At 53.2% G+C, this 115,343-nt stretch carries 96 protein-coding genes, 1 tRNA gene, 1 other RNA gene and 1 riboswitch; of the genes, 23 read left to right on the top strand and 75 right to left on the bottom strand.

Annotation, left to right across the window (positions count from 1 at the left end; all coding sequences use genetic code 11):
* Nucleotides 1–89: 89 nt before the first annotated feature.
* Nucleotides 90–1,313: an acyl-CoA dehydrogenase family protein gene (locus tag NFR25_RS06330; RefSeq protein WP_251198406.1), complete on the bottom strand. Its 1,224-nt coding sequence runs from the start codon at nucleotides 1,311–1,313 to the stop codon at nucleotides 90–92.
* 365 nt (nucleotides 1,314–1,678) lie between these two features.
* Nucleotides 1,679–3,307: a sensor domain-containing diguanylate cyclase gene (locus NFR25_RS06325; RefSeq protein ID WP_251198405.1), complete on the bottom strand. Its 1,629-nt coding sequence runs from the start codon at nucleotides 3,305–3,307 to the stop codon at nucleotides 1,679–1,681.
* Nucleotides 3,308–3,574: 267 nt separating this feature from the next.
* On the opposite strand from NFR25_RS06325, the gene NFR25_RS06320 reads away from it, so the two are divergent.
* Nucleotides 3,575–4,087 (top strand): DNA-deoxyinosine glycosylase, encoded by a 513-nt coding sequence (locus NFR25_RS06320; RefSeq protein WP_251198404.1) that lies wholly within the window; start codon nucleotides 3,575–3,577, stop codon nucleotides 4,085–4,087.
* 33 nt (nucleotides 4,088–4,120) lie between these two features.
* Here NFR25_RS06320 and NFR25_RS06315 read toward each other — a convergent pair whose 3' ends face one another.
* From NFR25_RS06315 to NFR25_RS06295, 5 genes are read right to left on the bottom strand one after another with little or no spacing between them, the layout of a single operon-like run.
* Entirely contained in the window at nucleotides 4,121–4,723 is a 603-nt protein-coding gene (locus tag NFR25_RS06315; protein WP_251198403.1) for an ABC transporter ATP-binding protein, read from the bottom strand.
* 3 nt (nucleotides 4,724–4,726) lie between these two features.
* Nucleotides 4,727–5,827, bottom strand: a complete 1,101-nt coding sequence (locus NFR25_RS06310; RefSeq protein ID WP_251198402.1) for an ATP-binding cassette domain-containing protein — start codon at nucleotides 5,825–5,827, stop codon at nucleotides 4,727–4,729.
* An 11-nt stretch (nucleotides 5,828–5,838) separates the two neighbouring features.
* The gene (locus tag NFR25_RS06305; RefSeq protein ID WP_251198401.1) at nucleotides 5,839–6,756 is read right to left on the bottom strand and encodes an ABC transporter permease; all 918 of its coding nucleotides are present in this window, start codon (nucleotides 6,754–6,756) and stop codon (nucleotides 5,839–5,841) included.
* On the bottom strand, nucleotides 6,746–7,738 hold the full coding sequence (locus NFR25_RS06300; RefSeq protein ID WP_251198400.1) for an ABC transporter permease: 993 nt from the start codon (nucleotides 7,736–7,738) through the stop codon (nucleotides 6,746–6,748). The genes NFR25_RS06305 and NFR25_RS06300 overlap by 11 nt, the downstream gene beginning before the upstream one ends.
* Before the next feature lie 15 nt (nucleotides 7,739–7,753).
* Nucleotides 7,754–9,391, bottom strand: coding sequence for an ABC transporter substrate-binding protein (locus NFR25_RS06295; protein ID WP_251198399.1), 1,638 nt, complete (start codon nucleotides 9,389–9,391; stop codon nucleotides 7,754–7,756).
* 154 nt (nucleotides 9,392–9,545) lie between these two features.
* Here NFR25_RS06295 and NFR25_RS06290 point away from each other — a divergent pair, with 154 nt between their 5' ends.
* Complete coding sequence (locus NFR25_RS06290) at nucleotides 9,546–10,553, top strand: DNA/RNA non-specific endonuclease (RefSeq protein ID WP_251198398.1); 1,008 nt, start codon at nucleotides 9,546–9,548, stop codon at nucleotides 10,551–10,553.
* 39 nt (nucleotides 10,554–10,592) lie between these two features.
* Here the strand turns inward: NFR25_RS06290 and NFR25_RS06285 are convergent, their stop codons facing one another.
* The 22 genes from NFR25_RS06285 to NFR25_RS06180 form a co-directional block, all read right to left on the bottom strand.
* A complete protein-coding gene (locus tag NFR25_RS06285; RefSeq protein WP_251198397.1) occupies nucleotides 10,593–10,982 on the bottom strand; it encodes a thioesterase family protein in 390 nt (129 codons plus the stop codon).
* Nucleotides 10,983–11,006: 24 nt separating this feature from the next.
* Nucleotides 11,007–11,798: a ZIP family metal transporter gene (locus NFR25_RS06280; RefSeq protein WP_251198396.1), complete on the bottom strand. Its 792-nt coding sequence runs from the start codon at nucleotides 11,796–11,798 to the stop codon at nucleotides 11,007–11,009.
* A gap of 345 nt (nucleotides 11,799–12,143) precedes the next feature.
* Nucleotides 12,144–12,219: transfer RNA gene (locus NFR25_RS06275), tRNA-Thr, on the bottom strand.
* Nucleotides 12,220–12,236: 17 nt separating this feature from the next.
* On the bottom strand, nucleotides 12,237–13,169 hold the full coding sequence (locus NFR25_RS06270) for a radical SAM protein (protein ID WP_251198395.1): 933 nt from the start codon (nucleotides 13,167–13,169) through the stop codon (nucleotides 12,237–12,239).
* 47 nt (nucleotides 13,170–13,216) lie between these two features.
* Nucleotides 13,217–14,230, bottom strand: coding sequence for an NAD(P)-binding domain-containing protein (locus NFR25_RS06265; protein WP_251198394.1), 1,014 nt, complete (start codon nucleotides 14,228–14,230; stop codon nucleotides 13,217–13,219).
* Nucleotides 14,231–14,381: 151 nt separating this feature from the next.
* Nucleotides 14,382–15,314: a DegV family protein gene (locus NFR25_RS06260; RefSeq protein WP_251198393.1), complete on the bottom strand. Its 933-nt coding sequence runs from the start codon at nucleotides 15,312–15,314 to the stop codon at nucleotides 14,382–14,384.
* A 123-nt stretch (nucleotides 15,315–15,437) separates the two neighbouring features.
* On the bottom strand, nucleotides 15,438–16,901 hold the full coding sequence (locus NFR25_RS06255) for a nicotinate phosphoribosyltransferase (protein WP_251198392.1): 1,464 nt from the start codon (nucleotides 16,899–16,901) through the stop codon (nucleotides 15,438–15,440).
* Complete coding sequence (locus NFR25_RS07410) at nucleotides 16,882–18,216, bottom strand: PSP1 domain-containing protein (protein ID WP_275556942.1); 1,335 nt, start codon at nucleotides 18,214–18,216, stop codon at nucleotides 16,882–16,884. Before NFR25_RS07410 ends, NFR25_RS06255 begins: the two co-directional genes overlap by 20 nt.
* 55 nt (nucleotides 18,217–18,271) lie before the next feature.
* Nucleotides 18,272–19,402, bottom strand: a complete 1,131-nt coding sequence (gene holB / locus NFR25_RS06245; RefSeq protein ID WP_251198391.1) for a DNA polymerase III subunit delta' — start codon at nucleotides 19,400–19,402, stop codon at nucleotides 18,272–18,274.
* Between the two features lie 5 nt (nucleotides 19,403–19,407).
* Nucleotides 19,408–20,160, bottom strand: a complete 753-nt coding sequence (gene tmk, locus NFR25_RS06240) for a dTMP kinase (protein ID WP_251198390.1) — start codon at nucleotides 20,158–20,160, stop codon at nucleotides 19,408–19,410.
* Between the two features lies 1 nt (nucleotide 20,161).
* The gene (locus tag NFR25_RS06235; protein ID WP_251198389.1) at nucleotides 20,162–20,713 is read right to left on the bottom strand and encodes a fumarate hydratase C-terminal domain-containing protein; all 552 of its coding nucleotides are present in this window, start codon (nucleotides 20,711–20,713) and stop codon (nucleotides 20,162–20,164) included.
* Nucleotides 20,703–21,548: a fumarate hydratase gene (locus NFR25_RS06230; RefSeq protein WP_251198388.1), complete on the bottom strand. Its 846-nt coding sequence runs from the start codon at nucleotides 21,546–21,548 to the stop codon at nucleotides 20,703–20,705. The genes NFR25_RS06235 and NFR25_RS06230 overlap by 11 nt, the downstream gene beginning before the upstream one ends.
* A 27-nt stretch (nucleotides 21,549–21,575) precedes the next feature.
* Nucleotides 21,576–22,499 (bottom strand): malate dehydrogenase, encoded by a 924-nt coding sequence (gene mdh, locus NFR25_RS06225; RefSeq protein WP_251198387.1) that lies wholly within the window; start codon nucleotides 22,497–22,499, stop codon nucleotides 21,576–21,578.
* A 211-nt stretch (nucleotides 22,500–22,710) separates the two neighbouring features.
* Nucleotides 22,711–25,224, bottom strand: a complete 2,514-nt coding sequence (locus NFR25_RS06220) for a DNA topoisomerase I (RefSeq protein ID WP_251198386.1) — start codon at nucleotides 25,222–25,224, stop codon at nucleotides 22,711–22,713.
* Nucleotides 25,225–25,691: 467 nt separating this feature from the next.
* Entirely contained in the window at nucleotides 25,692–26,675 is a 984-nt protein-coding gene (locus NFR25_RS06215) for a DUF1385 domain-containing protein (RefSeq protein ID WP_251198385.1), read from the bottom strand.
* A 47-nt stretch (nucleotides 26,676–26,722) separates the two neighbouring features.
* Nucleotides 26,723–27,403 carry an FAD-dependent thymidylate synthase gene (thyX, locus tag NFR25_RS06210; RefSeq protein WP_251198384.1) on the bottom strand — a complete coding sequence of 227 codons (681 nt, stop codon included), beginning with the start codon at nucleotides 27,401–27,403 and terminating at the stop codon, nucleotides 26,723–26,725.
* Between the two features lie 241 nt (nucleotides 27,404–27,644).
* Nucleotides 27,645–28,343 (bottom strand): flavin reductase, encoded by a 699-nt coding sequence (locus tag NFR25_RS06205; RefSeq protein WP_251198383.1) that lies wholly within the window; start codon nucleotides 28,341–28,343, stop codon nucleotides 27,645–27,647.
* A gap of 335 nt (nucleotides 28,344–28,678) precedes the next feature.
* On the bottom strand, nucleotides 28,679–29,161 hold the full coding sequence (rpmE, locus tag NFR25_RS06200; RefSeq protein ID WP_251198382.1) for a 50S ribosomal protein L31: 483 nt from the start codon (nucleotides 29,159–29,161) through the stop codon (nucleotides 28,679–28,681).
* A gap of 66 nt (nucleotides 29,162–29,227) precedes the next feature.
* Nucleotides 29,228–31,249 (bottom strand): class I tRNA ligase family protein, encoded by a 2,022-nt coding sequence (locus tag NFR25_RS06195; RefSeq protein WP_251198381.1) that lies wholly within the window; start codon nucleotides 31,247–31,249, stop codon nucleotides 29,228–29,230.
* Nucleotides 31,233–32,282: a signal peptide peptidase SppA gene (sppA, locus tag NFR25_RS06190; protein ID WP_251198380.1), complete on the bottom strand. Its 1,050-nt coding sequence runs from the start codon at nucleotides 32,280–32,282 to the stop codon at nucleotides 31,233–31,235. Before sppA ends, NFR25_RS06195 begins: the two co-directional genes overlap by 17 nt.
* Nucleotides 32,283–32,326: 44 nt before the next feature.
* Nucleotides 32,327–34,081 (bottom strand): transcription termination factor Rho, encoded by a 1,755-nt coding sequence (rho, locus tag NFR25_RS06185; RefSeq protein WP_251198379.1) that lies wholly within the window; start codon nucleotides 34,079–34,081, stop codon nucleotides 32,327–32,329.
* Nucleotides 34,078–34,740 carry a transaldolase family protein gene (locus NFR25_RS06180; RefSeq protein ID WP_251198378.1) on the bottom strand — a complete coding sequence of 221 codons (663 nt, stop codon included), beginning with the start codon at nucleotides 34,738–34,740 and terminating at the stop codon, nucleotides 34,078–34,080. The genes rho and NFR25_RS06180 overlap by 4 nt, the downstream gene beginning before the upstream one ends.
* Nucleotides 34,741–34,963: 223 nt before the next feature.
* Between NFR25_RS06180 and NFR25_RS06175 the strand changes: the two genes are divergently transcribed.
* Nucleotides 34,964–35,803, top strand: a complete 840-nt coding sequence (locus tag NFR25_RS06175; protein WP_251198377.1) for a deoxyribonuclease IV — start codon at nucleotides 34,964–34,966, stop codon at nucleotides 35,801–35,803.
* A gap of 352 nt (nucleotides 35,804–36,155) precedes the next feature.
* Here NFR25_RS06175 and recN read toward each other — a convergent pair whose 3' ends face one another.
* Both recN and NFR25_RS06165 read right to left on the bottom strand, forming a co-directional pair.
* Nucleotides 36,156–37,832 carry a DNA repair protein RecN gene (gene recN, locus NFR25_RS06170; protein ID WP_251198376.1) on the bottom strand — a complete coding sequence of 559 codons (1,677 nt, stop codon included), beginning with the start codon at nucleotides 37,830–37,832 and terminating at the stop codon, nucleotides 36,156–36,158.
* 100 nt (nucleotides 37,833–37,932) lie between these two features.
* On the bottom strand, nucleotides 37,933–39,585 hold the full coding sequence (locus NFR25_RS06165) for an ABC1 kinase family protein (RefSeq protein ID WP_251198375.1): 1,653 nt from the start codon (nucleotides 39,583–39,585) through the stop codon (nucleotides 37,933–37,935).
* Nucleotides 39,586–39,843: 258 nt separating this feature from the next.
* Here NFR25_RS06165 and NFR25_RS06160 point away from each other — a divergent pair, with 258 nt between their 5' ends.
* The 3 genes from NFR25_RS06160 (at nucleotide 39,844) to NFR25_RS06150 (ending at nucleotide 43,357) form a co-directional block, all read left to right on the top strand.
* Nucleotides 39,844–40,632: an enoyl-CoA hydratase-related protein gene (locus NFR25_RS06160; protein WP_251198374.1), complete on the top strand. Its 789-nt coding sequence runs from the start codon at nucleotides 39,844–39,846 to the stop codon at nucleotides 40,630–40,632.
* 181 nt (nucleotides 40,633–40,813) lie between these two features.
* Nucleotides 40,814–42,172 carry a CCA tRNA nucleotidyltransferase gene (locus tag NFR25_RS06155; protein WP_251198373.1) on the top strand — a complete coding sequence of 453 codons (1,359 nt, stop codon included), beginning with the start codon at nucleotides 40,814–40,816 and terminating at the stop codon, nucleotides 42,170–42,172.
* 84 nt (nucleotides 42,173–42,256) lie between these two features.
* Nucleotides 42,257–43,357, top strand: a complete 1,101-nt coding sequence (locus NFR25_RS06150; protein ID WP_251198372.1) for a helix-turn-helix transcriptional regulator — start codon at nucleotides 42,257–42,259, stop codon at nucleotides 43,355–43,357.
* Nucleotides 43,358–43,390: 33 nt separating this feature from the next.
* Here the strand turns inward: NFR25_RS06150 and NFR25_RS06145 are convergent, their stop codons facing one another.
* A complete protein-coding gene (locus tag NFR25_RS06145) occupies nucleotides 43,391–44,515 on the bottom strand; it encodes a hypothetical protein (RefSeq protein ID WP_251198371.1) in 1,125 nt (374 codons plus the stop codon).
* A 188-nt stretch (nucleotides 44,516–44,703) separates the two neighbouring features.
* Here NFR25_RS06145 and NFR25_RS06140 point away from each other — a divergent pair, with 188 nt between their 5' ends.
* Nucleotides 44,704–45,912: an RtcB family protein gene (locus NFR25_RS06140; RefSeq protein ID WP_251198370.1), complete on the top strand. Its 1,209-nt coding sequence runs from the start codon at nucleotides 44,704–44,706 to the stop codon at nucleotides 45,910–45,912.
* Nucleotides 45,913–46,003: 91 nt separating this feature from the next.
* Here NFR25_RS06140 and NFR25_RS06135 read toward each other — a convergent pair whose 3' ends face one another.
* On the bottom strand, nucleotides 46,004–46,447 hold the full coding sequence (locus NFR25_RS06135) for a hypothetical protein (RefSeq protein ID WP_251198369.1): 444 nt from the start codon (nucleotides 46,445–46,447) through the stop codon (nucleotides 46,004–46,006).
* Between the two features lie 124 nt (nucleotides 46,448–46,571).
* On the opposite strand from NFR25_RS06135, the gene NFR25_RS06130 reads away from it, so the two are divergent.
* The 3 genes from NFR25_RS06130 to NFR25_RS06120 all read left to right on the top strand — a co-directional run bounded on the left by NFR25_RS06130 (nucleotide 46,572) and on the right by NFR25_RS06120 (nucleotide 52,193).
* Nucleotides 46,572–48,050, top strand: a complete 1,479-nt coding sequence (locus NFR25_RS06130) for a hypothetical protein (RefSeq protein WP_251198368.1) — start codon at nucleotides 46,572–46,574, stop codon at nucleotides 48,048–48,050.
* A gap of 124 nt (nucleotides 48,051–48,174) precedes the next feature.
* A complete protein-coding gene (locus NFR25_RS06125; RefSeq protein WP_251198367.1) occupies nucleotides 48,175–50,220 on the top strand; it encodes an AAA family ATPase in 2,046 nt (681 codons plus the stop codon).
* A 68-nt stretch (nucleotides 50,221–50,288) separates the two neighbouring features.
* Complete coding sequence (locus NFR25_RS06120; protein ID WP_251198366.1) at nucleotides 50,289–52,193, top strand: hypothetical protein; 1,905 nt, start codon at nucleotides 50,289–50,291, stop codon at nucleotides 52,191–52,193.
* A 151-nt stretch (nucleotides 52,194–52,344) separates the two neighbouring features.
* Here NFR25_RS06120 and NFR25_RS06115 read toward each other — a convergent pair whose 3' ends face one another.
* The 3 genes from NFR25_RS06115 to NFR25_RS06105 form a co-directional block, all read right to left on the bottom strand.
* Entirely contained in the window at nucleotides 52,345–53,466 is a 1,122-nt protein-coding gene (locus tag NFR25_RS06115) for a DNA adenine methylase (RefSeq protein WP_251198365.1), read from the bottom strand.
* Nucleotides 53,467–53,468: 2 nt separating this feature from the next.
* Nucleotides 53,469–54,296: a hypothetical protein gene (locus tag NFR25_RS06110; RefSeq protein ID WP_251198364.1), complete on the bottom strand. Its 828-nt coding sequence runs from the start codon at nucleotides 54,294–54,296 to the stop codon at nucleotides 53,469–53,471.
* Nucleotides 54,297–54,834: 538 nt separating this feature from the next.
* Complete coding sequence (locus NFR25_RS06105; protein WP_251198363.1) at nucleotides 54,835–55,350, bottom strand: type II toxin-antitoxin system death-on-curing family toxin; 516 nt, start codon at nucleotides 55,348–55,350, stop codon at nucleotides 54,835–54,837.
* Between the two features lie 197 nt (nucleotides 55,351–55,547).
* Between NFR25_RS06105 and NFR25_RS06100 the strand changes: the two genes are divergently transcribed.
* Entirely contained in the window at nucleotides 55,548–56,246 is a 699-nt protein-coding gene (locus tag NFR25_RS06100) for a hypothetical protein (RefSeq protein WP_251198362.1), read from the top strand.
* 27 nt (nucleotides 56,247–56,273) lie between these two features.
* A complete protein-coding gene (locus NFR25_RS06095) occupies nucleotides 56,274–57,137 on the top strand; it encodes an SLOG family protein (RefSeq protein WP_251198361.1) in 864 nt (287 codons plus the stop codon).
* 63 nt (nucleotides 57,138–57,200) lie between these two features.
* Here the strand turns inward: NFR25_RS06095 and NFR25_RS06090 are convergent, their stop codons facing one another.
* Nucleotides 57,201–58,367 carry a helix-hairpin-helix domain-containing protein gene (locus NFR25_RS06090; RefSeq protein ID WP_251198360.1) on the bottom strand — a complete coding sequence of 389 codons (1,167 nt, stop codon included), beginning with the start codon at nucleotides 58,365–58,367 and terminating at the stop codon, nucleotides 57,201–57,203.
* 148 nt (nucleotides 58,368–58,515) lie between these two features.
* Nucleotides 58,516–60,777 (bottom strand): RNA ligase, encoded by a 2,262-nt coding sequence (locus NFR25_RS06085; protein WP_251198359.1) that lies wholly within the window; start codon nucleotides 60,775–60,777, stop codon nucleotides 58,516–58,518.
* 136 nt (nucleotides 60,778–60,913) lie between these two features.
* Here NFR25_RS06085 and NFR25_RS06080 point away from each other — a divergent pair, with 136 nt between their 5' ends.
* Nucleotides 60,914–61,531: a GNAT family N-acetyltransferase gene (locus tag NFR25_RS06080; protein ID WP_251198358.1), complete on the top strand. Its 618-nt coding sequence runs from the start codon at nucleotides 60,914–60,916 to the stop codon at nucleotides 61,529–61,531.
* 360 nt (nucleotides 61,532–61,891) lie between these two features.
* Here NFR25_RS06080 and NFR25_RS06075 read toward each other — a convergent pair whose 3' ends face one another.
* Nucleotides 61,892–63,052 carry a hypothetical protein gene (locus NFR25_RS06075; RefSeq protein WP_251198357.1) on the bottom strand — a complete coding sequence of 387 codons (1,161 nt, stop codon included), beginning with the start codon at nucleotides 63,050–63,052 and terminating at the stop codon, nucleotides 61,892–61,894.
* 178 nt (nucleotides 63,053–63,230) lie between these two features.
* On the opposite strand from NFR25_RS06075, the gene NFR25_RS06070 reads away from it, so the two are divergent.
* Nucleotides 63,231–64,214: a hypothetical protein gene (locus tag NFR25_RS06070; RefSeq protein ID WP_251198356.1), complete on the top strand. Its 984-nt coding sequence runs from the start codon at nucleotides 63,231–63,233 to the stop codon at nucleotides 64,212–64,214.
* 89 nt (nucleotides 64,215–64,303) lie between these two features.
* On the opposite strand, the gene NFR25_RS06065 is transcribed toward NFR25_RS06070, so the two are convergent.
* A complete protein-coding gene (locus NFR25_RS06065; RefSeq protein WP_251198355.1) occupies nucleotides 64,304–65,284 on the bottom strand; it encodes a hypothetical protein in 981 nt (326 codons plus the stop codon).
* A gap of 221 nt (nucleotides 65,285–65,505) precedes the next feature.
* Here NFR25_RS06065 and NFR25_RS06060 point away from each other — a divergent pair, with 221 nt between their 5' ends.
* Together NFR25_RS06060 and NFR25_RS06055 are read left to right on the top strand one after the other, a co-directional pair.
* Nucleotides 65,506–66,852, top strand: a complete 1,347-nt coding sequence (locus NFR25_RS06060; protein WP_251198354.1) for a HEAT repeat domain-containing protein — start codon at nucleotides 65,506–65,508, stop codon at nucleotides 66,850–66,852.
* Between the two features lie 24 nt (nucleotides 66,853–66,876).
* Nucleotides 66,877–67,587, top strand: a complete 711-nt coding sequence (locus NFR25_RS06055) for a hypothetical protein (protein WP_251198353.1) — start codon at nucleotides 66,877–66,879, stop codon at nucleotides 67,585–67,587.
* A 289-nt stretch (nucleotides 67,588–67,876) separates the two neighbouring features.
* On the opposite strand, the gene NFR25_RS06050 is transcribed toward NFR25_RS06055, so the two are convergent.
* Genes NFR25_RS06050 through NFR25_RS06035 form a run of 4 tightly spaced genes read right to left on the bottom strand, consistent with a single transcriptional unit; the run spans nucleotide 67,877 to nucleotide 71,310 of the window.
* Nucleotides 67,877–68,476 (bottom strand): peptide chain release factor-like protein, encoded by a 600-nt coding sequence (locus tag NFR25_RS06050; protein ID WP_251198352.1) that lies wholly within the window; start codon nucleotides 68,474–68,476, stop codon nucleotides 67,877–67,879.
* Nucleotides 68,473–69,642 (bottom strand): RtcB family protein, encoded by a 1,170-nt coding sequence (locus NFR25_RS06045; RefSeq protein WP_251198351.1) that lies wholly within the window; start codon nucleotides 69,640–69,642, stop codon nucleotides 68,473–68,475. The genes NFR25_RS06050 and NFR25_RS06045 overlap by 4 nt, the downstream gene beginning before the upstream one ends.
* Nucleotides 69,639–69,971 carry a hypothetical protein gene (locus NFR25_RS06040; RefSeq protein ID WP_251198350.1) on the bottom strand — a complete coding sequence of 111 codons (333 nt, stop codon included), beginning with the start codon at nucleotides 69,969–69,971 and terminating at the stop codon, nucleotides 69,639–69,641. The genes NFR25_RS06045 and NFR25_RS06040 overlap by 4 nt, the downstream gene beginning before the upstream one ends.
* Before the next feature lie 13 nt (nucleotides 69,972–69,984).
* Nucleotides 69,985–71,310 carry an AAA family ATPase gene (locus NFR25_RS06035; protein ID WP_251198349.1) on the bottom strand — a complete coding sequence of 442 codons (1,326 nt, stop codon included), beginning with the start codon at nucleotides 71,308–71,310 and terminating at the stop codon, nucleotides 69,985–69,987.
* Nucleotides 71,311–71,510: 200 nt separating this feature from the next.
* Between NFR25_RS06035 and NFR25_RS07405 the strand changes: the two genes are divergently transcribed.
* Entirely contained in the window at nucleotides 71,511–71,636 is a 126-nt protein-coding gene (locus NFR25_RS07405; protein ID WP_275556941.1) for a hypothetical protein, read from the top strand.
* A gap of 140 nt (nucleotides 71,637–71,776) precedes the next feature.
* Here NFR25_RS07405 and thiD read toward each other — a convergent pair whose 3' ends face one another.
* The 4 genes from thiD to rnpB form a co-directional block, all read right to left on the bottom strand.
* Nucleotides 71,777–72,655 carry a bifunctional hydroxymethylpyrimidine kinase/phosphomethylpyrimidine kinase gene (thiD, locus tag NFR25_RS06030; protein WP_338024387.1) on the bottom strand — a complete coding sequence of 293 codons (879 nt, stop codon included), beginning with the start codon at nucleotides 72,653–72,655 and terminating at the stop codon, nucleotides 71,777–71,779.
* Entirely contained in the window at nucleotides 72,655–73,317 is a 663-nt protein-coding gene (gene thiE, locus NFR25_RS06025; RefSeq protein ID WP_251198348.1) for a thiamine phosphate synthase, read from the bottom strand. The genes thiD and thiE overlap by 1 nt, the downstream gene beginning before the upstream one ends.
* 39 nt (nucleotides 73,318–73,356) lie before the next feature.
* Nucleotides 73,357–74,664 (bottom strand): phosphomethylpyrimidine synthase ThiC, encoded by a 1,308-nt coding sequence (thiC, locus tag NFR25_RS06020; protein ID WP_251198347.1) that lies wholly within the window; start codon nucleotides 74,662–74,664, stop codon nucleotides 73,357–73,359.
* Nucleotides 74,659–74,765: riboswitch (TPP riboswitch) on the bottom strand. It overlaps the preceding gene by 6 nt.
* 10 nt (nucleotides 74,766–74,775) lie before the next feature.
* An RNA gene (gene rnpB / locus NFR25_RS06015) (RNase P RNA component class A) lies at nucleotides 74,776–75,115 on the bottom strand.
* A 40-nt stretch (nucleotides 75,116–75,155) separates the two neighbouring features.
* Here rnpB and NFR25_RS06010 point away from each other — a divergent pair.
* The gene (locus tag NFR25_RS06010; RefSeq protein WP_251198346.1) at nucleotides 75,156–75,920 is read left to right on the top strand and encodes a thiamine diphosphokinase; all 765 of its coding nucleotides are present in this window, start codon (nucleotides 75,156–75,158) and stop codon (nucleotides 75,918–75,920) included.
* 14 nt (nucleotides 75,921–75,934) lie between these two features.
* Here NFR25_RS06010 and NFR25_RS06005 read toward each other — a convergent pair whose 3' ends face one another.
* From NFR25_RS06005 to NFR25_RS05905, 21 genes are all read right to left on the bottom strand, one after another.
* A complete protein-coding gene (locus tag NFR25_RS06005) occupies nucleotides 75,935–76,231 on the bottom strand; it encodes a DUF167 domain-containing protein (protein WP_251198345.1) in 297 nt (98 codons plus the stop codon).
* Between the two features lie 21 nt (nucleotides 76,232–76,252).
* Entirely contained in the window at nucleotides 76,253–77,014 is a 762-nt protein-coding gene (locus NFR25_RS06000; protein WP_251198344.1) for a DivIVA domain-containing protein, read from the bottom strand.
* Nucleotides 77,015–77,057: 43 nt separating this feature from the next.
* Nucleotides 77,058–77,312 (bottom strand): YggT family protein, encoded by a 255-nt coding sequence (locus NFR25_RS05995; protein ID WP_338024386.1) that lies wholly within the window; start codon nucleotides 77,310–77,312, stop codon nucleotides 77,058–77,060.
* Nucleotides 77,313–77,347: 35 nt separating this feature from the next.
* A complete protein-coding gene (locus NFR25_RS05990; RefSeq protein WP_251198343.1) occupies nucleotides 77,348–78,265 on the bottom strand; it encodes a cell division protein SepF in 918 nt (305 codons plus the stop codon).
* Nucleotides 78,266–78,320: 55 nt separating this feature from the next.
* Nucleotides 78,321–79,013 carry a YggS family pyridoxal phosphate-dependent enzyme gene (locus tag NFR25_RS05985; protein WP_251198342.1) on the bottom strand — a complete coding sequence of 231 codons (693 nt, stop codon included), beginning with the start codon at nucleotides 79,011–79,013 and terminating at the stop codon, nucleotides 78,321–78,323.
* Between the two features lie 341 nt (nucleotides 79,014–79,354).
* Nucleotides 79,355–80,215 carry a purine nucleoside phosphorylase YfiH/LACC1 family protein gene (locus NFR25_RS05980; RefSeq protein WP_251198341.1) on the bottom strand — a complete coding sequence of 287 codons (861 nt, stop codon included), beginning with the start codon at nucleotides 80,213–80,215 and terminating at the stop codon, nucleotides 79,355–79,357.
* Nucleotides 80,216–80,268: 53 nt separating this feature from the next.
* The gene (gene ftsZ / locus NFR25_RS05975; protein WP_251198340.1) at nucleotides 80,269–81,411 is read right to left on the bottom strand and encodes a cell division protein FtsZ; all 1,143 of its coding nucleotides are present in this window, start codon (nucleotides 81,409–81,411) and stop codon (nucleotides 80,269–80,271) included.
* A gap of 186 nt (nucleotides 81,412–81,597) precedes the next feature.
* A complete protein-coding gene (locus NFR25_RS05970; RefSeq protein WP_251198339.1) occupies nucleotides 81,598–82,872 on the bottom strand; it encodes a cell division protein FtsQ/DivIB in 1,275 nt (424 codons plus the stop codon).
* Nucleotides 82,844–83,782, bottom strand: a complete 939-nt coding sequence (gene murB / locus NFR25_RS05965; protein ID WP_251198338.1) for a UDP-N-acetylmuramate dehydrogenase — start codon at nucleotides 83,780–83,782, stop codon at nucleotides 82,844–82,846. Before murB ends, NFR25_RS05970 begins: the two co-directional genes overlap by 29 nt.
* On the bottom strand, nucleotides 83,782–85,203 hold the full coding sequence (murC, locus tag NFR25_RS05960) for a UDP-N-acetylmuramate--L-alanine ligase (protein WP_251198337.1): 1,422 nt from the start codon (nucleotides 85,201–85,203) through the stop codon (nucleotides 83,782–83,784). Before murC ends, murB begins: the two co-directional genes overlap by 1 nt.
* Nucleotides 85,204–85,223: 20 nt before the next feature.
* Nucleotides 85,224–86,339 carry an undecaprenyldiphospho-muramoylpentapeptide beta-N-acetylglucosaminyltransferase gene (gene murG / locus NFR25_RS05955; RefSeq protein WP_251198336.1) on the bottom strand — a complete coding sequence of 372 codons (1,116 nt, stop codon included), beginning with the start codon at nucleotides 86,337–86,339 and terminating at the stop codon, nucleotides 85,224–85,226.
* Nucleotides 86,340–86,350: 11 nt separating this feature from the next.
* Nucleotides 86,351–87,538 (bottom strand): FtsW/RodA/SpoVE family cell cycle protein, encoded by a 1,188-nt coding sequence (locus NFR25_RS05950; protein WP_251198335.1) that lies wholly within the window; start codon nucleotides 87,536–87,538, stop codon nucleotides 86,351–86,353.
* A gap of 90 nt (nucleotides 87,539–87,628) precedes the next feature.
* The gene (gene murD, locus NFR25_RS05945) at nucleotides 87,629–89,110 is read right to left on the bottom strand and encodes a UDP-N-acetylmuramoyl-L-alanine--D-glutamate ligase (protein ID WP_251198334.1); all 1,482 of its coding nucleotides are present in this window, start codon (nucleotides 89,108–89,110) and stop codon (nucleotides 87,629–87,631) included.
* A 119-nt stretch (nucleotides 89,111–89,229) separates the two neighbouring features.
* A complete protein-coding gene (gene mraY, locus NFR25_RS05940) occupies nucleotides 89,230–90,279 on the bottom strand; it encodes a phospho-N-acetylmuramoyl-pentapeptide-transferase (RefSeq protein ID WP_251198333.1) in 1,050 nt (349 codons plus the stop codon).
* Nucleotides 90,279–91,730, bottom strand: coding sequence for a UDP-N-acetylmuramoyl-tripeptide--D-alanyl-D-alanine ligase (locus tag NFR25_RS05935; protein ID WP_251198332.1), 1,452 nt, complete (start codon nucleotides 91,728–91,730; stop codon nucleotides 90,279–90,281). Before NFR25_RS05935 ends, mraY begins: the two co-directional genes overlap by 1 nt.
* Before the next feature lie 3 nt (nucleotides 91,731–91,733).
* Nucleotides 91,734–93,227, bottom strand: coding sequence for a UDP-N-acetylmuramoyl-L-alanyl-D-glutamate--2,6-diaminopimelate ligase (locus NFR25_RS05930; RefSeq protein WP_251198331.1), 1,494 nt, complete (start codon nucleotides 93,225–93,227; stop codon nucleotides 91,734–91,736).
* Nucleotides 93,227–95,050, bottom strand: coding sequence for a peptidoglycan D,D-transpeptidase FtsI family protein (locus NFR25_RS05925; RefSeq protein ID WP_251198330.1), 1,824 nt, complete (start codon nucleotides 95,048–95,050; stop codon nucleotides 93,227–93,229). Before NFR25_RS05925 ends, NFR25_RS05930 begins: the two co-directional genes overlap by 1 nt.
* Nucleotides 95,051–95,053: 3 nt before the next feature.
* Nucleotides 95,054–95,521, bottom strand: a complete 468-nt coding sequence (locus NFR25_RS05920; protein ID WP_251198329.1) for a hypothetical protein — start codon at nucleotides 95,519–95,521, stop codon at nucleotides 95,054–95,056.
* Between the two features lie 74 nt (nucleotides 95,522–95,595).
* The gene (gene rsmH / locus NFR25_RS05915) at nucleotides 95,596–96,564 is read right to left on the bottom strand and encodes a 16S rRNA (cytosine(1402)-N(4))-methyltransferase RsmH (RefSeq protein WP_251198328.1); all 969 of its coding nucleotides are present in this window, start codon (nucleotides 96,562–96,564) and stop codon (nucleotides 95,596–95,598) included.
* Nucleotides 96,565–96,576: 12 nt separating this feature from the next.
* On the bottom strand, nucleotides 96,577–97,008 hold the full coding sequence (locus tag NFR25_RS05910; protein WP_251198327.1) for a division/cell wall cluster transcriptional repressor MraZ: 432 nt from the start codon (nucleotides 97,006–97,008) through the stop codon (nucleotides 96,577–96,579).
* A 401-nt stretch (nucleotides 97,009–97,409) separates the two neighbouring features.
* Nucleotides 97,410–97,901 (bottom strand): hypothetical protein, encoded by a 492-nt coding sequence (locus NFR25_RS05905; RefSeq protein WP_251198326.1) that lies wholly within the window; start codon nucleotides 97,899–97,901, stop codon nucleotides 97,410–97,412.
* Nucleotides 97,902–98,200: 299 nt separating this feature from the next.
* Between NFR25_RS05905 and NFR25_RS05900 the strand changes: the two genes are divergently transcribed.
* On the top strand, nucleotides 98,201–98,929 hold the full coding sequence (locus NFR25_RS05900; protein ID WP_251198325.1) for an Lrp/AsnC family transcriptional regulator: 729 nt from the start codon (nucleotides 98,201–98,203) through the stop codon (nucleotides 98,927–98,929).
* A gap of 51 nt (nucleotides 98,930–98,980) precedes the next feature.
* Here NFR25_RS05900 and murJ read toward each other — a convergent pair whose 3' ends face one another.
* Complete coding sequence (gene murJ, locus NFR25_RS05895) at nucleotides 98,981–100,585, bottom strand: murein biosynthesis integral membrane protein MurJ (RefSeq protein WP_251198324.1); 1,605 nt, start codon at nucleotides 100,583–100,585, stop codon at nucleotides 98,981–98,983.
* Between the two features lie 59 nt (nucleotides 100,586–100,644).
* On the opposite strand from murJ, the gene NFR25_RS05890 reads away from it, so the two are divergent.
* The 3 genes from NFR25_RS05890 to xerD all read left to right on the top strand — a co-directional run bounded on the left by NFR25_RS05890 (nucleotide 100,645) and on the right by xerD (nucleotide 104,427).
* The gene (locus tag NFR25_RS05890; RefSeq protein WP_251198323.1) at nucleotides 100,645–101,607 is read left to right on the top strand and encodes an NAD(+)/NADH kinase; all 963 of its coding nucleotides are present in this window, start codon (nucleotides 100,645–100,647) and stop codon (nucleotides 101,605–101,607) included.
* 233 nt (nucleotides 101,608–101,840) lie between these two features.
* The gene (locus NFR25_RS05885) at nucleotides 101,841–103,433 is read left to right on the top strand and encodes a CTP synthase (RefSeq protein WP_251198322.1); all 1,593 of its coding nucleotides are present in this window, start codon (nucleotides 101,841–101,843) and stop codon (nucleotides 103,431–103,433) included.
* Nucleotides 103,434–103,530: 97 nt separating this feature from the next.
* Nucleotides 103,531–104,427: a site-specific tyrosine recombinase XerD gene (gene xerD / locus NFR25_RS05880; protein WP_251198321.1), complete on the top strand. Its 897-nt coding sequence runs from the start codon at nucleotides 103,531–103,533 to the stop codon at nucleotides 104,425–104,427.
* Between the two features lie 232 nt (nucleotides 104,428–104,659).
* Here the strand turns inward: xerD and map are convergent, their stop codons facing one another.
* Nucleotides 104,660–105,433, bottom strand: coding sequence for a type I methionyl aminopeptidase (gene map, locus NFR25_RS05875; protein ID WP_251198320.1), 774 nt, complete (start codon nucleotides 105,431–105,433; stop codon nucleotides 104,660–104,662).
* A 331-nt stretch (nucleotides 105,434–105,764) separates the two neighbouring features.
* Here map and NFR25_RS05870 point away from each other — a divergent pair, with 331 nt between their 5' ends.
* Entirely contained in the window at nucleotides 105,765–106,805 is a 1,041-nt protein-coding gene (locus NFR25_RS05870) for a CapA family protein (RefSeq protein ID WP_251198319.1), read from the top strand.
* Nucleotides 106,806–106,878: 73 nt separating this feature from the next.
* On the opposite strand, the gene NFR25_RS05865 is transcribed toward NFR25_RS05870, so the two are convergent.
* From NFR25_RS05865 to NFR25_RS05850, 4 genes are all read right to left on the bottom strand, one after another.
* Complete coding sequence (locus tag NFR25_RS05865; protein WP_251198318.1) at nucleotides 106,879–107,673, bottom strand: enoyl-CoA hydratase/isomerase family protein; 795 nt, start codon at nucleotides 107,671–107,673, stop codon at nucleotides 106,879–106,881.
* A gap of 124 nt (nucleotides 107,674–107,797) precedes the next feature.
* Complete coding sequence (locus NFR25_RS05860) at nucleotides 107,798–109,855, bottom strand: CHAP domain-containing protein (protein ID WP_251198317.1); 2,058 nt, start codon at nucleotides 109,853–109,855, stop codon at nucleotides 107,798–107,800.
* Nucleotides 109,856–110,208: 353 nt separating this feature from the next.
* Nucleotides 110,209–112,401 carry a YhgE/Pip domain-containing protein gene (locus tag NFR25_RS05855; RefSeq protein ID WP_251198316.1) on the bottom strand — a complete coding sequence of 731 codons (2,193 nt, stop codon included), beginning with the start codon at nucleotides 112,399–112,401 and terminating at the stop codon, nucleotides 110,209–110,211.
* 3 nt (nucleotides 112,402–112,404) lie between these two features.
* Nucleotides 112,405–115,086: a YhgE/Pip domain-containing protein gene (locus NFR25_RS05850; protein WP_251198315.1), complete on the bottom strand. Its 2,682-nt coding sequence runs from the start codon at nucleotides 115,084–115,086 to the stop codon at nucleotides 112,405–112,407.
* Nucleotides 115,087–115,343: the final 257 nt, after the last annotated feature.

Here is a 115,343-nt window from a genome sequence, read left to right as displayed (position 1 = left end):
AAGGGCGGGAGTCCCGAAAAACACCCACCCTTGAAAAACTGCAGAGCCTATGATGGTCCTGCGTTCGATCTTGCCCAGATCGCCTAGCCTTACGGCACCGTGATCTCACGGCCTTCGAAGATGTAACCCATCGCACCGTTGTGCTTCTCGCACTCGCGCGCAATGGTGATGCGCTGGACCGTAGGCGCGCCTTCCTCGAGCCACATAGCGCGGCAATCGCGATAGAGGCGCTCGGTCGGGCCGTAGGGCGAATCCTCGAAGTAGCCATCGCCACCGAAGATCTCGAGCATCTCATCAGAGACCAAACGGACCGTATCGATGGAGAACAACTTGCAGATAGCAGCCTTCTCATCGATGAAGTCATTGTACGGGTCAGCGTCGAACGTGACCGCGAAGTCATAGACCAAACAACGCAGTGCATGGATCATCATCTGCATGTTCGCGATCTTCATCTTGATAGCCTGACGTTTGATGATCGGCTTGCCGAAGGTGACGCGATCATGAGCACGCGCCAGTGAGATCTCCAGCATGCGCTGAGCCATGCCCAAGTTGGAAGTTGCGATATGGACGCGGGAAACGGAGAGTGAATGGATGGCCACTTCCATGCCCTGGCCTACTTCGCCGAGCAGATACTCAGGACCCAGCTCCAGATTGGTGAACTTGAGTCCCGCATGACCTGCGCCACGACAACCCATCATATGCGGCATAGGAACCAGCTCGAAGCCTGGCGCGTCGACCGGCACGAAGAACGCCGAAAGGCGCGTATCCTTGTCGTCGTCAGGGTTGGTCACGGCGATAACGTAGGTGTAATCGGAGCAGTCAGTGTGAGAGATCAGCCATTTCTCGCCGTTCAAGACCCACTTGCCCTTAGCCTCATCCCACACAGCGGTGGTATGCAGGTCGGCACCCGTGCCGCCCGTCTGTTCGGTGATGGCGAAGTTACAATAGATGGTCTTGTCCTGGAACTTATCCATGAGCTGGTCTTTCAGCTCCTGCTTGCCGTAGTCTTCCAAGATGCGCCAATTCATATCCGCTGCATGATGCAGGTGCATGCGCATGCCGCCAGGACCACGAGAGAACTCTTCTTGCACGCGCAGGATCTCGAGCTCGTTCAGATTCCATCCGCCATATTCAGCAGGTAGATAGAAACGATACAGATCATTCTCTTTTGCAAGTTCGTAGAATTCATCAGGGAACTTGTTCGTGACTTCGATCTCCTTCTGCATCTCCTCGAACGGTCCTTCGACCAGCTCGCGAATCTGCTTCAGATACGCATCGAACATCTCGTCAGTGATAGTTGCATTTGGATTCATAGGCTTCCTCCCAATCCTTAATGACCCTTTTCCCTTACTTCAATTGTGAACCCTTCCTGCCATTTTTCCAACAAGAAACTACCCGTAATTGTGCCTTAAACCTATAGGCTCCTCCTATAGAAAAATGTCATCGCACGATCGATAGTGCATGGTGTTCTGGTTGCAAGGTAAGGATGTAGGGCAGGGGTCGTAGATTCACTCTGAACACTGAATTAAAAAGATAGAACCCGCCAAAGCGGGTTCGTGTAAATAAAGCATGAAGCAGTGCAGCGCATGAGCCGAAGGCGAACAGCGGAACGGGTGAATCCGAGACCCCTACCCTACAGCATTGCCTTGCAGCCAGAACACCCCGGCAAACGTTCGGTCTATTCGCTGACGCGCACGACCCCTTTGCCCGCATTCTTCGCATCGTAGAGCGCCGCGTCTGCGCGCTGGACCAACGGGTCGATAGGATTCGGGATCGTTGGCGAGAATGCAATACCGCAACTGCCGCAGATCTTCCACGGCTCCCCTGGTTCGGTCGAGCGCGCCTCGAACAACTCGAGCGCACGCTGCGCACGTTCGCGCATCACATCCACGTCGTCGATACCGAACATCGCTACGACGAATTCATCGCCGCCCCAGCGGATCACTTGGCTGTCAGGGAACACTTCTTGCAGGACCTCCGACACCAAGATGAGCACATGGTCGCCAATAGCATGGCCCAAGGTATCGTTCACATCCTTGAAGTTATCGAGGTCAAAGATAGCGATCGCAGCCGAGCTCGACTCATCGAAATCGTCAAGATGCTCGTAGAAATAGCGGCGATTGAAGAGCCCCGTAAGATAGTCGGTTCGCGCATTGAGCATGGCTTGCTGCTCCAATTGGCGCAGCTCGGTCATATCGCTGTAGATTCGCACCTGGCCAGTGCGATTGCCGAACACATCGCGGATCGGCGCTTTGCGCATGTACATAAGGCGCTGGATACCGCCGCGATCGAGGAACAGCTCTGCGCTCTCATGCTTTTCGCGAATACGTGCCAGCTCTTCGCCGAACGCGATCCTTCGCCAAGCAGAGAAGTTCATGCCAACCGTGTTCTCGCGCGTTTGCTGGAAGTAGACTTCGGTGGTGGCGTTGATGTTCAGGATGGTCTCATCCTTATCCTCGACGATCACCGCAAGCGGCAGCGAATTCAATAGGATATCGTTCTCGTAGCGCAAGTTGTCCAACTCGGTAACATCGTCAGCCGTACCGATCGTACCCATGACACTGCCGTCTTCATCGTAGAGCGGGGTCTTGTACGTGATGAGCAAACGCCTGCCACGATCAGATTCGACCTGCTCTTCGAATTCGCGGGTCTCTCCCGCCGCGATAGCTTGACGCTCGGTCTCGGCGCACATCTCAGCGCTCTCCGTGTCTTCGGGCGGCAAGTTCCAAATGTAGTTATGGCCTTGGCCTTCGATATCTTCTTTGGCCTTGTTCACGACTGAGCAGAAGAAATCGTTCACCTTAAGATGCGTTCCATCAACACGCTTGACCCAGACCATGCTGGGCATCGAGTTGATGAGCGTGTTGAAATATGTCTCGGAAAGGATGAGGTCCGAGCGCGTTTGGGCCGCACGCTGGAGCGCACTGAACTGGAAAGCAGCCTCTGCGCTGGAAAGCGGCGCGGACCACAAGAGGGACAATACAGAAAAATCCTCTTGCGACCACGTATTCGTGAGCTCTTTCGGCGCGATGGCCACCACTGCCCAAAAACGATCTCCGTGCGCTTGCTTCAGCGCTTCAGTGGCAGCGGCAAGATCACGTGCAGGCATGAGCGGCTCGCCCGTGGCTTCCTGCCAAGCGCGAGCGTCGATGATAGCGATATCGCAACGTGCAAAGGCGTGGGCGTCGAACGCTGGGAAGGCAACGATATCGTGCGTGAAGCAGCGCAATGGCTCAGTGGCGCGGATCGCAGCATTCACTTCGTCGCTCGTTCCGAAAAGCGAGATATGCAAAGTCTTATGGTACATGAACGTCTCCTCTCGGTTCTTATCATACCCTATTCCCGTTGTAATCTGCGATTTTGTTGCTTAGACCGACCGCACGAAGATACCCCTTGGGGACGGGTTCGTTTTTGTCCGAGACAGTTTGGGGACAGGTTCAGATGACCGAATAGCATCCGCCGAATGTGGACAAAAAGGGGGCTGCCCCCTTTTTGTCCACGACTCTAACACCGAACTGTCCCGAACGAATTTGAACCTGTCCCCGTGTGGTAAGCTGCGGGGGTGGGTCAGGAAGTGGAACATATCGATCATGATATCGAGCCAGTGTTCGATGAGCGCAGCCGCGTGTTACTGCTGGGGACCTTCCCTTCTCCGAAGTCACGCGAGCAAGGCTTCTTCTATGGGCATCCACAGAATCGTTTTTGGAAGGTGCTCGCTGGCGTGCTCGATGCACCAGAACCTCAGACCATTCCCGAGAAGAGGGCGCTCTTGCTCGAGCACAAGATCGCGCTTTGGGACGTTTGCCAGTCATGCCAGATCGAGGGCGCGAGCGACGCATCCATCCGCAACCCTAAACCAAACGACCTGGGGCGCATACTCGATATCGCTCCTATTCAACGGATCTTCTGCACAGGCGCGAAAGCAGCGCAGCTCTATCGGAAGCTGATCGAGCCACAACTGGGCATTTCCTGCGTACAACTTCCTTCGACCAGTCCCGCGAATGCAGCCATGCGCTTGCCTGCGTTGATCGAGGCTTACCGTGAAGCACTGCTGCCTTATCTCGATGTAAAGGATGAGCGTTCGTGACCTTCATCGCGAAAGCGCGTTGACGATCGCACATCAACGACCTGCCGTGAGGTCCACTACACGTGTTGCCACGAAATCTGTCAGACGAGTCGAATGCGAGACCATCATAAGCCCCATGTTCTGCACCGCTACCACGTCGAGCAGCGCTTGCCAGATCTGCAGCTGCGTGAGCGGATCGAGCATGGTGGATATCTCGTCGGCGATAAGGTAGCGCGGCTTCGTCATCAGGGCACGTACGATGCAGAATCGCTGCAATTCGCCACCAGAGAGCTCATGAGGAAACCGCGAGAGCCATTCATCGCGGATGCCGAATAGAGCAAGCAGGTCTTCGTCGATATCGCCAGCTTCTTCCAAGATCGCAGCCATGCGCATCCGCGGATCGACCGCTGCTTCAGGATGCTGCAAGATGAGCTGCACGGGACAAGTGCCCTTGGAAGGGAGCGGCTCGCCATCCACGAGCACTTCGCCTGACCTCGGAGCAAGATAACCAGCTGCGATACGACAGAGTGTGGTCTTACCGAACCCCGATGGCGCCTGGAGCGCCACGCGCTGCCCCTGCTCCACGCTCAGATTCACGCTCTCATAGAGCGGCGCTGCCTTTTCGTATCCGAAGCTGATGTTTCGCAACTCGAGCATGGCCTAACCTTCCTCCCTGCTTGGCAAGGACGCGGCGGGGGCGGTGGTTGCGCCTTCTGTTCGATCTTCAACAGGGGCTTGAGTTTGAGGCATGTCCTCGAAACGGAGCGCATACCACAGCTCGCGTGAGAACGGATCGTTCAACGAATCTGGTGAAGCGAAGCTCGCCACATCGGTCTCTTCCACCACAGTACCATCCTTGAATACCGCCACACGATCGGCAACGCGCAGAGCAAGCTCGATGTCATGCGTGATGAGCAGTACGCCGCCACCTTCATCCGCGAAGGCGCGGAAGTCGTCCATGGCCTTGATGGCAAGCTCAAGATCGAGCCCTGGAGTAGGCTCATCGGCAATGATCAGCTTCGGTTCGTCCATGAGCGCACAACACAAGAGCACGCGACGAGCCATACCGCCAGAAAGTTCGAAAGGATATTGATCGGCAACCTCAGGTCCCAATCCGTAATGCGCGAACAGTTGCTCGCGCTTCGCCAAGCGGGATGCAGCCTGATCTCTGTCAGAGCGCCCCACCCCTTCGACCTGGCGTCCTATTTTCATGAGCGGGTCGAGATATCGCACGCTTTGCGGGACCAAAGAGATGCCGTTTCCGCGCAGCTGCCGCAGCGCATCTGCACCGACGCGCTCCCCGTTAAAATGGATCACGCCGCTGACCCGCGCGTTCGGCTCGAACAAACCCATGATGGAGTCTGCGAGCAGGGTCTTGCCTGATCCCGATGCCCCCACGATCGCTACGATCTCGCCTTCATGGACCGAGATGCTCAGATCGTGTATCACTTCTACTTCGCGCTGCTTCGCTCGGAAGAATGGTGCCTGCGGATCGTACATGCGAAACGCCACATTCAACCCCTCTACCGTGAGCAGGTGGTGGAAGCCTGGATGCTTCGAGGTGTGCGCATGACTGTGATGATGATGGAATTCACCATGAAGATGCTGAGCGTGACCGTGAGGCTCAGCATGCGCATGACCGTGTCGCGATCTCGGCTGGTCATGCAGAGCTTGGGGGTCCTGCATGCTCTGGGTGGACTCGGTGGTAGGCTTGACGCCAGGCTGAGCATTGCCATGCGGTTCGCACTTCGATCTTGCCATCGTCATTCACCTCACTCCTGAGCGCTCTGCGGATCGACCAACTTACGCAGGCTCGATCCAGCCAGGTCGAACAGCAATACCATCAAGATGAGCGCCACACCAGGACACACTGCCAACCACCACATGCCCGAAGAAAGATAGCGCATCGATTCGCTCAAGATGATGCCGATGGCTGGCTGTTCAGGCGACAGGCCGAAGCCCAAGAAGGTGATGGCCGCCTCATGCAAGATGGCATGAGGGAAGAGCAAGATGAGCCCTACCAGGAACTGAGGCAGCACATAAGGGAGCATGTGACGCGTAGCGATGCGCAGACGACTCACACCCAGCTTACGAGCCACCGCAACGAAGGTAGATTCTTTGCATTGGAGCACCTCAGCGCGCACCACGCGTGCGAGATTGGCCCAATGAGTGAGCGCAACGCCGATGGTCACGCCCCAAAACCCCTTGCCGCATGCATAGGATATGAGGATGAGCAGCACGATATGGGGAATTCCCATCATCAGGTCGATGAGCCAGGTGACCACCGCATCGGCGCGTTTGCCGCCAAGCGCTGCGAATGCGCCCAGCACCAACGCGATGATCGATGATGCGCCTGCTGCGAACAGACCTACCAAGATGCTCGTCGAAAGGCCTGAGAGCGTCCGCAAGAACATGTCACGACCCATCCAGTCGGTACCAAAGGGATGCGCCAAGCTTGGTGCTAGATTCTTCATGGTGAAATCAGTGGCAGTAGCTTCTGGGAGCACCATACGCCCGATGACCACGATCGCGGCGAGCAACAGCGCAGCCACCAAGAACGACCCCAACGTGAGCTTTCGGTTCGAGAGCCGCTTGCGACGAGGTAGATGCAATAGATCCGCGGCACGCTCGGTGACCGACACGCTCGCAGGAGCCACCGAAGGCTTCAACGCTCTCTCATCAAAGCTCATCGCTGGTCACCTCCCGCTTAGCGATACGCGGATCGACCACCCCATAGAGGATGTTCGCGATCAGATTGCCGCCGAAGACGAGCATGGCCGAGAAGATCGCGATGCCCGCAAGCAGCGCTGCATCTCCCCCGAGCCCTGCCGTTACCGCTGCCTGGCCCAAACCTGGGTAAGAGAACACCTCTTCAACGAGCACCGAACCGCCGAATATCTCAGCGATGGACGCGAACTGAAGCGTGATGGCTGGCATGATCAGATTGCGCAACCCATGTTCGCGCAAGATGCGCAGCGTGGACAGGCCGCGGCTGCGGGCGAAGCGCACATAGGGCGAGCTCATCACATCGATGGTCTTCTCACGCGTATGCAATGCGATGTTCGCCACCCCGGTCACGGAGAGCGTAAGGGCTGGAAGCGCTAGATGATGGAGAGCATCGACGAAGGTCACGTTCGAAGAAGCAACGCCAATGGGTACCGAAAGACCTAGAGGGAACCAACCTAGCTGCACCGAGAAGACGATGAGGAGCAAGAGTCCCAACCAGAACACAGGCGTTGATGCGAGCAAGTAGCAATAGCCTTTCACCACGCGGTCGAACACGGTGCCGCGATAAGCGCCCGCGAAGATACCGAGCAGAAAGCCGAGCGCACCGCTGACGACCCATGCCACCGCCATAAGGGCCAGCGAATTCAACGCACGCTCTGCGATGACCTGAGCAACGGGAGCGTTGTAGCGCAATGACATTCCCAGATCGCCCGAAAGCGCCGCACCGAGCCAATTGAAGTAACGCTCGAATAGCGGCGTGTCTGCGCCCCAATATGCTGCCAGCTGCGCGCGCTTCTCTTCACCCATGCTGGCATAAGCGGCCTGACCTACGTTCGCCTGTACCGGATCGACCGGCGAGATGCTCACCAGCACGAACGTGACCAGGCTCACGCCCAGCATGAGCAACACGAACTTGGTGATGTTTGTCAGAACGAAACGCGCCACGAATACCAAGGAACCTTATTGCCACGACCACTGATCGACGTTGTTCACCAGCGACCAGCCGTGTCCGTGAGGATGCGGCTTCTGCTGTGCCACATCCAGCCCGTCGCGCTTGAAATACAGATGATCCACGTTCGCAAGCCATACCCAGGGCGCACCGCCTTCTGGCGCGAAACCTTCGCTCCCATCCCAAGCGGCCGCCTGCCATTGCGGATAGGACGCTTCAACGCTCGATGCGGCGAGCGCCGCATCCAGATGAGAATCGATCGCTGCGTTTTCGTAGACCGCATAATTGCCAGCCGATGTGCCGTAATGCAAGGTATAGAGTTCCACCGGGCTATTCGCTCCCCAACCCCACAACACGGGCGTGTCGTATTCATGAGGATAGATCTCGTCCCAGCCAGCACCAACAGGCTGCACCTCGATGCCTATCTGAGCCATCTGGTTTGCGAATTCGTTGGCAAGCGCCTGACGTACCGAATCGGACGCTGCATAATAGAGGTCGAAACGAGCACGCTGGTCGCCCTTGGCATAGATGCCATCTTCGCCAAGCTTCCAGCCATCTGCTTCCATATGACTGCGAGCTTGGTTCTGATCGAAGCTCACCTCCATGGCCGTCGAAGCCCACGGCATGCCATCAGAGACGCTATAGGCTGGCGTGCCATAACCCTCGAGCACATTGGCGATCATAGCATGACGATCAACGCCCGCATTGATCGCACGACGCAAGCCTAAGCTTGACGTGACCGCGTTGCCAGTGGCGTATGTTTCGGTTCCATCCTTCTTCGTGCCACCTGGCGCAACGCTAGGTAGCGAGATGCCGCGGCTGTCCACTGACTTGCAAACGAGCAGTTCATATCCCGATATATCAGCGCTATTGGCAAGGGTGGCAGCGGTATAGGCCACATCCGCATCACCCGACTGAGCGGCTGCCATGGATGCGTCTTCCTCCATGAACAGCACCACCACACGTTCGATCTTGGGCGCTTCACCGTAATAATCGGGGTTAGCCTTCAAGATGACCTGCTGACCCTTGTCCCATTGCTCAAGCATATAGCGACCAGAACCAATAGGATGTTCGCCATAGCTATCAGAATAGGCATGCTCTGGGACGATCCCTACTACGGCCAGCGTATAGAGGAAGGCGTTGAAGGGCTTGGTGAGCGTAACAACGCACGTAGTGTCATCGGTCGCCTTCGCATCGGCCACCATGGACAGATCAGCCTCGGCGGCTTCGTTGTCTCGGATCCCTAGAATGGTGAAAGCCACATCGCTTGCTCTCAGGGGTTCACCATCCGTGAACTTCACGTCATCGCGGATATGGAAGGTCCAGGTGAGCGAATCGGCTGAGCATTCGTAACTCGTGGCCAGGTCGTTCACGAAATTGAGTTCGGTGTCAGTGGTGAAAAGAGTTGACTGGATGAGCGGCTCATGCACGTGTTCGCCACAACCCCAGGAATAGAGTGGGTTGAAGCCTGCCGCTGGTTCTGAAGAAGGGGTCATGGTAACGACCACCTGCGACTCTCCATTAAGGCCGACCCCCGGTTGCGCGGTCAAACCGCCTGAGGAACATCCCGGCAACATGCTTCCTATAGCCAGCGTGAGCGCACCCATGCCGCTCAGTTGCAGGAAATTACGACGTGATACTGCTTTCATCGTTGCTCCTCAGAACTTTGGTGTTACCTAATGCGAATTGGTAACACAGATGATACCAGTGTTGTTACGTCTTTCTTATTCGTAACCCGCAAGCGGTCAGCTCAATGGAGTACAATACCGCCTAGATATCGCCGATTACGTTCAGGATGGTTCGATGGATCCTCTCAAGCTTGACCGCTGCTCTTGCGAACGCACTGCTCATGGTTCGATCACGAGCTTGATCATCGCTACGCTCCTGGCTCTTTTCGTATTGTCTGGATGCGCAGCGAGCGAAACGCCAAATGCATCCGAAGGCTCCCCCAGCACTTCATCGACGACCGCTTCGAGCGCCTCTGTCAGCTCCCTTGATGATGTTCCCGATTATTTCGGGCAGGATTACCTGGTTCTGAACAACGACCAACCCGAATTCACTGAGGCCGACTTCGCCGTTGCCGATGGTACCGAAGAATATGGTCAGCTCGATAGCTATGGCCGCGCTACCTATGCATTCGCGAAGCTCTGCACCAACACGCGCCCAGCGCCAGGCAGCAAACGTGCGAAGAACATGCCCGATCCAAGCGGATGGGTTCAGGCGTACTATCCCGAGATCGGGCTTGACCATCTCTACGAACGATCGCACTTGATCGCCTATTCATTGAGCGATGAGGCAGTGAATCCGCGCGATCTTATCACGGGTACGGAGCATCTGAACCAAGACACGATGCAAGAATTCGAAGGGGCCATACGGTCTTATCTGGATAGCGGAGCAGGGAGCGACACCAAGCACGTGCTCATGCGCGTGACCCCCGATTTTCGCGGCACTGATCTTGTAGCGCGTGGCGTGCAGATCGAAGCCTATTCACTTGAAGATGAGGGTGCGAGCGTCTGCTTCAACGTCTACTGCTACAACATCCAACCCCGGATCGAGATCGACTATGCCACAGGTGCCAGCAGGCTGGCCACGACCGCTGAAGAGGTTGCCGAGGCAGAGACCGCAGCTGCTGTCGCTGCGACCGAAGCTGTCGAGCAAGCCTATGTATTGAACACCAATACCAAGAAGTTCCACTACCCCACCTGCGATTCCGTAGCAGACATGAAAGCCAAGAACCGCAAGGATGAAACCACCACGCGAAGTGCCCTGATCGAATCAGGCTACACTCCCTGCTCTCGCTGCGATCCCTGATTCTATTGGTGATCCTTGATTTCGGCCTGTCCCCTCTGGTTATTGGTTCAGTTTGGCGTAGGCTTTGGTGGTGAACTTCTCTTCGTCCACGATGAAACGCGAATGGGTGCCGCGCCCTACAACGCCAAGATCGTCGACCACTTCTACCTTGAACTTCAACGCACGACCGTCGACCTCGATAAGCTCGCTGGTACAGCGTGCTTCCATATCGATCGGTGTTGCCGCATCATGGCTGATGTCAAGGTGCGTACCGACCGTAGTCTGGCCTGGCTCCAATTCGCCCTGAACGCTCTGAGCGCACGTCAGTTCGATAAGGTTGATCATCGCTGGCGTGCCGAACACCTTCACCGTGCCACTACCAAGAGCTGCAGCGGTATTTTGTTCGGTGACCATGATCGATTCAGTATGAGTGATGCCAACTTCCAACATAGGGTTCCTCCGTTCGGTCCACGCTTAGCCTAATACTACATCAAGGACCATCATCAAAACGAAACCGATGGCCACCCCGATAGTTCCTACATTACTATGCTCGCCACTTTGCGTCTCAGGGATGAGCTCTTCGACCACCACATAGATCATCGCACCTGCAGCGAAGGCGAGCACATAGGGCAGAAGCGGCATGACCAAACTGGTGAGCGCGAGCATAAGAAGCACTCCAATAGGTTCGATAACACCAGACAAGAAGCCCAAGCCGAACGCGCGGCCCTTGGAGACGCCATTCGAGACCAATGGCATGGAGATGACCGCGCCTTCAGGGATGTTCTGGATGGCAATGCCGATAGCAAGCGCCACCACGCCTGCCAGCGCGATGAGTCCCTCCCCAGAGAGGAAGCCCGCGAGCACAACGCCCACCGCCATGCCTTCGGGTAGATTATGGATCGCGATCGCCAGGAAGAGCATGGTGGAGTTCTTCAGGTTGCTAGGCATGCCTTCAGGCTTTTCGGAATCAAGGTGAAGATGCGGCAGCAACGAGTCGATGAGCAACAATACACCCATGCCCGCAAGAAAACCCACGGCAGCAGGGATCCACTCGATCACTCCCTGCTCGCCCGCCATCTCGAGCGCAGGAAGGAGCAAGCTCCATACCGACGCGGCGATCATCACACCAGCGGCAAAGCCAAGGAGTGCTTTCTGGAACTTGGTGCTGAGCTGCTTTTTCATGAAGAAAGCAAGCGCGGAGCCCAAGGTAGTGCCTGCAAGCGGCACGGTGAGCGCTACCACAATGCCAAGGGTCGTCGCATCCATATTCCACCTGCTTTCCTAGTCGGTTTTGCTACAATGCCCTCATTTTAACAAGGCGCATTCAACTAGATTAGACCGACCAGAAGTTGTTAGAAGAGTGAAACAAAACGGCATGATGTCGCATGACCTTCGCCCGATCCGCGCCCGAAAACGAAAAGGCCAGAACGAAGATCGCCCCGGCCGAAGAGAAACCATGGTAATGTGACAAATTTGCGATTTTGGGGTGGTGCTAAGTGGTGAAATTCGTCCCCCGTTTTATCCCGCTTTTACCCCAGTATTGAGTTTTTGTCCCAAAAATAAGAGAAGGCCAAACCGCTCAGTTTTTGCGGTTTGACCTGTGATTATAGGTGGTGCCGACAACAGGAATCGAACCCGCAACCCACTGATTACAAATCAGTTGCGCTACCAATTGCGCCATGTCGGCATCCAGCGAAGAAGATTCTAGCACAAAACACCAGTGCCATCGAAGGCAGGGACGAAGCTTTCGCTGGCCGCGCCACCTTCTTGCCAAAAATAATCTTCGATACCTAACGCATCGGCATGATCGAGAACGCGCTCGTAGTCTTCATCAGACACCATTTCTTCCAGACCATAGGCACGAAGGTCAAGATCGCTATCCACTACCGTGAACTGATTCATGATGCTCACCAAGACCCTATTCCCAAAACGTTCATGGATCACGCTGAGCGCTTCGAGCGAATCATCCACATAACCTGGAAGCACCAGATGGCGAACGATCACACCCTTGCGCAACAGTCCGTTCTCGTCGAATTGAGGCTCACCCACCTGGGAGAGCATCTCGTCGATCGCCGCCAAAGCAATATCGGGATAATCTTGCGCATGCGAAAGACGTTGAGCGGTCTTGGGGTTCGCATATTTGAAATCGACCAGATAGATATCCACGAGCCCATCGAGCAACTGGAGCGTGGCCTGCCCTTCGTAGCCCGCACTGTTCCATACAACAGGGATATGCAGCATGGCATCGGAGTGCTGGTCTTCTTCGCTTCTGCGAAGTGAGCGCAGCACACGAGCTACGCTGGGAGCATAGTGGCTCGCGGTCACCAGATTGATATTGGCCGCCCGCTGTTCGTTCTGCAGATCCAGCATGACCTGGGCTAATCGCTCGACTGAAACATCAACGCCCGCCCCCTGCGCGAGCGCCTTGTTCTGACAGTAAACGCAACCAAGCGCACAGTGCGAGAAGAAGATCGCCCCGCTTCCCTGCTCGCCCACCAGACACGGTTCCTCCCACCAGTGGAGCGCAGCACGACCTATGCGCAGCACATCGCTCGCACCGCACACGCCAGCACGTTCCAAACGATCGATGCCACAAGCGCGCGGGCAGAGCGAGCAGCGCTCATACCAAGCAGCCAAAGCCGTATATTCTTCAGGAAAGCTCAACGTACAGAACGAGACCATTACTAGTTGGCAGAGATGCCACCTAAGCCCGCAAAGCCATCGGGATCGAAATAGTCATCCTCGCCGTAGTCTCGATCATGATCATGATCATGCCCATGGTCGTGACCGCAATCGCAGTCGTGACCATGATCGTGGTCGTGTTCTTCGTACGCACCCGCAGCACGTGACCAATCGAGCCCGAAACGCTCAGCAGCCTTCTCATCTTCGAAGATGAGCGCGAGCGCCGCGGGATTATATTGGGCACCGCCCACCATTGCCAGCAACTCCAAGAGCCTGAACCCGGATTCAGCCTGAGGCAGCACATGGTCTCGATCATCCGCCGCAGAAAGCGCGGCTACCAGTTCAGCCATCAAGATCTCGACCGAATAACTGCCAGCGAAATCCTTATTGCGGATCGCATCGATATAAGCGATGTTCACTGGCGAAACACAACCCGCGCTTGCGAGCGTATCCATCACCTCTTCGGCATCGTAGCTCACCTCAGAATTCTTGAAGGCTGCATAAGACTCGATCACGCCGATGAGCGCAGAAGCGCGCTGTAGAGTGGCCATGATCTTGGCCGCTTGACCGCATCCTGCTTCCCCCAGATAGAGCACGTGCCTAGCGATGGCGTGAAGCATGCCCTTAGCGTTGTCGAAGTTCTGCTCTTCGCCGCCCACGAACAGGAGCAGATTATCTTTGGAAGCGAACGCATCCTCATCAACGATATCACGAACCACCAACGGCGCATCCAGCGTAGAGCGATCATTCACGCTGGCCACAGCATAGAGCTCACGCGCGAAAGAAGGCGTGGTGGGACTCAGATCCACAAGCAGTACGCCCTCTTTGGTATCTTGGAGCAAGCCTGCCGAATCGAAATACAAATCTTCAAGACCTTGTTGGGTCTCGTAATACGTGAAGACCACATCCGCATCGCTCAGACTCGATGCACTCGAAAAGCCGCCCTCGATCAACGACTGGGAGATACGCGAGCCGATGTTGGTGTCGCCTACGAAAACGAATGTCTGATAAGCCATGGTCTGTTGCCTCTCTTGTCTATCAGTCTTCATTGCTTGCAGTCTTGCGGCATTGCGCTCTCGCCCTTGCGCGAGTAATGCGGCGATGCATTCGCAACAGAGCGCCCCTGCCAAGGCCTAAGGTATAAGGCCTAAGGTATAAGGCATAAGCCTAAGAGCGGTTGCGCTTGACCTTGTTCGCGATTCGATCGACCACCGAAACGGTTTCGCGGCGATCCTTGCCCCAGAATACGATAGCGAGCATATCAGGACCCACATGACAGCCGATCACGGGACCGATGCTGCACTCGAGCACCACTGCGTCTTCATCGGTCTTGTCGAGCAGATCAGCCAAACGCTGCACATCCTTAGGACAGTCAGCATTACCGATGAGCACCGTACCACCTTCGGCTTGCTCTTCACGATTGCGCTCGAAATAGTCGATGAGCGCCTTCATGCCCTTTTTGCGACCGCGCGCCACGCCCACCAGCGCGAGCGACCCATCCAGGCCAAAGCCCAGAAGCGGTTTCGCGTCGAGCTTCGAGCCCACGATGGCCACCGAAGCGGGAATACGTCCACCGCGATGCAAGCTCTCCAGGTCGCTGACCATGAAGTATCCGTGCACATAATAGAGCGCTTCTTCAGCCCACTCTGCCAGCTCTTTGGCGCTCATGCCATTTTGCTGCTGGCGAATAGCCTCGTAGACGAGCAGGCCTTCTGCGACCGAAGCGAGCTTGGAGTCGACCACGTAGATCTCGAAGTCGGGGTGTTCCTCCTTCACTTGCTCTGCAGCCATACAAGCCGCCTGATAAGAGCCCGAAAGGGCGCTCGAGAATGAGAGTAGCACTGCTGGCATGCCCTTCTCGTAGACCGTCTGGAACATCTCGATGAATTCGCCAGGCGAAACCTGAGAAGTGGTCGGCTCATCACCTTCACGCATAGCGTCAAAGAAATCATGCGCCGTAAGGCTTTCGTACATATCATCCTTATGGCTGCCCGACTGATTGTTGTAAGAGAAGCCCAACAGATACACGTCGTCGACCGAGACCACCTCACGGGGTAGGTCGCAGCAAGAATCGATGATCAAAGAACATTTCGTCGTCATAGCTCATTGCCTCTTTCTAATTCGTGCACATCGAAGACCGAAGATTGTCGATCCGTTCAGGTCGCGTTCCATCAAGTTCATGAACATCCATGAATAACGCTGCCGGCCAGGTAGCCGCGCTGATCATGCGGTGATCCCCAGCATCTTGGAGACCAGATCGTGGCGACGATGGAACAGGCCATATTCCAGCCCTACTGGATAGGAATGCGGATTGAGCATACGCTTCTGGCTTTCATCGAGCAGGTCGAGCTGTTCGATGCAGCGCGCGCGTGCTGCCATGGCGTTGCCGTAAGAATCATCGACCACCGAGCATCCATCACGGACGATCGGCTCAAGTAGCGTAGTGTAAGCAAGACCCGAAAGATCCTTCTGGCGGATCTCGTCAGCCGGATCGATGATCAGTTCGCTCTCCACACCATGATTCACATCGAAGACCATGTCGCCAGCGATGGTGCCGTTCGTGTGGAAATAGCGACGCACATCGAGCACACCTGGCGTGGTGAGCTTACTAGCCTGGCCCGAAACCTTGATACAGGGCTCCCATGGTTCGTCCTTACCAGAACGCTTCGCGGCCAGCTTATACACGCCACCAAGCGCTGGTTGATCGTAGGCGGTGGTCAGCTTCGTGCCCACTCCCCATGACGTGATCTGCGCGCCAGAATCCTTGATGGATTTGATGGTGTATTCATCCAGATCGTTCGAGAGCACGATCCCCGTTTCCGTAAGGCCTGCTGCGTCAAGCGCTTCACGCGCTTGCTTGGCACGCCATGAAAGGTCGCCGGAGTCGATACGGATAGCCGCAAGTTTCTCGCCACGCTGCTTCATCTCCAGACCCACCGTGATCGCGTTCTCGATACCTTGAGTTATATCGTAGGTGTCGACCAGCAGCACGCAATTGTGCGGCATGATCTTGGCATAAGCACGAAATGCCTCGAGCTCGGAATCGAATGACATCACCCATGAATGAGCATGGGTGCCCGAAACAGGAATGTCGAAGAGCTTACCCGCCAACACATTAGAAGTAGAAGCGCAACCGCCCACGATGGCCGCGCGCGATGCACGCAACCCACCGTCTTCGCCTTGAGCGCGGCGCAAGCCGAATTCTGCCACGGGCGTTTCGGCAGCCAAGCATACACGGGCCGCCTTGGTAGCGATGAGCGTCTCGAAGTTCACACAATTGAGCAGCGCCGTTTCGAGCAACTGGCACTGCAGCACTGGACCGGTCACACGCAAGAGCGGATCATTCGGGAATACCACGGTGCCTTCTCGCACCGCATCGATGTCCACGGAAAGTTCCATCTCATGCAGATAGTCCAAGAACGCTGGATCGAAGAGCGGACCTCCACCAGGAGCATCGAGGCTGGCAAGATAGGCAATGTCATCATCAGTGAAGCGGTAGTTCTCGATCACGTCCAGCACATGGTCCATGCCGCACGCGATGGCGAACCCGCCCTCGAAAGGATTCGTACGGAAGAACGCATGAAAGCATGCCTCTTCCTCAAGCTTCCCGCACGCCCAGTAGCCTTGAGCCATCGTGAGCTGATACAGGTCGGTCAACAGAGAATAGTTACGACTCTCCACCGTCATGAGCGTCTCCTCCAGTCGTATGACGACGTCGTCGCGCCTTACGATGCGACGTTGCCCCAGATCCCCCCTGGGACGATGAACCTTGCGAAGGTTTCTTAGCGCCCTCGTTTCGCAAGCCGCTCAATCCTGAAGACTTCTGTCCAGGACGATTCTGCTTGGAGCCATTTGAGCGGTTATTATCCTTGCCCGAATTCTTCGAGCGGTCATTGTTCTTGTTGGAATTATTGGCACCAGAACCGTTGGAGCCGCCCGAGCCATTGCCCGATCCACGACGATTGCGACGACGCGAGTTGGAATTCTTGCCGGACTTCGAGCCGTCTTTGCTCTGGTTCCCGCCGTTATTATTCTGTCCTTCGGAACCTTCGCCGCCCGAACCAGAACGGCCGCGACGACGGCGACGGCGTTTGTTGCCATCCTTACCCGAAGACTGGTCTTCCGAACGATCAGGTCGTGGTTGAGCCAAGATATCTTCACCGCTGAAGTTCACCACATCGATAAGACCTGCGCCGCCCATGCCTTCGAGCTGGCTCTTTTCCATGTATTCCTCGAAGACCTCTTCGCTGATAGCGTGCGGGCGTCTTCCTTCTTCCGGCTTCTCGAAATCGTCGAGCGGGATCTTCAGCACCGTGTCGTCTTCAAGCTTGATGGAGATAGTCTCGGAAGGCACGTTGATGTCGGTGACCTTCGCAATGCCTTCAGGCGTTTCGATCTTCGCGCCCATCTTCGGAGCACGCGAATTGAATTCCTTGTAGGTGTCGAATTCGTAGCGCAGACAGCACATCAATCGACCGCACACACCCGATATCTTCTGAGGATTGAGCGAAAGATTCTGCTCTTTAGCCATACGGATGGACACGGGCGAGAATTCGCCGCCGAAGCGCGTACAGCACAGCACCTGGCCGCAATGACCCATGCCGCCGATGATGCGCGCGCCATCGCGTACGCCGATCTGGCGCATATCTACACGTACATGGAAATATGACGCCAGCTTGCGCACCAGTTCACGAAAGTCGATACGCTCTTCGGCCTCGAAGTAGAACACCGCCTTATCGCCCTCGAAGAGGTACTCGACCATGACCGGATGCATCTCCTTGTTGGTCTCCAGTGCGATCTCTTTGAAGTAGCGAAGGGCCTCGTCGCTCTTCTTCTCCATCTTGCGCGCTTGCTCCACGTCTTCAGGCGTGGCCAGGCGCTCAACAGGCTTGAGCGGTGACTTCAGATTGGCGATCAATTCATCGCTCACTTCGAGCACATCTGATGTTGCGATGCCGAACTCAAGTCCGCGGCTGGTGTTGACGATGACATCATCGCCCATTCGTATATCCAAATCGGTGGGGTCGAACCACAAAACCTTTGGTCCGACCTGCAGCTTAATGGGAGCTACCCGAACCATAGAAAACCTCTCTTATCGTAAAAAGAAGCGTGTCGAGACACGTTTCTATAGAAACATTATAGGCGATAGCACGGTCGCACTCGTAGGTCTCGTTGATAGCGCGTACCAGATCTGCTTCGCTCGCACGCTGGGCAGCATTGTCCAGATCGCCCAACATATCAATATTAACAACCTGTTCGGGTGCGTGGGATTTAACCATCAAAACGTCACGCAACCACGACCGAATGATCGAATTCACCTGCTCGAGCGACTCGAGCGCTGTCTTGGTGAGCACGCGCTTGTTACGCGCTTCGATCTGCTTGAGCGCGGCTTTGCTCAAGAACTCTTCGGATTCATTGAGCTCTTCTGCCTGTTGGCTCTGAACGACATCCACCCAAGCTTTAGAGCTTTGTACCAGTTCAGCAGCATATTCGAGCACATCACGCTCATCGGAGAGCGGAAGCAGTGACAAGATCTCTAAGATACGCTTGCGAAAACCGATCTTCTCGGAGCTGCGACAAAAACCAATGGCCTTGGTGACCGACCCATTGCACGCTTCGATGGCGATGCGTGCCTGTTCGGCGGTAACACCCGTATTCTGCGAGATGATGCCAGCGGCTTCGCTCGTGGGAATATGACGAAACGGCACGACCTGACAACGCGAAACGATAGTGGGGAGCACCGCATCTTTGGTACGCCCGAGCAGGATGAAGATGACGTTCTCGGGCGGTTCCTCGAGCGTCTTCAAGAATGCGTTCGCGGGCTGGATGCCCAGCAGATCAGCACGATCGATGATGTAGATCTTGCGCGAGGCCTGGATAGGTGCCAGGTGAGCATCTGCTACCACATCGCGGATCTGTTCGACCAGATAACCGTGAGCGCCTTCGGGTTCGATGAAATGGATGTCAGGGTGATTACGACGCTGGGCACGCTTGCATTGTTCGCACTGTCCGCAGCCTTGATCAGGGCAGATGAGGGCTTGAGCGAACGCATAGGCCGCTGAGGTCTTGTTCGAACCAGGAGGGCCCGTGAACAGGTAGGCATGGCTCAAGCGTCCCGTGCGGATGGTGGCGCGCAGGTAATCGCGCACCCGAGACTGCCCGAAGATGCTTTCGAAAACATCAGCCAACCGTATCAGCTCTTCGCCAAGTCTATATGGGCTTTGGTACTGGTATCGCGCTCAAGGATAGGATCGAAGAAACCGTCCTTCCAAACGAAGGAGTTCTCGTCCCAGCCGAAGATATCTTTGAGCTCCGTGAAGATCGCACGTGCTGTTTCGTCCTTAGGGCCCGATGAATTCACCACACGGATGCGCTCGGGATTTTCTGCAGCAATAGCCAGAAAGCCGTTATTCACGCGCGTATGAAAACTACCACCTGCCTGCTCAAGTCGGTCGGCATCGCCATGATGGGTGGCACGCTCTAAACCCTCTTCGGCACTTGCTCCTGTAGTGAGCAGGATGGTGCGGCATGGATGAACTCCCTGACAAGCAAAGCTATTGGCCTGGCGAACGAACGCCATCGGAAGACCGCGTCCGTAGACCTGATACGCGATGGTGGAATCATAGAAGCGATCGAGCAGGATCACTGCCCCGCGAGCGAGTGCAGGGATGATGGTCTCGTGCACGATCTGAGCACGCGCTGCTTCGTAGATGAGCAGCTCGGATTCATCGCACAGTCCGGTATTCTGCGGATCGAGCACGATATTCCGCAAGGACTCACCCACGCTGGTGCCGCCTGGTTCGCGCAGGCAGATGACCTCATAACCCATCGCGCGCAAACACGTGGCCAAGAAGGTGATATGGGTGGTCTTCCCAGCACCGTCACCACCCTCGAAGGTGATGAAGATGCCTACTTGGTTCTTCTCTTGTTGATCTGCCACCGGCATCTTAGTCATCCTCACGATCAAGGTCATAGATGCTCTGACCAAGCGTATCGATACCCACGAACACGGGCATATCCTTCACTTCGATGCGACGGAGCGCTTCGGTCCCCAGATCGTCATAGGCCAGCGTCTCATCCGAGACTACGCATTTAGCCAAGAAAGCCGCTGCGCCGCCTGTTGCAACGAAATAGACCGAGGAATACTCTTCACAGGCCTTTTTCACTTCATCAGATCGCTCGCCCTTGCCGATGGTGCCCGTAAGCCCCATGGACATGAGCAGCGGAGCCGCGAAATCCATGCGCGAAGCCGTGGTGGGACCGATAGCCCCGAAGGGACGACCCGCCTTAGGGGGCGTGGGGCCCGCATAGAAGATGACCTGGCCCGCAAGGCCATAGGGCAGCGTCTTCAGGCGTTTTTCACGGATCTCGTCGAGCAAGCGAATATGGCCTGCATCGCGCAGCGTATAGACTGGGCCAGTGAGCAGGCATGCATCGCCAGCACGCAGCGCACGAGCATCAGCCTTGCTCAGGGGCAGTTGAATGTGCTTATAGTTCAATGGTAAGCCTCCTCATGGCAGAGCAGCCCATGTTCACCGCAACAGGAAGCGCCGCGATATGGCAAGGAGCGGTCTTCACGCGCACGCCGAGCGCCGTGGTGTCGCCGCCAAGACCACCCGCGCCGATGCCCGTAGCATTGACCGCCTCGAGCAGTTCTCGCTCGAACGCCGCCACCTGAGGATCAGGAGCAGGAACGTTGAGCGGACGCATGAGCGCCAATTTCGCCAAACCTGCGACCTTATCGAAGGTAGAACCAACGCCCACGCCGATGACGAGCGGTGGGCAGGCATTCGCTCCCTTTTCCTTCACGCATTCGAGCACGGTATCGATGACCCCTTGCTTGCCAGCATTGGGCGTGAGCATGACCACGCGACTGGCATTGTCAGAGCCACCGCCTTTCAACATCAAGTGAAGGCGCGCCACACCTGGTTCATCCACCAGGCGCAGTTCGCAGAATGCTGGTGTGTTATCGCCAGTGTTGGTGCGATCGAACAGTGCATCGCGCACGACCGACTTACGCAGCTTCGAGTTGATGAAACCATGCGCCACCGAAGGGTTCACCTTCGAGAACACGTTAGCGTTCAGCGCGATATCAGGACCCACTTCAAGGCAGACCCATACCGTGCCCGTGTCCTGGCAGATGGGCACATGGTCTTCGCTCGCGATCTGCGCGTTCAACACCAGCTGATCGAGCACGATCTTCGCGCGCTCATGGGTCTCCTTGTCGCGTGCCTCGATGAGCGCTTCCAAGATATCGGGCGGAAGCACGTTAGCCAGGCGCGGAATGGAAACGAGCAGTGCATCGGAAATGGTATTTGAGGATAGAACCTGCATGGCAACCAACTAACTTGAGTAACGGATCTATGCGGGAAGGTTCTCAAGGCCCTTCTTCACGCTTGCGGCGGATTCATGGAGTGCCGCCATCTCTTCATCGGTAAGTTCGAATTCAACGATCTCTTCGACGCCGTTCTTGCCCAGGCGCGTAGGGATGTTCATGTACAGATCGTGCAAGCCGTAGGGGCCGTCGATGTAAGCGCACACGCTCAAGACTTCCTTGGAATCGGTGAGAATCGCCTCGACCATCTTCGCGATAGAAGCACCTGGAGCATAGTAGGCCGAGCCGGTCTTCAGGTGTGCGACCACTTCAGCGCCACCCTTCACGCAACGCTGGACCACCTCTGCCACCTCTTCTTCGCTCATCAGCTCGGTGATGGGGCGACCCGCCACGGTGGTGTAGCGCGGCCAGCAGACCATGCCTTCTCCGTGAGCGCCCAACGCCCAAGCGGTAACATCAGCAGGATCGCAACCGAGCTTTTCGCAGACAGCAAAGGAAAGGCGCGAGGAGTCGAGCACGCCACCCATGCCCATCAGGCGATTGCTGGGCAAGCCAGCCTTCTTGTATGCCAGATAGGTCATCACGTCGAGCGGATTGGTAACGCAGATGTAGATGGCATTCGGGGAATACTTGATGGCCTCGTCGATGACCGAGGACATGATGTCAGAATTCACACCGAGCAGGTCTTCACGGGTCATACCGGGCTTGCGCGCGATGCCAGCAGTGATGACCACGATATCGGAATCGGCGGTGGGCGCATAATCATTGGTACCCGTAACAGTGACCGTGAATTTCTCGACCGAACGCATGTGCATCATATCGAGCGCCTTGCCCTGAGGCAGGCCCTCCGCTACGTCGACCAGCACGACATCAGCCAAGTTCTTGCTTGCGATGATGTGCGCAGCGGTCGCACCAACATTTCCAGCGCCGACGATGGTAACTTTACTCACGGTTTCCTCCTGCTTGTGCGCGTTTTTTTCTACGCGATGATCGGATTCGTTGGATCGGGAAACGCGTGCGAAAGAACGCGCGCATTCGCCCTGGATTCATTATCCTCTATTTTAGATGCGAACGACCCCGCAATGAAGAACTTCTGCGGGGTCGTTCGATTTTTTCACGCCGTGTGTGCAGCGCATTCCTATTGGCCATACGAATGAGACGCTAGCTCTTCGCCTTGGCTGTCTTCTTCGCACTGGATTTCTTGGCAGTGGGCTTCTTCGCGCCAGACTTAGCCTGGCCCTTGCCTTTGGCGGCTTTCTTCTCTTTGGAAGGACAGCTGAAGTTCGGGCAGAGCTTCCACGGGCCACGCGCGGTGGTGACGATGACCATGGGCGCGCCACAGTCTTCGCAGGTCTCCTCGGTAGCCGTGAGCGCGCCGTATTGCGGCAGCGGATAGCCCGTCTGACATTCGTCGTAGTTCTCGCAGCGGATGAAGCGTTTGAGCGTGCGCGGGTTCTTGTGCGCGATCAGCTTCGCTTCCCTACCCTGCGCGGCGCAGGTCGGGCACGTGCCCACTTCCAGATCGGGCTCTTTGTTGGTCTCGCATTCAGGATCGATGCACAGCACGCGCGGCTTCGAACGGAACGCGGTCACCTTGATCTGGGGCATGCCGCAGGTCGGGCACTTCTCTTCCATTGCTTCGATCTTGCCCTTGGGCAGCGGGTAGGTAACATCGCAATCGGGCCAACCAGCACAACCGATGAACATCGAGCGCGTCTTCTGGCTGGTACGCAGCTGCAGGTCCTTGCCGCATTTCGGACACGGGCCCACGTAAGCGTCTGCCGCAACGGCATCTGCCAACGCTTCGGAGATCTCTTCCTGATGCGGCAGCAGCGCTTCGAGCTCTTCGAGGAGCAGATCGCGCGAATGACGCACCACTTGAGACTTCTGGCTCTTACCAGCAGCGATAGAGGACATCTCCTCTTCCAGATTCGCCGTCATGGCAGGCGTGGTGATCTGCGGAGCGAACTTATCGAGCGCTTCGATCACCGCGATGCCCAGCTGCGAAGGCTCGATCGGATCGTTCTGGACATACTTCACGGTATAGAGTCGCTCGATGATGGAGTGGCGCGTAGACTTCGTACCAAGGCCGCGCTTCTCCATCTCCTGGATGAGCTTACCCTGGGAATAACGTGCAGGCGGTTCAGTCTGCTTGTGCGTCTTCGTAGCGCCAAGGAAATCGATGTTCTGACCTTCAGCGAGCGGCGGAAGCTGCTCGTCCTTCTTCAGGCCATAGGGATAGATGGCGCGGAAGCCCGGCTTCACCAGCACATCGCCCTTAGCGGCGAAAGGTTCGCCATTCACATCAAGGGTCACCTTCGTTCCCTCGATCACCGCGTCTTCTGAAAGCGTTGCCATGAAGCGGCGTGCGATCAGGTTATAGAGTTTGAATTCCGCAGGCGGCAACATCTCAGGCGTTGCCATGTTCGTGGGATGGATGGGTGGATGGTCGGTGGTCTCGGTCTTGCCGCGCGTTGCCACCAGCTTGTCTTGCTTCAGCAAATCTTCAGCGAAGGGGCGATAAGCAGGATTGCCCGAGATGCGCTTCAGAATGTCGCGCAGGTCGAGCGAAGAAGGATAGACGGTGTTATCAACGCGGGGGTAGGAGATGTAACCATCCATGTAGAGGCTTTCCGCAAGGCGCATGGTACGCGCAGGTGAAAGCCCTTCGGCGCTGGCTGCCGCCATCAACGACGTGGTGTTGAACGGAACAGGCGCCGACTGCTTACGCTGCTTCTTCTCGATAGAAGCAACACGGGCGCTCGTTGCGCCTTCGACATGCTTCATCACCGCATCAGCGACCGACTCTTCCTTGAAACGTGCCGTTGCATGATTAGCGGAGAAGTCGAAGTCCTTGTCGCGGAAATCACCCTTGATCACCCAATAGTCTTCGGGCACGAAGGCCATACGCTCGCGTTCGCGCTCAACGATAAGACCGAGCGTTGGGGTCTGTACGCGTCCTGAAGAGCGCACATTGCCATAACCAGCGAACTTCACCAGGGTAAGATAGCGCGTCAGCACCGCGCCCCAAATAAGGTCGATGTCCTGGCGCGATGCACCAGCCTGAGCCAGGTCGACATCCAAGTCGACCAAATTGGTGAACGCGCGCGTGATCTCTTCTTTCGTGATCGCAGAATAGCGCGCACGGCTCACAGGCGCCGTATCGTTCACTTCTTGGATGCAAGCAAGCGCATCGGAGCCGATCAATTCACCTTCACGGTCGAAGTCCGTTGCGATGATGATGGAATCGGCTTTCTTCGCCAAGTTCTTGAGCGAACGGATGATGTCCTTTTCCTTCGGGAGCTTCTCGATGGGCGCATAGACCAGATATGGCAGCGCTTCCATCTTCCAAGCTTTGAGCTCTACTCCATCAGGGACGAAGGGTTTCTTCTTCTTGAAGGGAGGTTTGGGCAGGTCGGCAGGTAGATCGGCGGGGATCATCTCACCGTTATCGTCAACACCGATCCAGCCGCCGCGCTTCTTATAGGTGAGCGCAGGTACGAAATTAGGTTCCAGGATGTGGCCGCGCAGACCAATGGTCACCCACTCTTCGCCGTCGCGCTCAAAGCGATAGATCGGCGTGGAATAGACCTTGTCTGCCGTGGGCTTTCCAATGCCCAAGAGTTCAGCGATCTTTTCCGCTGCGATGTTCTTCTCAGTTACAACTAGTTTCACACGATACCCCTTTCCAAGATTTTACGTGCGTGGGGTGTATCGAAGCCGGCATCTTCGAATACAGTTCGCAAGCATACACGAAACCGTCGCCTGTTGCGACCATTTGCAAAATATACATAAGTAAGATGAACCTACAAGCAACGAGGTTGCAGAGGCGGGGTCTCGGATTCACCCGTTCCGCTGTTCGCCTTCGGCTCATGCGCTACACTTCCTCATGCATCTTTGCACAAACACGCTTTCAGCGCGTTTGTATCTTCTTAAATTAGTGTTCAGAGTGAATCTACGACCCCTCCCCTGCAACCTCGTTGTTCGCATAGAGGATCGTGATGAACTCAGGCTGGGGATATGATCCCTAGTACAGAATAGACAAGTCTACATTCTGTTCTGAGCGGTTTCTAACTAGCTCCAAGATCTCCGAGACCCTTCCCGCCCAGGCTCACAGTCGCGTAGGACAGGTATGGGTCATATTATTTTGCCGAAGCTTCGTGGGAGAGGACTTTGTTCATGGCAGCTATGGCGCATTCAAGCTGAGCATCGTCTGGTTCATTGGTGGTAAGGCGTTGCATCTGCATGCCAGGCCACAAGATAACTTTCACGAGCGGATTCTCAGGATGAGCACCAGCCCACTTCACGGTTATCTCATAGGAGATGCCAGCGATGACGGGCAAGAATGCCAGCCGCACAGCCAATACGAGCAAGAACTTCGCCACGCTATTGGTGATGCCAAGTTGCTCGAAGAGCGGACCTAAGGGAACGAGCGAATAGACGAAGATGGCAATGATCATCACCATGATGAGGAATGCCGTGCCGCAGCGCACATGCAAGCGCGGAAACTGACGAGCGTTCTCGGGCGTGAGCTCGAGCTCGTGTTCGTAACAGTGGATGGTCTTGTGCTCAGCGCCATGATAAGCGAACATGCGCTTGATATCCCCCATGCGCCCGATCAACCATACGTAGAATATGAACACCGCCACGCGCGCGATACCATCGACCAGGTTCCAGGCTACGAAATTCGTGTCGTAGTCCCCCACCAGTAAGTTCGCAACGAGCGCGGGTGCCAAGATGAAGAGCGCTACGCCCAGCAGCACTCCCAATACGAGCGAGAGCGTCATCGCGCCCTTGCCGAATTCTTCCTCGTCCGATCCAGCATCGTTGAAGGCATGCTTCGCAGCTATCTCGAGCGCTTTGAACCCAAGCCCGAGCGATTCGATCAACGCTACGCAGCCTCGCACCAGCGGCCAGCGCATCCAGGCATGCTCATCCTTGCCTGAGGCAAGCTCGTGCTCTTCGATATGGATCGTGCCGCTTGGTTCACGCACGGCCACCGACCAATGGGTCGAACCGCGCATCATGATGCCCTCGATCAGAGCCTGTCCGCCGATCGAGGTCTTACGTGCGCCATCTTCGTCGAAAGCGCGACGGGTCTGTGATTGTTTGAAAGGATTGCCCATGAAAGAACAGCGCGCCCAACCCAGAAGTTGCAGGCGCGCATCGGATGCTAGTCGCGGGTCACACGCGGATAAGGATCACCGCAGGTCATCTTGCCCTCAGGACAAGCGCCGCGCACGCAACCTGCACCCGCATCCTTGAAGATGTACGGCGCGGTGGGGCGCACCAGCTCTAACATCTTGTGAGCCAATTCGCGAATCTCCCACTGGGCGCGATTGCAGCAGCGCAGCTCGAAGAAATGCAGCAGCTCACGGATGTTCATGGTGATGACGATCTTGCTCTCTGCTGCATTCGGCAGGATATAGCGTGCATCTTCAGCAGGGATGCCTGCCTCGAGCATGGTCTCATAAGCCGAAAGGATAGTGTCGATCGCTTGATCGAACACCTCGTTCATCGCGGGATCTTCCGCGATCGTATCAGGCTTCACGATGCCCACACCTTCAGTGAACTTCACATAGCGCTGAGACTGCTGGTTGAAGCTGGCCAAACGATGGCGCACCAATTGATGCGTGAGCGCACGCGAAACACCATCGACTGCGAAGGTGTAGCTGACATGCTCGAGCGTGGAGAAATGCCCCGACTTCATGATGGTGGACAGCACGCTCTCGACACGTTCTGGAGGCATGGTCTCCATCAGCTCTTTTGCGCCCACGGGGGCATAACAAAGACGCGCAGCCGTTGCGACCGCGCGTTCGGGGTCTTCAGGATATTGGAGCAATTCAACGTTCATGATGGGATCCTTGTTGGAGTCGTTCGAGTTTCCCCATCATAAAGGACAAGCGCCCCGCTCGAAAAGCAGCATCGGCAAAGATGACGAATTTCTCCGCAATCCGCCAGCGCTCAACGCTCATGCGCAGGTGCGCCAGAGATGAAGGCCTGGAGATCTGAGCAGAGCCAAGTTGGGCTAGGTTGGACTAGACCAGGTTGGGCTAAGCTAAACTAAGCTGCGTTGGATTCGATCGGAGTTGGAGCTAGGCTTCTACTTCGACCTCGACACGCTCGAAGAATTCGCGCGTTGCACCACAAACAGGACATACGAAATCTTCAGGGAGCTCATCAACGAACTCGATATAACCGCAGAGCTGGCAGCGCCACCCAATGCGTGTGGTCTTCTTGCCTGAAGAAGCTGCCTCAGGCGCACTACCTGCTTCTGCCTCGAGCGCATCGGTGGAGAAGCTCGAAGCATTCTTGGGAGTACGACCGCCCTTCACTTCATGATAGTAAGCATAGGTCATAGGTTCGATCTCACCGATGATGTCCGCCTCGATGACATCGCCTACGAAGAAGATGTGCGTGCCTAGATCGAGCTGCTGATTCACCTTCACTGAAAAGTGGGCGCAGCCCGCTTCGGCAACGTAGGTGATACCTTGCGAAGAGACCTTCGTCTCGATATCGACGAACTTGTCGAAGTCCTTGCTGCAATGGAAGCCGAACGTGCCGATCACTTCCATCGGCGCGTCCTTGTGTAGTACGACCACTTCGAACATCCCGCTCTCAAGGATGCCCTGGGTGGTGTAGTTGTCCTTGTTGATGGCGATGCTCACCTGCGGCGGATCTGAAGTTACCTGCGCGAAGGTATTCACCACGCAGCCCACAGGCCTGCCATCCTTCACAGAAGAAATAAGATACAACCCATACGACAGGTTGCGGAATGCATTCTTATCGATCATAGCTTCCCCCTAGAATAAGTGTCTCTCTCAATTCTGACAGATTTCTCTTCGAACCAAAGGCCCCGTATCCCAACCGTAACCAAGGCCCTCTTCCCTGTTCGGTAGCTGTGAGTGCAGGGTAGGGGCGCAGAACTTACTCTGAACACTGTCAAATACAAGAACCCAGCCTAGCTGGGTTCCGTAAAATGCATGAGGCAGTGCAGCGCATGAGCTGAAGGCGAACAGTGAAACGGGTAAGTTCTGCACCCCTACCTTGCACCCACAGCGGACAACAAAAAAGAAAGAGGGTCTTGCGACCCTCTTCCCTCACTCCTCGAACGAAAGATTCGTTTGGATTATTCTGCGCTTTCCTCTGCGGTAGCTTCGTCAGCCTGGATTGCGTCTTCAACAGCTGCCTCTTCCTTAGCTTCAGCAGCGGTCTCTTCGACCTCTTCAACAGCAGCTTCAGTATCAGCCTTTTCAGCTGCTTCTTTAGCGGCCTTCTTGGCGTATTCAGCAGCACGCTCTGCCTTAGCAGCAGCCTTAGCTTCACGCTCTTCCTTCTTGGCAGCTTCCTTGGCCTCGACCGCAGCAGCGCGCTCTGCCTTCTTGGCAGCCTCACGAGCAGCAACGGTCTCGGTTGCGCTACCGAACTTGTTAGCGAAGCGCTGAACGCGTCCGCCAGAGTCGATGAGCTTCTGGGTACCCGTGAAGAACGGATGGCAAGCGTTGCAGATGTCGACACGAAGTTCAGGCTTCGTGGAACGAGTCTGGAAGGTGTTGCCGCACGTACACGTTACGGTGCAGTCGACATAATCGGGATGAATGTCTTTTTTCATGATAGGTCTCCTTTTGCTGCCTTGGTTTCCGACCAAGGCGAAGATAAGCCTAGCTATAGTAGCACATTACTTCTTTTGTGTGGGATGAAAGCTGAAAAAGTCCGTGCGAGGGGGCAGATCGCGCACGCGATGCTTCCGCGCCTCGAGCTCAGAAGCGCTGCAAAGCTCCTCCATGGAATCGAAGTCGTAATTCCAGCTGAAGAATTCGTCGAATTCGAAGTTCATGAAATCGCAGATCTTCTCGGTACCACGCGGCACGATCGGGTGCATGAGCAGGGTGGCGATGCGCAACAAATAGAACGAATCGATGAGCGTTTGACGGCGCAGTTCATCGCTTCCAGCTTCTTCGGCTTCCTTGATATGGCTCGACCAGTACTTGTTGGCATAACGGATGAATTCATCCATCTGAGACATGATGGAATGCAGCTCTACCTTGTACATGGTTTCTTCATAAGCACACATCACGTTATAAACAGCTTTCAGCACGTCCTTGCTCACCGCACCGAGCGGCATATATCCTTCGAAGTTCTTCTGCGCTTCGTAGAAACAACTGCGAGCCAGGCGGTTGAACACCTTGGTGAGCAATGCGCCTTCTTTGAGCACGGGATCTGCCACACGCGGGTCATCACGTTTAGCCGGATCGGTCTCGAACGCCTTAGGCTTGAAACCGACCGACTTCTGATCGAGACCCAACGCCAAGAAATGCGCGCGCAATTGCTCGACGGTGTAATGCTCGAGCAATTGATCGGCCGTAGGCGGTTTCACGTCCGAAGACGACGAAGCCTTCTTGTCGCCGAAGAGGATATGATGATTCGCGATGAGCTTGGTCTGCTGCAGCTCCCCTTCTGGAGCATCTTCGACCACGGGCTTCTCTTCCTGGAGCGCCGCGAATAGGGCCGGCTGAGCCACACCGTAGAAATACAGATTGTCTTGGCCGATGAACTGATAGATATGGGCATTCTTATTGCACCAGAACTTACGCCACAATGCGCGAGAGAGCCCTTGTTCGTCATTGCGCGCCATGGTGAACGAAAGCGGTGCCCATAAGCTTTCAGGCCAGCACCACACCGTAAGACCTTCGACCCCGTCGATCACAGGGCACGGAATACCCCAGGTGGCATTACCCGAGATGCGGAAGGGCACCAGTGCTTTGCCCGTGCGAAAACGAATCTCAGCCTCGGTGAGCACCTTGCGCGCAGCATCACGATCAGTCACGGTCTTGAATTCGATCTCGAAGCTTTGCTTGCCCTTGGCAGCATCGCGATAGACGTGCTCAGGCAGCTTATCAGCGATAGTGCGATATTGGTCGTAGAGCTCGACCTTGATATAGACGATGGGCGGCACCAAGAATTCCTTGATGGTCTTCGGTACGAGCGGTCGAACCTGTTCATCGGCTTCAGCGGCCGCCACGTAATCCTTCACGATATAAGCAAGGTCGGGCAGGTCGAAGTACCAATTCTCCACCTTGCGCATCTCAGGCACCGTACCCGATACCGACGAGATGGGGTTGATCAGATCCGCTGGATCATACTGATGCCCCAGATCGCATTCATCGGCATAGGCTTTTTCGCTCTTGCAGCCCTGCACAGGGCAATGGCCCACCACCTGACGCCCATTCAAGAACATGTCTTCCTGCGCATCATAGAACTGATAGGTGCTCTCAAGATGCAAGAAGCCGTGGTCATAAAGGCGCTTCACATAGGCATCGGTGATCTGGCGATGCACTTCGCCTGCATGGCCCAGACCGCTGCCTTCGAAGATGTCCAAACTGATGTCAAAACGCTCGAGCGTAGCCTTCTGCAGGTCATGATTGCGCTCAACGTATTCCTTGATAGTGCCCTCGAAACTGCCTGCTTCAACTTCCTTGCGATACCCCTCTTCGATGGGCGAACCGTAGCAGTCGGTTCCTGAAACGAAGCATACGTTCTCCGGTCCGATGCGATCGCGCAAGAACCGCGCGAAGCAATCGGCAGGCACGAACACGCCACCGACATGACCGAAATGCAGCGGCTTATTGCCATAGGGCATGCCCGCGGTAACGACCGCGCGGCGTGGCCAAACGATGTTGCGCTTAGGATAGCTGTCCATTGACAGGCGCTCCTTCTAGTATGGTCGTGGTCGACTCATTGGTGGTCTTACTCTCAGAGAATAGCAGCGCGGCTAGAAGTGCCGCAAGGTCGGTATCATCGCTTCCCATATTCTTCACGCGATAAGAACCCAAGCCCGCCAAAGATGCAGCCTTGTTGCAAGCATCGCGGTACGTGCCGATCTCGTCGATAAGACCGTTCTCCAGAGCGTCTTCGCCCGTGAATGCCATACCTGTGGCGAGCTTCTGCACATCCTCGATGCTCATATCACGGCCTGCCGCCACCGATTCGACGAAAGTGGCATTGATCTGATCGACTTGCGCCTTATAGTAGGCGATCTCCTCATCCGTGAGCGGGCGCGTGCCGTAAGATGAATCCTTGCTCTCAGCTGAAGCGATCGTATTCACCTGAATGCCCAGTAGATCGAGCAATTTCGAATAGTCGGTCAGCTGGATGATGGTGCCGATAGCGCCCACTGAAGAAGCCTCGTTCGCGAAGATGTAGTCGGTCTGAGAAGATATGAGATAGGCAGCCGAGGCATTGCTCGATGCGGTCGAGACCACGATCGGCTTCGAGAAATCCGCTACATAGCGAGCCATCTCTTCACCAGCTGCAGCAGCGCCGCCACCAGAATTCACACGAAGCACCACAGCTGCCACCTGCGGATCGTTGGCTGCACTGTCGAGCTGCGCCAACAAGCCTTCGGGCGTATTCGCTCCAGGGTCAGAGCCGATCGAACCATCGATATCGATCACGCCTACGGTCTTGGCAGTAGGGTCTCCCTCGCCAAGCGCACAGCTGCCCACCGTGAATACCACGAGCGCAGCGATGACCGAGAGCACCACGATAGCCCACACGGGCATGCGCTTGCGCGGTTTGGAGCCAGGGTGCACCGTAGCCGAAACCCCTGCAGCAGGCGGAGTTGCACCTGCAGGCGCTGCGTTCGGTGTTTGCGGCATAGCAGCATAAGGCCTCCCCGTTGGGGGCGGCGGTGTTTGCGATCGGGGGTCTTGCGCGGAGGAGGTTTCCGTCATCTTATTCCCTTCATCAAAGCTCAACAAGCAGCTGAGCTCAGGATCTAAAGCTCGACATCTTCAAGCTGGCGACCTTGCCACTTCTTCGCGGCACGGATCAAGAATTCCTGATTGGAGTTCGTCTGGGAAAGGCTCTTCAGAAGCGAATTCATCGCACTTTCGGTGTTGTTGCGATTCGCCAAGATGCGACGAACAGCCCAGATGAGCGGTGCTTCCTGCTGATCGAGCAACAGATCCTCACGGCGCGTACCCGAAGCGACTGGGTCAATAGCCGGGAAGATGCGACGATCCGCCAGTGCGCGATCGAGCTTCACTTCCATGTTGCCCGTACCCTTGAATTCCTCGAAGATGACCTCATCCATCTTCGAACCTGTGTCGATGAGCGCGGAAGCCAAGATGGTAAGGCTGCCACCACCCTCGATGTTACGAGCTGCACCCAAGAACTTCTTGGGCGGATAGAGCGCGGTAGAGTCCACGCCACCAGAAAGGATGCGGCCAGAGGCTGGCTGCGCCAAGTTGTACGCGCGTGCCAAACGCGTGAGCGAATCAAGCAGGATGACAACGTCCTTGCCCTCCTCGACCAAACGCTTGGCGCGCTCGATGACCATCTCAGCACACGCGATGTGGTTCTCGCTCGGCATATCGAAGGTCGAAGCAATGACCTCGCCGCGGATCGAGCGCTGCATGTCGGTAACTTCTTCAGGGCGCTCATCGACGAGCAAGCACATGAGGTAGACCTCGGGGTTGTTCGCCGTAATGGATGCTGCGATGTCTTTCAGGATGGTGGTCTTGCCCGCCTTCGGAGGCGAGACGATCAACCCGCGCTGGCCCTTGCCGATGGGCGAGCACAAGTCGATGACGCGCGCAGTGAGCGTAGATTTACCATGCTCCATCACTAAGCGCTCATCGGGGAATACGGGGGTAAGGTCCGCGAAGCGAACGCGCTTGCCCAATTCGTCCAAGGTCTTGCCATTCACGGTGTCGATCTCTTGGAGTGCCGCATATTTCTCGTTGGGGCGCGCTGGGCGCACGTGACCAGTGATGTAGTCGCCCTTGCGCAGGCCGTTTCGGCGGATGCTCGAAAGGCTCACATACACATCGTTCTCGCTCGGCAGATAGCCATTGGTACGCAAGAAACCATAGCCGTCTGAAAGGATATCGAGCACACCTTCTGTGGCAACGAAACCTTCAGCCTTCACACTTGCTTCGAGCACCGCATCGACCAGCTCGGCTTTCTTCAAGCCCTTATGATCCACGCCTAGCTCTTCAGCCTTTTCGCGCAGTTCAGCGACCTTCAGACCTTCAAGATCTTCCTTGGTGGTCTGCGGGACCACTGGTTCCTGATGGCGATTGTTGCCATGCTGGCGACGCTGACGGCGATGGTTGTTATTCTGCTTGCCTTGGTTCTTGTTGTTCTTCTGGGAAGCGCGATAGTTATTATTGTTGTTATTGTTGCGCGCATTCTTGTCGCTGCGATCTGCTGCCTTGGTGCCCTCACCTGCGTTAGCGCCAGCATTGGCATTGGCCTGAGAATTAGCATGGACCTGGGCATTATCTTCTGCAGCTTTTTCCGCAGGCTTTTCAGGCGTCTTATCTGCGGATTTTGCAGCAGCCTCTTCGGGAAGTGGATTCTTGCGAGGACGCCCACGGCGCTTAGGTGCGGGGGCAGCCTCGGTGGAAGCTGCCGAAGCTGCCGAAGTTGCAGCTGCGCTCTCTGCTTCTGGTAGCGGATTCTTGCGAGGACGTCCGCGGCGCTTGGGTTTTTCTTCGACAGGCTGATCTAGCGTTTCATCACTCATGCGTTAGCAACTTTCTCCCAGTCCTTGAGGAACGATTCGATACCGCGATCGGTCAGCGGATGCTCGATGCATTTCTTCAGCACACCGAAGGGAACCGTTGCGATGTCAGCACCCATGAGCGCAGCTTGGGTAACGTGATTGGCCGTACGGACCGAAGCAGCGATGATCTCGACTTCGTGACCGAAATCATAATTCTCAACAGCGGCGACCACGTCCATCAACTGCGAAACACCGTCTTCAGAGATGTCATCGAAGCGACCTACGAAGGGCGAGATGTAACGTGCACCCGCGCGAGCCGCAAGGATAGCCTGCGGAACCGTGAAGCACAGCGTCATGTTCACAGGGATTCCCTCTGCAGCCAGCATCTTAGTAGCAGCGAGACCTTCGATCATGGTAGGGACCTTCACTACCACATGCTTGTCGATAGCAGCGAGCTTCTTGCCGTCAGCGAAGATCTCATCGCGGGTCATAGCCACACTCTCAGCCGAAACAGGACCTTGGACGATGTCGCAGATGGTCTTGATGTGATCGTGAAAATCGGCCAGCTTGCCACCTACGCGCGAATAGAGCGTAGGGTTGGTGGTGACACCAGAGATGGCACCCCAGCTGTTGGCTTCCTCGATCTCTTTGATGTCGGCGCTATCCAGAAAGAATTTCACCCTGTCCTCCTTAGACTGGTATGCATAAAGGCAGTATGCAAGAATGGGATGTTGCGCGATATGCAGATTGGGGGATGTAAAAGATGTCTTGCGAAAAGACGTTTTAATCGTAATTTAACCCTGTGCGTTGTGCAAGCAATAAAATGATGATCGCGGGTAATTTTGTGCGACGATGCAGGATGCAGAGATTTACCGATCCGGTCACGCGATGAAGGGACGAAGCATGCAAGATGAACTGATCATGGGGTGCCATCTTTCTTCGAGCAAAGGGTATGAAGCCATGGCGCGTACAGCCGAGAGCATCAAAGCGAATACCTTCGCGTTCTTCACGCGCAATCCGCGTGGTGGCGCGGCAAAGGCGATCGACCCTGAAGATATCGCACGCTTCGAGATAGCATGCGAACAGATCGGCATGGGGCCTATCGTTGCTCATGGCTCTTATACGATAAACCCGTGTTCAGCAATAGAATCCGTACGCGAATTCGCACTACAAGCTTTGACCGATGACCTGGCGCGCATGGAATTCACCCCTGGGCAGCTGTTCAACATGCACCCAGGTTCGCACACGGGGCAAGGCGTTGAGGCGGGCATCGAGCAGATAGCCGAAACGTTGAACCAGGTGATCACGCCCGAGCAGACCACCACGGTGCTGCTCGAGACCATGTCGGGCAAAGGTTCTGAAGTGGGCGGCACCTTCGAGCAGCTCGCTGCGATTCGCGAGCGTATCGATCATCCTGAAAAGGTGGGCGTGTGCCTAGATACGTGCCATGTTTGGGATGCTGGATACGACATCGTGAATGACCTTGATGGAGTGCTCGATGAATTCGACCGCGTGATAGGGTTGGAGCATTTGCGTGCGCTACATATCAACGACTCTCTCAACGACTGCGGAGCGCATAAGGACCGTCATGCGCGTATTGGTGAAGGGAAGATAGGAGCAGATGCGCTCGTTGCCGTGGTGGACCATCCAAGACTGCGCGGTCTTCCTTGCATCCTTGAGACCCCTAATGAACTACCTGGTTACGCTAAAGAAATAGCATTCTTCCGCAAGAACTATCGCTGATCGGGCCTGCAGCACCAGAGGGTCAGGTACCTGCGAGGTTCATATTCTCCCGCTACCCTGCTCGCCCTTCGGGCTCGTGCGGTCGCTCTATGTCCTATTAATCAAAATTTGTGCATCGAGAGAATCTGATACCTCACTGGCACCTGACTCTTCTTGCCGTAGTTGGGAGACCTACATGTTGCTGTGGCTGCAAGGTGAAGGCGCAGAACTTACTCTGAACACCAACAAAAAAACCCAGCTTATAGCTGGGTTTCGTAAGATGCATGAGGCAGTGCGGCGCATGGGCCGAAGGGCGAACAGCGAAACGGGTAAGTTATGCGGCATTACCTTGCAGCCACAGCAACCAAGAAGACTAGCCTGCCGATGCCAGAAGCTCTTTGGCGTGAGCAAGAGAGGTCGCATCGACCTTGCCCGCCAGCATGCGAGCGATCTCTTCTTCGCGGGCTTCAGCATCGAGCGGCCTGATCTCAGTGGTCAATTCGGGAGTCTCATGCTTCTCTACTAAGTAGTGGGCATCGCCCAAGACCGCCACTTGCGGCAGGTGGGTCACTACTATTACTTGATGAGTCCTTGCAAGATCCTTCAGCACAGCTGCCAAGGCCAAAGCGGTCTTGCCGCCCACACCAGCATCGATCTCGTCGAAGACGAGCGTGTCAACATCATCGCAACTGCCGAGCACCACTTTCAAAGCCAACATCACACGGCTGATCTCGCCGCCAGAAGCGATCGCAGAAAGCTTTTGCGGGGTCAAGCCAGCGCCAGGGACGAACAAGTAATCGAGCGCTTGCGAACCCGTGCGACTCCATTGTTCGCGCGGCAAGTCGATGAGCGCCACCTTCAAAGCGGCACTCCCCATTTCAAGGCGCGACATCTGCGCAGTGACCGCTTCTTCGAAGTGCGGCACAACGCCTGCGCGAGCCGCAGCTAATTCACTCGCGGCAGAAACCAGCTGCGCTTCAGCATCAGCGCGAGCCGCACGAGCCTGAGCCAGCAATTCATCGCACGAATCATACGACGCGATCAATTCGGTCGCCTGCTCGTATGTAGCGAACACCTCGTCCATCGTGGGACCATAGCCACGCATGATACCCTGCAAGGCAGAAAGGCGCGTTTGACGCACCTCCAGTTCGGTCTCAGAAAAATCGATCGAGCTCTGATAACGCGCCAATTCGTGCGCTATATCTTCTATGGTGATGAGCGCCTCGCGCAAGCCTTGATGCTGCGCATCGAGCGACGCATCAACTTCATGGATCTTATCGAGCGAAACCATCACGCTCTCAAGCTCCTCGACCACACCGCCTTCACCCGAAAGCATACGATATGCTGAACGAGCCTCGCCTAATAACAGTTCGGCATTCTCATAGAAGGGAAGCTCCTTCAGCAGTTCCTCATGTTCACCAGGACGGGGCGATACTGCATCGATCTGCTCTACCACGAAACGGGCGCGATCGAGCTCGACCCTATCGGCCTGGCTCATTGCCTCCAGGCGATCGACCTCTGCCTGCGCTTGGGCACACGCCCCAAACGCCTCCTGATAATGCGCGAGCGCTGGTTCGATAGCCTCGGCACCCCAACGGTCGAACAGCTTACGCTGATAGGTGGTATTCAACAGCTGCTGATGCTCATGCTGACCACATAGATCGATGCTCGCACCAGCCCCAGCAGCCAGATCCTTTACACCGCCAAGCGACCCATTGATCGTCACGCGCGAACGTCCGTTGGCGCCCACACGACGGCACACTACCACGCCATCTTCGGAGTCTGTCGCATCAGGTTCTTGAGTACTGCTCCCCTCTTCGTTATCAGGCGCAGGCTCGTTCAAGAAGAATCGTCCTTCGACGCACAGCTCTTCGGCTCCTTCACGGATCATGCCGCTCTGGGCGCGCTCGCCCACGAGCAGCTTCAGGGCATTGAGGAGCGCTGTCTTGCCTGATCCGGTCTCGCCTGTGATGACCGTCATGCCTGATGAAGGCTGAAAGAATGTGTCGCGGATGAGCGCGACATTGGCAATATGCATTTCGTCTAACATAGACAAACCTTTCTTGCGCGGCGCACCTCCGCGAATCGTGATCGAACAGGAATTATCAGAGTACGCCTTTACCGCGCACTCCAAGCCGCCCGAAAGCAGTCTACTTTATTTCTTCATCGTTGCGCGTTTTATGACGCGCCATGATCATCTGCCACACCACATACGCACCTAAGATGAAAGCGCTCACGAACCCGATCACGCCCAGAAGCGGCGCGCCGAGGAAATGAGGCTGCAGGTTCGTAGTGCACAGGATGCTCGAACCGATGAACATGCCCGCTGAGATCAGCGCGAACGACAGATGCCCGGTGAGCGAATAAGCCGTGGCTTTCACGTCCTTGGGCAGGTCCATGGACATGCCCATATTGATCTCGCCTTCGTTGAGCATATCCAAGGTATGCGAAAGCTGTGTTGGCAACTTCGTCGCTGATTCAGCCGAATGAGCCGCCTGCAAGGTCATCTGCTTGGTCTTTTGCATGATCGACTCGAGCGAAAGAGCCTTGCGCTCCATGTGCTGCTGCACGATCTCGATGATATTGGCATCAGGCGAAAGCCTGGTGACCACTCCTTCGATGGTGATGAAGCCGCGCGCCATCATGGTGAACGAAGAATTGACCGCAAGATTCTGCGAGCGCAATATCTCGATGATGTCCATGAGCGCCTTGCCTATGTCTATATCGGCCAGATCGGCGCTTCCATAGGAATCGAGCAGCTCTTGCATCTGCTGCAGCAGCTTTCCATGGTTCACATCACCCTTGGAAACGGTGAGTCCCATGACCGCTTCCTTCAGTTCGAATGCATCGCCCTCTGCGATCGCCGAAAGCGCCCGATTCACCAACAATCGTTGGGAAGAATTGAGCGAGCCTACCATGCCAAGGTCGATCCACTCGATCTCTCGACCGCGCACGATGATGTTGCCCTCATGAGGATCGGCGTGGAAGAAGCCTTCGTCGATGACCTGGGAAATATAGTTCTGTGCCAGTCGATTCGCCAATTCGGTAAGATCATTGCCTTGCGCGATGAGTGCTACATGATTGCTGATGTCAGTACCCGAAATGAACTCTTCTACCAAGATGGCCTCGGAAGAGTATTCTGGGAACGGACGCGGGCTCGTGATGCCTTCAGCATCCTTGAGCTGCTCGCGGAACCGAACCAGATTATTCAGCTCGATAGTGAAATCGAGCTCACATTCAGTGGTACGCTCGAGTTCGTTGAGCAAGCCCTGGAGCGATTCCATGACGCTCGCATTTGCAGGTGCGCCCACTTCAGCGATAGCAAGCAGATGGCGCAACAGCGTCAGATCTTCCGCCATCTCTTCTTTGATGCCTGGGCGACGAACTTTCACCGCCACCACGGTGCCATCGAGCAAGGTTGCTTTGTGCACCTGCGCGATGGATGCCGAACCGAGCGGCTTTTCCTGGATGGAAGCAAAGACCCTGTTCCATGGCTGCCCGTAATCTTGATCGATGCATTCCAGCACGGTAGCAAAGGGCATCGGGTCCACGTGGCTGCGTAGGTTCGCGAAAGCTTCGCAATAATCCGCAGGTAAGATATCGGCGCGATTCGATGCCAACTGCCCGATCTTCACATACGTAGGGCCCAGGTCTTCCAAAAAGCGCACAGCCTTCTGCGGGTCCATACCATGGAGCACTTTATCCTTCTTGATGATATGCAAGATCTCGCGAGCACGTTTGCCCGATGTCTTGTCATCAACGGTGATCTTCGCAAGATTCATCAGTTGTTTGAAAGTTGCCATGTTATCCCCTCTCGGGAGACGAAGAAGGCTCGAGGTGCTCCTGAGCCACGGTAATGTTCACGTTCTTCCAGCTTAACGAAAACCTCGAGAAAAAGGATACAAGATTCCACACTGACAACAACTTGTCGCATTTCACGCGGAGGCCGATCGAAAATCCTTCTGGGCTCATCTGCGCAACGGCTGTTTTTAGCTCTATACTGGAATCATACGATCAATCATAAGATTTGAACGCAACACCGATCGATCAAGGGGGGATCAATGAAATTCCAGACCATTCTTACTGAAGAACGTGATGGCGTCTTCATCATCACATTCAATCGTCTTGAAGCCTGCAATGCAGTGAACAACTTGATGACCAAGGAACTTTCCGATGCGCTGGATTATTGGGACAAGAATAAGAAGCTGCGTGCGTGCGTACTGACCAACAACGGTCACGTGTTCTGCGCAGGTTCCGACCTGAAAGAACTGGCCGAGGATGCCTGGGAGATGCCCGAAGGTCGCGAAAAATGGGGATTCGCTGCCATGACGAAGCGTTATTTCGAGAAGCCGCTCATCGCAGCAGTGCGCGGCAAGGCGCTCGGCGGCGGTGTCGAGATCGTGAGCGCATGCGATCTGGCGGTCGCATCCGATGAATCGATCTTCGGTCTGCCCGAGCCACGCGTTGGTCTGACCGCTGCTGGTGGCGGCACGCTGCTGCGCTTGGCTCAACAGATCCCGATGAAGTTCGCAATGGAATTGCTGCTGGTGGGCGAGCCTATCTCGGCCCAGAAAGCGAACGACTGGGGCCTGATCAACTATGTCGTACCCGATGATCAGGTGGTCGAAAAGGCTGTTGACCTGGCGAAGAAGATCGCGCTGGGCGCTCCCCTTTCCATCAAGTACAGCAAGCTTACCGTTATGGAAACGCTGGGCAAGAGCCCGATCTATCCGTCCAAGGGCTGGAAGACGCTCGAGAAGTACGAGAAGATCACCCGTGCGAGCAAGGATGCCCATGAAGGCGAAGTAGCCTTTGCCGAAAAGCGCAAGCCGAAGTGGAGCGGGAAATAGTCTAAAACTGCGCGCACCAAAGAGCACGAGCACAGAGAACGAAGGCCGGTCGTTTGATCGGCCTTTTCTTTTTCACGGGACGGCTTGAAGAAGCAGGTTTGCCCAGGGCCTAGGCTGTGAGAGCTTATCGAATTGATGGGCGGTCTTCTCTATAATGGGGTCAGGGGTTAGGAGGTGAATCATGCAAGATGGGAACACGATCGACCAAACGGTTCAACGCGTCATCGACACGCTCGAAGACGCGGGATACGAAACGTGGCTCGTGGGAGGTTTCGTACGCGATCTCTTGCTCGAACGTCCTTTGCATGATTTCGACCTAGCCACTGCTGCGCCCTGGCAGAAGACCAAAGAGTTGTGCCTGGATGCTGGATGGGCTGTTCACGAAACAGGCACCAAGCATGGCACGCTCACGGTGGTAGCCAACGATCATGTGCTCGAGATAACCACATTCCGCACCGAAGGCACGTACCTCGACCATCGCCGTCCGTCCGAAGTGGCGTTCACCAACTCGATCGAGGAAGACCTTGCACGCCGCGACTTCACGGTGAATGCGATGGCGTTTCATCCTGAGCGCGGGTTGCTCGATCCGTTTGGCGGACAAGAAGATTTGCGCAAAGGCGTGATCCGTTGCGTAGGCGATGCCCGCACGCGCTTTTCGGAAGACGCACTGCGCATTTTGCGCGGACTGCGTTTTGCTTCTCAGCTGGGTTTTTCACTTGAAGATGCGACGCTCAAAGCGGCGCTCGCTCAGCGTGACGACCTGCTCTTCATCGCAGGAGAGCGCATCGAGGACGAACTGACCAAACTGCTCTGCGGGCAGCACGCATTGCACGTACTGATGAATTACACCGACATCCTGAACGTGGTGCTTCCCGAACTGGTTCCCATGGAAGGTCTTGACCAAAAAACGAAGTACCACATCTACGACGTGTTCGAACACACGGCTTACGTAGTGCACTACTCACCCGCAACACCACTTTCGCGCTGGGCGGGGCTTTTGCACGATGCAGGCAAGCCCGACACGTTCTTCACCGATGAAGACGGCGTGGGTCATATGTATGGGCATCCCAAAGTGAGCGTCGAACATGTGCGCGCAGTGGCGAAGCGTCTTCGTTTCTCGCGCGCCTTCACGCACGATCTTGCCTTACTCGTTCGCTATCACGACACCAGACCTGCACCCACCAAGAAGTCGATTCGTCGCCTCTACGCCAAGCTCGACAACAAAGAGTATCTGTTCCATGCGTTGTGTGATCTGATGCGCGCCGATTCGCTGGCGCAAGCGCCTGAATATCATAGCCGCGTGAAGATAACCGACGAGCTGGAAGCCTTGTTCGAAGAGATGCTCGCCGATGACGAAGTGTTCGGCTTGAAAGACCTCGCCATTACTGGTGCCGATCTGATAGCCGCTGGGTTCCCCCAGGGCAAACAAATAGGCGATGCGCTCGAAGCAGCCTTGGAAGAAGTGATCGAGGAACGCCTCCCGAACGAAAAAGAAGCGTTGCTTAGCTTCACACTCGATTATTTGCGCATGGGGCGTTAATTCTCCACCTTAGTAGTACAATAAATGAGGACCTAAAGTAGGCAGCAAGCCTGCGCAAAACGAAACATCAGAAAGAAGCAACCCGTGGCCCACACTATTCAGCCAAAGAAACTCCTCATCGTAAACATCATCGACATTTTGAACCGTTATACCGATAGCGAACATACGCTCACTCAGCGCGAAATCGAACAAATCCTCAAAGACGAATACCTCATGGAAGCTGATCGCAAGACCGTCCGTCGCAACTTATCCGATCTTATAGACTGCGGCATCTTCGAGCTTGAGTACAAAGAAACCACAAGGATCACTCCAAAGATGGTAAAAAATGCAAAAACAGGCAAGATGGAGCCAACTGGCGAGATGGAAGAAAGCTCGGTCTATACCGACTTTTCCCTAGTTAGAGACTTCACTGAAGGCGAGCTGCGCTATTTGATCGATGGCGTCTTCGCTTCTAAGCATATAGCAGCGAACCATCGTCGAGAGCTGATTAAAAAGATAGAACGACTTGGTGGCAGATATTTCAAGGCGCATGCAAACAACATAGCAAAAGAAGCTCCTACGGCGGTCTATTCGGCGCAGCTTTTTTACACTATTGGCGTTCTCGATGAGGCTATACAGAAACGAAAGAAGGTCAAGTTTCGTTACAAGGGCTTTGGGCTAGACAAAAAAGCAAATTATAGGCTTGACGAGAATGGCAGCCCCAAGGAATACCTCATCAATCCCTATGAGATGGTCTCAAAAAATGGCCAGTACTATCTGATATGCAGCGATGACAAGCACGACGACCTATCGAACTACCGTGTCGATCGCATCGCCGATATAGAACTGTTCGACGAGCGTGTCAGACCCCTTAAAGACTTTGCAAGCAAAGCGAAAATGGACAGTTATGTTGCCGAACATATTTATATGTTTGCCGGAGAAAGCGTATCTGCGAGATTCCGGATTCGTCGTCGCATGATCGCTGACGTAGTCGACACTTTTGGGGAAGGATTCAGGGTCTCAGACGTTGAACCTGACGAGCAGAACGGCTGGATGACCATTAGTGCAACCGTCAATGCTGACTCGCTCGCTATCTATGCAAGGAGCTATGCGCCGGACGTCATCGTGCTCTCACCTAAATCGGTAGTCGATCGCATTAAACGGGAAATGACCGAAGCGCTTGCCATGTATAACGAAATCGCATAGAGCCACAACGGCTCCAAACTAAGCATACAGGCGTCAATCTCGATACAAGCTTTCGAAGGTGCTCTTGCAAACCTTGAGCAGCTCATCATCGCTCATTCCCTCGAGTCCATCATGGTCTCGCGACTTCATTAGCTCAGTTATCGCTACCGCAAGTTTTGGTTCTTGACCGATATAGTCCCTGATCTCCCACAACAGATTCAAATCTTTTGTCACTTGCTTCGCGCAGAGACTCATCACCTCCTCGGCATTCAATTCCCTCACTTGAGAATAACTATTAAGAAAAGGACCGATAGGATCCAAGCACTTAAGCAAGTCGTCGCGCCAAGCCAATTCCCCGCACTCCCATCCATCAGGCGTATTAACTAATACCCTTTCTGACTGGACATAATCCTCTCCAGACATGCTATCCTTCATCACCCTGGATGCTTCCAGCACGATTCCATATCGCCGCTCATAAAATGGCCTAAAATCAAGCTCAAGAATAGCTCCAGGCTGAAGCAGTCCAACAAAAAGAGATTGAAGCTTAAAAAGGATCTCGTCATTATCCCCAAAAGCGAGCGCGCTCAACCTCTTACTGAGAGCATAAACAGGTCGACCGTCAACGGAGACAACAATGGGTGATTCGCCATCCTCAGACACTTCGACGGCAGCCAATGCATCGTCAAGAACATTACGAAAGGCTTCAAAAGCCTCCTGGTCGTCTTCTGCAACCTTGATCTCTCCATCTACCGATGTGAATGTAATCCACTGTTCATCTTCGGGTTCATCTTCGGGTTCATCTTCATCGCCCTCTTTCTCATCGCCTTCTTCCCCCTTCGCGCACTCGAGTGCATCATCTATCAAAGACAGCAAATGTTCAGCCGACATCAACCTTACTGAATTGGGCTCCGGATCGTTGTTCGTAGGCGAGACCGTCTCCAACAATACATCACCTATCTTCCTGGCGCACATCGAAAAAATGGATGCACGATGAGAACCATACCCTTCAGCCAATTCGAGAAAAAAAGAGTGCTTTTCATCGAGAGAGAGCGGCGAAGTGAGAATAAGCGCCGAAAGAACTTCAGGCTCGATTGTTATGCCCTTAAGGCGATCCCTGATCCTCGGGGAAAGAAAGCATCGATCGATGATGGATGCATTAAGCGCGTCTAAGCTTTTCAATTGAATGAACCCCCTTCAAGTAGCACCCACGAAAGAAGCTCAACTCCCCTCACGAACAAAGTCTATATTGACTGGGTTTATGGGACAAAATATCCTCACTCGCTATGAAAGAATCGTTTCAAAGCGAGGCTCATCGATCACACGAGACCCAGTAATACGACTCAGCAATACAAGAGCGGGAGGCTTATATGTTTACCATCGAAGGAAAATACGGAACGGCTGCATGCTACGCCACGAACATTGAAGATGTTTGTATCGAGCAAATACAGGGCATGCTCGATATGCCTTTTGCGGAAGACGCAAATACCGCGATCATGCCTGATGCTCATTTTGGTCTCGGCTGTACGATCGGCACCACCATGAAGGTAACTGACAAAGTGGTACCCAACCTAGTTGGAGTGGATATCGGCTGCGGCATGCTCACCGCAGACATTGGCCACAAGGCGATCGATCTTGCCGCCTTCGATGAAGCGTGTCGCGAGATCCCTTCCGGAGCCAAGGTTTGGGATGGACGCAGAGAACGTTTTGATCTTGAGCAGCTCCGCTGTTACCGAGCTCTCAATGACACGAAACGCATGGCCAAAGCGCTCGGAACACTCGGCGGAGGAAATCACTTCATCGAAATCGACAAAGCATCTGACGGCATGCAGCGTCTCGTAATTCATTCAGGATCCAGGAACCTTGGCAAACAAGTAGCCGAGCATTATCAAAAACTCGCGGTTTCACTCCATAGCGGCATGGAAGAATTTTTCACCCGCAAAGAAGAGCTTATTGCTTCGTACAAAGCCCAAGGAAGACGCGCGGAACTTAAAGATGCGGTCCGAGACCTCACGATTGAATACAACACGAAACGAACGGAACCCGATGCGCCGCGCGACCTCTGCTGGCTCTATGGACGGTACATGGACGATTATCTGCATGATGTTGAGATCTGCCAAGAATTCGCAAAGCGAAATCGTGAACGTATGCTCATCGAGATTCTGGCACGCACAGGCCTGGATGCTTCTTCAGTATTCCATACCGTCCACAACTACATCGATATTGACGAGATGATTCTTCGCAAGGGAGCCATTGCGGCTCATGAAGGAGAAACCGTCCTCATCCCCCTTAATATGCGAGATGGCTCTATTATTGCAAAGGGAAAGGGCAATTCAGAATGGAATGAATCCGCCCCCCATGGCGCAGGGCGAGTGATGTCGCGACGCACTGCTCGCGAGAACCTAAATATAGAAGACTATAAAGCCTCAATGGAGGGTATTTATTCGACATCGGTCAACAGCTCGACGCTCGATGAGGCCCCAGCGGCCTACAAGTCCATTGATGATATCATCGGTCCCATTTCAGAAGCTGTTGACATCGTTGACGTAATGAAACCGATCTACAACTTCAAGGCATAAGGAGCGCTCCAAATAAGAACGGGAAGCTCGGAACATACCTAAGAAAGCTCTAAAACCCTAAATTGAATAAGCGCAGTTGTTTCCATTGGGCTTAAAAGTCAAAAGGGTCAGCGAGTTCCTCTTTGGTATATTCTGCAAGCTCAGGAGATTGAAAGGATGAGCGATAATGCAAATCGGTGTCGAATGCCGTTTCGGCACCGAGAGCAAAAGCTCGTCTGATCTTTTCACAACATTCCAAAGACCGCACAAGCCTCGGATCGCAGACTACCTTATAGCACCTCGTTCGCTTACAGTAAATGACCCTCCCTCTTGGGTAATGATACATATCGTCAGTATTGAAGCGCGACTCGAAAAGCCCCCACAGTTCAAAGTGTCCGATGTTCAGGCCCATGAATTCACCCGAGTCTTCCACATGAACACCCTCAAGAGGTTCTGCCATACCAACAATGCCCTGTTCTGTATACCAAAACAAAGCAACCTTGCCAAAGCTCGTAGATTCTGAGCCATCGCTTTTTAGCTGCTCGCTTTCTCCCATCAGTTGATCGGCCTCGGCTTTCCTTTGTTACGAGTTCATCCGAAAATTATCATACGCTTCAACCTTAGCCTATAACATGCACAAAATAATCCTCACCACCACTCATAAGATAGGGTTAATCCAAATGAAAGGTGGTGTTGCAATGTTTAAATACAGCATCAAAGAATTACCCGAAGACAAAGTGCAAGCTCCCCATATCGAAGAATCCAATGAATCAAGCCAAGTTCATTATTACAAGCTGACCCTTGAACCGGGGCAAACGATCATTGCGCCTGCTAAGCCAAGAGAGTTCAAATTCTATGGCTGTGAGGTAATGAAGGAACTTGAGAGCATCAAAGACAAAATCATCGAGATAACTCTTGAGGACTTCGACTACGCGAACGGCAAAGTTCGAGCTGTTACTGCAAAAACACTGGAAGTAGCATGTCCCCACTGTCACCATACTATGCTTCTTAGCAGTTGGGGTTGGAAAGTATGCCACGACAAATCATCTCAATCGATCATCACCGATCCCGCGGAAGCCATGTCTGCACAATTGGAAAGAAACTATTGCCTAAATGGCCTCCGAACTTGCAGAGACGTTGAAGTCATCGAGAATCCCCTTTCGAGGGATGGCCACGTAGGATCCGATCTTTTTATGCTTTTTCAGGCTTTCATTGAAGGAGGAGGCAAAAGTCTAGTCATTCGATCTTATGCGGATCGAACAAGACCGATTCCGTGGCCCGGAGGTCCAGCCGACCCCTTCGATCATCCCTCAATACACTATCAAAACGACAATACAGTCCGGTTCGGGTCGATGACCGAAAACCTCAAAACGCTCTATGGCTGCCACAACTGCGGAGCGGTTTTTTTCGCGATCTACAACCCTTCGGAATCCGACAGAGAGAGCATTGATGGATTCCGACTCAAAGGACTCGTTCCGGAACGCCTAGATGCAAAGATCTCAAAAAACCAAGATATTGTTAGCTTTGCATTGTCAGACCTAGACGAACACACACAAAGACTTTATCAATGGAACCGTGAGACAGGAGATTTCTTGATTGACGGGCAGACGCTCGCCTTTAATGAAGATGTCAAGCTCGATGCTAAGACCATAATACATCCCGTCCCTGCCCAAAAGATAACAAAGATAACCCTTCGCAATGATGCCACTGACTTTGATGCGGCAGAGTTTGATCAAGCGAACTATTTCACTATAAAATTTCCTGATGCGATTCCTGATTTTTTGGAATTTGCCGGCATGGACAAACCAGGCATTCAAATTTCGCTCGACAATATAAAGATCGCTGCAGACAGTGTGAGACCTCACGCTCTTTTGGATACCATCATCAATCTCTCGTTAGCAAATCGATTCCAAGGCTATCCAATTAATTTTTTCAGGATAATTTGGCCAGGTAGATATCACAGAGAAAAAGCTTTTTCCGAACTAGCACGGATCTTCTACGACTGCAAAGCGCTTCCTGTCCAATATGAAGAAGCATGCTTACGCATCAAGGATATACGGGTACCCGAGAGAGGCGTAACCACCGATGGCTGTCCAATGCCTCACTTTTACCTGATGCACATACTTAAGCACGCGGAAGAAATCTTCGATACGAATTAGCTGTAGCCAGCTCCTCTAGAGCAAAAACTGAGCTCAGCTTCTCGAAAAATGATGGGTAATATTCTGCCCATCGTTTTTTATAACATGCTTATTATCAGGCATAAGGAAGCGAAGGAGAGTCACAATGCGTTTTTTCGAGATACAGGGAAAAGTTCGCAAGATCGATCTTGAATTCGATACAGAAGAATTCAGGAACATCGACCATTATCTGAGACGAGGAGATTTCAGCAACCAACTTTACAAGGCAACAAAAGACCTCAACAGAAACTTTGAGCAAGGTACATTCTTGACCATTGCCCAAGTAAGTTCTGTAGATTTTTCCGCTTGTGCCCTCATTGAAAGCGACTCCGATCTGACCGCTGCTACCGAACAGCTTCTGAAGCGAGTGAGCATCTACGCCTCAAACTGTACTGCGCAAGAAGTAGACTTCGACTCTTTCAGGCGTCTACTCTGCCGCGCCGACCGAAACTGCTTTATCGAAGATGATAATGAAATCCTGATTAGCTATGGACTTGATGAGATTTACGATCTGCGCAGGATACACTTAGGCGCACACTTCGATGAGAGCATCATAGAGCCCTCAGCAAAGAAGACCGAGCGCACCCAATGCGCTAGACTTCTAACCTCAAAGGGTCTTCAGGATGAAATCGCCCGAATTGAAGCAGCAAGAACAGCCAAGAATGTGTTTGGGCATCCTGTTCACTACATCATCCAAACAAACGACAAGGAAACGAGACAAAAGACGCTCGATCTGCTCCTCAGCAGCCTTCTTAAAAACAATCGGATCTCCAATCGACGTATTTGCAACATTGTCTTAGATTGCACAACTCGAGAGCGATTCACCCAGTTGTTCACAGATAAGCTTTTCTCCCTGAATAAAGGAGGAGCGATTGTTGCATCTTTCAATCGCTTCCAAAATTTCGACAGCGATCGAGCTAATAACACTCTTGAGAACATCGAGACCCTCTGCGAAAGCGTAAAGAAATACCGAAATGATGTATTGGTTGTACTGCTCCTTCCAAAGGAATGCACACGGCTCAAGGATAACTTATTCGAAAAGCTTGGCTGCTTGAGCTTCGTCGAAATAGAGGAAGTACCAGCCGATACCAAAAGAGCAAAGCGTCTCTTGCGGACAATGGCTAAAGACAAGAATATCCCCACGGATGATGAGCTATATGCAAAAGTTGAAACCGACAAGACCTACCTCATCGAAGAACTGCGCATCATGTTCAATGACTGGTTCAATAAAAAGCTCAGAAAAGAAGTCTACCCCCAGTATGCTCAATTCCAAATGGTGAAGATGGAAGAGGTAAAAGAAGAAGCTAGAGGCACTGCTTACGACGAGCTTATGGGAATGATCGGCTTAAACGAGGCAAAAAAGATCATAAACCAGGCGATCGACTTCCATAAAATGCAGAAGTTCTTAGCGGCTCAAGACATAACTCGCGAACGTCCTTCGCAGCACATGATCTTTACCGGCAATCCTGGCACTGCCAAGACTACTGTAGCCAGATTGTTCGCACGGATCATGCGAGAAAACGAATTGCTGTCTTCTGGACACATCATCGAAGTTGGACGTGCTGATCTAGTAGGAAAATATGTTGGACATACAGCTCCTCTAGTCAAACGCTGCTTCGAGCGCGCACAAGGAGGTGTCCTTTTCATCGACGAAGCTTATTCACTCGTCGAGGATCGAGACGGCTGTTTTGGAGATGAAGCAATCAATACCATCGTTCAGGAAATGGAAAACCATCGCGATAGCGTTGTGGTTATCTTTGCCGGATACCCTGACAAAATGGAACAATTCTTGCAGAAGAACCCGGGTCTTCGGTCGAGAATCGCATTCCACGTGCGCTTTCCCGACTACACTACAGAAGAGCTTAGCCAAATTGCCTCGATAATTGCCTCTAAAAAAGGGATGACTCTATCCAGCGACGCCGCAAGCAAACTGTCAGGCATCTTTGATGCCGCCCGAAAAGAGGAAGATTTTGGAAACGGTCGCTACGCTCGATCCCTTATCGAGAAAGCCATCATGGCGCAATCGTCTCGCATTATCAATCAAGACTTGGAGACCCTCAACAAAACAGAACTTAACACGCTCTGCGCAGAGGACATTGATGAGCCTACCCCTGCGCATAAGAAGACCCCTAAGCTCGGATTCTGCGCATAGACACCAATCTACGAAAGCAATCCTAGCAGCAAAGCTTCTCAAAGCAGCTCAAGAAGGAGGGATAACAAGTGTCGTCAGAGGCAAACCGAAAGACGAACAAGCAGGAATTTGCTCCGATACCAAAGTATCAGCGTACCTGGATCACTCCCCAAATAATTCAGAGAAAGATCGAGACAAATTCAGCGCTCGATTACGTCATGGACAATCTCGACTCCATCTATGCGATAGACCTTTCATTTCCCGTGAAAGGTCTATCACTTCCGGAGGTGTATATAAAGCAACTTGAGGCCTCCTGCCCTTTTTGCGACAAAGGAACGAACCAAATACTTGCGAGGAGTCAATGGCTTCACCTACTTGAGCGGACAAATAAAAGCGTCGAGAAAATTTCTGCGATCGTCGATATCGACCTTGAGCGAGAGAGACGATATCTTGTCGATATCGAAGATATCGTGATGAACATGCTCAACGACCAGCTTTTCAATTTGCCCAACGGTGCACAATTCGTATTAGATCGAGAAATCGAGAATCAGGATCGCTTCTACATCAACGAGAAGGACCTAGAGGCATTCACCCCGAACCAGATACGAATTCATCTCTCTGGTTCTCCGCAACAAAATATCTCGATATGCTCTCACCCGAACATAGCTGGGACATACCAATGCTCGAACTGCGGCAAGCCATTTGGCGTCGCGCTATTCAATGAGATTGGCAACGATCCCCTAGATAACGAGACCTTGATCAAGGGGGCAATAGAAAAATGCTCAAACAAGAAACGGACCAAAGGACCTCAGCCCGTAGAAATAAATAAAGATAGCATAGTACTGAGAATCAACGACACGGCTCACGATCACACTATAGAGCTCCAAACAAAAACCGGTCTTACCAAAATCGATGGAGTGAGATTCGATGCGGGCAATGATGTCTTAACTGAGCTCTTAAATTGTATTTCTGTCTCACAGATATTTAACGATAGCCAAGTTGTCCGTAGCGTCATGAGCAAACTACCCCCTTTACCAAGCGAGGTAACAAGATGGGCAGGATGTCATAACCTAAAACTACTTATACTTGCAAATAGGTTTGTCGAATATCCCGCGACCTTCTATGAAACACTTTTAACCGATTCCATCTTTTTCGAAATAATCGACCTTCAAAGCGGAATCCCCCGACTCTATTCTGATATTGAAGCCGCCTATGATATGACTGGGTTACCAAAGAAGAAATCTCTTCGGCGCTCACTTTTTAAGAATCCCCTTCTACTTTTTAAACTCTTACGTGCGGATGACCTCCCCTTCAGGAACGTAGACAATATCAACAAGCTTCTAGCCAATCCCAACCTTGATAAGATCCTGAAGAGCCTAGGTCTCTACAATGATTATTTTTGGGAGAAAGGTAAATGTCTTGCTGGGTGGAATGAACTAATCAAGATCAAAGGCGAGAATAATGTTTTTTCTCTTCTGAAGTCTTCCTCCCTGAATGCTATTCAAAGAATAACGGACTGTTTCAGGCAATATTGCTTGATAGATTCAACTGAAGCAAAAGAAGAGATTGCCAACACGCGAATGCGGGATCTTCCAAAGATACTTCCTATAATCTTGTGGATCGAGAACAATCCCCATGACAACATCGACAAAGAGTGCCTGTATTCAAAGGAACAAAGGAACCTAGAAACCGTAATAGATGATTTTTCTTTCTGTCTTCCGCGCTGTCCAAGAGACTACATTTTAGCTGGAATCGAACTTCACAACTGCATGGGCCGTATAGCAACTATTCATTCTCAGGTTCCTCATCGAACCTATATCCTCATAAAACGGGATAGGAAATTTGTTGGTGGAGTTATGATCGAAGATATGAGAGTGATCAAAGAAGCCTACGCCAAATGCAACGATCCCCTCGATCAGGAAAAGGGATTAAAAGAAGCCTGCATAAAATGGGGAGAAATCAATAATTTAACTTTTGAAGCTTTCGCTGTCTAATTTACGATATGAAAAAGTTTTGCAGCCCATTTGCCATCTAACTCCAGAAGAATTTTCACACCCCTTAATCCTTAATACACAAGAGCAGCTTCTTGTGTCTCGGATTCTGAATAACCTATTTCCCATGAAACAGCATTATTCAAATTGTTTCTTATCCTTTATCAAGCAAGAACAAAAACTCTTTGTGTGGTTCTTCAATCTTACTTAGCCACTCATTTGTCCATTTCATTTCAGCCATAACATTTTTCTTGTAGTCAATTTCTTTAACAAGCTTAATATCGCCGTTGTCGGATAACGCCTTAACCAATTCTTGAGCAGTTGCCCTTCCCCCTGAACTATACGAAAGAACAACCCATCGGGAATTAACCTCTTCGATTAGTCTCTCAATTGCTTTAACGGCAATAAAGTTGCCCTCAGAGTCTTTTCTAAATTCTTCAAAAACAGATCCTGCAACAGTGTCTGAAGTGTCTTTGCGCCTATTTGCTTTTCCGAATAGATCCGGCTTGTCATTAAGACAAATTGTTGTCCAAATATGATAGTAAGATGCGTATCTGACTCGAGAAGGCGGCATCTTCTCGTTATTCGACCCATAAGGGGGATCCAAATAAGCAACATCCGCGGTGACGTATTTAGTTAAATCAAAGACATCCCCACATAAAACCCTATTTCGGGAAGCGGAATTAGGCCATATTTGCGGAACAGTCAAAAACAAATCGTTGTACGAACGAGGAGACCAGTCTTTAAGATACGAAGCAAAATGACCTAATGTGCTATCCACCTTATCCAATGCCAAAATTAAACTTGTCAATGCAACCGATTTATCGATCTCGCTGAGTTCAAGCCTATCTATTTCCTCACGTATTGCATCTAATTTTCGGGTATTCTTACTTTGCCAGGGACGTTTTATGCCACATTCAGAAAAAGGCTTATCTGATCCATAGTTTTCAGTGAACCAGCCAGAAATTGGAGGCATGCTATTAAGGTGATCGATCAGCTCTTGGTAATACCCAGGCTCGTTTTCGTTCATCAGATAGCAAGTGGCAAAAACTTTTGACCACTCTGCACGATCCGATGAAATAACTTCATATCCGCTTTTTGATAAAGCCTGTGAAACACGAGTAGTCCCTGAAAACGGATCCCACACTGTTTTGGCAGAGAGAGAATTTATGATTCCTAAAATATCTGGCAATAGCTTTAGCTTTGATCCAGCATATTTTATTCCCTCTGTTTGAATGCTTATTTTCGGTTCTCCGAAGAGGGCATCTTGAATCATCCTTACGCCTCGCTAGACTTAATCCTGGTTATATCCTCATCGATACGAATCAGCGCGTATTCGTGCCCCTTTTCAGAAGCGACTAAAGCATGAGAAAACAAATCTAAAAGGGTAGTATTCGTGGTGTATTCTATCCATCCACCCGATACGCTAAAGAAATAATCTGAAGCAGTCCTCGTATTGGTCCAAAGACCGCGCTGAAGAGCGTTCGCGGAAGCTCCACCATATCGCACTTCACATATGTAGTTATCTTCAGCATCATAAAACCGATAAACTGGATGCTTTCGACGACCTCCTTCACTTACTTTTTGAATCCGCATAGTGTTTTGAATAGCCTTTTCGTAATCGAAAACCATGATATTGCATTGCATCTTCTTTTCATCGTATATCAAAGGCAAAACGTTAATAGATTGAAATCCCTTAAAAGCGAAATGATTAAAAATATTCGCAATCGCTAAGGGATCTGTAATTTCAACTCCCTCCTGCTCAAGCCTTGGAAACATAACGGAATTCTTATCAGTTGATAACTGCAGCGGCCCAACACCATAAGCCTTCAAGCTAACAGGCAATACCACTCCAGTAATCTCATTCGTTACTAAAATGTCTTCTTCATGATTCTTAGATCGAAAAAGATCCTTCCCAACATGAGTAGATTTGTAGTCATACATATATTGGTTTATAAACTCTGATACTGCAATTTCTGCCAAATCGCCATGAGTTTTGTTTCCTATTTGTCGCATCGTAAAAATATTACTCAGCGTCATGACCATTAACCCAGGATTCTTCTTAATTAAAACAGCAAGACGCTTAATAAAATCCTGATAATCCATAAATTGTTCTATCCTTTCCAAGCTGACGTTGTCTCTAGGAAGCTTTTTTGGCACCAACAAGATCCCATATGAGCAAAAGTGCATAATCATTTCGACCATATATTATCTTACCAAGCGCACTTGTTTCATCATATGCCCGAATCAGAAAACCAAATTAGATTATCTGTATTTGCCTATAAGACGCCAAAACAAAAGGCCAAAAAGCGACCATAAATTTCATAGGGACAGAAAAATATATCATACCGCTCCAATCAAAACCCTACGATAATGAACATGACTGATCTCACCCAAAAAGCACGAAAAATGCTATCGAATCAAAGGGAGGATTTTCCGACAAGCTTTCCCTGCATTCGGACCATGACAAGAGTGTCAAGTTTACAATTGGACAGATTTATCACCGAAACGTCAAGTTGTTCCAGCATGTTCTCCTACATCCAAAGGTTCTTTGGATGTAGGATTCCCTTGGTGCACTTTGATTCGAAAAGAGACGACCGACTCCCCTATATGCCACTTGTCTGCTTCTATCTATAGCTAAAAACTAGGCAAGAAAATTCATAACCAAAGACACCATGATCTCTTTCTCTTCAGGTTTTGACTCTGCGATCATAATCGTAGTGGCAACAAGCGCACTATCGCTCACCCTTTTCCGACCACCGCGATAAAGAAGACCATTTCGAGCAAGGAAATACAAAAAGACTACCGCTGCGATTCGCTTATTTCCATCGTGAAACGAATGATTCTTCACGATGAAATAAAGTAAATTCGCTGCTTTTTCTTGAGTTGACGGATAGAGATCTTGGCCAGCAAATGACTGATAAACCGCAGCAATGCTGCTTAGGAAAGAATCATCTTTTTCAACACCAAAAAGATCGCTTTCATTTCCGAAACGAAGCGTCGAGATCAACTCGCGACACTCTTCATAATTCAAGACATAGACACTTTCACTCCCCGCAGGCTTAACAATACACTGATGATCATAGTCATCAAGAAGGTTAAGGGCAGAGGCGTAGCCCTGCACCACTTCAAGAGCCATATTAGTATCGAGATCTTCCATTTCGTTCTCCCCTGTTGCTTTCTTTTTGGCGGCACTCCTATATTTTAAGAAATGCCGTTGGTTGTCTACTTGAATTATCAAAAAACTATGCGTAAAAAGTTACTCATTATTTTTGAGACGCTTATCTCGGTAAAAGGGTAAACGTGGGCCGGTTCATAAAGGCCAGTTCATAAAGGACACATCACAAGGAGGCTACAGTGAAAGACGATATTGAAAACAGCAACGAACAGAAACTCGAGAATGATACCGAAACCCGAGAGCTGTTCAATACACTCTGCGAAGAGCTTGAGGGCGTCATTCCTGAAGATATCTTCACCAAGATCAAAGAAATTAAGCCCGTCGAAGCCGCCATCATGTTATTGTGGCAATACGGAGGCTGCATTCGACTCAACAATCCAGAAGTAGACCTAAAGTGCGAATACGAATTCCCCGAAGAAGTCAAGGAACTAAACGACGCTGTGGAGTCCTACTCTTTCGCCATTGCCGAAACACCCTTTATCGCGCTTGCTCAGGCGGCAGCAGCAGAGCAAGATTTCAACGAAGAGATCATCATGTCGCGAGACCTGAAGGGCTACGTTCCGCTCGTTATCGAAAAGGACGGCAAGGTGCAGCATGTTTGCCTAGTAAACTACGAAGATCACACCCTTGAAAGAACGATGAATCTTGGTCTAAGGCTCGATATTGACATGACCGGAAATCCCCAAGAACAGGAAACAGCCATGGCAGAGGGTATGAGAGGTCTTGAACAGTACCTGGATGAACTTAAGAAGAGTATGGAAAACCCACCAAAGCTCTTTGAGGATCCAGACGAAGAAAGAGCCGTGGACACCTGGGCTAAAAAGCACTCCTATACTATTCAGAGAGTCTTCAGAGCAAGTATGGATCGATATTTTTAGGCTTTTAGAACAAACAGGAGATGAAAGATGAGCAACGATCAAGCATTCAATTCAGCAGATTCTAGCAATGAGCCTAGGAAAGAAGATATCGAGGCCCTTCTCGATGGCATCAAGGCAGCGCTGGAAAACAATCCAGACTGCAGTGAGGGTTTTGTCAATGAATTCGGCGACTTCACACTAGCCATACCCCTCAATGGCGGACAAAAGACTTTGGATAATTTCATGGAGAAGCAGGAACTGCGGCAATACTTAGCAGATATTTCTGGGGCCATCGCATCGAAAATATCAGCAGAAAATGACAAAGGGCCGACATGCTGCTTCACGGGCCACAGACCAAAAAGGGTCCCCTGGCTCACTGACGAGGAAGACCCTCGCACACGTAAGCTTAAAGACACCCTAAGATCACTAATTGACAACTTGAGCCTTCATGGGGTTAGTCGCTACATCGCAGGTAACGCAGAGGGTTTCGACACTATCGCCGCCGAGACCGTCCTAGAGAGCAACGAGTACTTAGAAACCGCAAAAATCTGGGACGGAGTTCCAGAAGAATGGCTCCCTGCGGAGTTAGAGATCGCTATCCCATTCGAAGGGCACAACAAAGGCAACCAACGTATCAAAGATCTACAAGACCAAGCAGCAATTGCGCACGTTGTATCCCATGAGAAAAGCCGCACTCAAGCATTCCTCGCGCGGGATAGATATATGGTCGATTGTGCTGATATCGTTGTCGCGTTTGTTGACAACGAGGACGAAAACGTAGAGAAGAGTGGCGCATTTTACACTATTGATTACGCAACGAAGCAGCGAAAAACCATCATCCTATTCAGCCCCAGTTGGTTTGGAAACGACTGGCCGAACACACGCGGAATAGCCTTCCTTCAACCAGAATAAAGACAAACCGAGTGCCCCCTGAAAACAAGTAACCAAGATACCCGCGAACCCCAGAATCCCGAATCAAGCTACCTTGCTAAGACTGCATAATGGATCGTAAATATCTTCATCAAAGGTTACATCAATCTTAATGTTGCCGAAGATTTCGTGCAAATAGGCACGAAATGGAGCGTAGCCCGTATTCACTCTAACCGGAAGTTCAGCACTAAACGAACCATCCGTACAAACGATATTTAAGCACACAGAATCCATCCCTGAGCAATACTCCAGCGCGGTTTTCAATCGATAGGCCCTCACACTAGTCAACTCCTGTGCCTTCAGCGTTACAGTTGCTTTCTTCATCATCTCGCGCGCTGGAGGCATACGCTTGATAGACTCAATTGAAACAGCGCCGCCAGATGAGCTTTTGGGACTTACGCGAATCCTCACAAGACAGCCTTCGCATAGATGAAGCCCTTTGAAGGCTTTCTTTGTCAAAACGAATCGAATCCTATCTGCACGATATGCGTCTTCAAAAGTCGCGTTGACAATATATCCCTTACGTTTCGTAAGTTCGTCAACATCATATACTCCTTCGATTCGACTAATTCGCCCATAGCAAACCAAGGCATTGTCTTTCGAGCGCTCAGAGTGCTGAATTCTAAGAGCCTTTTTGTAGGGAGCAAGCTGAATCTCAACAGGATGATCCAGCAATGCTTGGTTTTCCATCTCCCGCATGAGCCATGCTGTCTCATGTATCTCCCTACAAGTAATTCTTTTTTCAATCTGAGAAAAAACCCGAAACATCGGCTTCGGTACTACTGGATCCTCAACTGAGATTTCAGATCCCGCCGACAGCTGCATCTCGCAGTCCCAATATTCGTCAAGCAATTCTAGCGTCCTTTGCGGGTCTTCTCCGCAGTTCCAATTGAGCAAAGATGTTCGAGTTTGCCCAAAAGAATCGAAAGCGCCGCAGCGAATGAGATTCGTAAGACCATCATTGTTTCTATGAATACGAGGGATCCTGCCCAGAAAGTCACAAAGCCCATTGAATGGAGCATTTTCGCGCTCATGCAGAATAGCCCCTACCTCTTCGCGAGATAATCCCCAAACAGAATCAAATCCCAAGCGAAGACAGTTATCGTCAACGCTCATGTTGCTAACTGATCGATTGATATCCGGCAACAAAACCGGCGTACCTCGCTCAAGCAGAGAAAGATGCTCTTCATTAAGATGTTGAGCAATATTCATTCCATCCTCCATCACCACACGAATCCTGGCGTTGATGTAGGACAAGAATATGAAAAGTGATGAGGAGCAAATTCCCCACCACTTTTAAGCAGATCAGTCTATCGTTTTTATTCGCTCTTCCTTTTTCTAAGAGCTCCCGCTATTTTCTTCAAGGGTGCTTTGGTAGATACTCGGCTTCATACCAGTTGCGAAATGCAATCACATTCTCTGCCCTTGGCGGCGCACATAACCCCATTCGTCCCCTCCTTTGAGTTGGAAACATACCGCCATACTCCAAAGCAGCCTCGTAAATACGATCAGCGTCTTTATAGTACCTTCCAAGCGTCACACTTTTCGAGCTTCGGCCTCGTCGAGCAATGTCTTGCAAAATACCCCGCACACACTTCCATTTTCGATACCACTGGCCTTTTACTTTGACCATAAAGCCTGAACTGTCCTCCGCTACAATTCCTTCGATATGTTTTCCACGGAAAGTCCAGTCCTCGTCTTCAAGATTATTCACCCAAACGCAAAACTCTTTAAAATTCTTTACTGTATCAAGCAGCTGCTTCGATTCAAAGCCAAACCGATCAGCGATATCTCGCAACTCAAGGTATGGCAACTGCTCGAAATGAATATCGTTGCGCACGAGCGCCAGCATGACCAAACGGGGCTCATCATACTCCACTATGTGCGGACTGTCCTGTGGCTCAATTACTTCGAAAACGGCCGATAGATCATTGTCTTCCAGATATCTAGAAAATTCAGCAACTCTTCCTCCTAGCCGTGATTCTAGCCGCAGCGCAAATCGCTGAGCATGCTCGCTTTTCGGAGTGGTCTTCGATGCAACAAACAAACCATCTTTACCATCACTGGCGCATATTCCCAAATAGCCGTTTTCTTTCAAATAAATGTCAACCGGAAACCGAAGGCTTTTGCTAAGCTCGCGCAGCGATGTTTCTGGCCGCTCCTCCAAGTTGAAGAACTTGTCATAAGAGCGCGCCTTGATCTTATTTGCCTCAGTGTCGATGAAAAGTCCGCGCGCACGAATGGTCTGACTGTTCCATTTACCCTTCAGGAACGCCTTATCTGAAAAGTTGAAGCTCGAAACTTCGTCAAATCGCTTTTCGATAATACAGTTATTGGCGCGGAGAGCTGCAACAACGTGGGCAACATCGTCCTCGTTGTTCTGCGCAGGATCAGATGAATCTGAATCGACATGAAACACCTTGTTCTCTATCTCCACTGTGGTGATCTCGCCACCCTGAAAACGGACACACCTTATTTCACCACCGTGCTCCACTCCTCCTTCGAGACAATAGACTCGTTCATAGGGATGAAAACTCCCGTTACTATTAGCACGATGGCCATGAACAAGAACGATTCCACTACTCCGGGAGAAGTCTTCCCAGACTTCTTCCACTTTATCGATGTCCTTATAGACGCCAAAGCCATTGATTAGATCATGAGCCGAAACATAGCCGAAAGGATCAGGGATGCAGGAAATACCCCCATGGCAAGCAAAGATCTTCTTCTCGCGATACTCATAATAGCCAAACTGACCAAGGCGGCGAATGAACTGGCGAACCTTTTTGGGTTCGATGGCTGCCCCTTCGATTTGGTTTCGCGTCTTTTCAAAATCTGCTCCACGACCTTCCCCAGAATTCGCCCACAAAGCCAATGTTTTTTCATGATTACCCTCAAGAAGGCGCACATTCTTCCTAGATGAAATGCGCATAAGATAGTCAAGGACTTGCGCGTTCTCTATACCTCGATCAAGATAGTCTCCCAAGAAAACGTAAAGCTCATCCTCGTTAAGGAAGTCGTCTTCGGAATTACCCCCGATACCCTTCAGCAGGTCCATAAGCGCGGTATAGCATCCGTGGATGTCGCCTATGAAATTAATAGCCACATATTCATCTACGTTATGGAGCGTAGGCTCGTCAATCTGCTGCTTGGCCTCGTCAGGCGTGAGCACCGGAATGGACTTTGGCACGGCCGATCTTTTGAACTTGGTATACATCCTTCCGATAGAGTACTCTGGCACCTGGCTGTACTGCGCACGCTTGTGATTGCGTTTTTCGCACTCAGCCATCCCGATCGTAGTAAAATCCACTACATAAACCCTATAACGATACGATTCGGCAAGATTTCGAAATCGCGATGAATCGTGCATGTCAGCCATAGTCGAATCAAGGATAGTAGTAAGCCCCTTCTGCATGCGGGCCTGAACTAGCTCTCCGACCTTATGCCACACCGCCTTGTCACTTCGCTGAGATATAGAAGGCTTGCCGCCCACATCGAACTCAAGACCCGCCTCCGCAAGCCGCAACGAATCAGGGCAAACAGTAAGAGGTTCGTATCCGTTCTCGCGAATCCAAGTACTTTTGCCCGATCCCGGTGCTCCTCGCAGTAGATATAGTGCTCGCATACTAGTTCCTCTCGCTGTATTAAACCTAACTAATATCCGAAAGGAATTATTACGCTTACGATGAGGAAATAAATACGCATACAGTTCTATATTATTCCAGATATACAAGGTAAACGGACTCAAAGGAGGCCTCACCATGAAAGCTCAAGCGATATACACCGATCGTCTCATTCTCAAACCCGCCAACAATGATTCGGATCTCACTGCCTACAAGCGGTTGCTTGAGCCAAGCGAGTATTATTTCCAGTTCGGATACGAATATGACGAACACCTGCTTGATGACTACGATTTCACAAGCCTTGGCGTTATCTGCTATTCAGCATTCTTAAAGAACTCCGGTGAATACATTGGCTATGTCGGCATCAGGCCCACTGACAACAAGCCGGAAATAGGCGAAATCGAGTACTTCATCTCTAAACCCCACCGAGGTAAAGGCTTTTGCCATGAAGCTGCAGCGGCTTTGATTCAGGCGTTCAAAGATGGGGAGCTTACTGAAATAAAAGGCATATCAGTGTTTGCTGAAATCATCCGAGAGAACACTCCTTCTGCACACGTGCTAACAAGACTAGGATTCGATCTCGAGCACACGAGCTTGATACTCTACCACATCCCTGACCAAAATGAGGAAGACGGGTACAAAACTGAAGGCAAATCCGTCAGCACATACACCCTAGATCTTTGCTCCTGGTGCCCTTCTTCGCGCGAAGATGGTTTCAGGATTCCAGCACAAAAACAACTTCGCGCTTGCGCATAAAGAGAACCCTTATGATGGATTTCGAAATACGCGTTTCCCTTTATTGCAGCTCATGCTTAGAGCGCTTATCGGATCTTTCTACAGACGATGGGTTGAGTCTTTCGAGTCAAAACGCCACTCGACCACTGATTAGAGTCAACAACAGCGGCGAGAGAATAAGGATAGACCCTAGAGCTTATGCGTCACTAATAGAGACGGCTAACAGAATTGACAAGTTAATAGAATCAAACAACTTTAACCTTTTAGGCGAGTTTGAAGGCTTCGGGGTAGGCTCAGAATCGGCCTGCTTGATGATCATCTTTAACATCAACAAGGTCATGGATGGCGAGTCGAGCATCTTCGGAAAAATTCAAATTTCGCTCAGGAACAGCCCTCTCGCTTTGCACAGGGGGCTGAAGTGTGGACCTCGTGTATCGTAAGAGCAAGATCATCGATCGCTTCGGAGAAATTGGAGAGCGTCAAATCGCGCTTCCATTTCGTAGGCTTCCAATAATCGTATTCATCGTGCCTGATCACTTTGGAAAGCTTGAGCGTCTTGTCCATCCTGCTCAGATTTTCTTTAAGCGCCTTTTTCAGAAATGAATCCACAAGCAACTGCGCAGCTGCCATCTCGCAAGGATCGCCGTAAATTACGCCATCTCCCAAAGGCCCAAAATCCGTCATCAAGGGAAGATACCAGCGTAACAGTCCCCCAAAAAAACCACTCATCATCGCAATCAGACGCCAGCGATATCGATAATCCTCAGACGAAGACTTCGTCTGCAACAACTTCCATGCACCTACAAAAGCATCTTTAAATAAGTCAAGATCGAAGGCTTTGTAGCGATCCTTCCAGGTGCATAGCAACTCCCACTGGAAGACCAGATGCTTGCACTCGCGAATCGACCACTCGCTTGAACGATCTGTTTCATTGTCATAGCCGCATGACAAAAGCCCCCAAAATGGCATCTCAACGTTCCTTGCAGATCTTCCACTCGTAAAAGAAAGCGTATCCCCATCAACCTTCACAACTAATCCGTCGAGAAGGAACCTAGCCATCTCGGGCTGGTCCGTAAAAACATCAGAAGGATATCCATTGCCAGTGAACATAATGAACGCTGTTCGCGTTGCGAGGCGACGACTTATGTCTAGTACATTACGAAGACTTCTATTATCATCAGCAAGCTCTTGGACATCAGTAAGCGCTAATGTCACGAAAGAAAAATTGTCACTATGCTTCACAGTTCGTGGGTCTATGGGCTCAAGCTTACGGTGAGCGCCGCCCTCAATGATTTTTCGATAAGTCTCCGCCCTGGGAGCAAAGCAGCGAGCGGGACAATACTCAATATAATTATCCATCCAACCCCATTCGCTCGTACAGTCAAGGAACATAAGCCAGTTCAGCAATCGCTTGGCCTCTTTTCCGTCATCATTGTATAAATACAACAAGCGCGAATAGCCAACCTTATGCGAATGATCTCGAAGCCACTTGATAAAGTCGTTCAGTGTTAGCTCTGTGGGGCATTCGTTCATATCACTCATTCTCCTGATTCGGCGACTATGCGACAACCGCTAAACTCCAACGACAATCCACTTCATTTGCAATGATATTAAAATCGATGCGGCAAAAATTACTCGTTCTCTTTCATAAGATGTAGATAGGTCATCTATAATTGAGCTACGAAAACAGCTGAATTATTTGAGGAACAAGAGAAAACCAATGGGAATGCTGATCCCGGCATACGTCGATAATACCTTTGTTCGTGAAGGCGAAAACCCCTATAGTTTCGACCTTGATATAAACGGAATCTTGGCTTTAACACCAGACAACGTTGCTAGGGTTCGATTTCTTCTTGAGAATGACTCAAGCTACAGATCAAAACCTTCAGACGAAGAGCCGCAAACCGTCAAAGCATTCTGCGATCAGTATCCTTTTTTCTGGGACAAAACAAAAAAATACGACAAACCAGCTCTAGAGCTCACTGAAAGACTGGTGGAAATAATTGATTTAGCGAACAGCACCCATCAAGCCTCGGAAGGGCCTAGGGGCGGCAATAACGGTCGCAAAATCACAGCAGCTACAATTTGCGACATAAAGAACTTTGAAAAACGTATTCGCAATTTCGACCCATCGCTAGTAGACGAAATCGCGAAGTCGATAGACAATCGATACACCTTTAGCTTCGCAACAAAATTCTGCACCTACGTTTCACGAGCTTTGTTCCCTGCGGCAGCAGAAGAAAAAGGGTACAGCATATACGACCTGGTTATCAGAAGAGCTCTTCCTTACTATGCAGTTGTATATTTAGGGGAAAAGACACCGATGTATAAAGGAGAGTGCGTCAAAGATCCCTATTCAAAATATGGAGACAAGGATTTTGCTGGCGACGAAAGATGGAATTACGCTAACTTCGCTAAAAAAATCAGCGATATAATCGACGCAAACGAAAGAAAAACTGGATACCGAATCAGCAAAGAGAATTTTGATCGTCTTCTTTGGTATTACTATAAAGGCGAAGGGTCGCGTTTGGCAAAAGCTCGTAAGTGCATCTCTGAAACTAATCGCGAATTATCTCGCACAAATTTTACTGAGTCAGATAGCTGCATTATTCGAGCGAGTGATTGGAGACGCTCGGATGTCAACAAGCTTCCAGCACGTCTTGCCAACGAACATACTTTGGAATTATTGAAATGGCCGAGATAGTTCTAAGCCGTTCTAAAATCTGTTCATAGAGTCTTGAGGAATTAACTTTTATTGTCAGCTGACTCAGGGATAACACGAAACTGGAACCATCACTCATAGTACAGATCATCAGGAATACTCCAAAGCAGCGGCTTATTGGTATTGCAAACGTAAAGAGCATTAGTCGCAAGATCCTGCTCGAACTCAATACGAGTTGCAGCATGCCAGAACGAACGCGATCTGAAAACCAACCCAGGAAGTCCTGAATCATGCGCCCATTCCGCAATCGCAATACCAGATTCACGAACAAGGTCTTCACGAGCTGTCTTCGCATTATCCGAAAGCGAAATGCTCAAAACTCCGTGCGTCTCCTTGTCCAATTCGACATATCCCATGTAGTCATGTCCTGACGAACTGAACATAAGAACAGCCTGAGATGGAAGTCGCTCCTGATAAGCAAACATGGAAACAAGGCTTGCCTCTTGAGCTCCTAACAGCAACAATTGTTCAGGTGACACGGGCAACTGAAAGCACACCCCTCTTTTCTGTCGATTCAAGAATAGATCCGCTTCCTTATATAAAAACGGTTCTTTGAAGTTCATACAACGTGATTCGGGAAGACAGCAAAAGGTACTCTGGTACTCTAACGAAGCAGTCTTCACCCAACTAAATCTACCGCAAGGCGCTGACGACACAATCTTCAGCTGGACGATTGCGTCTTCTATTGGCAACACACCAATAGCGCTCATGACTTCAGGAAGTTCCTCAACGGCGTTTTGGTTCATCGCTCCCGAAGGAAAATATCGTTCGAATTCAGGTTCTATCTCGTCTTCTGAATGGACCATCCAGTACTCTAGAGTACGAAGATGCTCCCAAACGACCGTCTCTCCTCTTGTCTCGATCAAATAACCAAGGATTGAATTTCCTACGATTTGAGTTTTGCGGGACTCTACTTCAACATCAGAGAGTTCGGCGAGACTCAAGCTTCCCAATAAGCCGAACCTCTCTGCTTGCTCGATATACTCAGTGGCATAGATCTCTTCCCTAATCGCTTCGTTATGAAAGTAATCCGTGAACTTCAGGGTTTGCATATTTCTCCCCACGCGCTGGCAAAGTCAAGACTTCAGGAATGGGCGCATTTTTACGGTCCGGTCGACAAAAGCCACTATATAGCCCAGTTTTCGTCGCTCCTTCCCTGAACAGGTTTGCGAAAGTCTAAACAGATTCAGTATCGCACAGGTGATGGGGAAAACATACCGCATAGCTTTCCCTATGATGAGAAACGCCTTATTCACAACTACAAAGGAGTCGCATGTCAAAGGAAATAGCCGAATCGGCCAAGAAATTCTATGCGCTCAAAGAGCAATATTCGCTAGAGACCATGGTAAAACATGTTGAACCGCAACTTCTTCTTCAAATGGTCGACGAGATAATTTTAGATGTACAAGCTATGAAAGACTTCTTCTGGGAGGATCCTTTCTTTCAGTATTACTTTGTAAGGGCCTGCTGCTACTATTGCCCAAACGACACCAAGAAACTCGCAAGTCACGAAGACCATTGCGTTAGAGCCTTCGCTGCTGAGATGAACATTGGTCTCGAAAAACTCGTTAACGACCTAGATACTTATGTCAGAGTGCATGTAGCAAGACAAGGCTTCGCTTTAGATAAGCTGATTTCCGACAGAGAGCCTCATGTTCGAGAAGAGGTCGCTAGACAAAAATATGGCCTATCTAAGCTAGTCAATGATCCTGCGATGGTGGTAAGGATTGCCGTGGCGGAACAAGGATATGGCCTGGAAGAGCTTATCCGCGATCAAAGCGGATACGTAAGAAAGGCTGTTGCAAAACAGGGGTTTGGATTAGATAAGCTGGTAAAAGATAAAAATCCCGGAATAAGAATGGAGGTTGCACAGCAGGGCTTTGGACTGGATATTCTGATGAAAGACGAAGAACCTCGAGTGAGAGCAGAAGTAGCCAAACAGGGCTTTGAACTTGAGACTCTGGCACATGACCCTTCGAGCAGAGTGCGTCTTGAAGTAGCCAAACAGGGCCGCTGTCTTGATCTCTTGATGTGTGATCCTTCGCCTTATGTCAGATGGGAAGTTGCTAAACAAGGCTACAGGGTCGATGAGTTGCAAAATGACAGGAATTGGATGGTAAGAGTAACCGCGGCATCCAGAAACAACAGCCTTGAAACACTAATCGAAGATTCTAAGCTAGGGGCACGTATAACCGTTGCAGAGCACGGAATCGGACTTGATGTATTGATCGACGATCCTGAACCTTGCGTACGAGAAAGAGTTGCGCGCAGGGGGTTTGGGTTAGAGAAACTTGCCCACGATCCAGACCCAGAAGTAAGAGCAGCGGTTGCTGGGCAGAGCTTCTCTCTTGAAACTTTGGTCCGCGACCCCGAACCACGAGTTAGGGCAGCCGTCGCCAACCAAGGCTATGGATTGGACATTCTTGCAAAGGATACTGATCCAAAAGTTAGAAGGACGGTTGCCTTTCAAGGATACGCCGCAGACAAACTTATATGCGACCCAGAAAGGAGCGTCGTAGGCGCGACCTATCTCACTTACGCAGATAATTTACTGCGAGCATTACGAATTGGGACCCTGAAGCCTCATCTTGACTTCACCCCTGTTGACGAAATGGAATGATTGAGAAGGGATTAGAGCATTTATATGCACGAATTCTTATCTCCAACTAAAACTTTAGAAAACCAATTGAAGACCTTAACAACATATTCAGAAAAGCTTGAGTCCGATTTTGGGTCTAGCTTTAACAAAGCTCTAGATCGCATGGATACAGTGCCATGTTGCTTCATTGCTAGTTTTAAGCAATGCGATGAAGATGGCAGCCCACTTTCTAGCAATGAGAAGCAAAAAAGTAACGAGCGTTTAGAGCTTGATATAAGGAGTTCCGGGCTGTCATTTTGCAAAATCGCAGGATATTATGACAAACAAACACCTTCAGGAAAAGAAATTGTTAATGAAGATATTTTCATGATTATAGACAATCTGTATTCACCCGACGATTTCAAGGAGCTTTGTTTTTATTGGTGCGGCAAGTACGAACAAAGGAGCGTCTTAATAACGCAACCATTGGTCAATAGGAGTGCACAGCGCTATGACACTTTAGGTGCTGAATACGATACGAACGGAGACATTGTGTTCGGTCCTTTCAACAATGCTTCTGTTAAAGAAGTTTTAGAGTTCTTCACAACGATTTTTGGAAGGGATTTCACGATATCTTCTACATACTCAGTAGACACTGGTTTTAGAGATATTTACAGCAGAGCAAGTCGCATGAAAGCGACTTGTGAATTCCAACAAAAGTATCCGGAACTTTCTGTTAAGAGGAAAGATAGGATAATCAAGGCTAGCAAAAAATAGGCAAGGCTACACAGCGTTTGTATTAGATAGAAAAATTTTGAGTAGATCGAAGAAGAAATATGGGTTCGATCCAATAGAGCATCGGAATTAGACTGTACTGTATTTGATTATCTTTATCCCGCTTTGCGCTTGCCAGAGCCTTGATTCGCTGTTTCTATTTTTCTGAATGCTTACCCACAAGGCTTTGTTCAGAAGATCAACCCCTTTAGATTTCTCCATCTAGAACTTCACCACACCTACTTTGTCATTATCTGCGGGTGCAACCATAAGGTAGCAACGACCTACCAGATTAAGACCAAGTAAATTTTGTACCATGATAAGTGCGAACAGGATTGCCCCGCTGCAGGTCTGCGTGCTTTAGCCAGGCCTCTTTGCGGCCATCGCTCTGCGCCTGAGCTTGACGATCGGCCAGGATCGCTCGCAGGCGTTTCTCGGCAACGCGGCGGTTCGCATACTGCGAACGCTCCGAAGTGCTGCTGGCACGAATACCTGTAGGCGTATGAATAAGGCGTACACCAGTCTCAACCTTGTTCACATTCTGACCACCATGTCCACCTGAATGAAAGCGTTCCATCTTCACGTCTTCGGGCTTGAGATCGATCTGGTCGCTCTCAACCTCTGGGATGATGCTGCAGCCAATGTACCAGTTCTTCCGTTTATGATGCGGGCGAAACGGACTTTTCCCCACCCACAGCAGCGTTCCTTCAAGAAACGAAAGATCTTCGTCTGTGGTGAAGGTGATCGAAGTGAAGCAGTCTTTATCCCGCGATTCCCGAGCATCAGCAACCTGAATGTCCGGGAATTCTTCTTGGAGTTTCCGAAAAATGCCAGCAACGGCATAGGCGCACTCTCGCGGACCACCTATTCCTGATGTTAGCTGCAGAATCACTTGTCCACCTCGCATGCCTTATAGCTATAGATTGGTTTTAGAATACCAACCGACATATCAAGCGCCACAGTATCTCCTAGAGCTTCCTTGATTTGTTCCAGTCTACGGTAAGCAAAGGGTGATTCATCAAGTGTCGATACCGCAATGCAGCTGCTCCATACACCTTTCATCTCGCGCTTGAATTCCGAAACCGTATGATGGCTTGAAACCTCGCTTCGTTTGAAGATGCGACCCGATCCATGAGGTGCAGAGCAGTTCCAATCTGGGTTCCCTTTGCCAACAGCCGCAATGATGCCGTCACGCATATTGATAGGGATAAGCACCTGCTCGCCCTCAAGGGCGCTAATGGCTCCTTTTCGCAAGACGCCATCTTCGGCAACATAATTATGGGGGCAATCGATCAGCTCTTCATCCTTGGAAAGAACGTGCTTCTTCCACTTCATCGCCTTGACGATCTCTTTGATCATTAACTTGCGATTCAGTTTCGCATAAGCACAAACAGCTTGGATGTCTTCAAGATATTGGGTGGCAAGTTCACCATCCAGCCAGGTCATCTCATAAGGAATCTCCAGACCCTTGGCTCTAAGCCTTTTTTGACCTGCCTTCATATACCAATCGAAAACTTGCTGGCCCAAATTGCGACTACCACTATGCACGGTCAAGGCGATAATTCCCGAGGTGTCGCTCCTGCCCATCTCGATGAAATGATTACCTCCACCAAGCGTGCATAAACTCTTCAACGCCCGTTCGCCCTGGATATGGTCGATGCAATGAAGACTATTGAGCAGGTCTCGACCCGGAGTCTCGGCACGATCGGATACATGACCATGAATTGCACTCCCGCTTGGTATGCGTTTACGAATCTCTTTATCGAGCTTCACAAAATCGAGCGGTAAAGACTTCGTAAAACGCATCTGCGCAACGCCGCATCCTATATCGTTTCCAATAAGTGCTGGCATGATCTTTGCAGGCAAGGTCATCGTGAGCCCGATAGGCCCCACCTTTCCTGCATGAACATCTGGCATAACCCGAACCTTGCTCCCCGCGCAAGCCTCAGTATCGCAAAGCATCTGCACTTGAGCAAGCGCATGAGCATCGATAGCGGTCTCTGAATCGTCTACCGTGAATATCTTTGCTGAAGTAAAATCACCCGTTACTTCAATCATCTTGAACCATCTGCTTTCCATCCATCATCCAAATAGCATTTGTAGTGTTCGGAGTGATCATCTCTTACCTGGAAGTCTTCGCCTTCTATCCCAAAAGCAGCTTTGATCTGGGAGACAACAGACTCCGTGTTGATGCTTGGATTAAGGTAAATGACCGCTTGCCCATTGTTGGCAACATCAACGCGACCTCTTGGATAATAGTTGTAGGGGAGACTGCTCAAAGAGAGCGCTTCCCACAACTTCTTGTGATTGAAGGTATTGCCAGACTTTGCGATCCCAACCATGGCCCCTTCGTGAAAAGGATAGGCTTTAAGCTGGTCGTCGATCATCCAAAAGACTCCTCTACGCGGCTTCAACATATAACACCTTGTCCTGTTCTACTGAAGCGTGAATTTCGGCAATGTCTTTTGCTGTAAGCACAGATTGCTCCGCAAGCGCACGAGCAATCGCTTCAAGGAATGGACGATTCTGGCAGAGCATCTCTTTTGCCTCCTGATAATAGAGCTCAGCAATTGCAGAATTTGCATCCTCGCGACGCTGATCAAGATTAAATGAAGAGCAATCATGGCACGCAAGGCTCAGTCCCGAAAAACCTCCGAGATCTTCAATCACATCCGAAATAGTCTTTAATGCTTTCTGGATATCGTAACGAGCACCTAGATCGACCCTGCCAAAAGTAATATCCGTTGCTGCTGCTGCTCCGAAGCTCATTAATATATGGGATTTAAGCTTGCTAAGTTTGTTCATGTTTGCGCTATCAATACTATTCTTTGTGAATCCTTTTTCAAACTCGTCATTACCTACAGCAATAGCGATTGAAACACTACCAGGGGAAAGCAGCTCACCGATCACAACATGACCAGCTTCATGCCAAAACACATCCATGCTGCCATCACTTGCAAACAAATTCTTTGACTTAGTCGAAATAAGATGCTCTTTAGGAATACTGTGAGCAATGATCAAATACGCCTTGATCAAATCCTGCATCGAAATGCACTTCGCCCGACGATAGCCAGCAAGAATTCCCGCCTGATTTATTGCTGATTCCAGAGTTGAACATTCATGTCCTGCGAACAAAGTCGCGACAGCTTCAATATCAACCTGGTCGCCAAGGTCTTTATCTTCGAGATAATGGGAAATGATCGCCTTGGCTTCTTCTGTGTTTGGCTTTAGAACATGAATCTTTCTATCGAAGCGACCAGAACGAATAAGCGAATCAGGCAGTTTTCGAATATTATTTGCGGTCGCCACCACTAATACATCTTCATCTTTGACTAGATCAATGCAAGACTGAATGGTCACATATGCTTCTGAATCCTTATGATACTCATCATCGTTTGCGAACTTGTCCATATCGTCTAAGAGGATTACGGAAGGTGAGCAGGCTAGGGCTTTATCAAAAACCTCATTAATCAAGTCAACGAAGCTTTGCTGAGGCGAAGTTTTTCTGCAAACCACAGAATCACGTCCGCTCGCAGCAATAAAGCTATTAGCAATAAGCGTTTTCCCTACTCCCGGAGCGCCATAGAGCAAGATGCCCTTAGGGCAAGAAACGCCAAATCTCTCGTACACCTGAGGATTATGAACAATGTCCAGAACCTCGGTTAATTGCTGCTTGACCGCGTCATACCCGATCACGCTCTCAAATGCATTCATTTCTGCATTCATTTTTTATCCCCTTTTTCTCAAATAGTCCGATACTGAATATTTTAGAAAAACGATGGGGAATAAATGACGCACCAATAAAAGGAGCTTAGCGCCTAGTATTTACGAACAAATGTTCGCAAGTTTGATATAACGAAATGAGGTCAGCGGAATAAGCCCCGCGTGCTGGCAGCGCCTTCTTTTATGGAAGGAGGTGATTGTCTATGGACTTGATTATTAAGGCCTTTGAGCTGACAACTTCTGTTGTCTGCCTGATTGCTGCAGTGGTCAAGGCCGTACCCGTAGCGCAGGGTAAGCGCCCGCGCGAAAAGAAGAACCACTTGCGCTAAGCGCTAAGTGGTTCACCTTAAGCAAAAGCGCTGCCCGCACTTCCAAACACGGGCATCCGCTGGCTGTTATTTTAGCATGATTTGGGTTTGAAAGCATCTCCCCTGCAGAGCCCGCCATTCTTTACGCAAAGTTTCATCGGCTAGCTGACGGTCGTATCCAGGTGCCAGATGTGATTTACGGGACCGTTGCCTTTGCCCAGCTGAAGGTCGTGAGCCAGGGCTTGGGTGAGATAGTATTTGGCGCGTTTAACGGCATCCACCAACTCGCAGCCTTGGGCCAGGTAGCAGGCGATCGCGGAAGACAGGGTGCACCCCGTCCCATGGGTGTTCTTAGTCTCGATGCGGGGCTCACGTAGCCAGAATTCGGTGCCATCTTCGGCGAGCAGCAGATCGTATGCGTGGCCAGGCTCGAATACATCACCCTTCTCGGTCGATTCGGTATTTTCAAGATGACCACCCTTCACCAATACTGCACGCGCCCCCAGATCGCGAATCGCGTGCGCAGCGTTCACCATATCCTGAGGTTTCTCAATAGCAAACCCACTGAAGACTTCCGCTTCGCTCAGGTTCGGGGTAACCACTGTAGCAAGCGAAAACAGGTCATCTACCAGCGCTTGAGCGACATCATCGGATGCCAACGAAGCACCACTCGTGGCTATCATCACGGGATCGAGCACGATATTCTGCGCCTCGAACATACGTAGCGATTCTGCGATGGTCTTGATGAGCGCAGGGTTCGCCACCATGCCGACCTTCACTGCATCGGGGCGAATATCCTCGAAGATCGCCTTGATCTGCAGGGCTAGGAAATCTGGTGTGGTCTCCTCTACCCCGAGCACACCCATGGTATTCTGCGCCGTAAGCGCCGTGATGGCCGACTGACCGAATACTCCCAGCGCGGTCATGGTCTTCAGGTCGGCCTGGATGCCTGCGCCACCGCTCGAATCGGAACCCGCGATCGTCACTACGCTCTTCATGCTCTTGATGCTCATGGCTTCGCCGCCCTGCTCTCTATTCACTATTCACCTGCGCGAAGCGCACGCGCCTCACGACTCAATTCCTCGACTGCCTGCGGAATATTCTCCTGCGCGAAGATCGCTGAGACCACCGCAATGCCCGCAACGCCGGTGCCCGCAAGCGTGGGAGCATTCTGAGCCGTGATGCCGCCGATGGCCACTACCGGAATGGAAACCTGCTCACAGATCTGACGCAGCACATCGTGATCGATGGTCCATGTATCCTGCTTGGTCGACGTGGGAAACACTGCTCCCACTCCCAAGTAGTCCGCGCCATCAGCCTGCGCCCGAAGCGCTTGTTCGAGCGTCTTCGTGGTCACACCGATGATGGCTTGCTCGCCCAACATCGCACGTGCTTCAGCGCACGAACGGTCATCCTGGCCGATATGCGCACCATCAGCGCCAATGCGCGCTGCCAGTTCCACATCATCATCGATCAGAAAAGGAATGCCCACCTGCGCACACAAGCGCTGCGCCTCGCGCGCCAGTGCCTCGCGCTCGGCTGCCGAGGCTCGCTTCTCGCGCAACTGCACGCAGGTAACGCCAGGCACCGAAAGCGCCTCAGCCAGCACATCGCCAAAGCTACGCTCCCCCAACCATGCACGGTCGGTGACCGCATACAGTGTGAGCATGTTGCGAATGTCGTCTTCGGTCCACGTTCTCATATGCGATCCATGCCTAGCAAGCAGCCTGCAACAAGGGCATTAATACTCATCGCCCAGGTCGATGACCAGGCCATCCATGATGGTATTCACGGTACGCACAGCGCACATCTTGCCGCACATCGTGCATGAATCTTCATTTGACGGCGGCGCGCTCTCAAAGTATTCGCGCGGTTTCACGGGGTCGATGGCTAGATCGAACATCTCTTCCCAGTCGAAGCGACGGCGCGCATCGCTCATACGATTGTCGCGGTCGCGCGCACCAGGGATACCTTTGGCAATATCAGCTGCATGCGCCGCGATCTTCGTCGCCACCAAGCCCTCACGCACGTCAGCCACATCGGGCAAGCGCAAGTGCTCAGCTGGCGTTACATAGCACAGGAAATCTGCGCCGGCGCTAGCCGCAACCGCACCGCCAATAGCGGCGGTGATATGGTCATAGCCTGGCGCGATATCGGTAACCAAGGGCCCCAGCACATAGAACGGCGCGTTATGGCACAGACGCTTCTCCAACTTAATGTTCGCTGCGATCTCGTCGATGGCCATATGCCCTGGCCCCTCGACCATCACCTGCACGCCCGCATCCCACGCACGTTTGGTCAGCTTACCAATCTCGATCAGTTCTGCGATCTGACCAGCATCCGTCGCATCGTAGCCACAGCCAGGACGCATCGCATCGCCAATGCTGATGGTAACGTCATGCTCATGCAGGATCTCGAGCACCTGGTCGTAATATTCATAGAAAGGATTCTCGTTGCCCGTGGCTTCCATCCACGCGAAGATCAACGACCCACCGCGCGAAACGATATTCATCAGGCGGCCCGTTTCCTTGAACGACTCGATCACGCGACGGTTTATGCCCGCATGGATCGTGACGAAATCCACGCCATCTTCTGCATGGCGACGCACCACATCAAGGAAGTCTTCAGGTGTGATGGAGATGAGCGGCTTTTCCAGATAACCGATCGCATCATACATCGGCACGGTGCCGATCATCGCTGGCGACATAGCCACCAGCTGCTCACGAAATTCTTGGGTCTTGCCATGGTTCGACAAGTCCATGATGCCCTCCGCGCCCAGCTCAAGCGCCACCCGCACCTTCTCGAGCTCCACTTCGGGATCGATCAGGTCGCCCGAGATGCCCAGGTTCACGTTCACCTTGGTGCGCAGGCCGGTGCCCACCCCTTCAGGATCGAGGGCATTATGATGGATGTTCGCAGGGATGGCAATAGAGCCTGACGCAACGCCCACGCGAATCTCTTCGGGGCTCTTGTGTTCCTTTTCGGCAACACGTTGCATTGCGGGGGTGATGATTCCTTGACGCGCAGCGTCGATCTGAGTCACTGTCATAGTGATCGTTTCCCTTCGTTGGCATTATCCAGACAGGTTCATCGGGTCGGAGCTCTAGCTCCCTCTCAGCCCGCTTCCCGCGAGCTCCCCGTAACTGAAGTATAACATTGAAAAAGGAGTGAGTCTGTAAGCCGGGTTCTGTGGTCGGCAACCATTTATCTCGATCACGCGTCGCCGCGGGACTCTAGCACGCAACCCGAATGCGCGGAAAGGCGGCCGCATCGCATTCCTATTTGCGCTTGCTTCAGATGGGGTTTACCAAGCCGTGCTGTTACCAACACGCTGGTGCGCTCTTACCGCACCGTTTCAGCTTTTCCCAAAAGGGAGTTTTCTTTTCTGTGGCACTTATCCGTCGGGTCGCCCCGCCCAGCCGTTAGCTGGCATCTTGCCTTTTGAAGCCCGGACTTTCCTCACCAAGCGCGAAGCTTGGCGCGGTTGCCCGACTCACTCCTATGGTATTCTAGCAAACATCGAGCACAGGAAGGGAACGCATGCACTCGTGTCTATTGGTAGGCGGCGCGCCGACCGATCATAAGGGTTTGGACAAGATTCTGAAAACGTGCCAGTTCGACGCGATCTACGCTGTCGACGGTGGTTACGAGCCGCTGCGCGCGCGCGGGATCGCACCTGATGGCGTGTTCGGCGATTTCGATTCCTTGGGCTATGTACCTAAGAGCAATGCAAGGGATGCAGAATACGCTGCCTGCGATGCCAAGAGCGGCGCCCTGATCGATGCTGCAACTGCCGAAGGTCCTGCCATGCAGGTCGAAGTGTTCAACGCCCACAAAGACTTCACCGACATGGACTGGGCTCTTAACCATGCAATGGAGATTGGATTCACCAACATCGTAATATGCGAAGGCCTGAGCAAACGCCTCGACCATTCTTTGGGCAATCTGCAGCTGATGGCTGCAGCAGCCAACAATGGTCAGCGTGTATGGGGTGTCACCGAAGAAGAGGTGGTGCTCACGCTTGATTCTGTTGGCGGCCTAATGGAAGTGAGCATCGACCCAGGCGCCACGGGCACCTGTTCGGTCATCTCCCATTCCGACAACGCCGAGGGCATCTTCGAAGAAGGGCTGGAATATACGCTCGAGAACGCACATGCGACCAACCGCGCACTCTGGGGGATCTCCAATGAGCTCATTGGCAAGCCTGCGCGCATCTCGCTACGCCAAGGCAGCCTCTGGGTGTTCCTCCCCCTAGAAGAGCTCGAGAAGATCTCCTACGCCCGCACCAAACTAGCCACCCTCTAACTGGGGACGGGTTCTTAGTCGAGAGAGGGCAAAGATGCCAACCAGGAGTCAACGACGGCGGGCTCTGCAGCAATAGCGAGGCGCTTGTGTCGACTAGTCTGGCCTTGCACCACTTCCACCTTTGACTTCGCAATACCAAGCTCTGAGGCCACAAGCTTGCACAGCGCTTTGTTCGCTTTCCCATTGTCGGGCGGAGCGGTGACGCAAGCCTGCACCTCGGGCAGACCCTCGACCAACTTCACCCCCAAGATAGCATCACGCCCCGAGCGGGGCGTGAGACGGAGTGCTAATTTGTATCCTTCGGCTGCCACAAGAGCGTTTCGCTTCTAGACTTAGTCGATCTCGTCGAAGGTGAAGGAATCGTCCGCGTCACCGTAACCCGAAAGATCCTTCGAAGACTGAGAGGGCTTCGGGGGTGCGGGACTTGCGACCGCTGGGTTCACCGTAGGAGTGGTGTAGGTCGCCGTAGAAGGAGACGGATTCCACTTCGTCACCTTAGGCTCGCTATCTTTCAATTCATCAGGAATGACGATATCGGAAGTATTGTCGCCACCAATCTCGGTAAGGCGCTTAGTGGAAGCAGCGATGAAGTCCTTCAGCATGTCCTGATACTGCTCACGGACCTTCTCACGGCTGACCGTGAGTTCGCTGATCTGCTCGATGATGCGCTGCTTTTCAGCACCAGCCTTGTCAAGGATGCGCTGGCCTTCTTCTTCAGCATTGCGACGGATGGTCTCACCATCGGTGCGCGCTTTGGATACGATCTCATCAGCGGTGCGCTGCGCGATGATGAGTGCCTGAGCGATGGCATTGTCTTCGCTCTTGCGTTCGGTAAGCTGAGATTCAAGCTCGGCGATACGAGCATCCTTCTCAGAGCCACTCGCATCGTCACCAGAAGCAGGAGCGGCAGGGGCCGGAGCCGCAGAGGCGCTTTCGGCTTCAGTAAGCTGAGCCTGAAGGCGGGCGATCTCATTGTTGAGGGCATCGACTTCATCTGACACGTGCTCGAGGAATACATCGACCTCATCTACGTCATAACCGCGACGTTCGATCTTGAAGCTCTGCTGCTGGATATCTTCAGATGTAATTGCCATAACAACCTCTCTAGCCTGGTGAATGTTGCGAGCTTAGAACAATTTAGAACAATGATACTATAAACCGCACGCCGAATTGGAGAACAAGTAGCGCAATTATCGGGGTGATGTCAACCATGCCACCAATAGGAGGAATGATGCGCTTGAACAGCTTCAGGTACGGCTCGCAGATAACGCCGAGCGCATCGCGAACCTGCTGGATGATGCCGCCCATAGGAAACCATGACAGCAGCACGTAGATGACGATGACCAGACTGTAGGCATCGGAAAGCGAAACGATGATACTTTGCCAGCTCACGATAGATTCCTTTCTGAGAGCATCCGTTCGGAGGATCAGAGGATACGCTTCAAACGCAGCTGATCGCGCTCGACCAAGGTGAGCTTATCCGACTGTGTGATGGAGAACACCTGAGGTGCTTCATAATTGATCTGGGCATCGAGCGCAGCAACCACGCCAAATGCGAAGTCGAGCACACGCTTGGAAAGACCAGCGTTGACGTACTTCAGATTCAGCACCACTACGCTTCCTTCTTTGAGCATGGCAACGATATCGACCGCCTGTTCGAAATCCTTCGGTTCGAAGATCTCGACCTTGCGCGAGAATCGGCCGCCGATGCTCTGACCGCGATCGGGCACAGCGGCTTGCGCGGCAGCATCCGTTGAGGTGAAGAGCCCATCGAGGCCTGCAGAGCCCGTTGAAGGCATGACCTGAGTCTTCTCCACGTTCTGACGCTGATAAGGAGATACGAAATCGTTATAGCGCGTGTTCGGGCGGTCGTAGCCTGCGCCCAAACCGCTTGCAGAAGTGGAGCCGACCTCTTCACCAGTAGCAGTTGCCGGCTCTGCCATGCGGCTCGTTGCACGCGAAGAGAACCGCGTATCTGCCGAATGAGAGAGATAGCCTGGCACCGAAGAATTGGTAGGCACTACTTTCTCAGCAGGATCATAGGGCGCCATGACGCCATAGGCTGAAGTGGTATTCTGAACATCACCGAGCGAAACAAGGCGCGGCGGTCGATAGGATTCACGCGTGGTATAGCTTTCGGAATAGGTATCGCCATAAGCACCCGCACCTGTTGCGTACGATTCATCGAAGCCGTATTCGCCGTAATCTTCGAATTCATCTTCATATGCATAATCGTCGAATTCGAGCTCTTCTTCCTGTGCCGCTTTGCGCGATCCGAAATTCAACTTATCTTTCAAGCTCTCGACGAGATTCCCTGCGGATCTTGAAGGGTTGGAAAAATCCATAACGCCTTTCCTCTTGTATTCTCAACGTCGCCTCGATGCCGCAAGCGTGCAGAGGCTATTCGAACGAACTATCGAAGATCGCTCGCCCGACCCTTACCATAGTAGTGCCAAGTTCTATGGCCTGTGGCCAGTCTTCGGTCATGCCCATAGAAATATCAGACAACGTGACATCAATGTCCTCTTCATCAAGCTGCTCTTGCAGGCTATCGCGCAGCTTTGCAAGACCGCCGAATGATCGCTCGATAGCTTCTTGGTCGGCTCGGGGTGCCATGGTCATAAGGCCCTGGATACGTACCGATCCAAGCCCAGCCGCATCCTTGATGACCTCAAGGACTTCTTCGGGGCGAAGCCCGCTCTTCGACTCTTCGCCCGATACGTTCACTTCGATGAGCACGGGTTGGATCTTACCAAGCTTCGCTGCAGCCTTATCGATCTTGGGCAGGTGTTCAGCCTTGCTGACCGAATGGATAAGATCAGCCGCAGAAACGATATCAGGGATGCGGCGCGATTGAATGTTACCGATGAAGTGCCAGCTCTTGTCAGGGAAAGCCGCCTGCTTGCGCAGCAATTCATCGGGACGGTTCTCGCCGAATGCCGTTGCGCCGCCTTCGATGGCAAGCGCCACTTCATCACAGTCGACCGTCTTCGACACCGCCAGGAGCAGCACATCCTGCGGGCTGCGACCCGCCTGCTCGCAGGCTTCATCCACTTGCTTGCGAACGTTCATATACCGCGTCTTGGTAGACATGACCAGCCCTCCTCGAGCCTTATTGACTTGCATCTCTCCACTATACCATCGGGGACGGGTTCATTTATGTCCGGGACAAAATGGGGACAGGTTCGATCTTGCACGGTGCTGTGGATGTAAGGTGAGCGCGCAGAACTTACTCTGAACACTGATTTCCAAAACAGAATTCAGCAAAGCTGAATTCACGTAATAATGCATGAGGCAGTGCAGCGCATGAGCCGAAGGCGAACAGCGAAACGGGTAAGTTATGCACGATTACCTTGCAGCCGCAGCGCCCCGGGAGATTTTTCGATTTGAACCTGTCCCCAAGCTGTCCGGGACAGAAATGAACCCGTCCCCAATTAGAGGCGGATGGCAAATGCGCCGTGGCGACCAGCGATGCCATCTTGCGCGCGGAAAGAGAAGAAGCGGTCGTTATTGCAGACCGTGCATACATCCAGATCGGCAATACGATCAGGATCAACGCCCACGCGCATGAGTTGCGTGCGTAGCGCCATCCCAAGATCGATATGAGATTCATCAAAGCTGCAGCTCTCGCCGAACTTGCCGGTGAACTGATCATGGACATCAGGGCTGGTCTCGAAGCATTCGCGATGGATGTAAGAGCCGATATAGATATTCGTGCCTGCGATCAAGTCAGACGCAGGCACACCAGAAACATGGGTCTCCTGGTCTGCCATCAAGCTCAACGTTTTGGCTGTGATCTGATTCTCCACGCCCCGCCAACCCGCATGGATCACCGCAAAACGACCTGTGGGCAATACTGCGATGACCGGCACGCAATCAGCAAAGCAGAGCAGCGCACCGATGCCCTTCTCGGCCACGATGATGGCATCAGCGCCTTGAGCGGCTTCCGCCTGAACACCATCGACATCAGCGGCGGTCTCCACCGTGAGCGCTTGATCGCCATGCACCTGCTTGGGTGCTACGAGCACCTCATCCAGACCACGACTCTCCCCTGCTAGTTCTGGAGCAAGTGCCTCTATCAGGAGTACACGATTCTGCTCCACCAGCGATAAGTCATCATCCACATGCGAGCCAAGATTGAGCGAATCATACGCACCCGTGCTCACGCCGCCTTCACGCGTGGTGAACGCGATGCGCACGCCCGTCTGTTCGAACAGGCGATCATCGGTGAACACAGGGATAGATGCAAAACGACCCTCATTCAGCACGGGTCGGGGCAAAATGAGGGCCGTCATAAGGCATACCTTTCATGCGTGCTGCACGCCAAACGGCGCGGGCACGCCCAAGTTTACTGACGCTTCAGGAAGTCAGGGATGTAGTCTTCATCAGCGAAGCGCGGCTCGCTGGAATAGAGCGTCTGATAGGTGCTCTGTGCAGGCTGCTGCTGAGCAGGTTCAGGCTGCGCATTGCGACGCTGAGCAGCAGTTGCGGAGAACACGCTGTCCTTACGAGAGAAATCCATGGCCGACTGAGCGGAATTCGCCTTGAAGCCCGTTGCGATGACCGTGATGCGCACTTCTTCCTGCATCTCGGGATCGACGATCTGGCCATAGATGATATTGGCGTTCTCATCTGCCACCGCTTCGACCACACGAGCAGCCTCGTCCACTTCGGAGAGCGCAAGGCTCGGACCGCCAGCGATGGAGAACAGGATACGCGAAGCACCCGCGATGGAAGTTTCGAGCAGATTGGAGTTAATGGCCTGCTGAGCAGCATCGAGCGCGCGGGATTCACCCGAAGCGATACCGATGCCCATCATGGCAGTACCCGCGTCCTTCATGACCGTGCGAATGTCTGCGAAGTCAAGGTTGATCAGGCCTGGGATGGTGATGAGGTCGGTAACACCTTGGATGCCCTGACGAAGCGTGTCGTCTGCGATGCGGAATGCATCGAGCATGCTGGTCTTCTTGTCAACGATCTCGAGCAGGCGATCGTTCGGGATGACGATGAGCGTGTCGACCTTCATGGACAAGAAGTCGATGCCCTGTTCAGCCTGATTGCGACGAAGACGGCCTTCGAAGCTGAAAGGCTTGGTAACGATACCAACGGTGAGCGCGCCGATCTCTTCACGTGCGATCTCTGCAACAACAGGAGCAGCGCCCGTACCCGTGCCGCCACCTTCGCCAGCCGTGACGAAGACCATGTCGGCATCTGCGAGCGCTTCGCGGATCTCAGCACGTGATTCCTCTGCTGCCTGGCAACCGATCTCAGGGTTAGCGCCTGCGCCCAAACCGCGCGTGAGCTCTTCACCGATATGGATGGTCTTGTCGGCATCCGAGAGGAGCAGCGCCTGACGGTCGGTGTTCACTGCGATGAATTCGACACCGCGAACGCCTGCTTCGACCATACGGTTCACAGCATTCGTGCCGCCGCCGCCAACACCCACGACCTTGATAACAGCAAGATTATCAGCGCCTAGAATTTGTTGCATATCGTGCCCGCTTTCAATAATTCAATGAGATGGTGTCCGCACGCCAAGATGAAGGGCCGCAAGGACACTTTGGTTAATTTTACACAAGTGCCCTATGTTTGCAAAACGAAAACAGGCAGAATATCGCTAAAATGCACGCCTTATTGTCCGAAGCCTTAGCGAAGAAGGGAACGGGGCGATCCGCTATCAGATAGCACGCCAGATAGGCTTGTTCACCACGCGCACATTGATGTAGGCGATCTTGTTGGGATATTGCTCCATGAGCTCCAGGCATACGCGCTCTTTGTCGCGGATGTCCGAAGAATCGCCGAATGCGATCTCAATGCCGTTCTTCAGGGTGAGCACCGTAGAATCCGAGCTTGCTGCTGATACGGATTTCACCTGATCGGCAAGTTCGGTGGACATGCCATCGATGATGGCCAAGGCATTGGTGATATTAGGATTGTTGCACTGGGTGCCTGCTTCTGGCACCGAACCATACGGCACGCTTTGGATATGCAGGGCCGCATCAACATCCTCATAGACCTGAGGCGCGAGCGTCTGACCTTCGGCGCTATTGCGATCAGGGATCTCCATCAGCCACGTGCCATCCGAAGCTAAAGCCCAGGTTTGCTTGTTGTCATTGTCGTCGATGACCACATCGACCACCGCGACGATCTCTCGTTCGGTGATGCTCAGATTCAACGTATCAGGGAAGCGGCGCTCGATCACCGCATCCAAGATCCATGGGCTCGATTCCAAACGCGATTCGATACCTGCCGCATCGACATTGATGAGCGTCGTACCTTCAGGTACTGCCGCGAGCTGCGCGGTCTCCTGCTGAGTAAGATGGCGAACGCCCGAAACGGTGATCTTGGTGACCGGGAACATGTCGGTGCGTGTCATGATGAAAGCCGCTGCTGCGATGAGCAGCACCAACACAACCGCGATGATGCCGATGATGAGCCCTTTTCGTGACTTCTTCGGCTTCTGCTGCTGTGCTCGGCGCTGATTGCTGCGCACCTGGGAGACGCTGACAGAACGAAGCGGTTCGTTCTGAGCCGCACGACGCGCACCACCGCGACTGACGGCTGAACCTGATCCAGAGCCCGATCCATAGCCTGAGCCTGAACCATATCCCTGGCTTCCCGCCAAGTAGCCGCCATCGATATTGGGTAGGCTCGATCCATAGCCCGAAGTACGTCTGGTGGCCGAAGGAGCCTTCGAACGCGAACGGGAACTGTCCCCCGGCCCTATGCCTGACCCTATGCCTGAGGCCGCGCCCGTCCCAGGACCAACGCTTGAGCCAGTAGCCCGCACATTGATATCGCGATAAGCACTGTGGGAGACCTTGCGCTGCGCTCGCTTCTGACCATGGCCTGCCTGCGACATACGCACCGAGCGGTTCTTGCTCGGACGACCCTTGACCGAAGACGGCAGCGCTTGTTCGCCTTTAGATCTTGAGGTCCTCTTCGAACCCAAGGAATTTGACCTCCGGTTGAAGTTCGATGCCATAGTGTTCTTTCACCTTTTCTTGCGCACGTTCGATAAGAGTGCGCACGTCAGAAGCAGAAGCGTTGTTTTTGTTCACGATAAAATTAGCATGTTTTTCCGAAATTTGGGCGCCTCCACACAGACTCCCCTTAAGCCCCACACTGTCGATGAGCTGGCCTGCTGAATGGCCTTCCGGATTCTTGAACACGCTACCACAAGAAGGGTACTCGAGCGGCTGCGATGCCTTGCGCTTATCGAGCAGGGCCTTCATGCGGTCATGGATGCTACCCGAAACCGCAGGTTCGAGCTGCAATTCGCATTCCACGATTATCTCATCGTCGGGAAACGACGTAGAACGATACACCCACTCGATATCGCTTCCCGCGTAGCGCTTCAGGCCCGTACCTGGCGCGAAGGTGGTCACCGAGACGACGCGTGAACCGATCCAGTCGTCCTTCGTGCCCGCATTCATGCGCAGCGCACCACCGACCGTACCCGGCGTGCCTACCGCGAACTCCATGCCGCTATACCCTCGATGGAATACCTCTTGGACCAAACGCGAGAGGATGGTACCAGCGCCCACCACCACACGATGGTCGGCTTCATCGAAGTTCCAATTGCGGAATTCCCCCGCGAGCGAGAGCGCCACGCCAGGAAAGCCCGCATCGGACACGAGCAGGTTCGAACCCTTCCCCACCAGCACCCAAGGGCATTCATCAGCCGCGCATGCCGCCATGGCCGCATTCAAGGCTGCAACGGAATTGACCAGCACGAAAGCCTTAGCGGGTCCGCCGATGCGATAGGTCGTGTGCTTGGAAAGTGGTTCGTCAAGACGGATCTCGCCGTCGAATTCATCATCGAAGCGCAAAAGCTCCAGATCGGATGCATGGCGCGCCATCACGGACGATCCTCCAGCTCGCGCTCCTTGAGCGCAGCCAAGAGCTCAGGACCGATAGCGGTAACATCGCCGGCGCCCATGGTGATGATCAGATCACCTGGTTCTAGCTGAGAAGCGAGCGTGGGAACCACCTTCATACGATGAGGCACATAGGTGGTGTCTTCGGGGTGCCCGGGATGATCGAGCACCACCTGCATGAAGGTCGCGCCGCTCACACCAGGAACAGGCGCTTCACCTGCAGAATAAACATCCATGAAGGTAACGCGATCGGCGCTATCGAATGCCTTGCCGAAATCATCGCGCAGCACTTCGGTGAAGAGCTTCACACGTGAATAGCGGTGTGGCTGGAACAACACATGCACGTTGTTGAAGTCGAGGGTCTTCGCTGCCTCGATGGTGGCTGCGATCTCGGTGGGGTGATGAGCATAATCGTCCACGATGGTGATGCCGCAAGCTTCGCCCACCTTGTCGAAGCGACGACGCACGCCCGCGAACTGGCTGAGCGCTTCGGTAGCTTTGGCCATATCGAAGCCACGCGTCCACATGAGCGTGAGCACGCCCGCCGCGTTCAGCACATTATGACGGCCAGGGTTCTGCTTGATGCGACATTCGTATTGCTTGCCATCAGGAAAACGCACGTCGAACACGCTCGAAATGCCTTCGGAATGGAAATTCGAGATGGCGGTATCGAACTGATCGCCGAACCCGTAGGTATATACCGTACGACCCGTTGCGCGCGCTACCTTGACGAGCGCTTCGTCTTCGCCGCAGACCACGCAGCTGCCCTCTTCAGGGACGAGCGACATGAAATCGCCGAAGAGCTTGTATATCTCATCCAGGTCTTCGTAGTGATCGAGATGGTCGGCTTCCACATTGGTTACCATCACGGCAGCTGGATCAAGATGGATAAAGGATTGATCGCTCTCGTCAGCTTCGACCACATAATATTCGCCTTCGCCGCAATGGGCGTTGGAGTTGTACGCACGCACGATGCCACCGATCAAGAACGTAGGGTCGAAGCCCATCGCATCGATGATGGACGCGAGCATGGAAGAAGATGTGGTCTTGCCGTGGGTACCAGCCACTGCCAAGGTCTTATGACCGACACCGAGCGCCGCGAGCATCTGGGCACGATGCCAGATATCAAGATCCGCCTCACGCGCAGCCTTCAGTTCAGGGTTGTTCTCCATGATGGCCGTGGATACCACGACGATATCGGGCTGAACTTCTGCGATGGTCTCGGCACGCTGACCGATGAACACCTGGATGCCCGCATCGCGAAGCTGTTGCGTATAACGGCTTTCACGCAGGTCGGAACCAGAAACACTATGGCCCTGCTCATGAGCGACCCGAGCGATACCGCTCATGCCCACACCGCCGATGCCGATGAAATGAATCTTCTTGTTCTCGAAACGATCCACGTAATGCCTCCTGGTTCGCATCACATTGTATCGGATGTGCGCGACTGGGCGGCCGCCAAGACCACATCGGCCAATTTCGCGGCAGCGTCTTCGGTCTCAAAGGTCGCCGCGGCTTCGGTCATGGATGCGCGCACCGCGGGATCGTTGATCATCGCGAACACCTGACGCTCGAAATCGGCGGATTCCACTTCTGAATCCGCGATCATGTACGCAGCGCCCCGTTCGACATATTCTTTAGCGTTAGTGGTTTGATGGTCAGCCGTGGCATAAGGAAACGGCACGAGCAGCACTGGGATGCGACGGGCCGATATCTCGGCGAGCGACGTGGCACCCGCGCGGGAGACCACCATATCGGTAGCTGCCATAGCCTCGCCCATATGATCTTGATAGCCCATGACCAGATAGCGCTCGCGCTCGTCTTCGGTCAGATCGAGCAGCGCCTCTACAGTCTCGAGCTCCTTAGGACCAGTGATATGCATGATGTAGAGGCCATCTACTGCCAACAACTTGTCCTTGAGAGCTGCTACGGCACTATTCAGATGGCGCGCACCCAAACTGCCGCCGAACACCAGCAGCATCAGCGCATCTTCAGGAATATCGAAATAGGCCCTACCCTCTTCACGGGTGGAATTGAAGATCGACGACCGAACAGGATTGCCCGTCACGGTCACCTTCGCTTTATCTGCGACCGCATCACCAGCCACCTCATACGTGAGCGCCACGCGAGCCGCTCCCTTTGACAGATACTTATTCGCCATGCCCATGATGGAATTCTGTTCATGGACAACGAGCGGGATATCAAGTGCTTCAGCGGCACGGCTCACTGGGATGCAAACATAGCCGCCAAAAGCCACCACTACATCGGGCTCGATCTCCTGGAACCACGCCTTGGCCTGCTTGGAGCTTTTCATGATGGTCTTGAGCGCCTTTGGTAAGGTGAGCGGTTTGGCGCGGTCGAATCCGCGTGCTTCGAAAGCTTGGAACGGTAAGCCCGCTTCTTTCACCAAACGAGCTTCCACACCCTGCGGCGTACCCGCATAGAAGACTTCGTGGCCTTGAGCCTGGAGCGTTTCTGCTAATGCCAACGCTGGATTGATATGTCCTGCGGTTCCACCGCCTGATAGCACGATGCGCATAGCCCCTCCTCCTAGCGTCGTCTTCCTGCGTTGTTCTGGCCGCTCGTGTCGTATGACGAGACGACGTGCAGCTTCTCGCGACGCTCACGATAAGGATCTTCTTTGGGCTCACTGCTGAATGACACCGCCAAGATGATGCCTACGATCAACAATGAGCTGATCAGCGATGAGCCACCCGACGATATGAAGGGCAGCGGCTTGCCAGTGATGGGGAAAAGCCCGATCACGCACAAGATGTTGATGAATGCTTGAGCCACGATCATAGTGGTGAGCGCTCCAGCGATGAGCATGCCGTAGCTTGACGATGAATCCTTGGCGATGCAATAGCCGCCGTAGAGGAACACCATGAACAGGATGACCACGCCCATCGCGCCCAGAAGCCCCAGCTCTTCGCCGATGATGGCGAAGATGAAGTCAGTTTCAGCTTCAGGCAGATATTGCAGCTTCTGATAGGAATTACCCAGGCCCACACCGAACAATCCGCCCGAAGCGAGCGCCTGGAGCGAATGGACGATCTGATAACCATCACCATCGACGTTCGCCCAAGGATCGAGGAAGGTGAACAGGCGCGCCGTACGATACGGAGCCGAGAAGATGGCCGCCGCACCCAGTGCCAGGATAAGGAGCAAGAGCAGCAAGATCCAACGCCCAGGAACGCCACCGAGGATCAAGATGGTGAAGATGGCCACCAGACAGATGACCGTGGTACCAAGATCGGACTGGAGCACGAACAACAGCGCCAGCGGTGCCACGATGAAGATAGCGCAGCGCACCAGTACGTTCAGAGCGTCCATGCCTTCGTTATAGTCGATCATGATCCGAGCCGCTACCAGCGCGAGTGCGATCTTCATGAATTCAGCTACCTGGATGGATACGCCGCCGATGATCAGCCAACGCTTCGCACCCAGTGCCGCCGTACCAAGCGCTGCCGTAGCGAGCACGCCGACCACGCAGAGGGCCCAAAAACCATAGATGATCATCTTGGAGGTCATGAATTCGAAACCAAAGGCCTTCGTAGCCAAGATAACGCCCACGCACGCCGCGATACCGATGAGTGCGAACACCACCTGCTTGATGGTCTCTCCATACGCGTCTCCTTGCTCGACGAATGCCGTGACCGAAGATGCTGAAAAGACCATGACCAAGCCGATGACGAGCAACGCCAACGACGAGAGGATGACCATCAAACGCGGGACCATCGCTTCCTTGGAGGAACGCTGAAGGTGAGAACGTGAGGGCGAAGTGGTGCGAGTTGAGTGTGTTCGTTGCGCCCGTGCCATGGATCGTGCCTAACCTTCCCCACCGCTGCCACGCTGACGCACGAGGTCTTTGAACACCTCGCCGCGCTCTTCAAAGCAACTGAATTCGTCGAAGGAAGCGCAGGCAGGCGAAAGCACGATGATGTCGCCTGGCTCGCCCAACGCAAGAGCCTTGTCGAAGGCTTCACGCATATGGGGTGCTTCATAGCTGGGCAAACTTGACAGAGCGAATGCCGCGAAGAAACGCGGGCCCGCTTCTCCATAGCAGATGACCGCCTTGCAGTGCTTGGTGGCTTCATCCACGAGCACATCCAGGCTCGTACCCTTATCGTCGCCGCCGAGCAGCACGATAGGCTTGCGATCGCCAAAAGCAGCGAGAGCCTTCAAGGTAGCATCCACGTTGGTTGCCTTTGAGTCGTTATAGCATTCGATGCCGTTCACGCTCCCGCACGCTTCGATGCGATGCTCGAGCGCCTTGAAGCTTCGCAGCCCTGCGCGGACCGCTTCAGGATCGCATCCCACCGCAAGGGCAGCCGAAGCAGCCGCGAGCGCATTGGAGACATTATGTTCGCCCGGGATCTGCAGATCGCCTGTCTTGACGAGCGCGATCTCTGCACCATCGAGCGCCACCGTGAGCATATCCCCCTCGACCCAAGCAGCGTTCTGTGCGCCACAAGCAGCACGCATGTCGCCCGTGATGCCTGCTGCCGTGCCAAGCGGAACGTACGAGAATCCACGCTGATCGATCGGCAGCGCTTTCAACGTCTTCACGTATTCGCGCACCACATCGTTGGTCGCATCCATTACCACAACACCATTGACATCGGCAAGGTTCGCGTACACGCGCTGCTTCGCTTCGCAATACGCCTCGAAGCTCTTGTGCCATTTGATGTGGTCGGGGGTGATATTGAGCAACACCGCCACCTGTGGTGCGAACTGCTTGGTAGAAGCTAACTGATAGGAAGAAACTTCTGCAACATAGCAGTCCACCTGCCCACGAGCCACTGCATCGATGCACGTATCACCAATATTGCCTACCGCAGCCGCGTTCATGCTCGCTTCCTGCAGCAAGTGCGCACAAAGTGCGGTGGTGGTGGTCTTACCGTTGGTGCCCGTGATGGCGATCCACACAGAATCAGGTGCGCTCTCGCGCCAAGCGAATTCGACTTCGCTGATAAGTTCGCTCGCGTGCGCCGCAGCATGCTGATAGAAGTCAGAGAACTGAGAGATGCCCGGGCTTGCGATGCAGAGGTCGTATTCCTGGGTGAAGTCGGTGGTATCGAAGAGCACGCGTGCGCCACGAGCTTCCAGACTTGCCGCTACCTGTTCGGCGGATTCGTTGCGCGCGCCCGCTGCCACCGTCAGCGATGTGATGCGATCGGATTGATCCAAGCAATAATCGCACACCGCTTCGCCCGTCTTACCAAGGCCCAACACGAGCACGTTGCCCAATGCAGCTGGAGCAGCCTTGTGCTGCGTGCCACCTGCCATATGCGACGTTGCTTGCGTCATGCTAAGCCTTTCTTTCCCCTTTGCTCTTCACAGAGCCTTTTGCGTTCCTCACGCATGAGCTTTCGTAACCGCGAGTTGCATCGTTGCGATACCAATGCGGTGCCAACGTTGCCCTGAGCTTAGCCCATCATCGACTGTGCGAAGAAGATGCTGAAGCCCACTGCGGCAAGGAATGCCGAGATGATCCAAAAGCGCACGACCACCTTCACTTCGCTCCAACCCTTCTTCTCGAAGTGGTGATGGAGCGGAGCCATCAAGAACAGTCGCTTGCGCGTTCGCTTGAAATAGAAGACCTGGATCATGACCGAGAGCGCCTCGATCACGAACAGACCGCCGATGATAAGAGAGATGACCTCGGTCTTCGTAACGATAGCAACGCATCCGAGCGCCATGCCAAGCGCCAGTGAACCAGTGTCACCCATGAAGATATCCGCCGGGTATGCATTGAACCACAAGAAGCCCACGCAACAACCCGCGATGGCCGCACTCACGATAGAAGCATCCAGCAGGTCCAAGCGATACGAGATAGCCGCCATCACCAAGATGGCCATCATCACCGTACCAGCCGCTAGACCATCAAGGCCATCGGTCAGATTCGTGGCGTTGGAAAGCCCCATCAAAAGGATGTCGCAGAAGATCACGTACAGCCAGGGGATACTGAACTGCCCCGCGGGAACTTCGATGGGAAGCGTTGTGGTAAGGATCCCGAAATCGAGCGTGGTGATGAAGGGAATATCGATGGTGGGTGGTATGCCCAGCCAGTTCACTACCGCCAGCACGAAAGCGGTAGAGATGAGGAACTGCCCGATGAGCTTGGCTTTTGGAGTAAGGCCCAATGAACGTTCCTTGGCCACCTTCGAAGCATCATCGATGAAACCAAGAACGCCCGTGAGGATGATCGCGACCAAGATGAAGATAGTGTCGAGCTCTGGGGCTGCCAACAAGAGCACCGTGATGGCCATGGCCACCAGCATGATCACGCCACCCATGGTGGGCGTGCCCTGCTTCACCAGATGGCTCTCAGGTCCATCGGCGCGAACCTGCTGTCCGATCAAGTGCTTCTTCAGGCCTTTGATCCACAGCGGCATGAGCAGCATCGTCACGATAGCGCCCACGAACACCGCCAGGAAGACGGTGAAGGTCGGATACTGTGCGTAAACCGAAAGCATTATGCCTGAAGCCCCCTGACTATGCGATCAAGCTCCATAGAGTGGGACGCTTTGACCAATACAGCATCTCCTGCCTCCAGGCGCGTTTCCAATTCATTCAGCGCTTCACCTCGCGTTGCGACCGAAATGATGCGATCAGCAGGAAATCCCGCTTCACGAGCGCCTTCAGCAATATAGTGCGCCAGATCGCCCACGCACACCAGCACATCGATGTCCTGAGTAGCAGCGTAGCGACCAACGCCTTCGTGGCAAGCCTGCGCAAAACTGCCCAGCTCGCCCATATCTCCTAATACAGCATAGCGTTTATGCTTCACCTTGAGGGCGGAAAACATGGCCAGCGATGCACGCATCGAATCAGGATTGGCGTTGTAGGCATCGTTGATCACGGTCACATCGCCCTTGCCCGCGAGCATTTCCTGACGTCCCACCTCGGGCACCGCATCCCTCAAGCCACGCGCGATTGCTTCGAGGCTCACGCCGCAACGATGAGCGAGCGTTGCCGCCGCACACGCATTATGAACATTATGCAAGCCCTGCAAGCCCACTTCACAATCGAGCGGGTCGGCCAGGTCGGGAATATGAAGATCGAAGTGCGGGCAACCCTTTTCGTCCAAGACGATATCGCTCGCCCATACGCACGGCACTCCTTCGTTAGCAAGAGGATCATAAGAGCCCGTACCGTCGAAGAAGAGCACCTGGATGCCGCGTTTGGCGGTCTGCGCCGCTTCGCACACCAAGAGCGTATGGTCATCCGCGTAATTCAGCACAGCAACACCCGTGCCATTAGGAAGCGCTTCGACCACTTCAGCCTTCGCTCTCGCAATGGCTTCGCGCGACCCGAGCAACTCGATGTGCGCCTCGCCGATGTTAGTGACGAGCGTCATGTCGGGACGAACAAAGGAGCACAGCTTGGCAAGCTGACCTGTGCCGCGCATGCCCATCTCCACCACTACGAAATCGGTCTCGGGATCCGCATCGAGCAACGTCTTGGGAACGCCCAGTTCGTTATTCTGATTCGCATGAGTGGCCACCACGTTATAGGTCGTTGAGAGCACATCGCGCACCAGGTTCTTGGTAGTGGTCTTGCCCGTTGAACCCGTTAGAGCGATGACCGTGCCTTTGATGAATCCACGCCAGGCGCGAGCCAGATCGGTGATAGCCGCAAAGGTCGAGCTCACCTCCAGGATTGCTGCGCCCATCTCCTGGGCAAGTATCTGCGTATTCTCTGTAACGCGCTGCATGCACAGGATAACGTGCGCGCCTTTGCGCAAAGCTTCATCGATGAAGGTGTGACCATCGACGCGCTCGCCCGGGAGCGCCACGTATACATCGTCTTCGTGTACATCGCGAGAATCCCACGTAAGACCAAGGGCAAGATGAGATGGATCGAGCGCCTCGACAATAACGGTAGCACCCGTGAACTCTGCGATCTGTTTCGAATTCAGCCTCATACGCTACCCCAACGATGCCAATTCTTCGCGCGCTACCACACGATCGTCAAAATCGTGCTTCTCGGTGCCGATGATCTGGTAATCTTCGTGACCCTTACCCGCGATCAGCACCGCATCGCCTGGATTTGCCAAGGATATCGCCTGACGGATAGCCAGCCTCCGATCAGGCTCGACGCTGAAGCGCTCTTCATGTCCACGCATACCAACGAGGATATCTTCGATGATCGCGTTCGGGTCTTCCGTGCGTGGATTGTCCGAAGTGACCACCACCACGTCTGCCTCGAGCGCCTTCTCGCCCATGAGCAGACGCTTCGTGGCATCGCGATCGCCGCCACAACCGAATACCACTATGGTGCGGCCCTGAGAGAGCTGCTTCACTGAAGCGATGGCCTTCTCCAAAGCATCAGGCGTATGAGCATAGTCGACATAGACTGAGATATCTTGAGCGCGCTGGCTAACTTGATCTGCCTCGAGCGTCACGCGCTCGATGCGACCAGGAACCGCCGCTACATTCTCGAGCGCATGAGCGATATCGCGCATGTCGAATCCGAGCTGCAAGCAGATGCCAAAAGCGGTCATAACGTTCTCAACATTGAAGCGGCCTACCAGCGGATACTCTATCTCGAGCACGGTGCCTTGAACGTTGAGCACCACGCGCGTGCGCGCTACATCATAGGCTATGCGCACTGGATGGATATCAGCATTTTCGGCCATGCCCGTAGTGATGACCGCATCACCCTGCTCGAGCGCATCCTCTACCAAGCGCTCACCCCACGAGCTATCGATGTTGATCACGCGTTTAGCGGGATAGTCGGTAGAGAACAAACGGCGCTTCGCTTCGAAGTAAGCCTCGAACGTCTTGTGATAGTCCAGATGATCTTGGGTCAAGTTCGTGAAAGCAGTGACCGCGAAATGGGTGTCCCATGTGCGCTCGAGTGCGAGCGCGTGCGAGCTCACTTCCATAGCAACCACGCTACAACCCGCATCGCGCATCTTGGCGAACAAGCACTGCAGGTCGCACGATTCAGGAGTGGTGTGTTCTGCAGGTAGCTCTTCCCCGTCGATCAGGATGCCCACGGTACCGATCAAGCCCGTAGTGTTACCCAATGCACGTGCGATGCTGTTCACCAGATAAGCCGTGGTGGTCTTGCCGTTCGTGCCCGTGATGCCCACGAGCGCAAGATCATTCGAGGGGTTGTCATAGAACTGAGCGGCTGCATGCGCCATGGCCTTGCGTGAATCTGATACCAGCACGAAGGTCACTTCGTCAGCGCCTTCAAGATCGAGCATGCGCTCCACGATCAGCACCGATGCACCACGATCCACTGCGTCTTGGGCGTATGCGTGACCATCGCTCTTCAGCCCGACGATACAACAGAACGCCTCGCCTGGCTCAACCTTGTTGCTCTGATAGGCGATCCCGCTCACCTTGCGATCAGCATCGCCGATGAGCGTATGATCGAAGCCTTGGAATAATTCTGCACATGTCTTGGTCATCATAGGGCACCTTGGTCTTGCGTGATGCTATAACGGTCGATCGCGAACTTCATGATGTCCTGGAATGCCGAAACGGTCTTACGTTCGCCCGGCACTTCAGTAGCTCCCACGAAGCAGACCAGCTTGGTCGATGCATCGGGAAGATAGCCCACGAAGGAGATGTTGTAAACGTCTTTCTTGTAGCCGCCGGTCGGGCTTGCCACCTCAGCAGTGCCCGTCTTGCCTGCTACACGATAGCCCTTGATCGCCGCATCGGTGCCCGTGCCGTTCTCGACCACTGCTTCGAGCATCTCGTCCATATCGTCGATAGCCTTGTCGTTGTCGACGATCTTCTCGGTCGGATAGAGGATCTCTTCATTGTCTGAAGGAACATCGAGCAAGAAGTGCGGCTGCGTATAGGTGCCGTTGCTCGCTAAGATGCCGTAGAAGCGCATGATCTGCAGCGGCGACATCTCAAGACCCTGGCCAAAGCTGATGTTATAACCTTGCACTTCGGTCCACTTGTCACGCGGGGCCAGATACCCATTGGAAGCGCCAGGATAGTCTACGTTCGTGTCATCCACGATACGGTACTTCTGAAGATACTCATAGAACTTGGAGAAGGTCAGATCGCGCGCGATCAGCGACATGCCGATATTCGAAGAATCAGCCATGATCTTCGTGGTGGTCATATCCATGCTCTCGCGTTCATGGGAGTCGGTGATCTTGTCCTTCCCTACTTCCAAGACGGATGGGCAATAATAGCTCTGACCTGCGGTAGTGGTTCCTTCTTCCAGAGCCGCGAGCATGGTCACCGCCTTGAAGACCGAACCTGGTTCATAGTGATGCGAAATACCCGAAAGGTTCGTTGCGCCCTCTTCCACCTTGCTCAAGTCGGTGATGTCGAAGGTGGGCACCGATGCGCAAGCTAAGATCTCGCCCGTATCAGCGTTCATCACTGCGCCGAAACCTGTTTCACCTTCCACTTCTTCTGTGCGCTTGAGCACGGCCTTCTCAACACGCTCTTGCAGCTCGATGTCGATAGAGACCACGATATCCTGACCGTTGACCACTTCAGCTTCGATCTGAGTAGCGCCGGGAACTGGCACACCCTCCTTGCTGTACATGGTGGTCTTCTTGCCAGGCGTACCACCTAAGATGTCGTTGTAATAAAGTTCGAGGCCAGAGAGCGGTTCGCCTTCGTTATTCACCACGCCAACGATCTGGCTCGCAATGGCCCCACAGGGATAGATGCGCTTCGAGGTCTTCTCATAATCGAAGCCTTCGATCTTCAGATCCTTGATCTTCTTCAGCTGATCCTCATCAACGCCTTTGACCAAGTAAACGAAGTTGGTGTTCTGTTCGATCTTGTCGCGGTATTCCTGAGCATCGCCGCCACAAGCCTGTACCAAGGCGTTCACCAGGGCGTTCACACTTCCTGAATCCTGAACTTCATGGGGGTGGCAGAACAGATTGTATGCATCGACAGTTGTGGCGAGCACCACACCGTTGCGGTCATAGATGGTGCCACGGCGCGGTTCTACGTCAACGGTAACGGTACGCTGCGAGGTTCCGCTCTCGATAGCATGCGCATCGATGATCTGGACCCAGACCAAACGACCGAATACCACGATGGCGAATATCAGCAGTATAACGAGCAAAATGCTCAGGCGATTGGGTGAGGTCTCCATGACCGCCGATCCACCATGAGCATGTTGCGACGAAAGATTATAGGTTTGATGAGGAGCTGAATGACCAGGCGTAGCGCGATTCGTGCGATACGACGAACGAGAAGGATTCTCATAGGAAGATCTTCCCTTGCGGGGCTTCTTCGAATACGGCATAGGCTACTCCAACGCAGCTGCCTGCGCGATGCTTTGCGTCAATGAAAGATTTCCTGAAGCATCGATGGCCACCACATCAGGCTCGAGCGTGATGGTTGCCGCAGCTCCTGGGGCAGTCATCTTCAATTCTTCAGTTGCCATGGTACGAAGATTGCTCGGACTTGCGATCAGGGATTTCTGCACAGCCAAGGACTGACCTTCCGAGCGCATGGTTGCGATCTCTGAGCGCAGCTCGCTCGAAGCTGAGGCGGCGCTATACGCCGCAGAGGCCAACCCGACCTGAATGAAGCCGATGCAAAGGACAACAGCCAAAACAGCGACGACGGCTTTCACCACCACCACATGAAAATTGGAAAGAGTGGAATGTTTTTCCTGCTTCTGACCAGGAACGACACGAACAGAAGGCTGCACGCGTTCGCGCACTGGCTGTTGCACGGCAGTATCGTAGCGATATGCTGGTGCTCCTGCCACAGGTTTCACCTTCCTTTAGGCAAATCGAGAACACGATGCGAACATGCCCTGCTTTGCCAGGTTGGGCATGACCGCTAAGTTAGTTCATCGAGTCGTTGCGCGATTCGGAGCTTGGCGCTCCTGCTGCGCGGATTGCGGGCGATCTCGTCCGCGTTCGGCACGATGGGCTTGCGTGTGATCTGTTTGAGTATCGGCTTGTTCCCGCAGACACATACGGGTAGGTCAGGCGGACAGGTACACCCTTGAGCGTAATCTTTGAAGCAATCCTTCACGATGCGATCTTCCAGCGAATGATAACTGATCACCGCGATACGACCGCCTGGTGCGAGCCAGCGAATGGCTGCTTCCAACCCTGCACGGAGCATATCGAGTTCCGCATTCACTTCGATGCGCAAAGCCTGGAACGTCCGTTTTGCCGGATGTCCTCCGCTTCGACGCGCTGAAGCTGGAACTGCCGCCTTGATGATGTCGACCAGTTGCTCGCTTTCGGTGATAGGCTCCTTTTCGCGACCCTTCACGATGAACTCCGCGATGCGGCTCGCCCACTTCTCATCTGAATATTGCCGGATGATCCGAGCGAGATCTGTTGCGTTTTTGGTGTTGATGATCTCTGCTGCGGTTATAGTGTGTTTACTCGGATCCATCCGCATATCGAGTGGGCCACTTTCCTTAAAGGAAAAGCCGCGAGAAGGTGTATCGATCTGCACCGATGAAACGCCGATGTCGAAAAGGATGGCATCTATCGAAGGGACTTCTGCTTCCAAGAGCAGTTCGTCCAACTTTCCGAAGTTACCGTAGAGCACATCTATCTCTGGTCGAACGTCGTCGGGCAGTGCCGAGAGGCGTGCAGTGGCTGCATCCAGTGCTACCTGATCTTGGTCGATGCCGATGAGGTGTCCGGTCGGACCAATGAGCTTAGCTGCTGCAAGCGAATGGCCCGCTCCCCCAAGGGTTGCATCGACGTATGTCTTGCCCGGAGAAAGCTCCAAACCTTGAAGGCATTCATCGAGCAGTACAGGTATATGCCGATATTCGTTTGTCACTGTGCAAGCATTCTAGGATTCGCTCATCAGCGATGCCAGATCGACAGAGCCGACGAATTCATCCCAGCGCTTAGCGTCCCAGATCTCGAAATGATCCTCATCGCCCACGAAAACCACGTCCTTCTTCAACCCAGCGATCTCTCGCTGAGCGGGAGTAAGGTGGATACGGCCCGAGTTATCAATCTCGCAGTTCCTCACACGAGAATTGAGTACCTTACGCAGCGCAGACTTGCGTTTGCTGCTGACGTCAAAGCCACCCTCCCCTTCAAAGAGGCCCTCTACCCAGTTGGAGTAGTCCTCGACCTCGAAGACGTAGAGGCATTGGTTTTCTGGATCCGGGGTGATCCTGAGATCCTGTGAGAGCACTTTTCTGAAAGAAGATGGAAGCGACAAGCGACCCTTGGGATCCATCTTGTGACGGTATTCGCCTAAGAGCTCACTCATTACTCACTCCTCTCAAAACTAGACTCTCCGCTGCCGTTATTTTAATCCGAATAGGTCCACAATGCAACACAAAATGGGATTTTGCCCCACTTTTCTCCCACTTGCTCCCCCACTTTTGACCAGGAATTTCTGCATAACACTATATGTTGTGTATTCCTTTTGAATATATGTCTAGATATAGGGTGTGGTTTGGTGGAACGAAGTGGGAGAATTTTTTGATAAGGCGGCAAAAATGCTGCCATTCACGCCAAGAACTGCTTCTCTTTCACCTCAAAACGAACGGAAAGGGCACGGATTCGCCCCAAAGTGGGATGCAAGATCATCGGGCAAATGGAGCATGCTCACAGCAAATAAAAAGCGCCCCGAAGGGCGCTTGACTCGACTGGATCGTTAAGGCGGGACTAAGCCGCATTCACAAGGTGTTCGAGCTCGACCTTGCTATTGAAGCGACGAACATCATCAGGGTTAGACACCTTCACCACTTCGCCCACCCAGGTATTGCCATTGTCAGCGAATTTATCCGTACGAACGATATAGGTGAAACGGATACGCTGATCGTTGGAAACGTTCTTCTCGTCGAAAGAGTATTCCAGATTACGAAGCACGCGCTGAAGTGCAGGGACATACGCTTCAGATTCAACGCGTACGATGCCCGCTTCAGGATTGTAGATAACGCCTGAGCCCAGAAAAGACGTGCGGATGAAACGGCGGCGTTTGTTCTCGGACCATTTGATCAAGACGCAAACCGCGATGATCACGACCCACCAAACGATGGTGACCACCAGATCGAGCGGATCATCGACCAGATTGAAGCCAAGTGCATACCACATTGCCAAGAAGACTATCGAAGCCACGACCAAGATCGCAACGATGATCCAATTGCTCTTTTTCATTGATACCCCCCCCCACGACATTTTTTTCAAAATGCGGCAGGAACGATACTGATAGGTTTTCATGATTGCGGGAATCTCCCCTCGACAGTTTTATCACAGTCTCGCGTGGGTGCCTTGGTAGGAAATCACCTGCGAACAGGGGCTATTTTTCGAGCGGTACATTTTGGGGACTTTTCGGCATCGCTCATTCATGGGCTATTACATACGCACGAATCAACTCATATCCGTTCGCTTCGTGGTGAATGATAGAATAATGACAGGATAAGTTGACCTGCAAGAACAAGAGGAACAGAACTTAGATGCCAGACTCATCGAAAGAATTAGTGGTACGCCGTTCCGAATGGCGCGAAGAAGATATCGCTCTGCTCTGCGGCATAGCCAACGCGGGTGGAGGCAGCCTGATGATGTCTCCGAGCGCCGATAACAGCGCACGGCGCATCAAACATATTCGCAAGAGCTTCGAATCGATCCCGCGTCTTTCCCAACGCGAACTTGGTCTTGCCTGCACTACCGAACCGGTCATGGACGGCACCGAGCTCTGTCTGGAGATCATCGTTCCTGCCGCCGATTTTCCCCTGCGCTATCGCAACAACTACTATCTGTATACCGACGGCATCAACACCGTGGTGACCAAGGACATCCTTACCCGCCTGTTCAAAGACTGGCAGTCCACGGACCACCTCGGATCATCGCCAGAGAGCCCTGAGAACACCACTTCCCCTGATCAGGAAAGCTCGCCGCACGCACCAGCGCACCAGCTTCAACATGGCAGCGACCCTAGCATCGACCGAAAGGTCACCTTCAAAGAGCGCTCTATCGCCGCTGCCAATGGCTTGAATATGACCAGTACCGATGAATTCATCTTGAAAGCGCTCGAGACCAACGGCCGCGTGACGGCTCTGCGTATCGCCGAAGTGCTTGGCGTGAGCGAGAGCACCGTACGTCGCTCATTTCGCCGTCTGCGCGAATATGGATTCATCGAGCGTATCGGCTCCAATAAAGCTGGTTACTGGCGCCTAACGGATTAAGCGATCAAACCGCAGCACACCAGGCGATTCGCAGCCTGATCCTGTCCCCGGTTAGTGGCGGAGGAGCTTGCGTTTCAGTTTGCCGAGGATCGAGCCGAGAAGCTGATATTCGGGAACGCGCAGCAGCTTGCACAGGCCGAACGCGATAACGAGCCCGATCACGCCACAACCGCACACCACCACGACCGCTTCGATGATGGCCGCAGCCCCTGTGAGCGGAAACGCTCCGAGCGCGAACTGCGAGAGCGCGAACACTACCACCCCTGCGATGACGCTTGCGATCGCAGTCTTCACGAACATGCTGATGATAGGACCATTCCCATAGGACCCCACCTTGCTGCGCACGATGATCGAGCACACCACGAACATCACGCCGTAGAAGAAGAAGTCCGTCAGAGGGATGCCTGCAAGACCGACAGGGCCCGAGCACAGATACCAGTAGAAGAACACCTGCACGAAACGCAGCAGGAAGTCGACTAGCGCGAATTGCACGAACTTGCGCATGGCCGCGAACACGCGATACATATACATATACCCCGCGTAGAACGGCAGACTGAACGTCCAGACCATCAAGATCACGCCGACCGTTTGAGTGTCTTCAGCATTGAACGCGCCCGCCTGGAACATCTGCATGAGAGGAAATGCCAAGCCACACACCATGGCCGCAAGCGGGATCATCAAGAAGAACGTATTGCGAAGACCGCTGGAGATATAACGGCGAAAACCCGGCCAATCATCGCGCGCTGCACAATCGGAGAGTTCGGTGAGCAGCGTGGTCCCCAGAGAGACCGCAATGACGCCATAGGGTAGCTGATACCACATCCAGGCGTAATTCAGCGTTGATGGACCATTGGGCGTGGCCTGCAGCGCGAAGGCGTTCTTGCAGGAGAAGGTGATCATAGTACCCGCGATGTAGAGGAACATCGGTGCTGCGACCTTCAATGCCTCCACCAGCATGGGATCGCGCAGGTTCACGTAAGGGCGCAAACGCACACCGCGCTTGATGAGCGCCGGCACCTGGGCGCCGAACTGCACCAACACGCCCACCGAGGTACCCACTGCCAACCACCACATTGCGAACGTGGGATCCCACGCCGAAAGCGGCACGAAGCCGAACATGGTCACGATGACCACCAGATTGTTCACTACAGGCGCGAGCGACGGAGCAAGATAGGAGCGTTCCGCATTCAAGATGCCCGAGATGACCGCACCCAGACCATAGAGCAGGATCTGCACCGCGAACACCCGGAAGAAGAAGACCGCCATCTCCTTGGCGGCTGGATCGCCGCCCGCAAAGGTCTGCGTCTCGATGACCTGCGCCGAGAAGATGGAGCACGCCAACGCCAGCACGCCCAACACGATAGCTGTGAGCGTGATCATGTTAGACGCGAACGTCTGCGCTCCCCCATCGCCATTCTTTTCCTTCTGGAGCAGATAGAGCGGCAGGAACGCCGTTGCTAAGATGCCACTAGCAGCTAATTCATAGATCATCGCCGGCATGTTGTAGGCGATGTTATATGCCGAAGCCAACACCGTGTTGCCAAGCGCGAATGCCATGGCCCATGTGCGCACCAAGCCCGTAACGCGCGAAGCGAGCGTGGCCAGCGTGATCAGGCTGGTATTCTTGATGATGTTGGAACTTGAATCGTTTGCCACGGGTCCTCTTTATGCGACTATAATTAATTGATCCGACAAACCATGTTAAGGGAAATCACATGCGCATCCTGATCGTTCGCAACAACTTCAACCCAAAAGCGATCGAAGCATCATATCTGCTCGAGGCATTCTTCGATAAGCAAGGCATCGAATATCAGACCTACGACTGTGACGAGCTGCGCTCCCCTCACGTTATTATCGACCAAGATGCCTCGGTTGACGAACCAGCTTTCAATCTAGCGGTTGTTTTAGGGGGCGATGGCACCATCCTTTGCACCGCCGACCAGATCCGCACCCAGCGCATTCCCATCTTGGGCATCAACTTCGGACATCTGGGCTTCATGGCTAACCCCAACGATGAAGGCGTGATCGCTATCGTAAGCGCTGCGCTCGCAGGTGAAGTTACCGTGGAAGCGCGCACCAACCTACGCATCGAGGTCTATTGCGAAAACGATGCCGCCAGCGAAGCTTCCCCTAACGATGTTCGCGAAGAGTCGCTTGCGGCTGATCTCCTGGCAGCTGATTCGCTGGCATCCGATCCTATCTTGAAGGGCGAAGATACCAAGCCACAACAGTTCTTCGCCTTGAATGAGATGGTCATCGCGCGCGGCGACCAAGGACGCATCATCGACTTCACTTACAGCATCTCTGGCGCACGCATCGGCAACATGCGCGGCGACGGGTTGATCGTTGCTTCGGCCACGGGATCGAGCGGATACGCGCTCTCAGCTGGCGGCCCACTGGTCGATCCAAGCTTCCAGGGCCTGGTAGCAGTACCGATCGCACCCCACACGCTCCAATCACGCGCCATGGTGACCGGCGCTTCAGATGTGGTCGAGATCGATCTTGATGCCTCTCTGGCGAATCGTGCAGCCACCTTGTTCATCGACGGTGAGCGCATCGAGCTGAATTCTCCCGTGCGCAAGGTGGTGGTAGCCACAGGCGATGAGCCAACGTTGCTGCTGCGCTACCAGCCCAAGTCATTCTACGCTCACGCGTCGGATACATTCTTCAAGTCCTAACAGACGCTCGAGCGAACTGCGCTTCGAAGAGCAAGCGGGCCGAAGCTGCTCGCCCCGTCAAGCTCACGCTCTATTTCCAACAGATTAAATGCGTGTGAACCCAGGTTTCATCTTGCGCATCAAGAGCCTCTTTGCTCGTAGAATCAAATAACGGTTGGACCGTCTGCAACAGCGGCACCCACCCATGGGCGAAAGAACCACCCATGCAGGGACGTTCACCGTGAAGGAGCATCATGGCTAAGCACATCTTCGTGACGGGCGGCGTGGTATCGTCGCTAGGCAAGGGCATCACCGCAGCATCGCTCGGGCATCTGCTGAAAGCGCGTGGATATAAGGTGACCATGCAGAAGATGGACCCTTACCTGAATGTTGACCCAGGCACTATGTCGCCGTTTCAACATGGCGAAGTCTTCGTCACCGATGATGGCCAAGAGGCGGATCTTGACCTGGGCCATTATGAACGATTCATCGATGAGAACCTGTCCAAGGAATCGAACTTCACCCAAGGGTCGATCTATCAGACGCTCATCGCACGCGAACGTCGCGGCGACTTTCTGGGTGGAACCGTACAGGTCATTCCCCATGTTACCGAGGCCATCAAAGAGCGCCTCTATCGCATTGCCGACCAATCGAACGCCGACATCGTCATCTCAGAGATCGGCGGCACCATCGGCGATATCGAGTCGCTACCCTTCATCGAGGCGGCACGCCAATTCAAGAAGGAACGCCCCGCTGACGACGTCTGCTTCGTGCACGTGACATTGGTGCCCTACATCGCGGCGGCGCACGAGGTGAAGACCAAGCCCACGCAGCACAGCGTGAAGGAGCTGCGCTCACTGGGCGTGCAACCTGACTTCATCGTGTGCCGTTCCGACCATGAGATAACCTGCGCTACGCGCGAGAAGATCGCACTGTTCTGCGATGTTGCACCACGTGAAGTGCTCTCGTGCACTGACGCGCCTTCTATTTACGAAGTACCGGTCATGCTGGCCGAACAAGATTTCGACGTGCAAGTACTCGAGCGGTTGGGGCTGCCAGTGGCACCCATCAACATCACGCCACTGCAAGAGTTCCTGGCAGCGCGCGATGCATGCGAGGGCACGGTGGACATCGCCATCGTGGGCAAATATGTGAGCCTACCTGACGCCTATCTTTCGATCATCGAGGCGTTGCATCATGCGGGCATCGCCCAGAGTATGGATGTTGACGTGCACCTGATCGATGGCGAAGAGCTGAATGCAGACAACGCCGACGAGATGCTCGGTTCTATGCAAGGCATCCTGGTACCGGGCGGTTTTGGCCAGCGTGCGTTCGAGGGCAAGATCGAAGCGGCGCACTACGCACGCGAACATGATATTCCCTTCCTAGGGATCTGCCTGGGTCTGCAGGCTGCGGTATGCGAATTCGCACGAAACGTGGCGGGGCTCGAAGGGGCCACATCGGCTGAGTTTGACGAAGGGGCACCCTATCGCGTGGTCGATCTGATGCCTGAGCAGGAGGATGTCGAGGACAAGGGTGGCACGATGCGTCTGGGAGCGTATCCGTGCAAGGTCGCGCCAGGGACGCAGGCTCACCGCGCATACGGCGAAGATCTTATCTACGAACGCCACCGCCATCGCTACGAAGTGAACAACACCTATCGCGATACGCTCACGAAGGCAGGTTTGGTGATCTCAGGTGTTTCACCTGATGAGCGCTTGGTTGAGATGATCGAACTGCCTGATCATCCATGGTTCGTAGCAAGCCAGGGGCACCCTGAATTCAAGAGCCGCCCCACCAAGCCACATCCGCTCTTCATGGGCTTCGTCGAAGCCGCGCGTGCTTGATCGATGCGCTCGGTCGGCATGTTATCACCGTAAGCAGCCATCATGCCCTAACGTCTGTACCTTGTTCGAGTGATGCAGAGCGCATTACAATGAGAGCATGGAACAACTCATCGAGGAATACTTCGCCTACATGGCCATCGAACGTGGAGCTTCGCCTCTTACCATCGATGCATACAACAAGGATCTGACCACCTATCGCGAATTCCTCGAATCACGCGGCAAGACCACGATCGAGCAGATCGAGCGCGATGACATCTTGGCATTCCAGAAAAGCTTGCTCGATCAGGGGTTCGCAGTGTCAACCATCGAACGCCGCCTGTCTGCCATCAAGGGCTTGCACCGGTTTGCGCTGCGCGAGAACTACGTGAAGAGCGATCCGGCTCAGGCTATTCCCCTACCGAAGAAACCAGGGCGTCTTCCTGATGTGCTCTCTATCGATCAAGTTTCTACCATGCTCGACAAAGTGGATACCTCAACCATCATCGGCAAGCGCGACATCACTATCCTTGAGATGCTCTATGGCTGCGGTCTGCGCGTAAGCGAACTGGTGAACCTCGATCAGGGAAACGTGCTGCTAGAAGACGGATTCTTGCGCGTATTCGGCAAGGGCAGCAAAGAACGCATGGTGCCCATTTCCGGCATCGCATTCGAGCGTCTGATCGACTACCTGAACGACGCGCGCCCCGAGCTTGTTAGCGCAAAGACTACAGGAAACAATGCGCTGTTCCTGAATGCGCGCGGTGGAAGGCTCACACGTCAAAGCGTGCACAAGATCGTCTCGAATGCAGGTCTGTTGATCGGCGTGAAGAACCTCCACCCACACACCCTGCGTCATTCCTTCGCCACACACCTGCTCGAAGGCGGAGCCGACCTGCGCTCGATCCAAGACATGCTCGGTCACGCTGACATCGCCACCACCCAGATCTACACACACGTGCAGATGAGCCACATCAAAGAAGAGTACCTCTCCGCTCACCCCCGCGCGCAAGAATAACCTGGTGATAGTGCACGGTGCTGCGGATGTAAGGTGAGGGTGCAGAACTTACTCTGAACACTAACTTGAAAAGATAGAACCTGCTGGAAGCGGGTTCGCATAAATGAGCATGAGGCAGTGCAGCGCATGAGTGTAGACAAATTGGGGGCATAGCCCTTTTGTCTACACGAACAGCGGAGCGGGTAAGTTATGCAGCATTACCTTGCAGCCGCAGCACCCCGGAAGATTCGCTTTAATCTATGGGCCTGCGATGATCAGGCTCGACGGTGAGCACGAGCGGCCCATCTTCAGTGATAGCCACTGTCTTCTCGAAGTGCGCCGAAGGTTTCCCATCGCGCGTGCAAACCAACCACCCATCAGGCATCTGCTTGGTCTTATACGTACCCATGTTGATCATCGGTTCGATGGCCAACACCATGCCCACCTCGAGCGGGACCCCCGAATGCTTGCGTCCGTAATTAGGCACATTCGGCTCTTCATGCATCACGCGCCCGATGCCATGACCCACATATTCGCGCACCACGCCATACCCATTCGCTTCAGCGATCTGCTGGATCGCGTGCCCGATATCACCCAAGTGGTTTCCTGGACGCGCAGCATCGATACCTGCCCACATGCATTCTTCGGTCACTTTGAGCAACCGCTGCTTCTTGGGCGAGATCTTGCCCACAGCGAACGTCCAGGCGTTATCGCCCACCCAGCCACCGACCGTAGCACCCGTATCGATGGAGATGATATCGCCTTCTTGCAGGATAACGCCCTCGGCAGGGATGCCATGTACGATCTGCTCGTTCACCGAAGCACAGATCGAGCCAGGGAATCCGCCATAGCCTTTGAATGCAGGAATGCCCCCACCCTGCCGGATAACCTCTTCAGCAATGCGATCGAGCTCAAGCGTTGAAACGCCCGGAGCTACTGCCGCACCCGCTATGCGCAGTGCTTTTGCGCTCAGTTCGCCCGCTTTCGCCATTGCTTCGATCTCGCGCGGAGACTTCTTGATGATCATATCGAATACCTTCCCGCCACTAAAGCGAGCGTCGGAGATTGTCTGCTACTATGTCTCTAGCTTACTAAGAAAAAGGTTGTCTATGCCAGATTCTCACAATAAAAGACCAGACTATCGTCCTACAAGGCGCCCCAATCCCACACCCCGAAGAAGAACGCAGGCTGCAGCGCGTACAAAGGCGAGAACCTCTTCTTCGCAAGATCACGCCTCTATTCGTACAACTTCCGCTCGTTCCGCAACGCAGATCCGCACTTCAGGCCGTACTGAAGCCCACACTGCAGCAGCTAGCTCCACGGGTCCAAGTCGTCTCATTCCCCTTATCGTGGTCGGTGTGATCATCATAGCGATCATCGCATTGGTCCTGAGCGTCTCTTCTTGCTCGAGCGATGGATCGGCCGATAGCAGCGATGTGCCTCTTGCCGCATCTGATCGTGCCGCCAGCCCTTCTCAGACCATCACGCTCTCTTTCGCTGGAGATTGCACGCTGGGAACCGACGAGAATTTCGACCGCAGCACGAGCTTCAACGCGAAATACGACGCCGTGAACGACCCTGGTTATTTCTTCGCAAACGTTGCCGAGATCTTCGCTAACGACGACACCACCATCGTGAACATGGAAGGCACGCTCACGCACTCCACTACGCGCGCAGACAAGACCTTCGCGTTCAAAGCCGATCCCGAATACGCGCAGATCCTGGTCGAAGGAAACGTGGAAGCGGCATCGCTCGCGAACAACCATTCTCATGATTATGGCGAACAAAGCTATACCGACACTATCGAGGCCGTTGAAGCGGCAGGTATTCCCACCTTCGGCTACGATCGCATCGCCTATCTTGACGTGAAGGATGTGAAGGTGGCGCTCATCGGCACATATGAGCTTGCCGAAGGAGCGGGCATCAAGGATGAGATGATCAACAACATCGAAACTGCCAAGCAGGCAGGTGCTCAGGTGATCGTGGTCTATTTCCACTGGGGAACCGAGCGTGAGACCGTACCCGACAGCGTTCAGATGGAGCTGGGGCATGCAGCCATCGATGCAGGTGCAACGCTCGTGGTGGGGTCGCATCCGCACGTTATCCAAGGCATCGAAGAGTACAAGGGACACCAGATCGTCTACAGTTTGGGTAATTTCTGTTTTGGAGGCAACAAGAACCCCAGCGATAAGGACTGCATGATCTTCCAGGCGACCATCACCGTTCAAGGTGATCAGGCAAGCGTCGATAGCACCGAGGTGATCCCCTGCTCTATTTCGTCAGTGAGCTCGAGCAACAACTATCAGCCCGCTCCAGCAACAGACGAAGAAAAGGAACGCATCGCTGCTAAGATCGAACGCTCATCCGAAGCCATCGCCCAAATGGCCGCGAACCTCTAACCCCTCCTGCTCGTAAACCGGGCACGGTGCTGCGGGTGTAAGGTAAGCGCGCAACACCCTAGAGGGCTTTCAGCTACTCCCCTTTGAAAACAGTGGGGCGCTTTTCGATGAAGGCGTAGACACCTTCGCGAAAGTCGTGAGTATCGGCGCATTCGCACTGGGTCGGAACTTCGATGCTATCGATCCACTGCTTGTACTGCGCGTAATTCGCGGCATAGACCTGCTTCTTGATGTTCTTATAAGCAACCGATGGTCCTGCGGCCAACTTACGCGCGAACTTCATGGTTGCCTCGTCCAGATCATGCTTGGGCACCATACGCGTGACCAAGCCCCAATCGTACATCTCGGTCACATCGACTGGTCGACCCGTCACCGCCAGATCCATCGTACGCGCTGGCCCGATGGTCTTCGACAGCAAATACGTAAGCCCCATATCAGGAACCAGAGCCAAGTTCACGAACGCTAAGATGAACTTCGCATTATCTGCGCAGATCATGAAGTCGCCGCTCAACGCCAAGCTCACGCCCGCGCCAGCCACCGAGCCTGCTACCGAAGTGATGACCAGCTTATCCATTGCTTTCAGCTTGTCGGTGATGATGCCGTTCTTCTCCATCATGGCATCCATCTTGATAGGCTCGCCCGATTCCAGCACCCCATGGAGCATCGCTACGTCGCCGCCTGCAGAAAACGCACGGGGCAATCCCTTGATCACGAGCACCTTCACTGCATCGTTGGTCTCAGCATCACTGATCGCATCGAGCAATTCAGCGCCCATCTGCATATCGAGCGCATTCAGATTCTCTTCGCACACTAGTGCGATGACCCCAACGCCATCTTCGATCGTGTAGGTGATCTTCTGATAATCCATCGAGATTCCTTTCGTCATCGGACAGCACCAAGAGCTCCTAAAGGCTCAGCTTGATGGCTTGATCCGTATGCGTTCGCAGCACAGTGTTCGTCGCTCTCAATTGAGACATAGCGCATGAAGTTCGCTAGGCCTTCTGCTTCGTGGGATCATACTTACCGGTAGCGTCAACGTAGCGGTCGCCGATCCATTTATTGGTTGCCATCACACCATCAGATCCGACGTAATAGTCGCCCACCCACGCATCTTTCTGCATGGCGCCTGAACTGTCATAGTAATACCACTTCGAGCTCTCCTGAGCCCAGCCAGTCTTCATAACGCCCGATGAATTGAACGAATAGGTCTTGCCATCGATCACCTTCTTGCCACGCTGCATAAGACCGGTCGATGGATCGAAATAATACCAATTACCTTGGGATTTCACCCAGCCCGAAGCACGAGCACCTGAGGAATCCAGATAGCACCATTCCTTGGCAGCCACGAACTTACCGTCATCGCCACGATTATTGTAGAGCGGGCGTCCATAGCCTACGATCCTTGCAGCGCTCAGAGCATATTCGCGTTTGGCAACGCAGTTAGAAGTATTGCCCTCGACGGTATAGATCTTCCCATTGCTGACCGCATACACGATTCCCGTATGGTTGATCTGTCCACCGCTCTGGAAGAATACCTGATCGCCAACTTGCGGAGCAGAGGTATACCACGACTTCTGGTCCTTGAAGAGCTGAGCGGAAACAGGCGTGTAGTCGTTGAAGGCACCACCAAGGAGCCCGCGCGCATTCTCGACACCGAACGCCTGAACGAAGCACCAATCGACGAACGCATCGCACCACATGTCAGCGTATTCCATGGTGCCCGGATCGATCGCATGCATGTCGCGACCATATTTCGTATGGTTGCCCGAGCCCGCGTTCGCGGTCTTGCTATCCAGTTGCGCATCGGTCGCTTTTTCGCGATAGCCCACTTCTGCCATCGCGATATCGATCACCTTCTGCTTGTCGAAGAACATACCATTGGCCAAGCCATCAGCACTTCCCTGACTCAACCAACCACCCGTGAACATCGCTCCGCTATGGGTCATGAAATAATCGGACTTACCGTCATTGATCCATTCGCCTGAAGCCATCAAGCCTGCCTTATCAGGCTGAAGCCAATACCACTTCGCGCCTGACTTATGCCAACCAGTCTTCAGAGCTCCCGAGGCGCTAGCATAGTACCAATCGCTGCCAACCTGGGCCCAGCTGTTGGAGGCCATCGCGCCCGAAGCTTTGGATACATAGCAAACATCATCGACCTGATAGCGACCCGTCTTCATCGCGCCTTCTTTAGCTGGATCGAGGTAGTACCAAACGCCACCAAGCTTCTTCCATCCAGTTGCCATGGCCCCTGATGCATTCAAGTAGTACCAGGTGCTCTTATGAAGTTGCCAGCCGGTCTTCATGGCACCAGATGCGGTGAGATAATACCAATCGGTACCATCCTTCAACCATGATTCGCTTGCCATCAGGCCGTTGTTCGTCGGCTCGAGCCAATACCATTTGCCTCCAGACTTATGCCAGCCAGTCTTCAGTGCTCCCGAGGCTGTGGCGTAATACCAATCAGTGCCGATCTGGATCCAGCGATTCGCCGCCATCGCGCCCGAAGCATCGCAGGCATACCATACCCCATCGACTTCAATAAGACCCGTCTTCATAGCAGCATCTGCTGGGTCGAGATAATACCACTTGCCACCCGTCTTCAGCCAGCCCGTCTTTGCGATCCCAGCCGCATCGAAGTAATACCATGTTCCATCGATGAGCTGCCATCCTGCGCCGTAGCCTTCAGGGATCAAAGGCGAATCGGAAGCGTCTTCAATATCAAGCGGAACATCTGCGTCCGATTCTTGCGGTTCATCAGGAATAGCCACCACAGCTATGTCAGCGTCATTCGAAGTCTGGCTTTCTTCTCCCTGCGACTCACTGCTCGCCTGGATGCCAGCAACTTCCGCCGCATCCGTTGGAGTGGCCGCGTCTTCAGCAACCAACGCCGCAACTTCAACATCTGCCGATGCCTGAGCATTCTCCTGCCCCTCATCCGCATAAGCAACGGAACCAACAAAGAGCAAAGCGGCCAAAACGATAGCGCTCAACCCGCGCAGCAAAGAATGCTTGGACTCACGGCCAAAGCAACAAGAACAACGAATCAAAGAATCACACCTCTATCAATGAAAGATTGCTTAAAACCGATTATACAGACTACCCCGACCACATCACGCCGATGCAACGAATCTCCTCGTCAAAAACCTCACACGGTGCCGCGGATGTAGGGTAAGGTCGCAGAATTTACTTCGCAGAGCAAACTTGAAAGACAGAATTCAGTGAAACTGAATTCGCGTAAACAAAACTGAAGAGCGGCCGCATGAGCCCGTAGGGCGAACAGGGTAGCGGGTAAATTATGTGCCATTACCCTGCGGCCGCAGCACCCCGAAAGATTCGTGGACAAAAAGGGCTACGCCCCCATTTTGTCCCCCATTTTGTCCACTGCCTCCGTCCCCCTCGGCTATGAGATAAGACCAGTGCTCTCGACCTTGTTCACATACCATTGCATGAATCTCTGCAGGGGTTTTCGCAGCGCATATCCCAAAAGAGCTGCTGGGATCAGGAACAATGCCAACTCACCCATGGAAATCCAATAGTCATTCTGATAGATACCGAGCATCGCCGCACGCATCGCATTCACCACATGCGTTGCGGGAAGCCACGGGCTGACCGCTTGCACGAACCACGGCAGGATCTGCAATGGATAAGAGCCACCACAGCCTGTCACTTGAACGATCAGCATCAAGACCGCAATAGCCTTACCCAAGTTCGCGAAGCTCACCACCAGCGCATAGATGATGAAGGTGAACACGAGCCCTGCGAACCAATATGCCAGCAAGAACAAGAGCGGGTGCATCACTGATATTTGCAAGAAGAACATGTTGCCTAACGCCATCAGCGTGGTCTGTGCGAGAGAGAGCACCGCGCAGACACCGAAATGCCCCGTGAACAACTGGCGCGGCTTCGGATCTTTCAGCTGGTCTTGTTCGCGCTGGGAAACGCGCGGTTTCACCACCACCATGATGAGCAGCGATCCGATGAAGATAGCAAGCGTTGCATAGAGCGGCGACATCGATGCTCCGAAGCTCTGCGAAGGGAACACGGCCTCTCGATGGATGCCTACTGGAGCAGAGAGCGCGCCTGCGAAGGTCTCAGGATCGGCCGACAGGAGCTCCTGAAGGGTTGCCGAATCACCTGCCTGAGCCGCCTCGCGCAGCTTGCTCGCGGTCGCACGCAGCTTGTTGGCCGCTTCGTGAAGCTGATCGGCTGTGGAATTCGCCTGCGCGAACGCGCCTGCCATCTGCCCGCGCACCGAAGCGGGGCCTTGATCGGTCAAGCTGGAAAGATCAGCGCTCTCGATCTTCCCAAGGCTCGTATCGAAAGCATTCACCGCAGCTGCAGTAGATTCCTTGAGCTGCTCGAGCGCAGGCCGCACCTCTTCATCGTACTGCCTTGAAAGCGCCTCGAGCTCGGTCTTCGCTTCTGCAGCAGCCGCTTCTATCGCCTCGCGATCGCTCGCGGCCTGCGTACGCGCATCATCGAGCGACTGTGCGCCATTGTTCAATTGGGTCTGAATATTCTGAACCAATACCACTGCTGCATCGAGACGCTGCGCAAGAGCTTCCACCGCTCCTTGCTGTTCAGCTGGCAGCTGCCCTTCGACCTGACGAAGCATCTCTGCCATAGAACGATAAGCGGCGATCTGTCCATCGAGCGCAGCTGACTGATCGCGCATGGTCTGCGCCATCTGCTGTGCCGAGCCTTCGATAGCATTAGTAGCGTTCTTTGCCGATGACGCCAACGTCTCATAAGAAGTTGCGCTCGCATCAAGTGCTTCCTTGAACGAATCCGTAGCTGAACCAAGCGCCGAGATCGCCTCGGACGTTCCCTCGAACGCCCCCTGACCCGCATCGGTCATATCCTTCAGAGAATCCTGGGTCGAAGCTATGAGCGCATAGGATGCATCGAGCGAACGCTGCGTTGAGCTCGCAAAGGCACTGAACAACTCAAGAGCATCAGCGGCTCCGTCAAGCTGGTCGCCCACCGCGTCCATATGGGTAGCCAGCGCCACCACACGCACATCAGCACCCGCTTGGTCAAGATACGTGGACATCATCTTCACGATGGAAAGCGACATCTCAGAAAGCGCTTTAGCGAATGCTTCGTTGACTTGATAAGAAACGGAGCTCGCCCCTTGATCGGTCACCTTCGGTGCAATGACATTCTTCTTCTCGTTGGAATAATAGGTGATCTGCGCATGGTCAACATCACTGTCGTAGAACGTCAGCATATCTTCGCTGAAGCTCTTCGGGATGACCACTGCTGCATAATACCGGCCCGCGCGAGCCCCGTCGACCGCTTCCTCTTCCGAGACGAATTCCCACTTGATCTGGTCATTTGCGCGAAGCTGCGAAATCACCTGTTCGCCAAGATTCACCCGCAATGGCACAAGGTCGCTCTGGTAGCCCTCATCGGTATTGGCTACCGCCACCTTCACATTGCCGGTGTTATCGAACACGTCCCAACAGGCGATGATGTTATACAACGCGAACAGCGAAGGGAGCAGGATAAGACCAAGCGTTACGATCACGTTCACCACGTTGGCGAATAGATGGCGAAGATCCATCTTGAATATGTGCCAAGCGTTGCGCATCGTCTATCGCTCACCTCCCCCGAAGCCGCCGCTTCCTTTCTGGCTGCGATGGTGCTTGCGCGCCTTATGCGCACCAGGAAGCGCGATGACATCATTGGGATCGAGCAGATAGTCCGCATCAGCATTGGTGTCTTCACGACCCTGACGTCCCGCGCTCATCTCCTCATAGAGATGCTGCAACTTCTCGGGCGCGAGCGAATCAAGTCGCATCTGGCGGCGCATGCTGTAGCGCAGATTCTCAACGATGATCAAGAAGCCCGCCACCACGCCGAACCAGATCAGCCACGCGGTGAGCAAGACGACCTTCTCCGTCATGTTCAGCGAAAATACGATGGTGAACGTCAGGGGCACCACGATGCCAACAACGACAGCTCCGCGGATCAGGCGCGGATACCATTTGTCGAAGCGCTCATAACGACGTACGATATCGTCGCGAAAGCCTTCCTGGTCCGAAAGCACCGAAAGCACCTGGCGCATACGATAGCGACGCGCCGGAATGTGCACGTTCTCGCCATTGTAGATATCCCCCTGCTCGATCTGACGTGCGAACATGCGATTCACGTTGGCCAAGAGCGGGCGCAACAAGATGCCGAGCGCCATGAAGATGATGAAGAACAACGCCAACACGCCCAAGCAAGTAACGTAGTCCGAGCCATAGAAGCCACAGATCGCTTCGCGAAGAGCTCCGATGCCATAGGTGAAGGGGAAGAACGGATAGATCGCCTGGAAGAAGGGTGAGGTCATCTCGATGGGATAAAGGCCTGTCGCACCAGGGATCTGCGCGAACACCAAGATGATACAGATACCTTTACCTACATGTTGCATCGTCACCGAAAGGCAATAGATGATGCTCAGATACGCAAGCGAGCATGCGGCCGCCGCCACATACAGTGCGGGCATGTTCACCGGCTGCACGCCCATGGCTAACAAGCCCGTGCAACACACAGCCGACTGCAAGACCACCAAGATAGCCAGCAGGCAGAAGCGTCCAAGATAGCGCTGCGTCAGCGTGAGCTTGCGAATACCGCGACCATCCACTTCCTGCTTCAAGATGATCAACAACATGAAGGCACCGATCCAGAAGGTCAGGTTCATGAACAAGGGCGCCATAGCTACACCGTAAGAGGTCAACGGGTAGAGCTGTTCGGTCTTGAGGCTGGTAGGTGAAGCCATGAAAGCTGCGACCTCATCGGCATTCAGATCCTCGGTCCCGATGATCTTCGCGAGGAATCCCGAAGTCGAAAGTGCTGCGATATCGGTGCGCACCTGGCTCAAGTCGCTCGAAGCCGCCGCTCCCACTTCCTGGGTCTTCGCCAACGCTTCGTTTGCAGTATCAAGGGTCGAGACCACTTGTCCCGCCAAGTCTTGTGACTGCTTCACCAATGTCTTTTGCTGCGCGACCACTTCAGACAGGTCACGTGCTGAACCCGATATCTTCGTCACCGCTCCCGCGAGTTGAGGAAGCGTTTCCGTAAACGCTTTGGTACCCGTGCTATTGACGATGCCGATCAGCTCTTGAGAGGCTGTGGCGAAATCCGTGTTGGCTTGCTTCAGGCTCTCGATGCTCTCACCAAGCTGGGCAGAGAGTGCTTCAAGGCTCTCCACAGTGGCCGTAGCCGACTCATTCATCCCTTGAAGCGAGTCGATAGCAGTTCTGAGCTGCGGCTTAGCGGGATTGGAATCGGGAAGCGTTTGATAGATCCGCTCAAGTTCCTCGATCAGGGCAGCATTTTCCGCAAGGAGCGGACGCGCCATGGCAAGAGCAGCATCCGCATCGCCCTTCGCTTCTGAAATAGAAGCAAGCCCCGATGAAACGGCCGTAGAGGTGAGCGTGGACATCTGAGAGAGGTTGGTGGTGATCTTGGAGAGCGATGCCTGCCCCTGCGCAGAAAAAGCCGTCAACGCCGTTGCCGCATCGCTTGCCTGTTGAGATGCGCTCTTCAGATCTGCACTCGCTTGATCGAGCTTTCCGTACGCTTCAGAAAGATCGTTATTGATGGCCGCGATCTTCTCTTTCGCTGTGACAGTGGCACCCTTCACGCTGTCGGCTGCGCGATCGAGCGAACCGAGAGCACCCAGGGCTTCATCAAGTTCAGAGAGCGCCTTCGACTTAACCGAAACGAGCTTCTCATGCGACTCATCCGATGCCGCGTCGATGGTCTGAGCCGCAATATGGCTCACCGTTCCCACGAATTCTGCGTTGATGGTACGGTCGAGCGTGCTTGCGCCCGTGTCGGTTATCTTGGGTGCGACCGGACCTGTCTTCTCGTTCACGTAATAGAGGATATCGGGACGCTGGAAGTCGCCCGTGGTTATCGTGAGCAGTTTCTCCGTGAAGTCCTCAGGGATGACGAAGACCGCATAGCTCTTGCCCGAAGCAAGCTCTTCCATTGCCTGATCGCGCCCAACGAATTGCCAGTCGAGCTGGTCATTCTCTTTCAAGCCATCAACCACCTGATCACCCACATCAAGATGACCCGTGATCTCTGAACTGCCACCAGCATCTTCATTCACCACGCATACGCGCAGTGCTCCCGTATTCCCATACGGATCCCAAAAGCCAGCAACGTTATACCAGGTATAGATGGATGGAAGGACGATAAGGAAGAGCACCACAACAAGCGCAGGTGGAACCTTGAGCAAACGAAGTATGTCGCGTTTGAGAACGAGCAAGACGTTCTTCATCGCGGGTGCTCACCCCTTCTTCTGCCTTCTTGAAGAAACATTAGTACGATGTTATCAAAATCAGCATGAAAGACATCATGGAAAGCGTTATCGCGCTTGGAAGAGCCGCCGAAGGCACGAGTCCCTTTGACTCAGGCACCTAAAAAGAAAACCGCCTGAACAGCGGTTATAGACAAAAAGAAATGCCCTGCATGAGCAGAACGCCCTATCCTCCCACGGACTACACCGCAGTACTTTCGGCGAAGAGGGGCTTAACT

The organism is Anaerotardibacter muris (assembly GCF_943192915.1).
In the GTDB taxonomy this organism is placed as follows: Bacteria; Actinomycetota; Coriobacteriia; order Coriobacteriales; family Eggerthellaceae; genus Anaerotardibacter; species Anaerotardibacter muris.
The sequence above is the reverse complement of the archived record's forward strand: the minus strand, read 5'-3'. Positions and strand labels throughout refer to the sequence as shown.

Bases quoted from the DNA above. Each gene is read 5' to 3' on its own strand.
- NFR25_RS06330 (WP_251198406.1), bottom strand. From the start codon at position 1,313: ATGAATCCAAATGCAACTATCACTGACGAGATGTTCGATGCGTATCTG.
- NFR25_RS06325 (WP_251198405.1), bottom strand. From the start codon at position 3,307: ATGTACCATAAGACTTTGCATATCTCGCTTTTCGGAACGAGCGACGAA.
- NFR25_RS06315 (WP_251198403.1), bottom strand. From the start codon at position 4,723: ATGCTCGAGTTGCGAAACATCAGCTTCGGATACGAAAAGGCAGCGCCG.
- NFR25_RS06310 (WP_251198402.1), bottom strand. From the start codon at position 5,827: ATGGCAAGATCGAAGTGCGAACCGCATGGCAATGCTCAGCCTGGCGTC.
- NFR25_RS06305 (WP_251198401.1), bottom strand. From the start codon at position 6,756: ATGAGCTTTGATGAGAGAGCGTTGAAGCCTTCGGTGGCTCCTGCGAGC.
- NFR25_RS06295 (WP_251198399.1), bottom strand. From the start codon at position 9,391: ATGAAAGCAGTATCACGTCGTAATTTCCTGCAACTGAGCGGCATGGGT.
- NFR25_RS06290 (WP_251198398.1), top strand. From the start codon at position 9,546: ATGGATCCTCTCAAGCTTGACCGCTGCTCTTGCGAACGCACTGCTCAT.
- NFR25_RS06285 (WP_251198397.1), bottom strand. From the start codon at position 10,982: ATGTTGGAAGTTGGCATCACTCATACTGAATCGATCATGGTCACCGAA.
- NFR25_RS06280 (WP_251198396.1), bottom strand. From the start codon at position 11,798: ATGGATGCGACGACCCTTGGCATTGTGGTAGCGCTCACCGTGCCGCTT.
- NFR25_RS06265 (WP_251198394.1), bottom strand. From the start codon at position 14,230: ATGGCTTATCAGACATTCGTTTTCGTAGGCGACACCAACATCGGCTCG.
- NFR25_RS06260 (WP_251198393.1), bottom strand. From the start codon at position 15,314: ATGACGACGAAATGTTCTTTGATCATCGATTCTTGCTGCGACCTACCC.
- NFR25_RS06255 (WP_251198392.1), bottom strand. From the start codon at position 16,901: ATGACGGTGGAGAGTCGTAACTATTCTCTGTTGACCGACCTGTATCAG.
- NFR25_RS07410 (WP_275556942.1), bottom strand. From the start codon at position 18,216: ATGGGCGATGATGTCATCGTCAACACCAGCCGCGGACTTGAGTTCGGC.
- tmk (WP_251198390.1), bottom strand. From the start codon at position 20,160: ATGCCGGTGGCAGATCAACAAGAGAAGAACCAAGTAGGCATCTTCATC.
- NFR25_RS06230 (WP_251198388.1), bottom strand. From the start codon at position 21,548: ATGCAGGTTCTATCCTCAAATACCATTTCCGATGCACTGCTCGTTTCC.
- NFR25_RS06215 (WP_251198385.1), bottom strand. From the start codon at position 26,675: ATGGGCAATCCTTTCAAACAATCACAGACCCGTCGCGCTTTCGACGAA.
- thyX (WP_251198384.1), bottom strand. From the start codon at position 27,403: ATGAACGTTGAATTGCTCCAATATCCTGAAGACCCCGAACGCGCGGTC.
- NFR25_RS06205 (WP_251198383.1), bottom strand. From the start codon at position 28,343: ATGATCGATAAGAATGCATTCCGCAACCTGTCGTATGGGTTGTATCTT.
- rpmE (WP_251198382.1), bottom strand. From the start codon at position 29,161: ATGAAAAAAGACATTCATCCCGATTATGTCGACTGCACCGTAACGTGT.
- NFR25_RS06195 (WP_251198381.1), bottom strand. From the start codon at position 31,249: ATGGACAGCTATCCTAAGCGCAACATCGTTTGGCCACGCCGCGCGGTC.
- sppA (WP_251198380.1), bottom strand. From the start codon at position 32,282: ATGACGGAAACCTCCTCCGCGCAAGACCCCCGATCGCAAACACCGCCG.
- rho (WP_251198379.1), bottom strand. From the start codon at position 34,081: ATGAGTGATGAAACGCTAGATCAGCCTGTCGAAGAAAAACCCAAGCGC.
- NFR25_RS06175 (WP_251198377.1), top strand. From the start codon at position 34,964: ATGCAAGATGAACTGATCATGGGGTGCCATCTTTCTTCGAGCAAAGGG.
- recN (WP_251198376.1), bottom strand. From the start codon at position 37,832: ATGTTAGACGAAATGCATATTGCCAATGTCGCGCTCATCCGCGACACA.
- NFR25_RS06165 (WP_251198375.1), bottom strand. From the start codon at position 39,585: ATGGCAACTTTCAAACAACTGATGAATCTTGCGAAGATCACCGTTGAT.
- NFR25_RS06160 (WP_251198374.1), top strand. From the start codon at position 39,844: ATGAAATTCCAGACCATTCTTACTGAAGAACGTGATGGCGTCTTCATC.
- NFR25_RS06155 (WP_251198373.1), top strand. From the start codon at position 40,814: ATGCAAGATGGGAACACGATCGACCAAACGGTTCAACGCGTCATCGAC.
- NFR25_RS06140 (WP_251198370.1), top strand. From the start codon at position 44,704: ATGTTTACCATCGAAGGAAAATACGGAACGGCTGCATGCTACGCCACG.
- NFR25_RS06135 (WP_251198369.1), bottom strand. From the start codon at position 46,447: ATGGGAGAAAGCGAGCAGCTAAAAAGCGATGGCTCAGAATCTACGAGC.
- NFR25_RS06130 (WP_251198368.1), top strand. From the start codon at position 46,572: ATGAAAGGTGGTGTTGCAATGTTTAAATACAGCATCAAAGAATTACCC.
- NFR25_RS06125 (WP_251198367.1), top strand. From the start codon at position 48,175: ATGCGTTTTTTCGAGATACAGGGAAAAGTTCGCAAGATCGATCTTGAA.
- NFR25_RS06115 (WP_251198365.1), bottom strand. From the start codon at position 53,466: ATGATTCAAGATGCCCTCTTCGGAGAACCGAAAATAAGCATTCAAACA.
- NFR25_RS06110 (WP_251198364.1), bottom strand. From the start codon at position 54,296: ATGGATTATCAGGATTTTATTAAGCGTCTTGCTGTTTTAATTAAGAAG.
- NFR25_RS06105 (WP_251198363.1), bottom strand. From the start codon at position 55,350: ATGGAAGATCTCGATACTAATATGGCTCTTGAAGTGGTGCAGGGCTAC.
- NFR25_RS06095 (WP_251198361.1), top strand. From the start codon at position 56,274: ATGAGCAACGATCAAGCATTCAATTCAGCAGATTCTAGCAATGAGCCT.
- NFR25_RS06090 (WP_251198360.1), bottom strand. From the start codon at position 58,367: ATGAATATTGCTCAACATCTTAATGAAGAGCATCTTTCTCTGCTTGAG.
- NFR25_RS06085 (WP_251198359.1), bottom strand. From the start codon at position 60,777: ATGCGAGCACTATATCTACTGCGAGGAGCACCGGGATCGGGCAAAAGT.
- NFR25_RS06080 (WP_251198358.1), top strand. From the start codon at position 60,914: ATGAAAGCTCAAGCGATATACACCGATCGTCTCATTCTCAAACCCGCC.
- NFR25_RS06075 (WP_251198357.1), bottom strand. From the start codon at position 63,052: ATGAGTGATATGAACGAATGCCCCACAGAGCTAACACTGAACGACTTT.
- NFR25_RS06070 (WP_251198356.1), top strand. From the start codon at position 63,231: ATGGGAATGCTGATCCCGGCATACGTCGATAATACCTTTGTTCGTGAA.
- NFR25_RS06065 (WP_251198355.1), bottom strand. From the start codon at position 65,284: ATGCAAACCCTGAAGTTCACGGATTACTTTCATAACGAAGCGATTAGG.
- NFR25_RS06060 (WP_251198354.1), top strand. From the start codon at position 65,506: ATGTCAAAGGAAATAGCCGAATCGGCCAAGAAATTCTATGCGCTCAAA.
- NFR25_RS06055 (WP_251198353.1), top strand. From the start codon at position 66,877: ATGCACGAATTCTTATCTCCAACTAAAACTTTAGAAAACCAATTGAAG.
- NFR25_RS06045 (WP_251198351.1), bottom strand. From the start codon at position 69,642: ATGATTGAAGTAACGGGTGATTTTACTTCAGCAAAGATATTCACGGTA.
- NFR25_RS06040 (WP_251198350.1), bottom strand. From the start codon at position 69,971: ATGATCGACGACCAGCTTAAAGCCTATCCTTTTCACGAAGGGGCCATG.
- NFR25_RS06035 (WP_251198349.1), bottom strand. From the start codon at position 71,310: ATGAATGCAGAAATGAATGCATTTGAGAGCGTGATCGGGTATGACGCG.
- NFR25_RS07405 (WP_275556941.1), top strand. From the start codon at position 71,511: ATGGACTTGATTATTAAGGCCTTTGAGCTGACAACTTCTGTTGTCTGC.
- thiE (WP_251198348.1), bottom strand. From the start codon at position 73,317: ATGAGAACGTGGACCGAAGACGACATTCGCAACATGCTCACACTGTAT.
- thiC (WP_251198347.1), bottom strand. From the start codon at position 74,664: ATGACAGTGACTCAGATCGACGCTGCGCGTCAAGGAATCATCACCCCC.
- NFR25_RS06010 (WP_251198346.1), top strand. From the start codon at position 75,156: ATGCACTCGTGTCTATTGGTAGGCGGCGCGCCGACCGATCATAAGGGT.
- NFR25_RS06000 (WP_251198344.1), bottom strand. From the start codon at position 77,014: ATGGCAATTACATCTGAAGATATCCAGCAGCAGAGCTTCAAGATCGAA.
- NFR25_RS05990 (WP_251198343.1), bottom strand. From the start codon at position 78,265: ATGGATTTTTCCAACCCTTCAAGATCCGCAGGGAATCTCGTCGAGAGC.
- NFR25_RS05985 (WP_251198342.1), bottom strand. From the start codon at position 79,013: ATGTCTACCAAGACGCGGTATATGAACGTTCGCAAGCAAGTGGATGAA.
- NFR25_RS05980 (WP_251198341.1), bottom strand. From the start codon at position 80,215: ATGACGGCCCTCATTTTGCCCCGACCCGTGCTGAATGAGGGTCGTTTT.
- ftsZ (WP_251198340.1), bottom strand. From the start codon at position 81,411: ATGCAACAAATTCTAGGCGCTGATAATCTTGCTGTTATCAAGGTCGTG.
- murB (WP_251198338.1), bottom strand. From the start codon at position 83,782: ATGGCGCGCCATGCATCCGATCTGGAGCTTTTGCGCTTCGATGATGAA.
- murG (WP_251198336.1), bottom strand. From the start codon at position 86,339: ATGCGCATCGTGCTATCAGGCGGTGGAACCGCAGGACATATCAATCCA.
- NFR25_RS05950 (WP_251198335.1), bottom strand. From the start codon at position 87,538: ATGGTCCCGCGTTTGATGGTCATCCTCTCGTCGTTGGCGTTGCTCGTC.
- murD (WP_251198334.1), bottom strand. From the start codon at position 89,110: ATGACGCAAGCAACGTCGCATATGGCAGGTGGCACGCAGCACAAGGCT.
- mraY (WP_251198333.1), bottom strand. From the start codon at position 90,279: ATGCTTTCGGTTTACGCACAGTATCCGACCTTCACCGTCTTCCTGGCG.
- NFR25_RS05935 (WP_251198332.1), bottom strand. From the start codon at position 91,730: ATGAGGCTGAATTCGAAACAGATCGCAGAGTTCACGGGTGCTACCGTT.
- NFR25_RS05930 (WP_251198331.1), bottom strand. From the start codon at position 93,227: ATGACCAAGACATGTGCAGAATTATTCCAAGGCTTCGATCATACGCTC.
- NFR25_RS05925 (WP_251198330.1), bottom strand. From the start codon at position 95,050: ATGCCGTATTCGAAGAAGCCCCGCAAGGGAAGATCTTCCTATGAGAAT.
- NFR25_RS05910 (WP_251198327.1), bottom strand. From the start codon at position 97,008: ATGAGTGAGCTCTTAGGCGAATACCGTCACAAGATGGATCCCAAGGGT.
- NFR25_RS05905 (WP_251198326.1), bottom strand. From the start codon at position 97,901: ATGAAAAAGAGCAATTGGATCATCGTTGCGATCTTGGTCGTGGCTTCG.
- NFR25_RS05900 (WP_251198325.1), top strand. From the start codon at position 98,201: ATGCCAGACTCATCGAAAGAATTAGTGGTACGCCGTTCCGAATGGCGC.
- NFR25_RS05890 (WP_251198323.1), top strand. From the start codon at position 100,645: ATGCGCATCCTGATCGTTCGCAACAACTTCAACCCAAAAGCGATCGAA.
- NFR25_RS05885 (WP_251198322.1), top strand. From the start codon at position 101,841: ATGGCTAAGCACATCTTCGTGACGGGCGGCGTGGTATCGTCGCTAGGC.
- xerD (WP_251198321.1), top strand. From the start codon at position 103,531: ATGGAACAACTCATCGAGGAATACTTCGCCTACATGGCCATCGAACGT.
- map (WP_251198320.1), bottom strand. From the start codon at position 105,433: ATGATCATCAAGAAGTCTCCGCGCGAGATCGAAGCAATGGCGAAAGCG.
- NFR25_RS05865 (WP_251198318.1), bottom strand. From the start codon at position 107,673: ATGGATTATCAGAAGATCACCTACACGATCGAAGATGGCGTTGGGGTC.
- NFR25_RS05855 (WP_251198316.1), bottom strand. From the start codon at position 112,401: ATGCGCAACGCTTGGCACATATTCAAGATGGATCTTCGCCATCTATTC.
- NFR25_RS05850 (WP_251198315.1), bottom strand. From the start codon at position 115,086: ATGAAGAACGTCTTGCTCGTTCTCAAACGCGACATACTTCGTTTGCTC.